The organism is Pseudomonas sp. MYb2 (assembly GCF_002979955.1).
Lineage (GTDB): Bacteria > Pseudomonadota > Gammaproteobacteria > Pseudomonadales > Pseudomonadaceae > Aquipseudomonas.
The window spans coordinates 56945-162853 of sequence record NZ_PCQC01000012.1 but is presented as its reverse complement, the minus strand read 5'-3'; the positions used below and the strand labels follow the sequence as shown (position 1 = coordinate 162853).

Genomic DNA, 105909 nt, shown 5'->3' with positions numbered 1-105909 from the left:
ATGGTGGGTCGTGTGGGATTCGAACCTACGACCAATTGGTTAAAAGCCAACTGCTCTACCAACTGAGCTAACGACCCAAAAATGGTCGGGGTAAGGGGATTCGAACTCCTGACATCCTGCTCCCAAAGCAGGCGCGCTACCGGACTGCGCTATACCCCGGCTTGAAATTGGCTCCGTGACCAGGACTCGAACCTGGGACCCAATGATTAACAGTCATTTGCTCTACCGACTGAGCTATCACGGAACTACATATTTCAATTTACAACGGTGAAACTTGTTGCTTCCAGTCACTCGTTCGCATCGCTGCGTTCGTGTGTCTGAGGCGCGCTATTCTACAACCTAGAACACCTCTGTCAACCCCCTAAATTGCTTTCAAGTTAATGATTTGCAACTTATTTCAGATTTCAACTCAGTGAGCTGAGACCGTCTTGGCGACTGACTGCGGGGCGCACTTTACAAGCCTTTTCCTTTGAGTTCAACAGCCTAACGAAAAAAAAGGCCCCACAAGGTGGGGCCTGCCAATTTTCATTGGTGTTCGGGCTTAGTTGAAAACGATTTCGTCGTTCTCGACAGTCCCGGTCGCCGTGTCGCCTGGCATGAAATGACCCGAGAGGATCAATTGCGCCAGCGGGTTTTCGATCCAGCGCTGGATCGCCCGTTTCAAAGGACGCGCGCCATACACCGGGTCGTAACCAACCGCGATCAGCTTGTCCATCGCTTCCGGGCTCAGTTCCAGCTTCAGCTCGCGCTCAGCCAGACGCGTACGCAGACGGCCCAACTGAATCTCGGTAATGCCTGCGATCTGATCCCGTGCCAGAGGCTCGAAGATCACCACTTCGTCGACCCGGTTGATGAACTCCGGACGGAAGTGCGACGTCAGTGCATCCATTACCGCTGCGCGTTGCGCCTCACGATCACCGACCAGCTCCTGAATCTGCACAGAGCCGAGGTTCGAGGTCATGACGATCACGGTATTGCGGAAGTCCACCGTGCGGCCATGGCTGTCGGTCAGACGACCATCCTCAAGCACTTGCAGCAAGATGTTGAACACATCCGGGTGCGCCTTCTCGACTTCGTCCAGCAGGATCACCGAGTAAGGCTTGCGACGCACAGCCTCGGTCAGGTAACCGCCCTCTTCGTAACCGACGTATCCCGGTGGCGCACCGATCAGCCGCGCCACGGAATGTTTCTCCATGAACTCGGACATGTCGATCCGCACCATTGCCTCTTCAGTATCAAAGAGAAATTCGGCCAGCGCCTTGCACAGCTCGGTTTTACCGACGCCGGTCGGGCCGAGGAACATGAACGAGCCGCTCGGACGATTCGGGTCGGACAACCCGGCGCGGGAACGGCGTACCGCATTGGCCACAGCGACCACGGCCTCTTCCTGACCGATGACCCGTTTGTGCAACAGGCTTTCCATCTTCATCAGTTTGTCGCGCTCGCCTTCGAGCATTTTCGACACGGGGATACCGGTCCACTTCGACACGACTTCGGCGATCTCTTCTTCAGTCACCTTGCTGCGCAGCAACTGGTTCTCGCTCTTGCCGTGCTGATCGACCATTTGCAGGCTGCGCTCCAGATCCGGGATCACCCCGTACTGCAACTCGGCCATGCGGTTCAGATCGCCTTTACGACGCGCGGCTTCCAGTTCCTGACGCGACTGTTCGATCTTCTGCTGAATCTGTGCAGAACCCTGTACCTCGGCTTTCTCCGAGTTCCAGATTTCTTCCAGATCGGAATACTCGCGCTCGAGACGGACGATTTCTTCCTGGAGTTTCTCCAGACGTTTCATCGCCGCTTCGTCACTTTCTTTCTTCAGTGCCTGAGATTCCACCTTCAACTGAATCAGGCGACGTTCCAGACGATCCAGCACTTCCGGCTTGGAATCGATTTCCATGCGGATGCGGCTCGCGGCCTCGTCGATCAGGTCGATGGCCTTGTCCGGCAACTGCCGGTCAGTGATGTAGCGATGACTGAGCTTGGCCGCGGCGATGATCGCGCCGTCGGTGATCGCCACCTTGTGGTGAACCTCGTAACGCTCTTTAAGGCCACGCAGGATGGCAATGGTGTCTTCTTCGCTCGGCTCATCCACCAGAACTTTCTGGAAGCGTCGTTCGAGTGCCGCGTCCTTCTCTATATATTGGCGATACTCGTTGAGCGTGGTCGCGCCGACGCAGTGCAACTCGCCACGCGCCAGTGCTGGCTTGAGCATGTTGCCGGCGTCCATCGAGCCTTCGCCCTTACCGGCGCCGACCATGGTGTGCAGCTCGTCGATGAACAGAATGATCTGCCCTTCCTGCTTCGACAGCTCGTTGAGCAGCGATTTCAGGCGTTCTTCGAACTCACCGCGATACTTGGCACCAGCAATCAGCGCGCCCATGTCCAGCGAGAGCAGACGCTTGCCTTTAAGGCCGTCCGGCACTTCACCGTTGATGATGCGCTGAGCCAGACCTTCGGCGATCGCGGTTTTACCCACGCCGGGTTCACCGATCAGCACCGGGTTGTTCTTGGTGCGGCGTTGCAGAACCTGAATGGTGCGACGGATTTCATCGTCACGACCGATCACCGGATCGAGCTTGCCGTCTTCGGCGCGCTTGGTCAGGTCGACGGTGTATTTATCCAGCGCCTGCCGCGACTCTTCGTGGTTGGCGTCATTCACCGCTTCGCCGCCACGCAGGTTGGTAATCGCGTTCTCCAGGGCTTTTTTGCTGACGCCCTGGCCGAGCAACAACTTGCCGAGCTTGCTGTTCTCGTCCATTGCAGCGAGCAGCACCAGTTCACTGGAAATGAACTGATCGCCCTTCTGCTGAGCCAGACGGTCAGCCTGATTGAGCAGGCGTGCCAGATCCTGCGACATGTTGACGTCGCCAGTCGGATTCTGGATTTTCGGTAATTGGTCTAGCTCTTTGGTCAGCTCTTTGCGCAAGCTGTTGACGTCGAAGCCCACCTGCATCAGCAGAGGTTTGATCGAACCACCCTGCTGTTCAAGCATGGCTTGCATCAAGTGCGCCGGCTCGATGGCCGGATGATCGTGGCCGACTGCCAACGACTGGGCGTCGGACAAGGCCAACTGTAATTTGCTGGTTAAACGGTCTATTCGCATAAGTCACCTTCCTTTTGAGCAGGCCGGACCTAAAAACCATCCTGAATAAAGAAACCTGCCAGATACCACTGTAGATGCGGTCGATTCTGGGAGATTCAAGCGTCAGAGGGTTGATGCAGATCAGAGAGTTTAGCGGGTGAGCCAGATAAGGGAGGCAAAGCGACCGGTGCGTGACGCACGGCGATAAGAGAAGAAGCGTGGATCGGTCACGGTGCAGAAACCGCCGCCATAAACAGCGGTAACACCACGTTCAGCCAGACGCAGGCGCGCCAGCTTATAAATGTCAGCCATGAACTTGCCGGCGTTGTCGCTCGGCACGAAGGCTTCTGCCGCTGCGGGCAATTGATTGATGAAGACTTCCCGCACTTCCGGGCCGACTTCAAAGGCTTGCGAGCCAATCGCCGGGCCGAGCCAGACCAGCACGTCCTTGGGCGGAATATCGAGGCTATCGAGCGTCGCTTCAAGTACACCCGCCGCCAGACCACGCCAACCGGCATGAGCCGCCGCCACGCGAGTGCCAGCACGATCGCAGAACAAGGCCGGCAAGCAGTCCGCCGTCATCGCCGCGCAGGCAATCCCCGGCGTTGCCGTCCAGCTGGCATCTGCGGTCGCAACAACGCCCGGATCAGCATGCGCCACGGCAATCCCGTGCACTTGCTGCAACCAGGCAGGCTGTATAGAGAAATGATCGGTCAGGCGCCGTCGGTTCTCGGCAACAGCCTCAGGACGATCATCGACATGATCGCCCAGATTGAGGCTGTCGAACGGCGCCTCGCTGACACCGCCCTCGCGGGTGGTGACGCAGGCTTTGACGCTGGCCGGCGCGGGCCAGTCCGGCGTCAGCCAGTTCATCCGATGAAGGCCTCGCGATCCTGCTTGAGCAAGGTCAGCAGCCAGACGAAATCTTCTGGCAGCGGCGATTCCCAGCTCATGCGTATACCGGTCGTCGGATGATCCAGTTCAAGGAAGCGCGCGTGCAGGGCCTGACGCGGGAAATGCTTGAGCGATTCCACCATCGTCGGGTTGGCGGCTGGCGGAATGCGGAAACGACCGCCGTACGCCGGATCGCCGACCAACGGAAAGTTGATGTGCGACATGTGCACGCGAATCTGGTGCGTACGGCCGGTTTCCAGTTTCACCCGCACGTGGGTGTGGGAACGGAAACGCTCCAGCACGCGATAGTGGCTGACGGCAGGCTTGCCGCCCTCCATCACCGCCATGCGCTGGCGCTGCTGGCCGTGACGACCGATCGGGGCGTTGATCTTGCCCCCGGCGGTCACGACACCAATCACGATGCACTCATAGATGCGGCTGACACTGCGACTCTGCAACTGAGTAACGAGCTTGGTCTGCGCCTGAATGGTCTTGGCCACCACCATCAGACCGGTGGTGTCCTTGTCCAGACGATGCACGATACCGGCGCGCGGGACATTGATGATGTCCGGCACGTGGTGCAGCAAAGCGTTGAGCAAGGTGCCATCGGCGTGACCGGCAGCCGGGTGCACCACCAGGCCCGCAGGCTTGTTGATCACCAGAATGTCGTCGTCTTCATAGACGATGTCGAGTTCGATGTCCTGGGCGATCCATTCGCCCTGGGCTTCCTGCTCGGCAGTCAGCTCAAGGATGGCACCGCCATGCACGATGTCGCGAGGGCGGATGACCGCCCCGTCCACAGTCAGGCGACCTTCTTTGATCCAGGCGGAAAGGCGCGAGCGAGAGTGCTCAGCGAAGAGTTGGGCAGCGACTTGATCGAGGCGTTGGCCGCCCAATTCGGACGGCACCTCTGCGCGAAGTTCAATTTTATCGGACATGCTCTGACTGTGCGTCGGCACAGCTTTTGGTTTCGGCTGCGCGCTTGTGGTTAAATACGGCGTCTTTTGCCCCGAGGCTTTTCAACGGGGCGCTCATCATAACAGGACGGCCCCGCCCAAGACAGCGGCCGTCATAGGGACGCAAGCCGCCATGCAAGTGAAACACCTGCTGCTGATCGCCATCCTCGCATTGACCGCTGCTTGCTCATCGAAGGAAGTCGTAGACGAAAACCTCAGCGAAGCCGAGCTGTATCAGCAGGCTCAGACTGACCTGGACAATAATAGCTACACCAGCGCCACAGCCAAGCTGAAGGCTCTGGAGTCGCGTTATCCGTTCGGTCGCTACGCCGATCAGGCACAGCTGGAGCTGATCTACGCCAACTATAAGAACGCCGAGCCGGAAGCTGCAAAATCCGCCGCCGAGCGTTTCATTCGTTTGCATCCGCAGCACCCGAACGTGGATTACGCGTACTACCTGAAGGGTCTGACCTCGTTCGACCAGGACGTCGGCCTGCTGGCGCGCTTCCTGCCGCTGGACATGACCAAGCGTGACCCGGGCGCCGCGCGCGACTCGTACAACGAGTTCGCCCAGTTGACCAGCCGCTACCCGAACAGCCGCTACGCGCCAGACGCCAAGCAGCGCATGATTTATCTGCGCAACCTGCTGGCCGCCTACGAAATCCACGTGGCCGACTACTACCTGACCCGTCAGGCCTATGTAGCCGCCGCCAACCGTGGCCGCTATGTAGTGGAAAACTTCCAGGAAACCCCATCGGTCGGCGACGGCCTGGCGGTGATGACCGAGGCTTACCAGCGTCTGCACCTGGACGAACTGGCCAACACCAGCCTGGAAACCCTGAAGCTCAACTACCCGAATCACCCGAGCCTGCAAGACGGCCAGTTCGTGCCACGGGTTGCCGAAGCCGACAACCGTTCGTTCCTGAGCAAGGCAACATTGGGTCTGATCGAGTCGCGTCCTCCGCTGCCGCCGGGTGAGACCCGCGCCAACCAGGACGTGCAGAAGCAGTTCCAGGACGCGAAAGACGCGATCCCGAACGAGCTCAAGCCTAAAGACGAGAACGGTGACGTGATCGAAGAGCCAGAGCCCGAGTCGAGCAACACTGACCGTTCGTGGTTCAGCTACATGACTTTCGGCGTGTTCGACTGATCACACCGGATGGACAAGAAAGGGAGATCTGCGGATCTCCCTTTTTCGTTTCTGCGCTTTAATCCGCTGTGCGCTTGTCAGGTCCTTGGCTAAACTGCCGGATCATCAGTCGAAAAGCCGCTCATCATGCTTCGTTTATTGTTCTGGATCGTCGTGATTTTCGCCGCCATCTGGCTGTGGCGGAAATTCAAGGCCCCTGCCGCGTCCTCTCAATCCAATCGCACATCACGCGAGCAGGACGCCGCGCCGATGGTGCGTTGCGCCCATTGCGGCGTGCATCTGCCGCGCGACCGTGCGCTGAGCGTGCAACAACAGTGGTATTGCAGCCAGGCTCACCTTGAGCAAGGCCCGGGTGCCAGTGATCGCTGAGGCCAACCACGCCGACAGCAAACAGGCGCAGCGCCTGCTGCGCCTTTACCATCTCTACCGTTTAAGCGTCGGCATCACCCTGGTGTTGCTGATCTCCAGCAACATGGACAACCGCCTGCTGACGTCGGCCAACGACGGGTTGCTGCGCGGCGGCAGTTGGCTGTACCTGATTCTCAATATTCTGTTGGTGGTATTCCTCGAGAACACACGACGGCCGGCGCAACTGTTCAGTCTGGCCCTCGTCGATGTCCTGCTTTTATGCGGTTTGTTCTTTGCTGCCGGCGGCGTTGGCAGCGCGCTGGGCAATTTGCTGATTGTCTCGGTGGCAATCAGCAACACCTTGCTACGACGGCGCATCGGCCTGTTGATCGCCGCGATCGGCGCGCTGGGTATCATCGGCTCGAGTGTCCTGCTGAGCTTCGATCATCCCCTGAGCGCGAATGAATACCTGCAAGCCGGCACGCTCGGCGCCCTGTGCTTTGCCGCCTCGTTGCTGGTGCAGGGACTGATTCGGCGGCTGGAGGTCAGTGAAACGCTGGCCGAACAACGCGCCAGCGAAGTCGTCGGCCTCGAAGCGCTCAATGCGCTGATCCTGCAACGCATGCGCACCGGCATTCTGGTGCTCGACGAGGAGCGCCGGGTGCAACTGGCCAATCACAGCGCCCAGACCTTGCTCGCGCAGTCACACTTGCAGGGCCATCTGATCGACGATTATTCGCCAGCCCTGGTCGACCGCCTGCAACTGTGGATGAACAACCCGACCTTACGCCCACAGAGCCTGAAAATCCCCGGTAACGGTCTGGAACTGCAACCGAGCTTCATCGCTCTGGAACAAAGCCCGAACCAGCAAACACTGGTGTTTCTCGAAGACCTCGCGCAAATCGCCCAGCAGGCTCAGCAACTGAAGCTCGCCGCGCTCGGTCGCCTGACCGCCGGCATCTCCCATGAAATCCGCAATCCACTCGGTGCCATCAGTCATGCTGCGCAGCTATTGGGTGAGTCCGAGGAACTCGACGGCGCCGATCGGCGTCTGACACAGATCATTCAAGACCACTCCCAGCGCATGAACCGAGTCATCGAAAACGTCCTGCAACTGTCCCGCCGCCAGCAGAGCGCGCCGCAACGGCTGGACCTCAAGCCGTGGCTGGAAAACTTCGTCGCCGAAAGCCGCGAACAAGCCAGCGAGCACCAGCAGATTCATCTGCGGATCAACTCCGGGGAGTTCATCACGCTGATGGACCCCGATCAGCTCACGCAGATTCTCGATAATCTGTTACGCAACGGTTGGCGCCACAGCGCCCTGCTGCACGATCAGGCGCAAGTCTGGCTGGCCCTGTTTATCGATCCCGACAGCCAATTGGCGATCCTCGAAGTACAGGACAACGGCCCCGGCGTCCCCGCCGATGAACAGACACATCTGTTCGAACCTTTTTTCACCACCAGCAGCCAGGGCACCGGCCTTGGGCTTTATCTGTCCCGTGAGCTGTGCGAAAGCAACCAAGCGCGCCTAGACTTTCAATCACGCCAAGGCGGCGGCTGCTTTCGCATCACCTTTGCTCACGGACGGAAACAAAGTTGAACACGAGCCCACGGCAAAAAATTCTTATCGTCGACGACGAACCGGATATCCGCGAACTCCTGGAAATCACCCTGGGACGGATGAAACTCGACACCTACAGCGCGCGCAATCTGGCTGAAGCCCAAGCGCTACTGAACCGCGAGAGTTTCGACTTGTGCCTGACCGACATGCGCCTGCCCGACGGCACGGGGCTGGAACTGGTGCAGCATATTCAGCAACGTTATCCGCAACTGCCAGTAGCGATGATCACCGCATATGGCAGCCTTGAAACGGCGATCAACGCCTTGAAAGCCGGCGCTTTCGACTTTCTCACCAAACCGGTGGATCTCACCCGCTTGCGCGAGCTGGTCGCCACGGCCCTGCGCATGCCGGCGGCTGGAAGCAGTTTTACCTCCATTGATCGACGCTTGCTCGGCGATTCCCCGCCGATGCGCAATCTGCGCAAGCAAATCGACAAACTCGCCCGCAGTCAGGCGCCGGTATATATCAGTGGCGAGTCGGGCAGCGGCAAGGAACTGGTGGCACGGCTGATCCACGAACAGGGGCCGCGCGCCACTCAGCCGTTTGTGCCGGTGAACTGCGGGGCGATTCCGTCGGAGCTGATGGAAAGCGAGTTTTTCGGCCATCGCAAAGGCAGTTTTACCGGCGCGGTCGAGGATAAACCCGGACTGTTTCAGGCGGCCAATGGCGGCACCTTGTTCCTCGATGAAGTGGCGGACTTGCCGCTGTCGATGCAGGTAAAACTGCTGCGCGCGATCCAGGAAAAAGCCGTGCGCAGTATCGGTGGCCAGCAGGAAAGCGTGGTCGATGTGCGGATTCTTTGCGCCACGCACAAGGATCTTGATGCCGAAGTCGCGGCCGAACGCTTTCGTCAGGACCTTTATTACCGCTTGAACGTGATCGAACTGCGCGTGCCGTCGCTGCGTGAGCGCCGTGATGACATTGAAGTGCTCGCGGCCAATATGCTCAAGCGTTTGGCCAGGGACAGTGCTCAGCCCGTTGCGCGCCTTCATCCACAGGCGCTGGAAGCGTTGAAGAATTACCGGTTTCCGGGGAATGTGCGGGAGCTGGAGAACGTGCTCGAGCGCGCACACACCTTATGTGAAAACCGCACGATCGAGGCTGAAGATTTACGTCTGAGCGAAGGCAACTGCGCGGCGGATGGCGGGATTGCCGATCTGACCCAGATCGATAATCTTGAGGATTATCTGGAGAACGTTGAGCGAAAGCTGATTTTGCAGGCGCTGGAGGAGACGCGCTGGAATCGTACGGCGGCGGCGCAGCGGTTGAGTCTTTCGTTCAGGTCGATGCGCTACAGACTGAAAAAACTCGGTCTGGATTAAATCCTAAAAGATCGCAGCCTTCGGCAGCTCCTACAGGAAACGCATTCCAATGTAGGAGCTACCGAAGGCTGCGATCTTTTGATCTTGCTTTAAATGCGACCCTCAGGCGCATACGGCGCCGGATCAATGATCGGCGTGCGGCCGAGCATCACATCGGCAAACAACTGACACGACGCCGGCGCCAGCACCAGCCCGTTGCGGTAATGCCCGCAGTTCAGCCACAACCCCGCAAACCCCGGCACCCGGCCAATGTACGGAATTCCTTCCGGCGAACCCGGACGCAACCCCGCCCAGTGCCCGACCACCTCGGCATTCGCCAGCGCCGGCAGCAGATCCACCGCTGAAGCCTTGAGACTTTCCAGCGCGACATCGGTCGGCGTCTTGTCGTAACCTTCGTGCTCCAGCGTGCTGCCGATCAGAATATGCCCGTCGCGGCGGGGAATCGCATAACGGCCCTTGGCCAATACCATGCTCGGCAAAAAATCCGCCGCACACTTGTAGAGAATCATCTGGCCTTTGACCGGTTCGACCGGCAGTGTCAGGTCCAGCGTTTTGAGCAGATCACCGCTCCACGCCCCAGCGGTCAGCACGATCTGATCGCCCTTGATCACACCCTTCGACGTCTCGACGCCAACAACCTGCTCACCCTCGCGGACAAACCCGCTGACTTCGCATTGTTCGTGAATGGTCACGTTCGGTAATGCCTGCAGTGCCGCTTTCAGTGATTTCACCAGACGCGGATTGCGTACGTTGGCGACATCCGCCATGTAGATCGCTCGGGAGAACCCGCCGCCGAGCACTGGCACCGCATCATGCGCCGCCGAGATATCCACAGCCCGTAGCGGGCGATTTTCTCGCTCGGCCCAAGCCAGTGCCTCGCCTTCGTCGTCCAGATCCAGCCAGTACAGGCCAGTGGTGTGCACTTCCGGATCGACCCCGGTGTCGGTAAACAGACGCTCGCCGAGCTGTGGATAAAAGTCCTGCGACCAATGCGCCAGCGCGGTAACCGCCGGGCTATAGCGCCACGGATACAACGGCGAAACGATACCGCCACCCGCCCAGGACGATTCCTGACCGAGGTTCGAACGATCCAGCAGCACCACGCTGCGCACTTCGGAGGCGAGGTTGTAGGCGGTCAGCAGGCCAATTACCCCGCCACCGACAATCACCACTTGCTGTTGCCTGGTCATGTTTGATCCAACCGTAAAGAAGACAGTGGGCGCAAAAGGCACCCGAAAGAAAGCGCCTCAGCGGCCCCAGCAATCCTTGGTGGTCAGCCCGGTAGTCGCATTGTTCATGTTACGGACGCCGGTGTTGGTCAGGGTGAAATCCCCACACTTGTCGGTGGCCATGGACGTGCCCGTCTTGCGGGTCGCGGTCAGCAGGAAGGTCTGGTCAGCAATGGTCGGGGTGATGGTGTAGAAATCATTGCCCGTGCTGAGTCCGGTGATGCCGGTATAGACATTGTTCTTGGTGTAGAAGCGCTCGAGGGTTTGCGCCTGTTCCGAGAGCAGCGACACCACTTCGGCGCGACGGCCTTTTTTCAGGTACTCGGTATAGCTCGGTGCGGCGATGGTGATGACGATCCCGATGATCGCAATCACGATCATGATTTCGATCAGGGTGAAACCACGGTTGGATCTACGCATGCCTCAAACTCTCGCTTACTGGATTTGTCGCCACATGATACGACGGCTACCGCCGCCGCCCTTTTCCACAATGATCGTGATGGTGCCACTGGTGTCGGTCGTACCCTTGCGCTTGCCATCGCTGGAGATGAAGTTCAGGGTCGGAATGCCACCGGTGAATATCACGCCGCTGGAGATCGTGTCATTGCTGTCGACCAAACCGTCAGAATTGGTGTCCAGCACGGCGTAATTGAGCATCTTACCGCTGAACGCATCCAGTTCGACCAGTTTGCCAGTACCAAAACTCGCACAGGGATCAGTGGTATCAACACTCGCCGTGGTAAAGACAACACGGCCCAGCACGATACTCGCCTGATTGATCACCCGCTCGCCGGTCAGCACGTTGTTGTACACCAGCGGAAGATACCAACCCTTCTGCGCCGGATACGTCGTGTCATTCTGTGTTGTGGTCAAAAACTGCCCGGAGCTGCCGGAGAATGATCCCGTGATCGCCTGCGGCTGCAAGCTGCTGACGGTCAACTGACCAGAACCACCATCGGCGTCCCACACGGAATAAAACGCCTGCAAATCCTTGTTGGTCTTGTCCGCCGTTTCGTTGAACTTGCCGGTACCGACGAAGACCTGTTTGCCGCCCAGCGCATTATCCGCCAGTAACGGCTGCGCGGTGATCGGTTGCGCCGCGCCGCCCGCCGTGGTGAACAACGGTTTGCCGGAAAACGCCACGCCCCAACTGTCGGGAGAAGTGGCACTCAGGTCGAACTTCCATAACCGCCCTTTCAAGTCGCCGCCGTAAGCGGCCTGCACCACATTCGAAGAGTTGACCTTGAGTTTCACCGACGACAAACCGTTGCTGGTTTCGGTGCTGTCGATAACGATTTTTTTGATCAGCGAACCGTCCAGCGCATCCAGTACATACAAAGCTGCAACGCCCGAATTGCTGCCGTAACCATTGGCGATGAAAGTCGCCCAGCGACCATTGGCCAAGCGTGCCACTTCCGGACGGGCATAGGCGTAACCCAGATCATTGAATGCGTTCGCCGTACTGGCGGTGGCCGGCGCACTGACCTCCCACAAGGCCTTGATCACATTGCCCGCAGACGCATCAAACAGTTGCAGCCCGTAGAAGGTTTTGCCGCCGGCACCGGTGCCGCCAATGGCCAGGGTTTTCCACGCCGCGCCGGACTGGGCGTCGAACACCCCGACCTGACCGTCGACCAAAAACTTGTGGCTCACGCCGTTGACGTAGTTGGTGTCGGCAATCAGCCGCAACGACGGCAGCACACTGGACGGCATGTAGGCGTAGCGGCGAGTGCCGTTCGCCGAATTGATCACGTTGACGAAACCGTCGTTGGCGTTGACCAGCAGACTGGCGCTCATGTTTGCAGCCTTGGTGGCCAGGTAAGTGCTGTAGCTGGTGTCCCCGGAAAGATCGGCGGCGGTTTTGTCTGCTGGCGACGCCAGCACCAGCGGCGAATTGATGATGTCGCCGAGCAGCACACTGCGCACTTTCAGCCCGGCCTTGTTGGTTCCCTTGCTCCACTCCACCAGATCAACGCCGCTGATGCCGGTGGGCAAACCCTGACTCAGCGTGGTCTGCTGGGCCGGGGAAAAGTTGCCGTAGGCCAGGGTTACCGCTGCGTTGCTCAGAGTGTTCCACGACTGAAAGGTCGCGGCGGTGGCGGCTGGCACGATGGTGGTATCGGTCGTCCACTGCGCCACCGAGGTATTGACCGTCCCGGCCGAGGTGAAGCCGAACGACTTGATCGTGCCGCGCCAATCCCTGGGGTCATAAGTGGTTTGATAAAAACTGCTGCTGGAGGTCAGTGTGGTGCCGCTGGTGACCCCCGCGCCGCCGGAGCCGGCCTTGGACGTGATGTCGCTCAGCGCCGAGGACAAGGCGGCGTTGAGCCCGGTACTGTCGGTCGCCTGGTAATACCTGCCTTGTCCGTAACTGGCCGCGTCCGACAGCATGTCATTGTCGGCGGTGAAGCCCACTGTGTAGGTGTTCATGTTCTGCTTGGGAAAATCCACCGCGTTCCAGCTCTTGCCCGCGGCGTCGGTGCCGGTCGAACGCATATCGATGTCAAAGGCAAACTTGGCGATGTCATCCAGATACAGCGTGTCCCCTTCACCGTCACCGTTGAGATTGATGCCGTCATTGTTGACGCCATCCCAGTTCGGCAAACGGCTGCCGCCCAGTGGGTCATTGGTGGGGAAAGTACGGTCGAAGGTCGGCAAGCCGTCGGTGATCACCACACCATAGTTTTTCTGGCAGCGGTACTGAATCGGGCTGGTGTAGGTGGTCGGTGTGCTGTTGTAGTACGGCGCCATGCCGCGCATGTAGCGAGTGATTTCGTAATAGGTTTCTGCCAACGGCGTGTTGGCCACGGCGCTCAAGCCGTTGATGGAAGAAATCAGTGCGTTGTAATTGGTGTCGGCCTGGGCTTGAGTCACGCTGCCGGACACCGGCGACAAATCGCTGATCGCACGGGCAATGAAACCGCCATTGCCGGAATTGTTGCTGGTGGCCGGATTGAATGTCGACAGGCCGATACGCAACGTGCGGTTGCTGCTGACCAAAGCTGTGGAGACGTTGCGCGCTACGTTGATGCGGTAGTCGCCGGGAATCGCCCCAGTGGTGAAATCGCGTGTGCCATTGTTGATGGCCAGCCCGACTACATAGGCAATGTAGTCCCCGGAATAACGCGTGTTGCCGCTGCCCACCGGATCCGGCAGTTTCAGACACAACGGCGCCAGGCTGTTGTTGTAGAACGCATAGGCCCCGCCGGAACAGCCTGATGTCGGCAGGCTCGACAGAAAGATCGTGTCACCGCTGATTGTCGTCGAACTCAGGCACAAGCCCAGCAAGGCGTTACATTGCCGGGCCGGCGTGCGATCAGCCGTCGGATCGAAGCCGGCCGCATAAATGATGCTGTTCATACTCCCCGAATCGTCGATCAGCAGCATGACGTTGGGTGGCACCGCTGCCGCACTCAACAGCGGCGAATCGGAAGGCGTGAACGCATACGCCGGCGCGGCCAGATAAAAGCTCAGCAGCATGCCGATCAACAGTGACATGCAGCGCTCAATACTTCGCATAAACACTCTCCACCACGCTACGCGAAGTGCCGGCGATGCCGACCGCTGTAACCCGATACAACGTCGCCGAGGTGTTGCTCGGTACGTTCACGGCCGTGAGAGTCGTACCGATGTTCTGTACTCCATAGAATCCATTGCCGGCCGCAATCCAGGTCACCCCGGAAGTCGAGTTGAGCCCCGCCGCGCTGACCACCGACGACTCCGCCGGCGGCGCGCATTGCGTGGTACCGCTGCACACAGCCAGCGAATAACTGTCCAGTTGCACCGCACTTTCGCCAATGCGCAACGCCGCCTCGGCAGTCTGAAACGACTGATTACGCAGACTCACGCTGCCGGCCATTTTTTCCTGCAGGTTGGCGCTCTGCATCGACGACAGACCAATCAGGGTCAGCAACAACAGGAATACCAGACTGACCAGCAAGACCATGCCGCGCTGCGCCTGACGGGTGTGGAGAGTCATCCTCATCGCCGCGCCCCTCACTGCAAGCGGTTGCGCAAAGCGGCAACCACGTTGAAGGTTTGATTGCGCACCCGATTGCTCGGATCGTTGAGGGTCAGGCTCAGCCGCACGCTGCGAATGCGTGCCGGATCGGCGGGGTTGGCGCTGTAGGTCGAGGCCGCCACATCCGTCGCCGAACTGGCCAGACCGAACGTGACGTTGAAAGCACTGACGTTGTTCACCAGCACCTGCTGGGTCGGTGTGCCGCTGCCGGTGCCCATGAGAATCTGATTGTTGCTGAAGCTGTAGATCAGACGCCGGATCGGGAACGCGATCTGCCCGCTCGCCGCCGCTCGTAAACCCGTGTACGCCGTGGCGCTGTTGCGGCAATCGGAAACCACTGTCCAGGTTGGCGTGCCGCCGCCGCTGCCAATATCGGCAGTGACCAGCGTCAGTTTGAGGTTGGCATTGTCCCAACTGATCGGTGTGACCTGCGAGGCGTTGAAATCACCTGCGCTGCTCGAATCGGTGATGGTGCCAAGACAGCCGAACATCCCGACCATGCGAATTTCCTGAATCATTTTGCTCAACACAAACCGGGCGTCTTCCTGCATCGCCGCGGCAGTGTTCTGGCTGACATAGGTGTTTTTTGCCGCGATGAATATCTGCACCACGCCCAGCACCACGATCAGCCCCAATGCCAAAGCGATGAGTAATTCGATCAGACCGAATCCACGGTTTCGCCGCTTCATGGCGTAGCCACCGGATCAACTGCTGCACGGCTAGTCAGCACAAAACTGCGTTGAGCACTGGCGGTGTTGGCTGCCCGTGCGTCACTCCAGTTGATGGTGATGGTGTAGACCCGCTGATTGAGCGCGATGCTGCCGGTCGCCGTCGGCCCGCCGAAATTGATGATATTGGTGGTGAAATCGTAGAGATCCTGATCCCGCGCAACGCTGAGATTGCCCGAGGTCGGAGGCGTAATGGTGTAGTCGGCGCCGGAGTTGGCGCGGATGCGGTCCATCATGTCGTAGGCGATGAAACTGGCCTGGCTGGTCATCCGCGAACTGTCGGTGTACTTCAGCGCATTCAGTTGCACCGCCGCCGCGCCCAGCAGCCCGACCGTCAGAATCAGCAACGCGACCAGCACCTCGATCAGCGTCATACCCTGCTGTATATGTTGACTCCCTGCCCTCATCCGCAACTTCCACCCAATTGTATTCGTCCGTTCAAACACACGTTCAGCGTCCTGCTTTGCGTTCCCAGCGTGTAACTGATGACCACCGCTGTGGACGGCACCGCCAGACCGCCGAGGTTGTTGAAATCCAGCGCGGTCACTCCAGAGGTTAGCGTCAGAGTGGCGCCGCTGCTCATCGCTGGAACAACCCGCAATACATTGGCCGAAGTGCCAGTACTGTCATAGACCGCCAATTCGCCGGTCCACACGCTGCCGCCGGCGCTTGGCCGCAGGCGCAGGGTGGTGCCGCGATCAATGGCTTCGAGCCTGGCGTAATTGATCGCACGTCGCAGGTCGCCCATTTCGGTATCGGCCCTGCTGCTTTGTATGGTTCGAGTAAACGACGGTATTGCCAAAGTAATCAGGATGACAAATATCGCCAATGCGACCAGCAACTCGATCAGCGTGAAACCTTTTGTACGAAGATCCATCGATGCCCTCCGTTGCCGTCGGCTATACCTGCTTTACACGCTAGAACATTCAACCGGCCCATGTCGGTTGATTTGCCCTGCGCGGCGCAAGGATCGCGCCGCTCATCACACTCCACGGAGGGAGTTTGCATGCCGCAACAAGGTTTCAGCCTGGTAGAACTGCTTATGGGACTGGCGATCGGCGCAATTGTTCTGCTGCTGGTCAGTCCGTCATTTGCGGCACTGCGCGAATCGAACCTGCGGGATCAGGCCGCGCAGTCGCTGCTCGACGGTATCCGCAACGCGCGAACACTGGCCATTACCCGTAATCAGAGCGTGGTGATTCATGGCATCGATGGCGACTGGAGCCAAGGCTGGCGGATCATTCTGGATATCAGCGGCAACGGGCCGAAAGACAGCAGCAATCCGCTGCTGGTAGAGCACGCGAGCGAGGCGAAGGTGCCGGTTGTCGGCAACTGGCTGGTCAGTCGTTACATCAGATTCAGCAGTCTGGGACAACCACTGATGCCCGGTCGGGCCTTTCAGGCAGGGACATTACATATCTGTTCGGCTGACGAACCGGTCAGCCGGCAGCAGATAGTGCTGGCAGCGACCGGTCGCGTGCGCCTGAGCAGCAAAAGCGCTGAACAGGCGTTGTGTCAGAAAGCCAAAAGCGTCAGATCGAACGCACGCGCAGCTCTTTAGGCATCGAGAAGGTAATGTTCTCTTCACGCCCGGCCAGTTCGTCGGCACCGGTGGCGCCCCAAGCCTGCAATTGCTGGATCACGCCACGCACCAACACTTCCGGTGCCGAAGCACCAGCGGTAATGCCGATACGCTCGACACCGTCGAACCAGCTCTTTTGCAGGTCTTCGGCGCCGTCGATCAGGTAGGCCGGCGTGGCCATGCGTTCAGCCAGCTCACGCAAGCGGTTGGAGTTGGAGCTGTTCGGGCTGCCGACTACCAGCACGACGTCACACTCGTCGGCCAATTGCTTGACCGCGTCCTGACGGTTTTGCGTGGCATAGCAAATGTCGTCCTTGCGCGGACCGCCGATGGCCGGGAAGCGCGTGCGCAAGGCATCGATGACGCGACTGGTGTCGTCCATCGACAGCGTGGTCTGAGTAACGAAAGCCAGTTTTTCCGGATTGTGCACCTGCAACTCGGCAACGTCTTTCTCGTCTTCAACGAGATAAATCGCGCCGCCATTGCTGCCGTCGTACTGGCCCATGGTGCCTTCGACTTCCGGGTGACCGGCGTGGCCGATCAGGATGCACTCACGACCGTCGCGGCTGTATTTCGCCACTTCGATGTGCACCTTGGTAACCAGTGGGCAGGTGGCGTCGAATACTTTCAGGCCTCGGCCAGCGGCTTCAGTACGCACAGCCTGGGAAACGCCGTGAGCACTGAAAATGACGATGACGTCATCCGGCACCTGATCCAACTCTTCGACGAAGATCGCGCCACGACTGCGCAGGTCTTCGACGACGAACTTGTTGTGCACCACTTCATGGCGCACGTAGATCGGCGGCCCGAAGACTTCCAGGGCACGGTTAACGATTTCGATCGCCCGGTCCACGCCGGCGCAGAAGCCACGGGGGTTGGCGAGTTTGATTTGCATGCTGTGCCTCGTGTCTTGCGCGCAAGAAATAGCGAAAACGGTGGAAAACATTGTGGGAGCGAGCCTGCTCGCGAAAGCGGTGTGTCAGACAACATCTATGTTGAATGTCAGTCAGCATTCGCGAGCAGGCTCGCTCCCACATTTGACTCTATAGAGTCAGTTAGATCGCTTTAACGTTGATGATCTCGACGTCAAAGGTCAGCGTCTTGCCCGACAGCGGGTGGTTGAAGTCGATGGTCACTTGCGTGTCGTCGAACTCTTTCACCACACCCGGCAGCTCAGTATTGGCCGCATCGTTGAAGATCACCAGCAAACCCGGCGACAACTCCATATCGACGAACTGCGAACGTGGAATGATCTGCACGTTCTGCGGGTTCGGCTGGCCGAAGGCGTTTTCCGGCTCGACGGTCAGCGTGCGCTTGTCGCCGGCCTTGAAGCCGAACAGCGCCGCTTCGAAACCTGGCAGCAGGTTGCCGTCGCCGACCTTGAAGGTCGCCGGGGCTTTGTCGAACGTACTGTCGACGGTGTCGCCGTTCTCCAGGCGCAATGCAAAGTGCAAAGTGACTTCCGTGTTCTGGCCAATGCGTTGCTCAGCCAATACCTGATCAGTCATGAACGGCCTCTTCGGTTTTCTTGGTTTTGAACATATCCAGTGCCAGCATTATCGCGCCAACGGTAATCGCGCTGTCGGCGAAGTTGAACGCCGGGAAATGATGGCGGTTCTGCCAGTGCACCAGAATGAAATCGATCACATGGCCGAGGGCAATGCGGTCGTACAGATTGCCCAGCGCGCCACCCAGCACCAACGCCAAAGCGACGGCCAGCCAGGTTTCGTTGCGGCCCAGGCGCTTGAGCCAGACCACCAGCACGGCGCTGACCACAATTGCGATCAGGGCAAACAGCCAGCGCTGCCAGCCGGAGCTGTCGGCCAGGAAGCTGAAGGCAGCGCCGGTGTTGTAGGCCAAGGTCCAGCTGAAGTAATCAGGGATCACCACAATCTGTTGATACATTTCGAGCTTGCCTTCGAAGTAGAACTTGCTGGCCTGGTCGATGACCAGAACCAGCAAACTCAACCAGAGCCAGCTCAACCGTCCGAAACGGCCAACGGCATTAGGCATAGTGACGAACCTCGCCAGCGCCGCTGATGTTGTCGACGCAACGACCGCAGATTTCCGGATGTTCCGGGTTTACGCCGACGTCTTCACGGCAGTGCCAGCAACGGGCGCATTTCGGGAAGGCCGATTTGACGATCTTCAGCTTCAGGCCGCTGACTTCAGTCACAACCGCATCGGCCGGAGCCTGAACGAACGGCGCAACGCTTGCGGTCGAAGTGATCAGGACAAAGCGCAGTTCGTTGCTCAGCTTGGCCAGATCGGCGCTCAGGGCGTCTTCGGCGTACAGCGTCACTTCGGCTTGCAGGTTGCCACCGACGGCTTTCGCCGCGCGCTGGATTTCCATTTCTTTGTTGACCGCTACTTTGACCGCCATTACGCGCTCCCAGTAGTCGCGACCCAGTTCAACGTCGGCCGGCAGTTCGGTCAGACCTTCGTACCAGGTGTTGAGCATGACCGATTCGTTACGCTCGCCCGGCAGGTATTCCCACAGTTCATCGGCAGTGAAAGCGAGGATCGGCGCGATCCAGCGCACCAGCGCTTCAGAGATGTGGAACAGCGCGGTTTGCGCCGAACGGCGGGCCTTGCTGTTGGCGCCAGTGGTGTACTGACGGTCCTTGATGATGTCGAGGTAGAAACCGCCCAGCTCCTGCACGCAGAAGTTGTGGATCTTCGAGTAGACGTTCCAGAAACGGTATTCGCCGTAGTGCTCTTGCAGTTCGCGTTGCAGCAGCAAGGTGCGGTCGACCGCCCAACGATCCAGCGCGAGCATTTCTTCAGCCGGCAGGATGTCGGTGGCCGGGTTGAAACCGGTCAGGTTCGAGAGCAGGAAGCGCGCGGTGTTACGGATACGACGATAGGCGTCCGCACTGCGCTGCAGAATCTGGTCGGAAACCGCCATCTCACCGGAGTAGTCGGTCGAAGCGACCCACAGACGCATGATGTCAGCGCCCAGGGTGTCGTTGACTTTCTGCGGCGCGATTACGTTGCCCAAAGACTTGGACATCTTGCGGCCGGCTTCGTCGACGGTGAAACCGTGGGTCAGCAGTTCGCGGTACGGCGCGTGATTGTCGATGGCGCAACCGGTCAGCAACGACGAGTGGAACCAGCCACGGTGTTGGTCGGAACCTTCCAGGTACAGGTCGGCACGCGGGCCGCTTTCGTGACCCATCGGGTGCGAACCGCGCAGGACGTGCCAGTGCGTGGTACCCGAATCGAACCAGACGTCGAGGGTGTCGCTGATCTTGTCGTACAGCGGCGCTTCGTCGCCGAGCAGTTCGGCAGCGTCCATCTTGAACCAGGCTTCGATGCCTTCGACTTCAACGCGCTTGGCGACTTCTTCCATCAGTTCAACGGTGCGTGGGTGCAGCTCGCCGCTTTCCTTGTTGAGGAAGAACGGGATCGGCACGCCCCAGTTGCGCTGACGCGAGATGCACCAGTCCGGACGGTTGGCGATCATCGAATGCAGACGCGCCTGGCCCCAGGCCGGCACGAACTGGGTGTCTTCGATGGCTTTGAGCGAGCGCACACGCAGGGTGTCGCCGCTGGTTGGCTCTTTGTCCATGCCGATGAACCACTGCGCGGTGGCGCGGTAGATCAGCGGGGTCTTGTGGCGCCAGCAGTGCATGTAGCTGTGTTCGATGACGGTGGTGTGCATCAGCGCACCGACTTCGGTCAGTTTGTCGACGATGGCCGGGTTGGCCTTCCAGATGAACTGGCCGCCGAAGAATTCCAGCGACGGCACGTATACGCCGTTGCTCTGCACCGGATTGAGGATGTCGTCGTTGACCATGCCGTATTTCTTGCAGGTCACGAAGTCGTCCACGCCGTAGGCCGGAGCGGAGTGAACCACGCCAGTGCCAGCGCCCAGTTCGACGTAGTCAGCCAGGTACACCGGCGACAGACGGTCGTAGAACGGGTGACGGAAGTTGATCAGCTCAAGTTCTTTACCGGTGGTGGTGGCAATGACCGAGCCTTCAACGCCGTAGCGCGCCAGGCAGGCTTCGACCAGCTCTTCGGCCAGTACCAGCAGCTTGTCACCGACATCGACCAGCGCGTAGTTGAATTCCGGGTGCACGTTCAGCGCCTGGTTGGCCGGGATGGTCCACGGGGTGGTGGTCCAGATCACGATCGAGGCAGGCTTGCTCAGCGACGGCAGACCGAACGCGGCAGCCAGTTTGGCTTCGTCAGCGATCGGGAATGCTACGTCGATGGTCGAGGACTTTTTGTTCTCGTACTCGACTTCCGCTTCAGCCAAGGCCGAACCGCAGTCGAAGCACCAGTTCACCGGCTTGAGGCCCTTGAACACGAAACCGCCCTTGACGATTTCAGCGAGGGCGCGAATTTCACCGGCCTCGTTCTTGAAATCCATGGTCTTGTACGGGTTGGCCCAGTCACCCAACACGCCGAGACGGATGAACTCGGACTTCTGCCCTTCGATCTGCTCGGTGGCGTAGGCACGGCACAGTTCGCGGGTTTTATCCGCGCCGAGGTTTTTGCCATGGGTCACTTCAACCTTGTGCTCGATCGGCAGGCCGTGGCAGTCCCAACCCGGAACATACGGCGCGTCGAAGCCCGACAGGGTCTTCGAGCGGATGATCATGTCCTTGAGAATCTTGTTCAGTGCGTGACCGATGTGGATCGTGCCGTTGGCATACGGAGGGCCGTCATGCAGAACGAACTTCGGACGATCCTTGCCAATCTCGCGCAACTTTCCGTACAGGCCAATACTGTCCCAGCGCTGCAGAATCTGCGGTTCGCGCTGTGGCAGGCCGGCCTTCATTGGGAAGGCGGTGTCCGGAAGGTTAAGCGTGGCTTTATAGTCGGTCATTTAAGGCTCTTCATTAGCGATGGGCGCTAGGTGCGGCTAGTGCACGGGCGGTGGCGACATCCGCATTGATCGCCGTTTTCAATGCCTCCAGGGAGGCGAAGCGCTGCTCTTCACGCAGCTTTTGGTGGAAAACCACCGTCAAACGCCGGTCATACAGATCGCCGGCAAAATCTAGAAGATGAACTTCAAGGTGGGCCTTGCCATCACCTTGCACCGTGGGCCGTACGCCGATATTGGCGACGCCGGGCCAGGTCTTGCCGTCGATATCGACATCCACCAGATAGACCCCGGTGAACGGCACGCGACGACGCTTGAGTTGAATATTGGCAGTGGGCGTACCCAGTTGCCGGGCCAGCTTCTGGCCGTGCAGCACGCGACCGGCGATCCGGTACGGGCGGCCGAGCAAACGTTCGGCCAAGGCAAAGTCGGCAGCGGCCAAGGCGTTACGCACTTGTGTGCTGCTGACGCGAATGCCGTCCAGCTCGACGGTTTGTGCCGCTTCAACGGTAAAACCGCGCATCTGCCCGGCCTGCAACAGGAAGTCGAAATCGCCGAGGCGGTCGCAGCCAAAACGGAAATCGTCACCAACCTCAAGATGCTGCACGCCAAGACCATCAACGAGAATGGTATCGACGAATTCACTGGCGCTGAGCTTGCTCAGGCGCTGGTTGAAGGCCAGGCACAACACCCGGTCAACGCCTTCGGCGGCCAGCAGTTGCAGTTTGTCGCGCAACCGTGCCAGACGCGCCGGCGCAGTCTCGGGGGCAAAGAATTCCCGTGGCTGCGGCTCGAAAATCACCACGCAGCTGGGTACGCCCAACTCGAGCGCACGCTCACGCAGTCGGGCCAGGATAGCCTGGTGACCACGGTGAACACCGTCAAAGTTGCCAATAGTGGCGACGCAGCCCCGATGCTGGGGGCGCAAGTTGTGGAGGCCTCGAACCAGCTGCATAACGCGCTTCTTGCTCATAAAGTGGTCGATTATAACCACACCCGACGGTCGACGACAGGCAACACCGTAACGCAAAGTGATCGAGCCGACAAAACTGCCGGCCCGCGCCCGTTTATAAAGGCAAAAACCTTAGCTCAAGGCCTTGCGATTGAAGTCGCGCAGGCGGAAACCAAGCAGCAGCAACATACCGAAATAAGCCACCACGCCCGCCGCGACCAGTGCGCCCAGACGCAGGAAGCGCTCAAGCATGTGCCCTTGATCCCACGCGGGCATGAAATGCATGCCGATCAGCAGCACTGCCGACATCACCGCCACTGCGACCACCAGTTTGAAGCCGAATTTGGCCCAGCCCGGCTGCGGCTGATACATCTGCTGCTTGCGCAGTTGATAGAACAGCAATCCGGCGTTCAGGCAGGCACCGGCACTGATTGCCAGGGCCAGACCGGCGTGAGCCAGCGGACCGATCAGCACCAGGTTGAACAACTGAGTAACCACCAGCGTGAAGATTGCGATTTTCACCGGGGTTCGGATGTTCTGTTGCGCATAAAAGCCCGGCGCCAACACTTTGATCACGATAATGCCGAGTAGCCCGACAGAATAGGCAATCAGCGCGCGCTGAGTCATTTCGGCATCGAAGCCACTGAACTGACCGTACTGAAACAGTGAAACGGTCAGCGGCTCGGCGAGAATCCCCAGCGCCAGCGCACACGGCAGCACCAGCACAAAGCACAGACGCAGGCCCCAATCGAGAATCCGCGAATACTCGTGACGATCCTTGCTCGCATAGGTTTTCGCCAGCGTAGGCAGCAGAATCGTGCCCAACGCCACGCCCAACACCCCGGAAGGCAATTCCATCAAACGGTCGGCGTAATACATCCACGATACCGAGCCTGCGACCAGAAACGAGGCGAAGATGGTGTTGATGATCAGGGAAATCTGGCTGACCGACACACCAAGAATCGCCGGCAGCATTTGCTTCATCACGCGCCACACGCCGGTATCACGCAGGTTAAGACGTGGCAGCACCAGCATGCCGATCTTTTTCAGGTGCGGCAGTTGATAGAGCAATTGCGCCAGGCCACCGACCAACACCGCCCAGCCGAGGGCCATGACCGGTGGATCGAAGTACGGCGTGAGGAACAGCGCAAATACGATCATGCTGACGTTGAGCAGGGTCGGCACGAAGGCCGGCACCGAGAAACGGTTCCAGGTATTGAGAATCGCGCCCGCTAGCGAGGACAGCGAGATGAGCAATATATAGGGGAAGGTCACCCGCAGCAGGTCCGAGGTGAGCTGGAATTTTTCCGGCGTATCGGTAAAGCCCGGAGCCGTTGCCCAGATCACCCAAGGTGCGGCGATCATGCCCAGCGCGGTCACCACCGCCAATACCAGCGTCAGCAAACCTGACACGTAAGCAATGAACGTACGCGTCGCTTCCTCACCCTGCTGACTTTTGTATTCCGCAAGAATCGGCACAAATGCTTGGGAGAAAGCGCCCTCGGCAAAGATTCTTCGCAGCAGATTGGGCAACTTGAAGGCGATAAAGAAGGCGTCCGTCGCCATCCCGGCACCAAATGTACGAGCAATCAGCGTGTCACGAACAAACCCCAGAACCCGGGAAAGCATCGTGATAGAGCTGACGGCGGCCAACGATTTGAGCAGATTCATTGAGGGAATTTGTGCCTGTCGATAAACAGCAGGCGAACAAAGCGCCTACTTGTGCGATACTCCGCGCCGCAGCAGCACAGAGCCAAAGCTCGCGAGTTTACAGGTCAAGCGCCGGAAATAAATATCCCGCCTCTTTATACCTACCACTTAGCGGAACGTTTCAAGTGCCCTTGACAAGACTTCTCTTCATCGGCATGATTCGCGGCCTATTTTGTTTGCTATTTCCTAAAAAGTCTTTCGAGGAGCTCGACGGTGGCCAACTCACCTTCCGCCAAAAAACGTGCAAAACAGGCTGAGAAGCGTCGCAGCCACAACGCCAGCCTGCGTTCCATGGTTCGCACCTACATCAAGAATGTAGTTAAAGCCATCGACGCAAAAGACGCTGAAAAAGCTCAAGCTGCATACGTTCTGGCTGTGCCAGTTATCGACCGTATGGCCGATAAAGGCATCATCCACAAGAACAAGGCTGCTCGTCATAAGAGCCGTCTGAATGGCCACGTTAAAGCGCTGAAAGAAGCTGCTTAATCGACGTAGTCATTAAAAAACCGACCTTAGGGTCGGTTTTTTATTGCCTGTGATTTAACAAATCCAGCGCAAAAAAATGTAGGAGTGAGCCTGCTCGCGATGGCGGCGTGTCAGTCGATGCAATATTGACTGACATACCGCCATCGCGAGCAGGCTCACTCCTACAGTTGGATTTGCAGTGTTATTGCTGGACGGGTACCCATGGCAGGATCGGGATGGCGGTCACGGCATTCTGCGGACTGCCTTCGATCAAGCGGTCGCTGTAGACCAGATACACCAGCGTGTTGCGTTTCTTGTCGAGGAAACGCACCACCTGCATGGTTTTGAATACCAGCGAAGTGCGCTCCTTGAACACCTCATCACCATCCTTCAGCTCGCCCTTGAACTTGATCGGGCCGACCTGACGGCAAGCGATCGAGGCTTCGGCACGATCCTCGGCCAGGCCCAGACCGCCCTTCACTCCGCCAGTCTTGGCGCGCGACAGGTAGCAGGTCACGCCTTCGACTTTAGGATCATCGAAAGCCTCAACGACAATACGGTCATTCGGCCCGACAAACTTGAACACCGTCGACACCTGACCGATCTCTTCGGCCGAAGCCAGCAATGGCATCGCCATCAGCAAGCCCAACAATCCTTTCGCTAAACGCATCGAGTTTTCCTTAAACGAGAATCAGGTTGTCACGGTGAACCAGTTCCGGCTCCGCCATGTAACCGAGCACACCGACAATCGCATCCGACGACTGACCGATAATTTTCTGCGCTTCCAGCGCGCTGTAATTGGCCAGGCCACGCGCGATCTCACGACCATCCGGCGCCACGCAGACCACCATTTCGCCGCGACGGAAGCTGCCCTGAACCAGTTTGACGCCTACAGGCAGCAGACTTTTGTTGCCCTTGGACAATGCCGAAACAGCACCCTCATCCAACACCAGCGTGCCACGGGTTTGCAGATGCCCGGCCAGCCATTGCTTGCGCGCCGCGAGCATGCCGCGCTCAGGCGACAACAATGTGCCAATGCGCTCACCCGCCTTCAGGCGATCAAGCACACGCTCAAGACGCCCACCGACAATAATCGTGTGCGCACCGGAACGCGCCGCCAGCCGCGCCGCGCGCAATTTGGTCTGCATGCCGCCACGCCCCAGCGCACCACCCGTACCGCCCGCCACCGCGTCGAGCGCAGGATCATCGGCGCGCGCTTCGTAAATCATCTGCGCATCGGGGTTATTACGCGGATCAGCGTCGAACATGCCGTCGCGATCAGTAAGGATCACCAGCAGATCAGCCTCGACCAGGTTGGCCACCAGCGCCGCCAGCGTATCGTTGTCGCCGAATCGGATTTCGTCGGTGACTACGGTGTCGTTTTCGTTGATCACCGGGATGACTTTCAGCTCGACCAGTGCGCGCAGAGTGCTGCGAGCATTCAGGTAGCGCTTGCGGTCGGACAAGTCGTCGTGGGTCAGGAGAATCTGTGCAGTGTGCCGGCCATGCTCGGCGAAGCTCGATTCCCACGCCTGCACCAAGCCCATCTGACCAATTGCCGCAGCCGCCTGGAGCTCATGCATCGCACTGGGTCGTGCGGTCCAACCCAAACGGCTCATGCCGGCCGCCACTGCCCCCGAGGACACCAGCACCAACTCGACGCCCGCCTCATGCAGGGCCACCATCTGCTCGACCCAGACACTCATTGCCGCACGATCCAGCCCTTTGCCGTCAGCCGTCAGCAAAGCGCTGCCGATCTTCACGACCCAACGCTGCGCACCTGTCACCTTGCTCCGCATCATCTTCAACCTTAGCTTGAGGGCTGCGCGACCCAGCGCCGCCCGTGACGTTATTCTTGACTATTGCCGACCAACGATCGATTTCCAGATACTAAAACGCCGCTCGATTGAGCGGCGTTCAAGTTTATCGCAACAGATCAGTCACGCACGTAAATGATTTCCGGACCGTCTTCGTCATCCACATCTTCTTCGTCCCAGTCATCGTCACCGATGTCATGGACCGACTTCACGCCACTGCGACGCAGGGCACGCTTGTCATCCAGCGCCTGCAGCTGCGCGCGAGCTTCGTCTTCGATGCGCTGATCGAGGTCAGCCAGCTCTTCCTTGTACGCAGGATCTGCGGCCAGGCGATCGGCACGATCCTCCATATAACGCATGATGTCGTGGCACAGACGCTCGGTACCAATCTTGGCGATGGCCGAGATCACGTAGACCGGACCCGTCCACTCCAGGCGATCAACGATTTCCTTGACGCGCTCTTCGTGGTCCTCTTCGAGGATCTGGTCGCACTTGTTCAGCACCAGCCAGCGATCACGCTCCGCCAGGGACGGGCTGAATTTGATCAGCTCGTTGACGATCACTTCGGCAGCATCAGGCGCACTGGAATCATCCAGCGGCGCCATGTCGACGAGGTGCAGCAGCAGACGCGTACGCGCCAAGTGCTTGAGGAAGCGAATGCCAAGGCCGGCACCGTCGGAAGCGCCTTCGATCAGACCCGGGATATCCGCGACGACGAAACTCTTCCAGCGATCGACGCTGACCACACCGAGGTTCGGCACCAGCGTGGTGAACGGGTAGTCAGCGACTTTCGGCTTGGCGGCCGATACCGAACGGATAAAGGTACTTTTACCAGCGTTCGGCAAGCCCAGCAGACCGACGTCAGCCAGCACTTTCATTTCCAGTTTCAGATCGCGCTGCTCACCCGGCTTACCCGGAGTGGTCTGACGCGGCGCACGGTTGGTACTGGATTTGAATCGGGTGTTACCCAGACCGTGCCAGCCACCCTGTACAACCATCAGTTTCTGACCAGCCTTGGTCAGGTCGCCGATGACTTCCTGGGTAGCGGAGTCGATCACCGTGGTGCCCACCGGCACACGCAGGATCAGGTCTTCACCTTTCTTGCCAGTGCAGTCGGTGCTGCCACCGTTGGAGCCACGCTCGGCATCGAAATGCCGGGTGTAACGGTAGTCGACCAGGGTGTTGAGGTTTTCGTCAGCCATCATGTAGATGGAACCGCCGTCACCGCCATCACCACCGTTCGGGCCACCATTTTCGATGAATTTTTCCCGACGGAAACTCATGGCGCCATTGCCGCCATCACCAGCCTTTACGCGAATCGATACTTCATCAACAAACTTCATAACCAACGCCTCTCGCCGTACGGACGAGCCGAAAAACAATCAAGACATAAGACTCTTGCAAAAATGAGCGCAGCGACCCCATCCACGACCTACATCGTACGCCGACAGCCCATACAAACAGTTTTGCAAGAGACTCACCCCACAAACGAAAAAGCCCCGTCGCGAGACAGGGCTTTTCCAGCGATTGCGCAATTAAGCTGCGACAACGCTCACGTAACGGCGGTTGAACGCGCCTTTTACTTCAAACTTGATCACGCCTTCGATTTTAGCGAAGAGGGTGTGATCTTTACCCATGCCAACACCGTAACCGGCGTGGAATTGGGTGCCGCGCTGACGCACGATGATGTTGCCCGGAATGATTTTCTGGCCGCCATACATCTTGACGCCAAGGCGTTTGGCTTCTGAGTCGCGACCGTTACGGGTACTACCACCAGCTTTTTTGTGTGCCATGAGTTCAATTCTCCTAGTGAGGAATTAGGCTGAAATTAAGCCTGAATACCGGTGATTTTGATCTCGGTGTACCACTGGCGGTGGCCCATACGCTTCATGTGGTGCTTACGACGACGGAACTTGATGATGCGGACTTTATCGTGACGACCTTGGGAGATCACTTCAGCCACAACAGTAGCGCCAGCAACAACTGGAGCGCCGATGTTCACGTCGTCGCCATTGGCAACCAACAGAACGCGATCAAAGGTAACGGATTCGCCGGTAGCGATTTCCAGTTTTTCGATCTTCAGGTATTCACCTGGGGCGACTTTGTACTGCTTGCCGCCAGTAACGATTACTGCATAAGACATGGTATTTCTCCGATAATCCTGCTCACCCAGCTCTTTATAAGAAGAGGTATTGGCTGGCATGGCTGCATGGGGCTGGAAGGCCCGCTTGCAATTGCGTAAGGCAGGTGCTGCCCAGGAAGTTCAGGGTGCGCGATTGTACGCAAGCCACGACAGTCACGCAAGTAGCCGTCCATCGCGCCTTGACAGGTCTGGATGTGGGTCCTAGCATGCCGCGCAACCCTTCTGGAGCGACTCTCGCTGATGCAACCCCAAGCTTTCTACCGCGCGGTGGCGGACGATTTTAGCGCCGTCGACGGCATCATCAAGAAGCAGCTGACTTCCCGAGTGCCGCTGGTATCGAAAATCGGCGATTACATCACGTCGGCCGGCGGCAAACGCCTGCGTCCTTTATTAGTGTTGCTGTGTGGCAAGGCTCTGGGTCGTGAAGGCGACGATCTGCGTCTGCTCGCCGCGACCATCGAATTCCTGCACACCGCAACCTTGCTGCATGACGATGTGGTCGACATGTCCGGCATGCGCCGAGGCCGCTCGACCGCCAACGCCATGTGGGGCAATGCTCCAAGCGTGCTGGTCGGCGACTTCCTGTACTCGCGCTCGTTCGAAATGATGGTCGAACTGGGCTCGATGCCGGTGATGAAGATCCTGTCCCAGGCCACGCGCATCATCGCCGAAGGCGAAGTGTTGCAGCTGTCCAAGGTACGTGACGCCAGCACCACCGAAGAAACCTATATGGAAGTCATCCGCGGCAAGACCGCGATGCTCTTCGAGGCTTCGACCCACAGCGCCGCAGCCCTGTGCCAGGCAACGCCGGAACAGGCTGAAGCCCTGCGCACCTTTGGCGATCACCTGGGCGTGGCGTTCCAACTGGTCGACGACTTGCTCGACTACAAGGGCGATGCGGAAACCCTGGGCAAGAACGTCGGCGACGATCTGGCCGAAGGCAAGCCGACCCTGCCGTTGATCTACACCATGCGCGAAGGTACGGCCGAACAGGCTGCACTGGTGCGTCAGGCGATTCAGAAAGGCGGCATCGAAGACCTGGAAAGCATCCGCATTGCTGTGGAAGCCTCCGGTTCGCTGGAGTACACCGCGCAACTGGCCCGTGATTACGTGGCCCGTGCGATCAAGTGCCTTGAGGCACTGCCGGCTAGTGAATATCGGGATGCGCTGGTTGAACTGAGTGAGTTTGCGGTCGCCCGTACGCACTGATATCGCTATAGCAAGATCAAAAGATCGCAGCCTTCGGCAGCTCCTACAGGGGCTGTCGGGGCTGCGATTTTTGCTTTTGACTGCCTGAAAAGCTAAAACCCTATACAATGTGCGACTTTTAGCGATCCACATCCCAAGGAGCCTTAGTGAGCACGTTGCCACCCTGCCCGAAATGCAATTCCGAATTCACCTATGAAGACGGTAGCCAACTGGTGTGCCCGGAGTGCGCCCACGAGTGGTCCGCCAATGGCGAAGCCGAAGTGGCGTCCGATGATGCCGTGAAGAAAGATTCGGTCGGCAACGTCCTGCAGGACGGCGACACCATCACCGTGATCAAGGACCTCAAGGTCAAGGGCACCTCGCTGGTGGTCAAGGTCGGCACCAAGGTCAAGAACATCCGCCTGTGCGATGGCGACCACGACATTGATTGCAAGATCGACGGCATCGGCCCGATGAAGCTCAAATCCGAGTTCGTCAGAAAGGTCTGAATCTGTTGTCATCCATCCCGCGCCAGCCGTGGGATGGTGCTTCACCCTCTCCGCTCTGCCTCAATAAAACCGCGCAATAGCCAAACGCCAGCCGTCTTGACCTTACGCAATCTTTACCCGGAAAAATTCAGTATCTGCCAATAGGCACTTGCTATTTAGATAATAAGAATTATTCTCATCAAACACATTCAATGGAGATGAGAACCATGACTTATCTGATCGACGCCTGGCTGGATCGCCCACACCCTTACCTCAGAATCCTCCATCGGGAGACCGGTGAAGTCTGTGCGGTGCTTGAAGAAGAAGCCTTGCATGAACTGCAGGATCAAGGGGATCTGGACGTCAGCAGCCTGAATTCCAGCGAGCCATTGGTGCTCAAGGAGCTGGTGCGCAATCTGTTCCTGTTCTGCTATGCCCGGGCCTTGCGCCCGACCAGTGAACTGCATCACAAGATAGAAATATGAAACTCGGTAAAAACTGTAGGAGTGAGCCTGCTCGCGAAGACTGATTAACATCCAACACATTTGTTGTCTGTTACACCGCCATCGTCGGATCGCCGCCCGGAGCAGGCTCACTCCTACATTAGCCCGCCATCAAGGCAGGCCCGGTCTTACAGAACGTCCAGCAGCTCGACGTCGAATACCAGAACGCTGTGCGGCGGGATGCTGCCAACGCCTTGAGCGCCGTAAGCCAGTTCGCTCGGCACGTACAGGCGCCATTTGCTGCCGGCATTCATCAGTTGCAGGGCTTCGGTCCAGCCAGCGATCACGCCGCCAACCGGGAATTCTGCAGGCTGGCCACGCTCGTAGGAGCTGTCGAACACAGTGCCGTCGATCAGGGTGCCGTGGTAGTGAGTACGTACTTGATCTTCACGGGTCGGCTTGGCGCCTTCGCCCTGAGTCAGCACTTCGAATTGCAGGCCGGAAGCCAAGGTGGTGATGCCGTCACGCTTGGCGTTTTCAGCCAGGAAGGCCAGGCCTTCGCCAGCAGCGGCTTCAGCTTTGGCAGCGGCTTCGGCTTGCATGATTTCGCGGATAACCTTGAAGCTGGCGGACATTTCTTCCTGGCCAACACGGCTTTCCTTACCGGCGAACGCGTCGGTCAGGCCAGCCAGGATCGCGTCCAGGCTAACGCCAGGTGGCGGGTTGTCGCGCAGCTGATCACCCAGCTGACGGCCGATACCGTAGCTGACGCGGGTTTCGTCGGTGGACAGATTTACTTCGGACATGACACTGCTCCGCTGTGCGGACGGCCACAAGACTTGCCGTGCGTGCACAGCGCGTCCCGGCGCGCCCGGAACCAAAAGGGCGAGCAGACTAGCACAGATGCCCAGGCGATGGAGCGCAAGGACTACAGGGCCGAGCGCCAGGCCAGCGGCACTTTCAGGCTTTCCTCGCTGCTCGGGCCCAGGCCACACATTTCATCGTGTACCGAGGTGTGTACGAGGTTGAATGGCAGCACCGGAAAGTTATGCAGCAAATCCCGCGCATGCTCCACCGAACGCAGCGTGAGCATATTGCCCTTGAGATCACTCAACGGATACGCCGCCCCGTGCATCCGCGCTTCGAGCAGATAGATCCCGCCTTCCATGGAAATCAGATTCAACTCATCGACCTTCCTGGCGATGGCAAACACATTCAGCTCTTGCAGGTTCATGAACGCACCTCGTGCAGTGACGAGTCAGGACGTCTACAGGGATATGCCCGCGCGCGTTAAAGCACAAGCCACAAACGACACCGCCCGTCTGTTTCACAACAGACGGGCGGTGTTTTTGCGACGATCAACGGTTGATCAGTGCTTGGTGACCTTGTCCAGGTAACCCATGGCGAACGCCGAAACGACGAAGGTCATGTGGATGATCACGTACCACATCAAATGCTCGGGATCGACGTTTTTGGCATCCATGAAGATGCGCAGCAAGTGGATCGAGGAGATCGCCACGATCGAGGCGGCTACTTTCATCTTCAGTGACGAAGAGTCCATGGTGCCGAGCCAGCTGAGCTTTTCCTTGCCTTCATCGATGTTCAGTTCAGAGACGAAGTTCTCGTAGCCGGAAATCATCACCATTACCAGCAGGCCGCCGACCAGCGCCATATCGATCAACGACAGCAGCACCAGAATCAGTTCCGACTCGGCCATCGCGAATACGTTGGGCAGAATATGAATGATTTCCTGGAAAAATTTCAGTGCCAGCGCCAGCAGCCCGAGGGACAGCCCGATATAGATCGGCGCCAGCAGCCAGCGCGAGGCGTACATTGCGTTTTCGATAAAGCGTTCCATTGATTCTCACACAGGGGGCTGGAAATGGCGGCGAGTATACCAGCCACCGATGACAGCCAGAAACCGCCCGCAAATCCGTCACCTGCGTGTGTGTGTCATTTTTTTTCTGCTAGTGTCCAAACCATTGACAGCCCAGCGACAGTGGACAGGACGTGTGGAAATGGATGTGCGATTGCCGTTAACGACTATCGGAATTTGCTTGGCCATGCTGCTCGGCGGTTGCTCTCCGGGTGAAGAGAAGCACGCGCTGAATCTCGAAGAAAAGACTGCAAAGTTTGAACAGTCGCTCGACACCATCAGCGATCCAAAGCTCAAGGACGCCGTCAGCGAACTCGGTGGCTCGCTGCTGTTGCTCGAACGTGCACAACAGAAACTCGACGGCATTGCGATGCGTATCGAGTACGGCGAAGACGCCCTTGGCGTACTCAAGCACTACCCTACCCCGCAGGCGCTGGTCGACACGTTTATCAACGGCCTGTTTGTCCTGCACAAGGATGCCAGCTCTGATTACCTCACCGACTTGCAACCGGTATTTCCGTTCATTCTCAATACACCCGGCGGCTTCCTGTTCCCGCATGGCGTGGAATGGCGATCAGTGACGCTGAGCAACAAACGCGTGATTGCCTGGCAGCCGGAATGGTCGGAAACCGATCCCGGCATTCAGCTCAGTCCGTCCAGCTCCAACGTCACCAACCCCGATGACCTGACCGTGACATACCCGTTCATCGAGGGCCTGGATGTCGACAAGAAGACCCAGCCGCAACCGGTCAGCCTGCAAGGTCAAGTCGAAGTCATCGCACCGCGGCGCCTGTACAGTTTCGACCTGACGAAAAAGGATCTCGGTCAGACCCGCACCAACGACAATCTCAGCGTCAAACTGCTCAAGCTTGAAAAGAATTACGCCGAAGTCGAGGTCAGCAACAGCCTGCCCCTGGCTGCGGAAGTGGCCAGCACTCCACTCAATCCGCTGATCGTGCAGGCCCGCGACAACACCGGGCAATACCTGGTGCGCGCCGGCTCGATCAACGAGAGTCCGGAGCAAGTGGCCTTCTACGAAAAACAACTGGCGCACCTGCAACAGCAGAAGAGCTGGAGCGAAGCGCTGGAAACACAGCTGACCAACGATCAGCAGACCTTCGAACAACAACATCCGCGACGCTACAACAAGGTCTACTTCAACGGCCCGATCGAGACCCTGGAAGTCAGTGTCCTCGACTTCTCGTCGGCTACGGTGACCCATAAGACACTGGATCTGCCGATCCGCGCCTTCAACCAGCACACCACCGAAAAAGCCATACAGCCGCTGGATCTGCCGGTGGTGGTCTACGACGATCAGGCCGCGAACTGGCTCAAAGGCGCGAGCCTGACGGAAGAACAGCTGAAAGCCGGTATCCGTATTCATCAGTCGGTAGAAGACCCGAGCGCTGCACGTATCGAGTTTTCCCATCGCCGCACGTTCAACGATGAGTTGCTCGGCAACGACTTCAGCCCCGGTGCAAGCCCGGTGACATTCTTTACTGAAAAACACAACGGCAAACTCGATGAGCCGATCGAATTGCCGCCCGAGGCTTATCAGGTCGATCCGCTACAAGCGACGATTACCTACGACTTGAATCTGTTCCCGGAAACTCCGGCAATCGCGGTCGGCTCGATGCCGCTGTTCCTCGCTACGGTGGCCAGACAAACGTATGACTCCAAGTCCCTGCCCAAAGGCCTGGAGATCAAGAACAACACACTGGTGGTGGATCTGAAATTGTTTCCAGCCAACGAATGGCGCTTCTTCGTCAAGGACGACAGCGGCAACTATTTGAAGCAGATTCTTTCGGTCAGCCACGACGCGAAGGCCGACGGCCCGCCATTGTTTGGCGTGCACTACTTTTACGGCCATCCGACACACGTGGAAACCTATCAACGAACCGACCTCGCCACCGTGCAATACGGCTTTGAGGTCAAACTCGACAAGACGCAGGCGGCCAACTCGGCGCCCTGAAAAGCAAGATCAAAAGATGCAGCCTACGGCAGCTCCTGCATGAGCAGGGGTCAATTGAGGCTGCGGCTGCGGCCACCGTTGATCTGCCGAAGCTGGGCTTGCAGGTGCAGGCTCCATATCTGCGGATCATCGGCCAGCTCGTAGCCGTGCAGCGTCAGACTCTCAACGATGGTATCGAGAATCGACTCGGCGGCGATCGGTCCGTGAAACGGCCCCTGGGCTTTGATGGCGGAAGGTTGTTCGCCGGCCATACCGGCGGCGAAGAGCAGCGTCCACATGCCGTTATCGCCGGCCAACGGCTTGATGGCGCATTCGATTCGGGTCACAAGACCCAGGCATTGACGGGTGAGGCAGAGGTTGCGCGACATGGCGGCGACCCTCGGTGAAGCCGGTATTCAGCCCCCACGGGAGGACTGGCTCGATCCAGTGATACTGTCGATATCCTTGAGCTGAGAATAGAAGAAAAGTCCGCTGCGCAAGCCGGATAGAACCAGCAGGCGCCGAATGGTCATTGTGTGAATATTGGCGCCAGAGTTGTGGCGAATTTCCGGAAGATCCCCGCGAAACAAATGTAGGAGTGAGCCTGCTCGCGATAGCAGTGAGCCAGGCAACTTATTCGCCGACTGACACTCCGCTATCGCGAGCAGGCTCACTCCTACAGTTTGACCGCGCCAGGCTTAAGCCGGTTTGGCTTCGGCCAGCGCCTCTTGTGCCAACTCCTTCTCGGCTTCCTTGAGGTCTTCTTCGCTGATCATTTCGGCGATGTCGCGCAAGCGCTCCACTACCCGTGCGTTGATGCTGCCTTCCGGGAATTCGCCGTCGGCGTTCGGCTCACCCGCCGGTTCGCCGACCAGCAGGCTCAACGCTTCATCCGCCTGACGCACCGCGTAAACGTGGAACTGCCCGGCACGCACCGCCGCCAGCACTTTCTCATCGAGCATCAGCGTGGCGACGTTGGCCTGCGGAATGATTGCGCCCTGCTCGCCGGTCAGCCCGCGTGCTTCGCAGAGACGGAAGAAGCCTTCGATCTTCTCGTTGACCCCGCCCACTGCCTGCACTTCACCGAACTGGTTGATCGAACCGGTAATCGCGAAGCACTGCTTGAGCGGGGTTTTCGACAGCGCCGAAATCAGCGTGCACGCCTCGCCCAGCGATGCACTGTCGCCATCAACGTAACCGTAGGATTGCTCCAGCGCGATGCTCGCGGAAATCGCCAACGGGAATTCCTGCGCGTAACGGCTGCCCAGATACCCGGTGAGGATCATCACGCCTTTGGAGTGAATCGGCTGACCGAGATTAACCTCACGCTCGATGTCGACGATGCCGCTACCGCCCGGGTACACCGTGGCGGAAATCCGCGCCGGCACACCGAACGCCGAGTCGCCGACTTCGAGCACGGTCAGCCCGTTGCACTTGCCGACCGCGGCACCATCGGTGTCGATGAGAATGATCCCGGCGAGCATGTCGTCGAGAATCCGCGCCGACACTCGACCGGTGCGGGTGGCCTTGGCTTTCAGCGCACGCTCGATGTGCCCGGCATCAGTCATTTCATCGCCGGCCAGATGACGAATAAAATCCGCCTCACTGACCAGTTGAAACAGATCACCGATACGCGCCGACAAACGCCCCTGATGCTCGGCCAGTCGTGCGCTGTAAGTCGCCAGACGCGCCACCGCATCGGCAGTCAGCGGCGCCATGCCTTCTTCCGAGGTACGGGTTTTCAACAGCTGGGCGAACTGCTCGAGGCTCTCGTCGACCATCGGGATGTCTTCGTCGAAATCCACCAGAACGCGGAACATCTCCTGGAAGTCCGGATCGAGGTCTTGCAGCGTGTAGTACAGCGACCGCGCACCGATGATGATGACTTTGACCTGCAGCGGAATGTGCTGCGGGTTAAGGGTCACGGTGGCGAAACGGCCCATCTCGCCGAGCGGCGATTCCATTTTCAGCTTGCGCGATTGCAGGGCGCGTTTCAGCGCATCCCACACGAATGGCTCGCTGAGCATTTTTTCCGCTTCAAGGATCAGGAAGCCGCCGTTGGCGCGGTGCAGAGCACCCGGGCGCAACTGACGATAGGTGGTGTAGAGCGCGCCCTGATCGGTGGTGTATTCGATACGACCGAACAGGTTTTCATACGTCGGGTGCGGCTCGAATACTACCGGCGCACCGCCGCTGGCCGGATGGCCGACCACCAGGCTAGGCGCGTATTGCTCCTCCAGCAATTTGCGCGCGACGGCGTCGGTCTTGCTGTCATCGACCAGTTGCTCGACCACGGTTTTCAGCAGATAGACCTGCATCGCTTGCAGGTAACCGCAGACCGCAGCGTTCTCGGCGTACTTTTCCGACAACGGCGAGAGCAGCGGCTGCAAGGCCAGGGTGATGGTTTCTTCGTTGAGCGAACGCAGTTGATTGTTCGATTCGCGCTTCCACTGCGGCAGGCTGGCGAGTTCTTCGTTCAGGCGTTCTTCGAGGCCGGAAATGTCTTCGTGGAAACGTTCGCGATCGGCTTCCGGCAATTGGGCGAATTCGGCTTCGTCCAGCGCTTTGCCGTCGAGCATCGGCGTGAAGGCGATATTGCTGCTGTCGCGGTACAGGGCGACGTCTTTTTCCAGGGCCAGCCGCTCGATGATGTCGAGGGCCTTGTCGTAGCGCTGGTTGAAGGCGCGGTCGATGGCGCTTTTCTTTTGCTGGTAGGACGGGTGCTCGAACACCGCCGGAAACGTCGCCAACAGGTTATCGATCAAGCCGTTGATGTCACCGATGAACGCGCCGGCAGTGCCCGAAGGCAGTTCCAGTGCACGCGGTTCACGCGGCTCATCGAAATTATTCACGTAGACCCAGTCCGCCGGGGTCTGCAGGCGTTTGCCTTCGGCCTTCAGGTAGCGTTTGACGAACGAGAAGCGGCCGGTGCCGGGCTCGCCCATGACAAAGACGTTGTAACCGGGGCGTGGCATGGCCACACCGAACTGCAAGGCTTCGACCGCGCGTTCCTGGCCGAGCACACCGCGAAAGGGCTCCAGATCATTGGTGGTAGTGAAGCTGAACTGTTCAGCGGAAAACGGACGGGTCAGCGCTTCGGGCGCAAGACGCAAGCTGGCAGCAACAGGATCAGGCATCGGGCTTCCTTAACAATCAGGCGGGGCAGATAGCGGCATTCTGGCGCTGCCCGTGCCCCACTGGCAAGGCGCGCCATGTGACAAAGCATAGACAACCGGCCAACCCTGCGGCGCGCCCCCGGAAACCGGGGTTTATTCCAAATATTTTGCAAAAAACCACGGAACCCCTGGAACGTGCCTAAACTCCAAACTGCGCGGCTGGAACTAATACCGGCCCACTGGCTTCGTTTTGATCTGTCTCGTACAGAGCTTGGGGGGCCAGAACCCTGTCCATTGGTATGCACACAAAGAGAACAAAGCTATGAAACGGATTCTTCTCGGTACTCTCTTCACCGCTGTATCCATCAACGCAATGGCGCAAGCTCCAGGCGGCCCGGATTGCGGTTGGGGCAACATGCTGTTCGAAGGTCAGCGTGGCACCCCTGCTCACTTCCTCGCTTCCACCACCAACGGTACTTCCGGTAACGCCACCTTCGGGATGACGTCCGGCACCAACGGTTGCTCGACCAATGCATCGCTGACCTACGGCGGCAAATCCTGGTTTGCCATGAATGGCATGATGAACGAGCTGTCCGAAGACATGGCCAAAGGCAACGGCGAAGCGCTGACGACTTATGCCGTGGTACTGGGCGTGGCGCCGGAAGACCGTGCGCACTTCGCTGCTGTGACTCACGAGCACTTCCAGCAGATCTTCAGCAAAGCTGACGTGACCGCTGAAGATGTGCATACCAACACCCTGGCCGTACTGAAATCGGATCCTCGTCTGGCCAAGTACGCGACTCAAGCTTAAGCTCGACCCCACCCGCTTCCTTCGGGAAGCGGGTTTTGTTTTTTCGGCCCGCCCTCCTTGGGTCTTTATTTCTTTCCTGTTCAAGTTGCCGACTATGCTCAAACGCCTTGCCTGGCTGGCGCTCTGTGTCTGCGCCCCGCTGTCCGCCGCGCCCCACATCGACCCTCAACGTTTGCAGCAACTGGCCAACGACCGTTTCTGGATTTCCCTCGGTCACTACGAAACCGCCAAGCTTGGTGGCTGGCGCAGCTATGTCAGCGACAAGAAATTCTTTCTCGCACCCGATGGCAACGAACATCCCGACCGCGAACTGGCGGCCACCGTACAGGCGTTGTACGCCCCGGCCAGTCTTGGCGAGCAACATGCGCAATGCGTTTATCCAGCACGCACTCGCTGGTTGAAAGCGCAGCTCAACCTGACCGATCTGCCGACGCCCGAGTGCGCCGAGTACAAAAAATGGTTCAAGGATGTCTCGCCGCACAGCGCGGTGATGATCTTCCCGGCGGCTTACTTGAACAGTCCGTCATCGATGTTCGGCCACACCCTGCTGCGTATCGATCAGGCCGATGTGCAGGCCGACAAGACTTCGCTGCTCAGTTACGCGATCAACTTCGGCGCCTACATCGAAGGCTCGGACAACAGCATTCTCTACGCCTGGAAAGGTTTGATGGGCGGCTATCCGGGGCTGTTCGCACTGGTGCCGTACCAGGAAAAACTCTCCGAATACCGCAGCCTGGAAAACCGCGATCTGTGGGAATACCGACTGAATCTGACGCAAGAAGAAACCGCACGCATGGTTGAACATGTGTGGGAGTTGAAGCAGATTCAGTTCGACTATTTCTTCTTCGATGAAAACTGCTCGTATCGTTTACTGGAGCTGCTGCAAGTCGCACGGCCGAGCCTGCGCCTGACCGAGCAATTCCCGCTGACCGCGATCCCCACCGACACCGTCAAAGCGGTGAAAGAAGCCGGACTAGTGGAAAGCATCGAATATCGCCCGTCCCGCGAACGTGAGTTGCTAAGCCGAGCCGAGCCGCTCAACAGTGAAGAACAGCAATGGGTGCTGAAAGTCAGCGCCGACCAGCAAGTGTTGCAGGATCCGACCTTCAAAGCCCTGTCCCGCGACCGTCAAGCGTTGATCATCGACGCGGCGTATCGCCTCGAGCGCTACCGCGCCAACGGTCAGGAGCGTGATCCGCAACGGGCGCAGCGCAGTTTCGAATTGCTGCGGGCGATCAACAAGAACCCCGCACCCGAGCTGGAAATTCCGCAACCGGGCTTGCCGGAAGACGGCCACGAATCGCGCACCTGGCAGGCCGGTCTCGGCACCCGTGGCGACCGTGCGTTCGGTGAGTACGGCTTGCGCATGGCCTATCACGATCTCAACGACAACGCCGAAAGCTTCCCGCTCGGCGCGCAGATCGAGATCCTGCAGATGAAGTTGCGTCAGTACGAAGGCAATCACTGGCAATTCCAGCAACTGGATCTGGCGACAATTCGTTCGCTGACGCCGCGCAATGAGCTGCTACAGCCACTGTCGTGGCAGGTCACTGGCGGTCTTGAGCGTGTCCCGGGCAAGCATGATGACGAGACGCTGGTCAGCCACGTCAACGGTGGTGGTGGCGGCACGTGGGCGCTGGGTGATGATGTGCTGGGTTTTGCCCTCGGCACCGTGCGCGTTGAGCACAACAATGATTTCGCCGAGTTTGTCTCCCCGGCCGGCGGTTTCAATACCGGCGTGTTGTGGAAAAACCCGTTGGGGAATATGAGCCTGGAGGCCAAGGGCGATTACTTCTTCAATGGCGAAGTGCGCCGCAGCCTGAGTTTGAATCAGCAGTGGGAGTTGTCGCGCAACCTCGGTTTGCGCCTGAGTGCGCAGCGTGAGTTCAGCCATCTCGCCACGCCGGAAACCGAGGTCATGCTTGAAGTGAAGTGGTATCACTACTGATCCCGAGCCTGGCCCCCTGTAGGAGTGAGCCTGCTCGCGATAGCAATTCCTCAGTCACTGTTGCGGTGACTGACACACCGCTATCGCGAGCAGGCTCACTCCTACAAGAGATTCGTGGTGCTCAACGAATTACTCACACGCCTTTCACCAACGCCCGACGAATCCCCTTCTAGACTTTCCCCATAAGCCGAGAACCGGCGCGGGAGAATGCAATGTGGCGGTGTGCGGGTTTGCTGGGTGTTGTGCTGTTGCTGGGCGGTTGCCAGACCACCCATGAAGATTTGATCGTCAAAGGTTATCCACCGGCCTTCGCCGACGGCTTCGATGACGGTTGTGTCAGCGGTCGGCAAGCCGCCGGCTCGATCAGCGGCGAATTCCGCAAGAACGTGCCGCGCTATCTCAAGGACAAGCAATACGCCGACGGCTGGACGGACGGTTTCCGCCAGTGTCAGGCCATGCTGGAAAACAAGGGCCGCGAAGAGTATCGCAACGAACACTGGGACGAACGCGAACGCGCCTGGCAGCAGCAGAAGGATCAAGACGCCGGGCGGGCTTATCGTTCGCCATAGGTCGCTCCCAGACATCCAGTGAAACCAAATGCCTGCGAGCATGGCCCAAACCTCATACGAGGAGGACACCATGAGTCGCGCATTCGTCAACGAAGACCACGCCGCCGCGCAAGCCGATCAGCCGGTCGAACGGCAGGTCAGCGCGCAGCCCAATTACGTCACCGCGCAGGGCCTGGCGCAGTTGCAGGCAAAAGTCGCCGAGCTGCAAACCTTGCATGCCGAACAATCAGCCAAAGGTGAGCAGGCCGACAAACAACGGTTGGCGGATCTGCAAAGGGATTTGCGTTACTTCAATCAGCGCCTGAGCAGCGCACAAGTCGCGGTTGCCGCCACATCCACCGACAAGGTGCAGATCGGCAGTTGGGTGACCTACGCCGACGAACACGACACCGAAAGCCGCGTGCAACTGGTCGGCGAAGATCAGGCCGATGCCGGCAAAGGCCTGATCAATTGGGGTTCACCGCTGGGCCGCGCCCTGCTCGGTGCCCGACTCAACGACGAGGTGCTGTGGCAGCGCCCCGCCGGCGATCAAATCATTGAAGTGATCCGCATCGAACCGGCTTAAACCACGCCTTGCGCCAACATCGCGTCGGCAACTTTGACGAAGCCAGCGATGTTCGCGCCTTTGACGTAGTTGATCCGCCCGTTCTCTTCGCCGTAATGCACACACGCGTGGTGGATCGATTGCATGATGCTGTGCAACTTGCTATCGACCTCGCCCGCCGTCCACAGCAGACGCATGGCGTTCTGCGACATCTCCAGACCACTCACCGCGACGCCGCCGGCATTGGATGCCTTGCCCGGGGCGAAGAGAATGCCAGCCTCGATAAAGATATCCACAGCCGCAAGCGTCGTCGGCATGTTCGCGCCTTCGGCCACGCACACGCAGCCATTGCGCAGCAGCGTGCGCGCGGCTTCGACGTCGAGTTCGTTCTGCGTAGCGCACGGCAGCGCAATGTCGCACGGCAGCGACCACGGCAACTGGCCGGCGCGGAATTCCAGACCGAAGGCTGCCGCCAGTTCACTGATGCGTCCACGCTTGACGTTTTTCAGCTCCAGCAGCGCCAGCCACTGCTCTTCGCTCAAGCCAGCTTCGCAATACAGCGTGCCTTCGGAGTCGGACAAGGAAATCACTTTGCCGCCCAGATCCATGACCTTGCGCGCCGCGTATTGCGCCACGTTGCCGGAACCGGAGATCGCCACGCGTTTGCCTTCCACGGTCTGTTCGCGGCGCTTGAGCATTTCTTCGGCGAAATACACGCAGCCGAAACCGGTGGCTTCCGGACGAATCAGGCTGCCGCCGTAGGTCATGCCTTTGCCGGTGAGGACGCTGGTGAACTGGTTGCTCAGGCGTTTGTACTGGCCGAAGAGGAAACCGATCTCGCGCGCACCAACGCCGATGTCACCCGCCGGTACGTCAACGTCGGCGCCAATGTGGCGATACAACTCGCTCATGAACGCCTGGCAGAAACGCATGACTTCGGCGTCGCTCTTGCCCTTCGGATCGAAGTCGGAACCGCCCTTGCCGCCGCCCATGGGCAACGAGGTCAGGGAATTCTTGAAGGTCTGTTCGAAGGCGAGGAATTTCAGCACGCCCATGTTCACCGAAGGATGAAAGCGCAAGCCGCCCTTGTACGGGCCGATGGCGCTGTTCATCTGGATGCGGAAACCGCGATTGACCTGCACTTTGCCCTGATCGTCGACCCATGACACGCGGAACACCACGGCACGCTCCGGCTCGCAGATGCGTTCCAGAATCCCCGAGCTCAGGTAATGCGGATTGGCTTCGAGAAACGGCCACAGACTGCGCAGCACTTCTTCGACAGCCTGATGAAATTCGGGTTGATCCGGGTCGCGTTTTTTCAGGCGGGCAAGGAAGGATTCGACGGATTCGATCATGGCAAAAGTCTCGGCAAATTTATTGTCGTTGGAAGAGATTGGGCCGGACTGTAACAAACGAAATGCGCACAGGAACAGAGCAAAATGTCGCAGTTATGAAATTAAATGGTGCACAGGATATAAATCCGGCCGGTTTTTGGCGCTGATTTGCACCTGAATGGGGAGATCAAATCTGATTGATGCACCAACAGTTACACCGCCATCGTCGGATCGCCGCCCGGAGCAGGCTCACTCCTACAGGGGAACGCATTTCAAATGTAGGAGTGAGCCTGCTCGCGATGGCTGCACCTCGGTGCCGCTGACAAAACCCGGGCAAAAAAAAACGGAACCCGAAGGCTCCGCTTTTTTATGCAACCAACCCGAATCAGGCCAGTTTCTTGTGACGTACCCGGTGTGGCTGGGCAGCCGCTTCGCCGAGGCGTTTCTTGCGATCCGCTTCGTACTCGGTGTAGTTGCCTTCGAAGAAGATCGCTTGCGAGTCGTCTTCGTACGCGAGGATGTGGGTCGCCACGCGGTCAAGGAACCACCGATCGTGAGAGATCACAATCGCAGCGCCCGGGAAGTCCAGCAGGGCTTCTTCCAGCGAACGCAGGGTTTCAACGTCGAGGTCGTTGGACGGTTCGTCGAGCAGCAGGACGTTACCGCCCTCCTTCAGGGTCAGCGCCAGATGCAGACGACCGCGCTCACCACCGGACAGATCCTTGACGAACTTCTGCTGATCGCCGCCCTTGAAGTTGAAGCGACCGACGTAGGTGCGCGACGGGATCTCGTAGTTGCCGATGCGGATCTGGTCGGAACCGTCGGAGATTTGCTGGAACACAGTCTTGCTGCCATCCAGGTCGTCGCGGCTCTGATCGACACACGCCAGTTGCACGGTTTCACCGACTTCGATGCTGCCCGAATCCGGTGTTTCCTTGCCCATCAGCATGCGGAACAGGGTCGATTTACCGGCACCGTTACCGCCGATCACGCCAACAATGGCGCCCTTCGGCATCGAGAACGACAGGTTGTCGATCAGCACGCGATCGCCGTAGCCCTTGGTGACGTTCTTGAATTCGATGACCTTGTCGCCCAGGCGCGGACCGGCCGGGATGTAGATCTCGTTGGTTTCGCTGCGCTTCTGGAATTCCTGCGATTGCATTTCTTCGAAGCGTTGCAGACGTGCCTTGGATTTCGACTGGCGGGCCTTGGCGCCTTTGCGCACCCACTCCAGTTCTTCCTTCATGGCTTTTTCGTGCGCCGACTGCTGCTTGGATTCAGCGGCCAGACGATCGGACTTGGCTTCGAGCCAACCCGAGTAGTTGCCTTCGTACGGAATGCCCGCGCCGCGGTCGAGTTCCAGAATCCAGCCGGCGACATTGTCAAGGAAGTACCGGTCGTGCGTGATCGCTACCACGGTGCCCGGGAAGTCGTGCAGGAAGTGCTCCAGCCACGCCACGGAATCGGCGTCCAAGTGGTTGGTCGGTTCGTCGAGCAGCAGCATGTCCGGCGCGGACAGCAGCAGACGGCACAGGGCCACACGACGCTTTTCACCACCGGAGAGGAATTCGACCTTGGCGTCCCAGGCCGGCAGACGCAGTGCGTCGGCGGCGACTTCCAGTTGGCGATCAAGGTTGTGACCGTCGCTGGCTTGCAGGATCGCTTCGAGCTTGGCCTGTTCGGCAGCCAGTTTGTCGAAGTCGGCATCTTCTTCAGCGTAAGCCGCGTAGACCTCGTCCAGGCGGGCCTGGGCGTTCTTGATCACGCTGACCGCTTCCTCGACCACTTCACGCACGGTCTTGGTTGGGTCAAGTTGCGGCTCTTGCGGCAGATAACCGATGTTCAGTTCCGGCATCGGACGGGCTTCGCCCTCGAACTCGGTGTCGACGCCGGCCATGATTTTCAGCAGCGTGGACTTACCCGAACCGTTGAGGCCGAGTACGCCGATCTTGGCGCCGGGGAAGAACGACAGCGAAATGTTTTTGAGAATTTCCCGCTTCGGCGGAACAACTTTGCCCAGCCGATGCATGGTGAAGACGTATTGAGCCATGGAGAACCTTGGGTCAGTGACAGATGAATGATTGCAGCGCAGGCGATGCCCGGCCAGACCATGCGCGTCGTTCACTTGATGGTTATCAATGCGTGCGCGCTGAAAAAGTCTGAGTCTAGGAGCTGGAACGCTCCCGCGTAACCGGCAAAGCTACCTTAATGACCGGTGGCAGTCCAGCCGAGCGGGGCTGGCACTTCGCCACAACTCAAGGCATGCTAGCCGCCCTCTGGGCGTCCGGCATATAGTGCACGTCGCGCCAGTCCAGCCAGACCGCAGGATTACAGCTTGTCCAATGTCACTCCGCCAGCTTCTGTGAGCGCGTCCAATCCGGCGACCGGCTCGCCCCTGCGCGGAACATTAAAGGGCGCGCTGGCGACACTGGTGCTGTTGCTGTTGGCATTGCTGTTCTGGCAACTGCTCGATCAATTGCGCGAAACCCAGAAGAACCAGCGCCAGTACACCATCGACTACACCGCCGACCTCGCTTCGCAGGTCAGTCTGAACATGGCGCTGAACGCGCAAATCGCCCTCAACCTGCTACCGATCGTCGAGCAACCGCAAACCGCCGACGAACAGCAGGTCCTGCTGCGCAAACTTCAGCAGTCGTTGCCCGATCTGCGCAGCATGGCGTTGCTCAGCCCGTCCGGGCGGATCATCAGCGACAGCGCGGCCGATAATTCGGACGCCGACTACCTGACCGAACTGGTCCGGCGCAGCCGTGCCCAGGCGCACTATTTCAGCAATGCCGACGACGGCTCAGTGGTGCATTTGCTACTGCATCAGGCCAGCGGCAGCACACGCGGTTACTGGGCCTTGCGCCTGACGCCAACGTTTTTCAATTCACTGACCAAGCAGGGCGAGACTGGCGCACGCCCGCTGTGGCTGGTGGAGAACCGCATCAACCATCAGATCATCAGCCGCGACGAAGCGCTGCCGTCGGCCAATCCCGGCGTGCTGACCCCTGACGATCTGGCCAACACCGTGCTGACCGTGCCGCTGAGCAGCAGCGACTGGCAATTGCGCGGCCTGTTCGACCGCCAGCGTGTGCTCGAAGAATTGCTGCCCGCGTTCATCGGCAAATGCCTGTTGGGCCTGGCGTTCTCGATGCTGCCGGTGATCGCGCTGTTGAACATGCGCCGTCGTCAGCGCCAGTTGCATGAAGGTCGTCGACGTTATCAGGATATTTTCGAAGGCACTGGCGTCGCCCTGTGCGTACTGGATCTTTCCGGTCTCAAGCAGGTTTTCGACAAGGCCCGGATCCAGACCAGCGATCAGCTCAAGGCCTGGCTCGACCAGCCGCAGCAGCGCCAGCAATTGCTCCAGGAACTGCGTGTCACCGAGGTCAATCAGGTGGCGCTGCAACTGCTCAACGTCAATTCCTGCGAGCACGCCTGGCAGCTGTTGATCGACGGCCATCCACACCGCCAGTGCGCCATTGGCAATCAGATACTCGATGCCGTATTGCAGCAACAGGATCAGCTGGAGCTGGAAATCAAGCTGCCGGACATCAATGGCCGCGACCAGCACCTGTGGATGGTGCTGCGCCTGCCGACCGAGCAGCACGACTACAAAGCGGTGATCCTGAGCATCAACGACATCACCAGCCGCAAGCTGATCGAACTGTCGTTGCTCGAACGCGAAGGTTTCTGGTCGGACGTGGTGCGCACCGTGCCGGATCATCTGTATGTGCAGGACGTCATCAGCCAGCGGATGATTTTCAGCAACCATCACCTGGGCCAGACGCTCGGTTACAACCGTACCGAACTGCACCAGATGGGCGAGTATTTCTGGGAAATCCTGCTGCACCCCGAAGACGCCGACTATTACCATCGCTCGCGGCAGATGCAGCGTCACGCCGGTTACAGCCAGTTGCTGCAGTGCCAGTTGCGCTTCCGCCATCGCGACGGCAAATGGCGGCGCTTCGATATTCGCGAGCAGGCGCTGGCACGCGACAAGCACGATCAAGTCACGCGGATCATCGGCGTGGCCAAGGACATCACCGAGCAGATCGAAGCCAGCGAATCGCTGCGCGACAGCGAACAGCGCTACCGCATGCTCGCCGAAAGCATCAGCGACGTGATCTTCTCCACCGACAGCAAGCTCTCGCTGAACTACGTCAGCCCGTCGGTACAGGCGGTGCTGGGGTATGACGCCGAGTGGATTTTCCAGAACGGCTGGCAATCGACCATTGCCAACCCGCAGCAACTGAGCGGCATCTACACGCTGATGGACCGGGTCAGCAAAGCCCTCGATAAACCCGAGCAACTGGCGCTGTTGCGCAGCCAGGTGCAGACGCAAATGTTCCTGTTCGACTGCCTGCGCGCCGATGGCCGCAAGATCCCGATCGAGCTGCGTCTGGTGCTGGTGTGGGACGAGCACGGCGCGTTCGAAGGTGTGCTCGGTGTCGGTCGCGACATCAGCCAGCAGCGCCGCGCGGAAAAAGACCTGCGCATGGCCGCGACGGTTTTCGAACACTCGACCTCGGCGATTCTGATCACCGACCCGGCCGGCTACATCGTTCAGGCCAACGAAGCGTTCAGCCGTGTCAGTGGCTACGCGGTGAGCGAAGTGCTCGACCAGTTACCGAACATGCTAACCGTCGACGAGCAGCAGGACGCACACTTGCGCTACGTGCTCAAGCAACTGCACGAACACAGCACGTGGGAAGGCGAAGTCTGGATGAAGCGCCGTAACGGCGAGCACTATCCGGCGTGGGTCGGCATCACCGCGGTGCTCGACGACGAGGGTGATCTGGCCAGTTACGTGTGTTTCTTCAGCGACATCAGCGAGCGCAAGGCCAGCGAGCAACGCATTCACCGCCTCGCCTATTACGACGCCCTGACCCATTTGCCGAACCGCACGCTGTTCCAGGATCGCCTGCACACCGCGCTGCAATCGGCCGAACGGCAGAAGTCGTGGGTGGTGCTGATGTTCCTCGACCTCGACCGTTTCAAACCGATCAACGACTCCCTCGGTCACGCTGCCGGCGACCGCATGTTGAAAGACATGGCCACGCGCCTGCTGGCCTGCGTCGACGATGACGACACCGTGGCGCGCATGGGCGGCGACGAATTCACCTTGCTGCTGCAACACCGTTCCAGCCGCGAAATGGCGCTGAACCGGGCGATTCATGTCGCCGAACAGATTCTCGGCAGCCTGGTGCGGCCATTCGTGCTCGAGGGCCGCGAGTTCTTCGTCACCGCCAGTATCGGCATCGCCCTGAGTCCGCAGGACGGCAACGAACTCAGCCAGTTGATGAAGAACGCGGACACCGCGATGTACCACGCCAAGGAACGTGGCAAGAACAACTTCCAGTTCTATCAGGCCGACATGAACGCCAGTGCGCTGGAGCGACTGGAACTGGAAAGCGACTTGCGCCACGCCCTGGAGCAGAACGAATTCGTCCTGTATTACCAACCGCAGTTCAGCGGCGATGGCAAGCGTCTGACCGGTGCCGAAGCACTGTTGCGCTGGCGCCATCCACGTCGTGGACTGGTGCCGCCGGGGGATTTCATTCCGGTGCTGGAAGAACTCGGTCTGGTGGTGGACGTTGGCGACTGGGTGATCAGCGAGGCTTGCCGCCAACTGAAGACCTGGCACCAGAATCGTGTACGCGTGCCGAAGGTTTCGGTGAACATCTCGGCGCGGCAGTTCTCCGACGGCCAGCTCGGCACGCGGATCGCCACGATCCTGCGCGAAACCGGCCTGCCGCCGGCGTGTCTGGAGCTGGAGCTGACCGAAAGTATCCTGATGCGCGAAGTCAGCGAGGCGATGCAGATTCTCGCCGGGCTGAAAAACCTCGGCCTGAGCATTGCGGTCGACGACTTCGGCACCGGGTATTCATCGCTGAACTACCTCAAGCAATTCCCGATCGACGTGCTGAAGATCGACCGTACGTTTGTTGACGGCTTACCGTCGGGCGAGCAGGACGCGCAGATTGCCCGGGCGATCATCGCGATGGCGCACAGCCTGAATCTGGCGGTGATCGCCGAGGGTGTGGAGACCCATGAACAACTGGACTTCCTGCGTGAGCATGGTTGCGATGAGGTTCAGGGGTATCTGTTCGGGCGACCGATGCCGGCGAGCCGCTTTGAAGCGCAGTTCAGCAATGACGCGTTGTTCATGTTCGACTGAAGATTTGTGGTGCAGCCATCGCGAGCAGGCTCACTCCTACAAGGGGATTGATGTCGATCACAAGTTTTAAGCTCACCTCGGATACTGTAGGAGTGAGCCTGCTCGCGATTGGGTCGGCAGAAACACCACTGATCTGCGCATGAACGCCACTTGTCTGCGACATGATGTCGTTTCATATGCCATCCAAAACCCATTGGGTTAGAATGCCCCCCTTTTCTGCCCCCGATCCTTGAGGACCGCCATGTTCAGCCGTGATTTGACTATTGCCAAGTACGACGCCGACCTTTTTGCCGCCATGGAGCAAGAAGCTCAGCGCCAGGAAGAACACATTGAGCTGATCGCTTCGGAAAACTACACCAGCCCAGCGGTGATGGAAGCTCAAGGCTCGGTCCTGACCAACAAGTACGCTGAAGGCTACCCAGGCAAGCGCTACTACGGTGGTTGCGAGTACGTCGACATCGTTGAGCAACTGGCCATCGACCGCGCCAAAGAGCTGTTCGGCGCCGATTACGCCAACGTTCAGCCACACGCCGGTTCGCAAGCCAACGCGGCTGTTTACCTGGCCCTGCTGCAAGGTGGCGACACCATTCTGGGCATGAGCCTGGCCCACGGTGGTCACCTGACCCACGGCGCCAGCGTTTCCTCCTCCGGCAAGCTGTACAACGCCGTGCAGTACGGCATCGACGCCAATGGCCTGATCGACTACGACGAAGTCGAGCGCCTGGCCGTTGAGCACAAGCCGAAAATGATCGTCGCCGGTTTCTCTGCCTACTCGCAGATCCTCGACTTCCCACGCTTCCGCGCCATCGCGGACAAGGTTGGTGCTTACCTGTTCGTCGACATGGCTCACGTGGCCGGTCTGGTTGCCGCTGGTGTTTACCCGAACCCGGTGCCATTCGCTGACGTCGTGACCACCACCACGCACAAGACCCTGCGCGGTCCACGTGGCGGCCTGATCCTGGCGCGCGCCAACGCCGACATCGAGAAGAAGCTGAACTCCGCGGTATTCCCGGGCGCCCAGGGTGGCCCGCTGGAGCACGTGATTGCTGCCAAGGCGATCTGCTTCAAGGAAGCACTGCAGCCTGAGTTCAAGGCCTACCAGGAACAAGTGGTACTGAACGCCCAGGCCATGGCCGAAGTGTTCATCGAGCGCGGTTTCGACGTGGTTTCGGGCGGTACCAAGAACCACCTGTTCCTGCTGTCGCTGATCAAGCAGGACATCTCCGGTAAAGACGCCGACGCCGCTCTGGGCAAAGCGTTCATCACCGTGAACAAGAACTCGGTGCCAAACGATCCACGCTCGCCGTTCGTCACTTCCGGCCTGCGCTTCGGTACCCCGGCTGTGACCACTCGCGGCTTCAAGCAAGCCGAGTGCAAAGAACTGGCCGGCTGGATCTGCGACATCCTGGCTGACCTGAACAACGAAGCGGTGATCGACGCCGTTCGTGAGAAAGTCAAAGCCATTTGCAAGAAACTGCCGGTATACGGCGCGTAATCGCGACGTCAAACCCGCAGCATGAAAAACCGGCCAAGTGATTGGCCGGTTTTTTTTCGTCTGCAGGAAAGCGATATCGTCTCCCTCCTTTGGGCTCATTACTTTCGGCGCTTGAACACTGAAACAACAACTTAAGTAAAAACACACCCACCAATAAAACTTAGCTGATAGTGTTTAGCCGAGGTAAACCAATAACCCAATAACAACTGAAAAAGTCGTGGAAAAGGTTTTTAACAATCGCTAAAAATCACAGTATCAATAACTCAAGGAAGAGTTCATGAGTACCAACAGGCAGAAATCCTTTATAGCAACACTGGAACTTGACCAGCATCACCTCGATATCCTCGGGGCATTATATGAAACACCGACCCTGCGCATTGATAAATCCTTTTCGGGCGGCTTTTATACCGGAGCCTCCATCAAACTCAATGATGCTCATCTACTGGGCCGCCGTCCGCACGGGGAAGTAAAAAATGCGTCGCCCATGAACATTTACTTTCGCTGCACCGATGACTATTACCACCTCTACATCCGTTCCCACGCCACTCATACCGGCCATTGCATCAGCAAGGATGTCGCCGGCGTGCTGGGTGCCTTCCTGCCGGCAGGCGGTGACACCACCTCGTTCAACCTACTGAGTCTGGATAATCGAACCATCACCCTTGACGACATGGGACGTGATACTCAGCGGGTTCGGCTCAAGGCCCGCAACTCCGGACACATCAGCGCCGTTCGCCGCCGAGGCGCCCCCTACAGCTACCTGGCCGGGACTGATAACGACGGCATCCCGTTCACACTGCGAATCATTGAGCGCAATGCCTCGTTCATCAGTGATCCAGACGAAATCTGACAACACAAACATTTGCATGCTTGCGCCCACTTGCGGCCAAGTGACTTATCTATTCGCATTAAAAAAGAAGACACTTATGAGTACCGACCAAGAAAAATCGTTTACTGCAACCATTAGCACTCGCTTTGGTCAACCTCACTTTCCGAAGTTGACTTATGGCAGGGCAATCAGCACTCCGCGTCCGGATTACGAGGCCTTTACCTTCTCCTACCAGATAGATGTTTCAAACTATCTTTTTCTCAAGCCCGATGTAGCCCCCGACGCTTTGACCTTTTATTTCCGGTGCCTCGACGACTACTACACAATCTACATTTTCACGCCGGGCGAGTATTACTACAGAACCATCAGTCGAGAAGAAAAAGACTTCTTGAATGCCTATGCAACCGAAGATGGCGATCAGACCACCTTCAACTTGCTGAACGCCAAAGGCAACATCATCACCCTCGATGAAATCGACACGGACACTCCCACCGTCAGAATACGGACCCGAGGCGGTGCTCTGCTCTGCGCAGGGCAAAGTCGCAGTAAATACGATCCGAAAGTGGGTACTTTCGTGCGCACCAACCACAATCGCAGTGCAGGTGTTATCGACTTCAAGTTGAACATCCTCCAGCGTAACGTGCCTTACTGAGCAGGATCCCAACACCGCGCCCGGCCAGTCATGACCGGGCATCGCCTCTCGAACGCCGCCCGCCACAACAGCATTGCGCGCCACTGGTCAGACCGGTCATGCCAATTTTGTGCTTCCCCCTTGTATTACTGAAAAAACCGAGCGTAGACTGCGCCTGCACTGGACATACCGGTAAGACCACAATAATTAAGTCCTGAATCTGATGTGCTCCGCACACGGCAGCCAGGACACCGACCAGGATTCCTCCCATGCTCAGATGGTGCTCGCGTTCAATCTTTCTCCAAGTGGTTCTCGGACTGATGCTCGGCATCGTCTGCGGGCTGACCCTCCCCGAATACTCGGCCCAGCTCAAACCGCTCGGCGACGGTTTCATCAAACTGATCAAGATGCTCATCGGCCTGATCGTGTTCTGCGTGGTGGTCAGCGGTATCAGTGGCGCGGGCGATCTGAAGAAGGTCGGGCGCATCGGCCTCAAGTCGGTGATCTACTTTGAAGTGCTGACCACCATCGCTTTGGTGATCGGCCTGGTCTTCGCCTTCAGCACTGGCATCGGCAGCGGCGCGAATATTCATCTGGAGCAGCTGTCCACCGCCGACATGGGCGATCTCGCCGAACGCGGCCAGCACATGCACACCACCACGCAGTTCCTGATGGACCTGATCCCGACGTCGGTGATCGGTGCCTTCGCTGACAACAACATTCTGCAGGTTCTACTGTTCTCGGTGCTGTTCGGCAGTGCGTTGAATCTGGTCGGTGAAGCCGCTTCCGGAATCTCGCGACTGATCAACGAACTGAGCCATGTGATCTTCCGGATCATGGGCATGATCGTGCGTCTGGCACCGATCGGCGTGTTCGGCGCCATCGCTTTCACCACCAGCAAATATGGCCTCGACTCCCTGCAACATCTGGGTAGCCTCGTCGGTTTGTTCTACCTGACCTGCATCGCGTTCGTCAGCGTGATTCTCGGTCTGGTGATGCGTGCCTCTGGCCTGCGCATGTGGCCGCTGTTGAAGTATCTGCGTGAAGAACTGCTGATCGTCATGGGCACCGCCTCGTCCGACGCCGTGCTGCCACAGATCATGCGCAAACTCGAACACCTCGGCATCGGCAGTTCGACCGTGGGTCTGGTGATTCCGACCGGGTACTCGTTCAATCTCGACGGCTTCTCCATCTACCTGACTTTGGCCATTGTGTTCATCGCCAATGCCACCGGTACACCACTGGCGATGACCGACTTGCTGACCATTCTGCTGGTGTCGCTGATTACCTCCAAAGGTGCCCACGGCATTCCCGGTTCGGCACTGGTGATTCTGGCGGCAACGTTGACGGCGATTCCGGCGATCCCGGTGGTCGGTCTGGTGCTCGTGCTCGCAGTGGACTGGTTCATGGGCATCGGTCGGGCGTTGACCAACCTGATCGGCAACTGCGTTGCCACGGTAGCGATCGCCCGTTGGGAAAAGGACATCGACGTACAACGCGCCAACAAAGTACTCAGCGGTCAGCAGGGCTACACCTTTCAACCGCGTAAAGCAGCAACTCCGGCGCACCAGCAGGAGTTCTGATTTAACCCTGCAGGAGTGGCCGCAGGCTGCGATCTTTTGATCTGGTTTGCGGCGCCCCTTTAGGCACATGGAGCAAGACAAGTGATCACCACATCAACCGTCGTCAACTCAGTCGTAGAAAAACTGCGGGCCGCATTGGCCCGTGGCCAGTGGCGCTCCGGCGACATGCTGCCGGGCCAGCGCGAACTCGCCGAACAGCTGGGCATCAGTCGTCCGAGCCTGCGCGAAGCAGTGATCGTCCTGGAAACCCTCGGCCTCGTCCGCTCGATGCCGGGCAAAGGCGTGATCGTACTCGACGCGCAATTCAGCGACAGTCAAAGCCACGACAGTGCAGTCGCCGGTGCCAGCCTCGAAGATGTGCTGCAACTGCGCTACACCCTTGAGCCGTTCATTGTTGGCCTGGTGGCGCAGTCGATCAGCAGCAAGGAAGTCGGCCAGTTGCGCCTGACCCTGATGGACATGCGCGAAGCCCTTGAGGCCGGTGACAGTGAGGCCGGGGTCAGCGCCTACATCGCCTTCCACGAAGAACTGTTCACCCTGACCTCGAACCCGATTTTCCAGAGCGTGGTGCAGCAAACCAGCAATGCGCTCAAGCAGAGTGCCGAAGTGCTGCGTAACTCCCCGGAACATTTGGCCGAACGCCTGGAAGAAAACGAAGCCGTGGTGCGCGCAATCCGCAGCAAGAACAGCGCCCAGGCCAGTGCCGAAATGCGCCGGCACATTCTGCGCGAAGGTCAACGCATGGGCATCGAGCTGAATATTCCGGATGACAACCTGAGTCGCTGATTCCTATTGGAGACAGGCTATGAACAGTTTCGCCTCACCGTCGCACACCCACCCGACTACTGCGCCCCTGCCCTTTTCCCGCGTAAGGGCGCCGACGGACGATCTGTATCCGCGACTGTTCGATGCGATTCTGGAACAGCGCATTGATCCGGACAGCCGATTCACCGAGGACAGTTTGAAAGAGATGTTCAGTGTCAGTCGTGCGGATGTGCGCCGGGTGCTGACGCAGTTGTCGCTTGAGCAAGTCATTGTCCTGCGCGCCAACCATCGCCCGCGTGTGGCGGCCCCTGATCGCGAGCAGACACGGCAGACTTTGCACGCACGACGGCTGACTGAAAGTACGTTGGTACGTTTGGCCTGCCAGTGCCCGCAGGCTGACGGATTGAAACGCTTGCGCGGGTTGATCGAGCGCGAGCGTCAGGCTGTCGAGCAGGATCGGCGCGGGACGGCAATTCGCTTGTCGGGGGAGTTTCATCTGCACTTGGCGCAGATGGCGGGAAATGCGCCGTTGGCGCATTTTTTGGGCAGTCTGGTGCCGTTGACATCATTGGCGATTGCGCGAAGTTCGTCTCTGACGCACAGCTGTTGCGCCTGGCGGGAACATTTGGCGCTGGTTGAGGCCGTCGAGCGAGGCGATATTTCCAAGGCCGCGATGTTGATGAATCGGCATCTGGATCATCTTGAGCAGACGCTGCTGGGTTCAGATCTTGAGCATTGTGTTGCAGGTTAGATTGCTATCGCGAGCAGGCTCACTCCTACAGGGGAACGCATTGCAACTGTAGGAGTGAGCCTGCTCGCGAAGAGGCCATCACTGACAACCAAGATCCATCAGGCAGAAACCACCCTGGCAAACCCCGCCCGAATCTTCTCTTCCGGCAAATCATCAGCAATAAACACAATCACGCTATCCCGCGCCTCTCCCTCGGCCCATTCGGTGTCCCAGTCGAAACCATAGAGTTTCAGCACACCCTGAAAAACCAGGCGGCGATCTTCGCCAGCAATGCTCAGCACGCCTTTGTAACGCAGCAATTGTTTGCCGTGCTCTTCGAGCAATTCATTCATGAACTCGCTGAGCTGATCAATATCCAGCGGTTGATCGGTGCGCAGCACCAGACTGGAAATGCGATCAATCGACGGTGCCTTGGTGACCGGACGCAGGCTCAATCCGCCGCCGAGGTCGGCGTTGAGATTAAAGCCGCGCACATCGAGCAGTTCAGCCAGATCAATATTGCCGTGCTCAACCACACGAACCGGCGCACGCCGGTTGATCCGTGTCAGGCGTTCGCTCAACGCGTTGAACGTGGCTTCGTCGACCAGATCGGTCTTGCTCACCAGCAAGCGGTCGGCGAAACCGATCTGCGCCTGGGCGATGGTCTGAGTCAGGTGCACGTCGGCATGCGCGGCATCGACCAGGGTAATGATGCCGTCGAGCAGGTATCGCTCACGCAGCTCTTCATCGATGAAAAAGGTCTGCGCGACCGGCGCTGGATCGGCCAGACCGGTGCATTCGATCACTAGGCGATCGAAGGCGATCTCGCCGCTGTCCAGCCGTTCGAGCAGCAGGTACAGGGCTTTGGTCAGGTCGGTGTGGATGGTGCAGCAGACGCAGCCGTTGGCCAAGGTCATGACCTGGACGGGTTCATCACCGAGCAATTGGCTATCGATGCCGGCGTCGCTGAATTCGTTTTCGATCACGGCGATTTTCAGGCCGTGCTCGGCTTTCAAAATATGGCGCAGCAAAGTGGTCTTGCCGGCACCGAGGAAACCGCTGAGTACCGTGACCGGGATGGGAGAGGACAAAACTCGATCTCCTGAAAAGAAACACAAAACAAATGTGGGAGCCAGCCTGCTGGCGATGAGGGTGTATCAGTCGACATGACTGTCGAATGACACTCCGCAATCGCCAGCAGGGCTAGCTCCCACAGGGGATTACCTCAACCTCTGCGCTGTCAGCTCAACAGCACTTCGGCCCACCCTTGCCACCGTAACGGGCCTCCTGACGTTCGCGGAAGAACATCTCGTAGCTCATCACCGGTTTGTCCGGGTGCTTGGTTTGCATATGCTCGACGTAGGTGTCGTAGTCGGGCATGCCGACCATCAGGCGCGCGGCCTGACCGAGGTATTTACCGAGGCGACTCAGGTCATTGAACATGGTGCAATCCTCTGGTTACGCGTCCGGCAGGGCCTGGAATGGCGATTCTTTATCCGTACGCTCTTTTTTGCCCCAGGCGGCGATACCGACCTTGAGCGCATAGAACAGGATGCTGAAGACCACGAACAGGAACAGCGCGGTGAGCGTTGCGTTGGTGTAGGCGTTGAAGATCACGTGCTGCATCTGCTCGACGCTTTTTGCCGGGGCCAGCACCTGACCGTTGGCCAGCGCATCGCTGTACTTCTTGGCCAGCGACAGGAAGCCGATCGCCGGGTTGGCGTCGAACAACTTGATGAAGCCTGCAGTCGTGGTGCAGATCAGCAGCCAGGTGGCTGGCAGCAGGGTGACCCAAATGTAACGCTGACGCTTCATTTTGATCAGAACCACAGTGCCGAGCATCAGCGCGATACCCGCCAGCATCTGGTTGGAGATACCGAACAGTGGCCACAAGGTGTTGATGCCGCCCAGTGGATCGATCACGCCTTGGTACAGCAGCCAGCCCCACATTGCCACACAACCGGCGGTGGCGATCAGGTTGGCAGTCCACGATTCGGTACGCTTCAGCGCCGGAACGAAGGAGCCCAGCAGATCCTGCAGCATGAAGCGCCCGGCACGAGTACCGGCGTCAACCGCGGTCAGGATGAACAGTGCCTCGAACAGGATCGCGAAGTGGTACCAGAATGCCATGGTGTTTTCACCCGGCAGAACACTGTGCAGGATCTGTGCGATACCGACCGCCAGGGTTGGCGCACCACCGGCACGGGCCAGGATGGTGGTTTCGCCAATGTCATGCGCCACGGCTTGCAGCGCTTCCGGCGTGATCGCAAAGCCCCAGCTGGAAACCACTTGCGCAACCGATGCGACATCACTGCCAACCACGGCGGCCGGGCTGTTCATCGCGAAGTACACGCCAGGCTCGATCACCGACGCGGCGACCATGGCCATGATGGCGACGAACGACTCCATCAGCATGCCGCCGTAACCGATGTAACGGGCGTTGGTTTCGTTATCCAGCAGCTTCGGCGTGGTGCCCGAAGAAATCAGCGCGTGGAAACCGGAAACCGCACCGCAAGCGATGGTGATGAACAGGAACGGGAACAGACCGCCCTTCCACACCGGGCCAGTGCCGTCGACGAACTGGGTCAGCGCCGGCATTTTCAGCTCGGGCATGGTGATCAGAATGCCGATCGCCAGGGCGACGATGGTGCCGATCTTGAGGAACGTGGAGAGGTAGTCGCGCGGTGCCAGAATCAGCCACACCGGCAGCGATGCCGCGACGAAACCGTAACCGACCAGCATCCAGGTGATCTGCACGCCGGTGAAGGTGAACGCCTTGGCCCACACCGGATCAGCAGCAATCTGCCCACCGAGCCAGATCGAACCGAGCAACAGCAATACGCCGACCACGGAGATTTCGCCGATGCGGCCCGGACGGATGTAGCGCATGTAAATGCCCATGAACATCGCAATCGGGATGGTCGCCATCACGGTGAAGATACCCCACGGGCTCTCCGCCAGTGCTTTCACCACGATCAACGCCAGCACCGCGAGGATGATGATCATGATCAGGAAGCAGCCGAACAGTGCAATGGTGCCGGGAATGCGGCCCATTTCTTCACGCACCATGTCGCCAAGGGAGCGGCCGTTGCGCCGGGTCGACATGAACAGAACCATGAAGTCCTGCACTGCGCCCGCCAGCACCACACCGGCAATCAGCCAGAGTGTGCCGGGCAAGTAGCCCATCTGCGCCGCCAATACCGGGCCGACCAGAGGCCCCGCGCCAGCGATGGCAGCGAAGTGGTGACCGAAAAGAATGTGTTTGTTGGTCGGCACATAGTCCAGACCATCGTTGTTGAGCACGGCGGGGGTGGCCCGACGCGGATCCAGTTGCATCACGTTGTTGGCGATGAACAGACTGTAGTAACGGTACGCAACCAGATAAATGGCCACGGCAGCGACCACGATCCACAAGGCGTTGATCGCCTCGCCGCGGCGCAATGCCACTACGCCCAGGGCGCACGCTCCTACGATTGCCAGCACTAGCCAGGGTAAGTGGCGTAGCAGGCTATTATTATTTTTCATTTTATTATTCCAGCCAGGGTGGACAAGAAAGACAGCCACCCCGAGTTTAGCGCTAACGGCGCCAAAGGCCATACCCCGACATTGGTCTATCTGGCCCGTTTGCGCTGGCACGCGCGAACAATGCGGGTCTATAGTCAGCGAACCTTCGGAGGATTGCGCCATGAGCGAGCACCCAGCCAACCGTCGTCGCTTCAAACGTATTGCGTTCGATGCCAGAACCGAGCTGAGTCAGGCCGAGTACATCTGGCCCGTCAAGTTGATCGACCTCTCGCTCAAAGGGCTGTTGATCGAGCGACCGGAGCCGTGGCTGGGGGACGCGCAGAAGGATTTCTTCGTCGATATTCATCTGAGCGAAGACGTCGATATCGAGATGGATGTGCACTTGGCCCATGAAGAGAACGGCCAGTTGGGCTTTGTCTGCCGACATATCAGCCTCGAATCGATCCAGCGCTTGCGACGGTTGATCGAGTTGAATCTGGCGGATGAGGCCGAACTGGAGCGCGAGTTGGGTGCCCTGATCGAAATCTAGAATCCACCACAGATCAAATGTAGGAGTGAGCCTGCTCGCGATAGCGTTTTTACATTCAACACTTCAGTTGGCTGATGTACCGCTATCGCGAGCAGGCTCACTCCTACAGAGGTCGGTGGTTTATTCGAAAAGTGCGTCGAGCGCCTGTTCGAGGCGGGTCACGGCGATGATCTGCAAACCTGGAGGCGACTCCTTCGGCGCATTGCCCTTCGGCACGATCGCCCGTTTGAAGCCATGCTTCGCCGCTTCCTTCAACCGCTCTTGACCACTCGGCACTGGGCGCACTTCGCCGGACAGGCCGACCTCACCGAACACCAACAGATCATGCGGCAACGGTCGGTTGCGCAAACTCGACATCACCGCAGCCATCAACGCCAGGTCAGACGCCGTTTCCAGCACCTTCACCCCACCGACGACGTTGAGAAATACATCCTGATCGTGAGTCGGAATCCCGCCATGGCGATGCAAAACCGCGAGCAACATCGCCAAACGGTTCTGATCCAGGCCCAGCGTCACCCGACGCGGATTGGCCAGATGGCTGTCATCGACCAGCGCCTGCACTTCCACCAGCATCGGCCGCGTGCCTTCCCACGTCGCCATGACCACACTGCCTGGAACTTCTTCCTGCGCGCGGGTGAGAAAAATCGCCGACGGGTTGGAGACTTCTTTCAAGCCCTTGTCGGTCATGCCGAACACGCCTAACTCGTTGACCGCGCCGAAACGGTTTTTCACCGCGCGCAGCAAACGCAGACGACCATCGGACTCACCTTCGAAGTACAGCACGGTGTCGACCATATGCTCGAGCACACGCGGACCGGCCAGCGCGCCTTCCTTGGTCACGTGGCCGACGAGGAAAATCGCCGTGCCGCTCTGCTTGGCGTAACGCACCAGCAGCGCCGCGCTCTCGCGCACCTGGGATACGCCGCCGGGCGCCGATTGCAGTTGTTCGGTGAAGATCGTCTGAATCGAGTCGATCACCATCACCTTGGGCTTTTCCTGGCGAGCTGTGGCAATTATGGTTTCGATGCAGGTTTCGGTCATGACTCGCAGTTGATCCTGCGGCAAGCCGAGACGGCGGGCGCGCATCGCCACTTGTTGCTGAGATTCTTCGCCAGTGACGTAAAGGGCCGGCATGCTCTTTGCGAGGTTGCACAGGGTCTGCAACAGAATGGTTGACTTGCCGATCCCGGGATCGCCGCCGATCAACACCACAGAACCGTCGACCAGACCGCCGCCGAGCACGCGATCCAGTTCACCGGAAGCGGTGGAGAAGCGCGGAATCTCTTCAATGCTGACTTCGGCCAGGGTCTTGATCTGTGCCTGCTGCCCGGCCCAGCCGGTGCGACCGGTGGGTGCTGTGGCGCCGCCACTTTCGATCATGGTTTCGGTCAGGGTGTTCCAGGCACCACACTCCCCACACTGCCCGGCCCACTTGGGAAAGGTTGCGCCGCACTCGGTGCAGCCGTACATGCGCTTGGCCTTGGCCATCTCGATCCCCCGGCAAAAACGGCGATGATAACGCAGCTGTCGTCGATCAGCGCGGCGCGCTGGTACGGATTTCCCCGTTGGCCAGACGTGTGGCGCTATTGCCCAACGGATCCTCGGCATTCAGATCGGCGCCCCTGGTTTTCAGTGCATCGAGCAATTCCAGGCGTTTGAACAACCCGGCGTACATGGCAGCCGTCTGCCCGGCGCCATTGCGTTGGTCAGGGCTGCAATGGGTAGCCATCAGGCGTCGGGCGATCTGCAACTCGCCTTTGAAGATCGCCCCCATCAGCGCGGTATTGCCGCGTTGATCCTGCGCACAGGCGTCGGCCCCGGCCGCGAGCAAACGCTCCACCGCCGGCGCCTGACCGTGATAGGCCGCCAGAATCAATGCGGTGTAACCCTTGCCGTCACGGGTATCGAGGGAATAGCCGGACTCGATGAAGGTCTCGAGCATCGGTACATCACCGCGCCGGGCGGCGTCGAAATAGTAGTCCTGCAGTTGGGCCTTGATCGCCTCAGGGTTCTGTTCGGCCAGCGCAGCAAAGGACTGGCAGCCGAGCAGCAAGAATAGAAGAACACGCATAAACCACCTCCTTGAACAGAACGGGGCCTGATTCAGGCCCCGCATGGCATTGCGTCGAAATCAGTCGACCAGCTTGGCCGCCAACGCCTTGACTCGACTCAGGTCACCCTTGGCCACTGCCGTCACACCGCTGCCGTATTCCGGATCAGCCTTATAAAGGAAAGACAGGATGATGTGCTTGCTCTCGTCATCGGTGGTCGCCAGCGAGCCGCCAAAGCTCTCGATCAGGTCACGACGTTCCTTCTGGCTGAATGAGCGATACAGATCACCGGCCTGTTTGAAGTTCTGCTCTCGTGTAATTTTCGCCTGCTGAGTGTTGCCGGACAGCGCCGACTGGCTGTAGCGCGCACTATTTGCTTCTTCACGCGGCTGCAAACGGCTTGGCTGATAATTCACCCCGGAGTTGCTCGCGCCGATGTTCATTGCGCCATCCTGATTGCCGTTATTCACCGCAACCTTCGGTGCGTTGATCGGCAGTTGCAAAGCGTTGGCGCCGAGACGATACATCTGCGTATCGGCATAAGAGAACACTCGACCTTGCAACAAACGATCTTCCGATGGCTCGATACCCGGAACTACATTGGCTGGCGCCATGGCCACTTGTTCGGTCTCCTGAAATACGTTTTGCGGATTTCGGTTCAAAACCATCTGTCCAACTTTTCGCTCAGGAATACCTGGCCAGATCTTGGTAGCGTCCAATGGATCGAAATCAAACTTAGACAAATCTTGTGGTTTTAGCACTTGAATGTACAAGTCCCACTTCGGGAAATCACCCTTGTTGATATGAGTGACAAGATCATTGGTCATATGACTGTAATCTTGACCTTGAACTTTGCTTACTTCTCCAGGCGTGAGGTTTTTAATCCCCTGCAAACTTTTCCAGTGAAACTTTACGTAGTGAACTTCACCTTTCGCGTTAATCAGTTTATAGGCATGTACACCATTGCCATCCATTTCCCGATAACTCGCGGGCGTTCCCGAATTGGAATACAACTCGGTCAGCGTTCGAGTGGCTTCCGGCACATGGGAAAAGAAATCGAAACGACGTGAATCGTCGTCCAGATTAGTGCGCGGATCCGGTTTGAATGCATGCACCATATCCGGGAACTTGATTGCATCACGGATGAAAAAGGTCGGGAAGTTATTGCCAACCAGGTCCCAATTGCCATCAGCGGTATAGAACTTGGTGGCGAAACCACGGGGGTCACGCAGGGTTTCCGGGGAGTGGTTGCCATGTACCACAGCGGAAAACCGCACGAAGACGGGCGTCGTCTGGCCGGCAGCAAATACCTTGGCCTTGCTCAGGTCGCTCAGGTCATTGGTCACGGTGAAGGTGCCATGCGCACCGGTACCGCGGGCGTGCACCACGCGTTCAGGGATGCGTTCACGGTCGAAACGCTGCAGTTTCTGAATCAGTTGCACATCCTGCAGCAGCACCGGGCCATTGGCGCCGGCGGTTTGCGAGTTCTGGTTGTCACCGACCGCAGCGCCGTTATCGCGCGTCAGGGGCGCGGCATTCACGGAGAACGTCAGCAGGCTGGCGGTGAGTACGCCAAGGGTACGGCGACGGGGAAAAGCCCCTGAGCCAAGCGATGAAGTCATATCAGGTTCCTCTGGTTTTTTTGGGCGCATCCGGGTGCGCCAACCAGAGGCTAGAGGGCATGGCGCGGGAACATAAATAGAATCTTCACAACTTCACGATTGAAAAAAATAGCTTCCTGATCAGCGAGTTAAGGCGTATTTCGCGCGCGATTAGTGGCATTTTGCAAACTATTTACCAATTAATGTGTCGATAAAAACGGGCATTGTAAGAAGGTGTTTCGCGCAGGACGCGTTTTGCTGATTTACACTGCGTACACCAACCTCATCTGTAACAAGGAAATAACCTATGGGCGTGCTAAGTGAGTTCAAGGCCTTCGCGGTCAAAGGCAATGTGGTCGACATGGCCGTCGGTATCATCATCGGCGCGGCCTTCGGCAAGATTGTTTCGTCGTTTGTCGGCGACGTCATCATGCCGCCAATCGGCCTGCTGATCGGAGGTGTGGACTTCAGTGATCTGGCAATTACGCTGAAAGCTGCCGAGGGCAATGCCCCTGCGGTGGTCATGGCGTACGGCAAGTTCCTCCAGACGATTCTGGACTTCGTCATCGTCGCCTTCGCGATTTTCATGGGCGTCAAAGCCATCAACCGCCTGAAGCGTGAAGAGGCCGTCGCCCCGACTCTGCCGCCGGTTCCGACCAAAGAAGAGGAATTGCTGGGCGAGATCCGCGACTTGCTCAAGGCGCAGAACACTCGCCCCTGAGCACGCTGGCATGAACGAAAACGGCACCGGTGAGGTGCCGTTTTTTTACCAGTAGTTTTCCACCGCCACCTGACCGGGCCTGCGGCTAAGGCTCAGGCTCATACCGCGCCGTTTCAGCAGGGCGCGGGTATCGCCGATCATCTGCGGATTGCCGCACAGCATGACCCGCGAATGTTCGGGCGTCAGGCTGACGCCAGCCCTGCGCTCCAGCTCACCATTCTCGATCAGCAGGGTGATGCGCCCATTCAGCGCCCCGGGATGTTCCTCACGCGTAACCGTCGGGATGAACCGAAATTTGTGGGCGTACTCTTGCAGGTATTCCCGTTGCGTCAGTTCGGCGATCAACGATTGATAAGCCAGCTCGCGCGCCTCGCGCACGCTATAGACGAGAATGATGCGCTCGAATTTTTCCCAGACCTCGAAGTCCTGCAGGATCGATAGAAACGGCGCGACCCCGGTACCCGTGGACAACAACCACAGGTCGCGACCATCGACGAAACGATCAAGGGTCAGGTATCCAAACGCCTGGCGCTCCACCAGCAAGGTATCGCCCACCTGCAATCGGCTCAGCTCGCTGGTGAACTCCCCTCCTGGCACCACGATGGAAAAGAACTCGAGAAACTCATCGAACGGCGACGACACCATCGAATAAGCCCGCCATACCGTACTGCCATCAGCCTTGGTCACTCCCAGGCGGGCGAACTGGCCGGCGCGAAACCTGAACCCGGCATCGCGCGTGGTACGCAGCGTGAACAGATTGGCCGTAACAGGCTGGACATCGAGCAAGGCCTGTCGGGTGAACTTCTCAGTGCTGGCAGTCATGGGGTACTCCATCGAACCGGTACGCGCAGTTTCGCGCAATCCTCTGCGATTAAACACCGGTGGTTTGTAATGGCATTAGCGCCAAGCCCTCACAAACAAGATCTTTAAGGAGTGGCAAACATCCAACGTTCGCATACTACCGATCGATCAGATGCCACACACCATATGAAAAAAGCCGCTTACTAATATCTTTTTTTTAAACAACGCCGAACTCCAATAACAAAATATTCCAGAAGCTTTTGTAAGAATCGTCCTACACTTCGTTTTCGTGCTGATCCTTTGGATCCAAAAAAGCACCCCCGCGAAGAACTCATGGAGAGTTAGTGATGGAAATGTGGAAGGAGTCTCAGTTGAAGCAGCTGACTCTCGCCAGGGAGATTGATGTTGCTTATCCAATCCTGCTGAAATTTGCTGAAAATATCGGGTTCAAGTTTTGCGCCATCTATTTGACATCAAACAATCGGAATGCCGATTTTAACGCCTTGCAAATCAATAATTACCCCCGACAATTCAGCCAGCAATATGAAAAGGAACGCTACAGTAAAGTCGACCCGGCAATAGCACACTGCAACCACTCAATGTTGCCTGTTGTCTGGAGCGAGCACCTGTTTTCCTCGACCCCGCACTTATGGCAAGCGCAGCAGGATAGTGGCTTGCGCCACGGCTGGTCGCAGTCATTTCTGCACGAGGAAAGCGGTTTGTGCAGCATTCTCAGCCTGGCCAGAGAGCATGGACCCTTGAGCCCCCTCGAACTGTACGAGCATTTTGGCTATATGTTCTACGCGACCAGCCACCTGAGTGAACTGTTCGCCAGGACGCTGCCCAAACAGGCGCTCAAGGCCGCGCAACCACACCTGTCGCCGCGGGAGCTGGAAGTGTTGAAACTCTCAGCTGTGGGCAAGACCGCGTATGAAATTTCGAGGATTCTGTTCCTCAGCGAGCGGACTGTGAACTATCACGTGCAAAACGTGATTCTGAAACTCAACGTCTGCAACAAGATTTCTGCCGTCATTGCAGCCACGCGGATCGGCATCATCTGACGAGACATCCCCGCCACGACGAAAACCCGCGGGTATTCCAACGGAAAAAAAAGTACCATTTGCAACCTTCCTGAGTGATGACGCCATACTTGCACGTCGCATTACACTCGGACGGTTCCGCCGCACGATCCCCTGGGCCGCGGGACACCCGTTGATTACCCAGAGTCCCGCCCCATGCCTTTGCTCGACACGCCCTTCGCCCAACTTGATCTGATTCGCCAGCCCGAGCAGCAGAATGAACCACTGCAAGCCTTCGATGCGGCCGACGAATACCTGCTCAATCATCTTGCCGCGCAACAGCCTGCAGCGACCACACGGGTACTGGTGCTCAATGACAGCTTCGGCGCGCTGGCTGCCAGCCTCCTGGGCAAAGTCGCAGTGAGCAGCAGCGGTGATTCGTTTCTCGGATTCCTTGGGCTGGAAAAGAACTTGCTGCGCAATGGTCAGGCATTCGACGCGATTCGCCCAATCCCGGCCAGCGAGCCGTTGATCGGCCCGTTCGACCGTGTGTTGATCCGCGTACCGAAGACTCTGGCCCTGCTCGAAGAACAACTGATCCGCTTGCAAGGGCAACTGGCGCCGGGTGCTGAGGTCGTCGCCGCGGCGATGGTCAAACACCTGCCACGCGCGGCCGGTGATTTGCTGGAGCGTTACATCGGCCCCGTGCAAGCCTCACTGGCCGTAAAGAAAGCCCGGCTACTGATCGCGACGCCGCAGGCAAAGGCCCCGGCGATCTCGCCCTACCCGTCGCGTTATCGCCTTGATGAGCCAGCAATCGAACTGCTCAACCACGCCAACGTGTTTTGCCGCGAAGGCCTCGATATCGGTACTCGCGCCTTTCTGCCGCATCTGCCGCAAAACCTCGGCAGTGCAAGGGTAGCCGACCTTGGCTGCGGTAATGGCGTATTGGCGATTGCCAGCGCCCTGCGCAATCCGGATGCGCATTACACACTGGTCGACGAGTCGTACATGGCGGTGCAATCGGCCGCTGAAAACTGGCGCGCGGCGCTGGGTGATCGCGAGGTCGTAGTGCGTGCAGGCGATGGTCTGGCCGGACAGGAGGCACAATCACTGGATGCGGTGCTGTGCAATCCGCCATTCCATCAGCAGCAAGTCGTCGGTGACTTCCTCGCCTGGCGCATGTTCCAGCAGGCGCGCGAAGCGCTGGTAGTGGGTGGTGCGCTGTACATCGTTGGCAACCGCCATCTGGGCTATCACAGCAAACTGGCCCGGTTGTTCCGGGGCGTCGAGCAAGTAGCAGCGACACCGAAGTTCGTGATCCTCAAAGCCCGCAAGTAAACCGCCAGGCAAAAAAAACCCTCCGCAAGGAGGGTTGCAAAGCCGTACCCGAAGGCGCCGGGACGGGGATGATTCAGTGCGTGGTCAGGCCTGCGGCATTCATGAACATGCGCATCAGGCTGGCGGCGATGAACAGCACGCCAACGCTACCGACCCAGATCAGGGCCAGCCAGCCGAGCCGCTGCCACAGCGGTTTTTTTTCGGCTTCTTCAATGTCGTGCAGGGAATGTTTGCCGGTCATTGTTGCGATCCTCAGTCAGATCGATGGCGCCGCTACCGACGCCATCGCGGGCAAGCCCGCTCCCACAGGATTAGTGATAGCCGTCTTCATGGGTGACCTTGCCGCGGAACACGTAGTAGCTCCAGAAGGTGTAACCCAGGATAAACGGGATAATGAACAACGTGCCCACCAGCATGAAGCCCTGGCTTTGCGGCGGTGCGGCGGCGTCCCAGATCGAAATCGACGGCGGTACGATGTTCGGCCACAGGCTGATGCCCAGACCGCTGTAGCCGAGGAAGATCAACACCAGGGTCAGCAGGAACGGCATGTAGTTGGCATTGCGCGCGACTGCTCGGATCAAACCGTACATCGTCACCAGCACCAGAATCGGCACCGGCATGAACCAGAACAGGTTGGGCATGCTGAACCAGCGGGTGGCAATATCCGGATGAGCCAGCGGCGTCCAGATACTGACAATACCGATCACGGCCAGCAGTACGAAAGCCAATGGCCGTGCCAGGTCATGCATCTGTTCCTGGAGCTTGCCTTCGGTTTTCATGATCAACCAGGTGCAGCCGAGCAAGGCATAGGCCACCACCAGCGCGGCGCCGCAGAACATTGTGAACGGCGTCAGCCAGTCCAGTGAACCGCCGGCGAACTGCCGATTGACCACCGGCAAACCGTCGATGAATGCACCCAGCGCCACCCCCTGAAAGAACGTCGCCGCCACCGAGCCACCGATAAACGCCTTGTCCCACAGGTGACGCTTGTCGTCCTTGGCCTTGAAGCGGAACTCGAACGCCACGCCACGGAAAATCAGGCCGATCAGCATGAAAATCAGCGGCAGGTACAGCGCCGACAGCACCACCGAATAGGCCAGCGGAAACGCGCCGAACAACGCCGCGCCGCCCAGTACCAGCCAGGTTTCGTTGCCGTCCCAGACCGGGGCGACGGTGTTCATCATTACGTCACGATCAACTTTGCCGGGGATGAACGGGAAGAGAATCCCGATCCCCAGGTCGAAGCCGTCCATGACCACGTACATCATGATGCCGAAGATGATGATCACGGCCCAGATCAGCGGAAGATCAATACCCATGAGTCAAATCTCCTTGGTCACGCGAAGGTCGTCGTCGCCGTGATCGGCATCGGCCGAATCGTCGGCAGCGGACAACGGACGGGCCGGTGTGCGTTTCTTGCCAGGACCACCGTCCGGCGTTTCCGCGCCCTCGCTGATCTTCGGCCCTTTGCGCACCAGACGCATCATGTAGCCCAGACCTGCACCGAACAGCGCGAAATACACCACCACAAACATGATCAGGGTGATGCTCATCTGCATGAAGCTGTGGTTGGAAGACGCATCCGCCGTGCGCATCAGCCCGTAGACCACCCACGGCTGACGGCCGATTTCAGTGGTGAACCAGCCCGCGAGAATCGCGATCAGGCCGGACGGTCCCATCCACAACGCCAGATACAGGAACGGCCGCGAGGTGTAGAGCGTGTCGCGCTTACGCAGCCACAGGCTCCACAGACCGGTGAAGATCATCAGGAAGCCGAGGCCGACCATGATCCGGAACGACCAGAACACGATGGTCGAATTCGGCCGGTCTTCTGGCGGGAATTCCTTGAGCGCCGGTACCTGTTTGTCCAGCGAGTGAGTGAGAATCAGGCTGCCGAGGTACGGGATCTCCACGGCGAACTTGGTCTTCTCTTCTTTCATGTCCGGCCAGCCGAACAGGATCAGCGGCGTCGCTTCATCACCGTGGTTTTCCCAGTGACCTTCGATCGCAGCGATTTTTGCCGGTTGGTGCTTGAGCGTATTCAGACCATGGAAGTCGCCGATGACTGCCTGGATCGGCGCGACAATCAGCGCCATCCACATCGCCATCGACAGCATGGTGCGGATGGCCGGGTTGTCCTTGCCGCGCAGCAAGTGCCAGGCCGCCGAGGAGCCGACGAAGAATGCCGTGGCGACGAACGCGGCCGTTGCCATGTGCATCAGGCGGTACGGGAACGAAGGGTTGAAGATGATCGCCAGCCAGTCGGTTGGAATCACTTGGCCGTTGACGATCTCGAAGCCCTGCGGAGTCTGCATCCAGCTATTGGAGGCGAGAATCCAGAACGTCGAAATCAGCGTACCGATGGCCACCATCACCGTGGAGAAGAAGTGCAGCCCGCGCCCGACCTTGTTCCAGCCGAACAGCATCACCCCGAGGAAACCGGCCTCAAGGAAGAATGCCGTGAGCACTTCATAAGTCAGCAACGGCCCGGTGACGGCTCCGGCGAAGTCCGAGAAGCGACTCCAGTTGGTGCCGAACTGGTAGGCCATGACCAACCCGGAGACCACGCCCATACCGAAGTTGACGGCGAAGATCTTCGACCAGAAATGGTAGAGGTCACGGTAGGTGTCGTTACGGGTTTTCAGCCACAGGCCTTCGAGCACCGCGAGGTAACTCGCCAGGCCGATGGTGATGGCCGGGAACAGGATGTGGAACGAGATGGTGAACGCGAACTGAATTCGGGCGAGATCTAGTGCCTCTAAACCGAACATATGGCTTCCTCTGTCAGGTAGTACCGGCTGCGGACCCGGAGGCCTGCACCCACTGCCCCCACGGATATGGAGTGCGGCGAATTCTGATTCGTTCTTTTTAAACAACCATCGCAACGCAGGGAGTCTGGCCAACTGGCCACCGGATCAATTCCTTTTGGGTCTTGATCTGGATCAAGCAACGTTGAAAGAGTAGTCCCATTTTTGCCGATGAACTGCGTGGTCGTTTGCCGCGTGACAAGTTGCCTCATAACCGTGGCAATGCCCTGCAACAAATCCCCGGAGCGCTGGCAGCGGGGAAAACAGTACAGATCGCGAAGGCGACGCAAATCCCCGAACAGCAGAATTCATCTGCACCGTAAAAAATTCGATGTCCTCCTAACTAAATTTTTTGTCATAGCAACTTCCTGTTACAGACTGGTGATAACCTCGGCATTCCCCTCGACCCAGACCTGCCCTCAGATGCCCAGCCAAGAGCCCCTGCTGTTACGTCATCACCGCCCGTTTCTCGCTTTCTGGTTCGCGCGGATTTTCACCGCCAGCGGTTTTCAGATGCTCACCGTGGCGATCGGCTGGAACCTCTATCAGTTGACCGGCAACGTCCTCGATCTGGGCCTGGTCGGGCTGGTCGAATTCGCGCCGCGCGTGCTGTTCATGTTGCACACCGGGCATGTCGCCGACCGCTATGACCGGCGCAAAGTCGCGGCGATCTGCCAGTCGTTACAGGCGTTGATCGCGCTGGCACTGGCCATCGGCAGCGCCACCGACCACGTGACCCGCGAGATGATCTTCATCCTCGCCTTCCTGCTCGGCGCGGCGCGTTCGTTCGAGATGCCGACCACTCAGGCACTGCTGCCGAGCATCGTGCCCAGCACACTGTTCCCCCGAGCCGTCGCGGCGGCGCAGTCAGCGCAACAGTCCGCGACCATCGTCGCCCCGGCGCTGGGTGGCTTGCTCTACGCATTCGGCAGCGTCTGGGTGTATGGCCCGACCGTGCTGCTCTACGTCATTGCCTGCACCTTGATGCTCAACCTGCCCGCGCGGCAAACGCCGCTGAACAAAGGCAAGGCCACGCTGGATTCGTTGCTGGCAGGGATCCGTTTCATTCGCAGCCGCCCGGACATCCTCGGGGCGATTTCTCTGGATCTGTTTGCGGTGCTGCTCGGTGGGGCAACGGCGCTGCTGCCGGTATTCGCCAAGGACATCCTGCTGACCGGACCGTGGGGCCTCGGGTTGCTGCGTTCGGCACCGGCGGTGGGCGCACTGGGGATGTCGCTGTTCCTGGCGCGGTTTGCCGTGGAGCGCAATGTTGGCCGGGTGATGTTCACAGCGGTGGGCATATTCGGCGTCGCGACCATCGCCTTTGGCCTGTCGACCTCGTTCTGGTTCTCCCTGGCGGTGCTGGTAGTGCTCGGCGCAGCGGACATGATCAGCATGGTCATCCGCGCGTCTTTCGTACAACTGGAAACCCCGGACGAAATGCGCGGCCGGGTCAGCGCAGTGAACGGCCTGTTTATCGGTGCTTCAAACCAGTTGGGCGAATTCGAATCCGGCGTCACCGCCCACTGGTTCGGCACGGTGCCGGCGGTGGTAATGGGCGGGATCGGTACGCTGGTGGTGACGGGGACATGGATCAAGTTGTTTCCGACATTGGCTAACCGGGATCGGATGCATGTGCCGGTGGAAGAGGTGAAGGTCTGAAGCGATCCAGACCTACAACTCCCCCGCCACTTTCGCCCGCAAGGCCTTGCCGCCGAGTTGCTCGACCAGCGTCAAGGCAAATTCCAGCGCAGCGCTTGAGCCTTGCGCGGTGATGCAATTGCCGTCGACCACCACCGGTTGATCAACAAACGTGCAGCCCGAGAGTTGATGGCTGGCGTTCGGTAGACAAGTCATCCGCCGCTGGCGCAGCACGCCAGCCGCTTGCAGGACGACGGCCGGGGACTCGGCGATGGCGGCGAACAGGCGTCCGGCGCTGGATTGATCCTTGAGCAATTGTTGCAATGGTTGATGCGCTGCCAAGTGTTGCGAACCAACGTCGCCGCCGGGCAAGACGATCAGGTCAAAATGCTGGGCCAGCACATCGACCAGCATGCCGTCGGCAGTCAGACGCGTGCCGCGCGCGCAGGTGAGCATGCGCCGGCCTTCGATGCTGGCAGCGACGACTTCGATGTCGGCGCGGCGCAACACGTCAATCAGGGTCACACTTTGCAGATCATCGATGCCCTCGGCGAGGGTAATCAGGGCTCTAAAGGTCATGGGCGTTATCCGCTGGGTGATCTTTAAAGCGTAGTCAGCTTCCCCCGGATCGCGCGGAAGCAGCCGTTACTTGATGTAAAGCTGGGTCGACATCGTGTTGCGTGGCGCGTTGATGGAAGTGTTGCTGAAGCTGAAGGTGCCTTCCTGCTTGCCCGCCAGATCGAAGGTATAGAGAGAACCGACGGTTTTACTGCCGGGAGTGCATTCGGTCAGGTTGCCATTATCAAAGGCACATACCGGCGCTCGGGTGCCGTTCACTTCGAAACCATCCAGCGTGGCATGCGGCTGGCTCTGGCCGTATCCGACTTCCAGTACATAGACTTTGATGCTCGGCCCGTTGTGATTGCATTGGGTCTGTGTCTGCCCATCACCAATATCTTCCAGACCACAGGCCGGCGATTGCACCTTGATCACTTTCACTTGGGTCAACGGCTCCGCCGAGGCCGCCAGCGCTCCCGGCGTCACGGCCATCAGCGCGGTAATCAAACCCGAAACCTTCATCCAGCACCTGCTCATGCGCGTCCCGCCCCGAAAAAATCAGCGCGCAGTATGGCGCAGTTGGCTTCAAGGCAAAACTTCGCCGACGATCGACACCAACAACCGCCATATTCCTCACGCTGCTGGTATGATGCGCGGCTTTTTCCGGCCCACCACAATTTTCCAGGCGCTTGCGACGGTCTGTGCTTTGCTGTTGAGGTCGATACATTCACGGCGCCACGCGCGCCACGGGGAGCAGACATGCTGGAAAGGCTGTTTCAACTCAAGGCACACAACACCAACGTGCGCACCGAGATTCTGGCGGGCATCACGACTTTCTTGGCCATGGCCTACATTCTGTTCGTCAACCCGAGCATTCTCGGCGAGACCGGCATGGACAAGGGTGCGGTATTCGTTGCCACCTGTCTGGCCGCCGCGATCGGTTCGACGATCATGGGTCTGATCGCCAACTACCCGATTGCCCTTGCTCCGGGCATGGGTCTGAACGCCTTCTTTACCTACACCGTGGTTCTGCACATGGGCCACACCTGGCAAGTGGCGCTGGGTGCGGTGTTCATTTCGGCGGTGTTGTTCTTCCTGCTGTCGATCTTCCGCATCCGTGAATGGATCATCAACAGCATTCCGCTGCCGCTGCGCTCGGCGATTGCTGCCGGTATCGGCCTGTTCCTGGCGCTGATCGCCTTGCACAACGCCGGTATCGTGGTGAGCAACCCGGCGACCATGGTCGGCCTCGGTGACCTGAAACAGCCAGCACCGATTCTCGCCACCCTCGGTTTCGCCCTGATTGTTGCCCTCGAAGCACTGAAAGTGCGTGGCGCCGTGCTGATCGGCATCCTCGCGGTGACCATCGTGTCCATCGCCATGGGCTTCACTCCGTTCAACGGCGTGACCTCGATGCCACCTTCGCTGGCTCCGACTTTCCTGCAACTGGACATCAAAGGCGCACTGGACATCGGTCTGGTCAGCGTGATCTTCGCTTTCCTGTTCGTCGACCTGTTCGACAACTCCGGCACCCTGATCGGCGTCGCCAAGCGCGCCGGCCTGATGGGCAAGGACGGCCACATGCCGAAAATGGGTCGTGCGCTGATCGCCGACAGCACCGCGGCCATGGCCGGTTCGCTGCTGGGCACCTCGACCACCACCAGTTACATCGAATCCGCTGCCGGCGTCAGTGCAGGCGGCCGTACCGGTTTGACCGCCATCGTCGTGGCAATTCTGTTCCTGCTGGCGCTGTTCTTCTCGCCCTTGGCGGCCAGCGTTCCGGCGTTCGCCACTGCACCGGCACTGCTGTTCGTCGCCGTGTTGATGACTTCGGGTCTGGCGGAAATAGACTGGGAAGACATCACCGTTGCCGCGCCGGTTGTCGTGACCGCGCTGGCCATGCCATTCACTTACTCGATTGCCAATGGCATCGCGTTCGGTTTCATCTCCTGGACCGTGATCAAGCTGCTGTCGGGGCGTGCCCGTGAGCTGAACCCGGCACTGGTGATTCTGTCGATTCTGTTCGTGATCAAGTTGGGTTGGTTCAACGCATGACATTTGATTCCCGGGCTTACGCCGAGCAACTTGAAGCCAAGGTCACGCGCCTGCGTGACCTGCTGGCGCCGTTCGATGCCCCCGAGCCGACCGTGTTCGACTCGCCGCTGCAGAACTTCCGTCTGCGCGCCGAATTCCGCCTGTGGCGCGAGGGCGGCGATCGGCACTACGCAATGTTCGCTCAGGACGACAAACGCACACCGATTCTGATCGAAGAATTCCCGATCGCCAGCCTGCGCATCAACCAGTTGATGCCGCAGCTGAAGGCGGCGTGGCAGGCCAGTTCGGCGCTGAGCCACAAGCTGTTTCAGGTCGAGTTCCTGACCACGCTGTCCGGCGATGCGATGATCACCCTGTGCTATCACCGTCCGCTGGACGAACACTGGCACACGGCGGCGACCAAACTGGCAGCGGATCTCGGCGCCAGCATCATCGGTCGCTCGAAGGGCAAACGCGAAGTGCTCGGCCTCGATTACGTGGTCGAGAAACTCGACGTCGGCGGTCGCACCTTCAGTTACCGCCAGCCGGAAGGCGCGTTCACCCAGCCTAACGGCACGGTGAACCAGAAGATGTTGAACTGGGCGTACGACGCGCTGGGCGATCGCAGCGATGATCTGCTGGAGCTGTACTGCGGCAACGGCAACTTCACCCTGCCGCTCGCCACCCGTGTGCGCAAAGTGCTGGCCACCGAGATCAGCAAGACTTCGGTCAACGCGGCACTGAGCAACCTCAGCGAAAACGCTGTGGATAACGTCACCCTGGTGCGTTTGTCCGCCGAAGAGCTGACCGAAGCGCTCAACGAGGTGCGCCCGTTCCGCCGCCTGCAAGGCATCGACCTGAAGAGCTACGAGTTCGGCAGCGTCTTCGTCGACCCGCCACGCGCCGGCATGGACCCGGACACCTGCGAACTGACCCGGCGTTTCGACAACATCCTGTACATCTCCTGCAACCCGGAAACCCTGGCGGCCAACATCGCCCAGTTGCACGACACGCACCGTATTACCAAATGCGCGTTGTTCGACCAGTTCCCGTGGACGCATCACATGGAATCGGGTGTGTTGCTGACCCGGCGTTGATTGCGGGGAGCTGATGCGAAAAAGCCGTCGTGATTGACGGCTTTTTTGTGGGTGCTCACTAAGCGGGATCGACCTTACGCGGACGCCCGCCCTTTTTGCCATTCGCCCGCGCGGCTGCAGACTTTGCCGCGCTGCTCTGACGGCCGTTGCGCGAAGCAACGGCAGAAGCGGCCATGGCTAATAGTGATGGGCTCGCCGAAATCATCCCGGAAATGGAAACGTCGAGGTCTTTACCCTCGTGACAAAGTGCAGTGCCCGCGAAGCCGACTGTCAGGTTTTCATAATCCTCTGCATTGAATCCGTCGAACTCTGGATAACGATCCACCGGTAGCAACACACCGCTGCCGTCTTCAAAACGGATGATCAGGGATGGTTTCTCAAAGGTTACGGAGACAGCCTGCAAGCTATTCGTTCGGCGTGCTTGCCCTTGCTGGATGGCGACGTCGATCATCTCCTCCGTGAGGGGACGACGTGCGGATGGCTTAGCTTTGATGACTTTCATAAATCGATTTCCACTCCTTCCAATGCGTCTATCAATGTCAGAAGAGTTTTGCCCTCGTCTGGCAGATAACGCGCCGATCCCACTCTGTATGTCGTGTCAGTGACGAGTTTCATCCCCAATACTTCGTTTGAATGGCTGTCCCACAATTGATTGTCGAGACAGACAGTTTGCAATTTCGACCACCAGATCCCGCGTGCTCGTCGCAGATGAGCAGGCTGCTCAAGGGATCGACACAAGCCTTCCAGCACGGCCAAGGGTGGTCGACGAGAAAGGGGCACGACGTCCCAAAGCTCAATATCGTTGTGCCAGAAACTGAACTGTAATCGGGCACTCCAACTGCCCGCATTCACGTGAACGTGTGGTGGGCAATGTTCATCTCGCAGCATGATGACAATCGACAATCCTTTGTAGCTGCACACCTTCATGCTAACCCATCCGTTAGGTTAAAAAGTTTCAGGATTCGAGATTCCTTTCAAATCCGACGACTGGTGATCAAGCACATGACGTTTCACCGCTTTTGAGGCTAGCGTCGGAACGGGCTTGAGTCGGTCAATCTGCGGTAAAAAACGTAAGTAAAGCTGTCGTCATATCTCGATCAAATTTGCTTCTGTGCGATCACCGAACATAAAAAGCCACGTCCATTTTTGTTCAATTGACCATGGTAACCATCTAGTACATTTTATCTCCACAGGCTGAAACCCTCGGCCAAAGCCAAAAACAATAAGTGGAGTTACCCCTCATGCCCCCTATCGTTCTGGTGCTCAACGGCCCGAACCTGAACCTGCTCGGCACCCGCGAGCCGGCGACTTACGGTCACGAAACCCTGGCGGATATTTCTGCGTTGTGCGGTCGTGCGGCTGAAGAATTCGGCCTGGCCGTAGAGTTTCGCCAGACCAATCACGAAGGCGAACTGCTCGACTGGATTCACGCGGCTCGCGGTCGTTGCGCCGGGATCGTGATCAACCCGGCAGCGTGGACGCACACTTCGGTGGCGATTCGCGATGCACTGGTGGCCAGTGAGTTGCCGGTGATCGAAGTGCACCTGTCCAATGTCCATGCCCGCGAACCGTTCCGTCATCATTCGTTTGTCTCGGCGATTGCCACAGCGGTGATGGCCGGTTTTGGCAGTCATGGCTATCGCCTGGCACTGGAACATTTCAGCCAGCGGTTGAAGGGGTAACGCGCATGTCTCGCTCTAACGTAATACTCGCCGGGCTGATCGGCGCCGGCATTCAGGCCTCGCGCACGCCAGCGCTGCATGAGCACGAAGGCGATGCGCAGGGCATGCGTTATCTGTATCGCTTGATCGATCTCGATCAGCTGAAAATGGACAGCAGCGCCCTGCCCGATCTGCTGCTGGCGGCCGAGCGGATGAACTACACCGGGCTGAACATTACCTTTCCGTGCAAGCAGGCGATCATCCCGCTGCTCGACGAATTGTCACCGGAAGCCAAAGGCATCGGCGCGGTGAACACCGTGGTGCTGAAGGATGGCAAACGCATCGGCCATAACACGGACTGTCTGGGTTTCGCCGAGGGTTTTCGTCGGGGCTTGAAGGACGCTGCCCGTGAGCGTGTGGTCCAGATGGGCGCAGGTGGTGCAGGCGCGGCAGTGGCTCACGCGTTGTTGAGCGAAGGCGTACAGCAACTGAGCATTTTTGATGTCGACAGTGAGCGCGCCGAGAGTCTGGCGAACAATCTCAATCAGCATTTCGGCTTTGGTCGTGCGGTGGCCGGACATGATCTGCCGAGTACGCTGAATCAGGCAGACGGACTGGTGAATACCACGCCGATGGGCATGGCCAAACTGCCGGGCATGCCTGTGCCGGTCGAACTCCTGCGTAAGGATTTGTGGGTCGCGGAGATCGTGTATTTCCCGCTGGAGACCGAACTGCTGCGTAACGCCCGCGCGCTGGGTTGCCGGACGCTGGACGGCGGCAACATGGCGGTGTTTCAGGCGGTGAAGGCGTTTGAACTGTTCAGCGGTGTAGCGCCGAATGCCCAGCGGATGCTGGCGCATTTTCAAAGCATGAACGGTTAACACTGTAGGAGTGAGCCTGCTCGCGATAACGGTGTGTCAGCCAACACATTCGTTGCCTGACACACCGTTATCGCGAGCAGGCTCACTCCTACAGGGGTTCTGTGTCAGGCTTGCAGGTAGCGCAGCACCGATTCGCAGATCATCTCGCGGTGACGCTGTTTAATGCTTTCATCCGGCAGATCGATCTGGAAAATCTCGCCAAACGTGTGCCGGTTCGACACGCGATAGAAACAGAATGAACTGATCAGCAAATGCACATCCAGTGCATCCAGCCCCTTACGGAAAGCCCCCACTTCAGCGCCCCGACGCAAAATCTCGCCCAGCGAATCGAGGATGGTGTTGTTCATCGCCTTGATCGCATCGGAACGCTTCACGAATTCAGCGTTGTGGATGTTTTCGATGCTGACGATGCGCACGAAATCGACGTTGCGGTCGTGGTGATCGAAGGTGAATTCGACCAATCGACGAATCGCCTCCACCGGCGGCAACTCGGCCAGGTGCAGACGATTTTCGGTGTTGCGGATATCGCCGTAAAGCTTCTCCAGCACCTCGACGTACAACTGCTCCTTACTGCCGAAGTAGTAATAGATCATGCGTTTGGAGGTGTGGATACGCTCGGCGATCGCATCGACGCGAGCACCCGACAAACCTTGCTGGACGAACTCGACGATCGCCTCCTGCAGGATGTTCTCGCGGGTTTTTTCCGGGTTGTTCTTGCGACTCTTGCGCGGCTCTACGGCGGACACTTCAGTAGCTGCGGAAAGTTCTGTATTCATCGTCATTGCGGGCTCACGGCCATCACTGCACAGGCGGCGATTATGGGCCGCGCAGCACAGTGAAGGAAGCCGCGGGACCTGTGTTTAATCCCGCGTTTACGAATTTCCTACAACTTCGCCTGGCGCACGGCGCCACTGCGTGACTTGGCCATAGCCGCCAGTCGCACCGCCACGTTCGCCGCGCCGTAACCGGCGTAGCCATTCTTGCGCTGGATGATCTCGAAGAAGAAGCGCCCTTCGAACGGTTCGGTGTAGACGTGGAACAGCTCACCGCCCTGGGCATCACGGTCGTACAAGACGTTGTAATACGCCAGTTCGCTGAGGAATTCGTCGTCGAAATCGAAACGCGCGGCGAGGTCGTCGTAATAGTTGAGCGGGATATCCAGCAGCGGTACACCGGCTTCTTTGGCGCGACTGACTTCGGCGAAGATGTCGTCACAATCGAAGGCGATGTGATGCACACCGGAACCACGATAACTCGACAGCGCGTGGGAAATCGCGGTGTTGCGGTTCTCGGAAATGTTCAGCGGCAAACGAATCGAGCTGTCGCGACTACGCAGTGCACGGCTCTTCACCAGACCGTACGGGTCGGGCAGCACCACTTCATCGTCCGCTTCGAAATCCAGCAGGCTCTTGTAGAACAGCACCCAACTGTCGAGGCTGTCGGCGGGCAGCGCCATCGCCATGTGGTCGATACGCTTGAGACCGCCACGGGTCGGCGCGTCGGCCAGCAGATTGAAATCGGTGCCGTAGACATCGGCTTGTTCATCGACCAGATAAATCAGGCTGCCGTCCGGCGCGCGCACTGCCGCCAATTCGAGTTCGTTGGGGCCGACCAGTCCACGATAGGGCTGACCTTTGTAGGCGACGGCGCGGGCCAGCGCACTGGCGCTGTCCTTGACCCGCACGGCGGTGGCGCACAGCGACGGGCCGTGGGCCTCGAAAAAGCTGTGAGCAAACGAATACGGTTCGGAGTTGAGGATCAGATTGATGTCGCCCTGACGCAGCAGGCTCACACTCTTGGAACGATGCTGCCCGGCCTTGACGAAACCGAGGCGCTCCAGCCAGTTCGACAGCTTGGCGCCGAGGCTTTCATCAACGGCAAACTCAAGGAACTCGATGCCGTTGTACTCACTGGCCTTCGGCGTTTCGAAGAGAATTTCGCGGTTGGCCACAGATTGGGTTTCCTGCTCCAGCCGTTGGCGGGTTTTCTCTTCCAGATACAGCAGCGAACGCAAACCGTCGGCGGCATTGGCCCGTGGCGGTGCGGCGCGGAAACCGTCGTTGAAGATTTCCAGCGACAGCGGCCCGGTGTAACCGCTCTGGATGATCGGCGCGAGGAAACCCGGCAGATCAAATTCACCCTGCCCCGGGAAACAGCGGAAATGCCGGCTCCACTCCAGCACATCCATTTGCAGGATCGGCGCGTCAGCCATTTGCACGAAGAAGATCTTGTCGCCAGGAATGTCGGCAATGGCGCTTGGATCGCCCTTCAGCGACAAGGTGTGAAAGCTGTCGAGCAACACGCCGAGGCTCGGGTGATCGGCTTGGCGCACGATATCCCAGACCTGTTGATAAGTATTCACATGACGACCCCACGCCAGCGCTTCGTAGCCAATGCGCAAACCACGCGCACCGGCGTGTTCAGCCAGCAGCCGGAGGTCATCGACTAGAATTTGCTGATCGCCGACGCTGTCGGCCGAGGCGTTACTGCAGACCAGCACCAGATCGGTGCCCAGTTCCTGCATCAGATCGAACTTGCGTTCGGCGCGCTCCAGATTGCGCGCCAGACGATCGCGGCGGCAGCCTTCGAAATCGCGGAACGGCTGAAACAGGGTGATGGCGATGCCGAGATCGGCGCACATCTGTTTAATTTCCCGCGGGCTGCCGTCGTAGTACAGGAGGTCGTTTTCGAAAATCTCCACCCCGTCGAACCCGGCGGCGGCGATGGCTTCGAGTTTTTCCGGCAGGGTGCCGCTCAAGGAAACGGTGGCAATGGAACGCTGCATGATTCAACTCCCGGACGGCGCCGCTTTATCTTTACTGTAAGAGCTGCCGAAGGCTGCGATCGTTTGATCTTTATTGCTGAAAAGCAAAATCAAAAGATCGCAGCCTGCGGCAGCTTCTACATGGGATGGGTTTTTATAGTAGGGAAATTATTGGCTGCATCGATCGCGGCAGCAATTTAAAGTGTACTACCCGGTTAGTTTTGCGTGCGATTATCGAACACAATGGCGGTTTGGCGAATTGACGATTTTTCGTCCACTGCCCAACATCGACCGCACATTGAGTCCGGATCTGAACCACCGGTCGCAGCGTGCAAAGTAAAAAGCACACCAAATAACAAATCCAAAAACGGGTGGAACACATGATTCCTTCACAGACTTCCCGCATGGCTCCGGCCATGAGCACTGCCACGGGTGGCATCGGCGACAAGATCCGCGGCGCCATGGCCGTCGGCAAGACCCGTTGGGGCATGCTGGCGCTGGTGTTTTTCGCCACCACCCTGAACTACATCGACCGCGCCGCCCTCGGCGTCATGCAGCCGATCCTCGCCAAGGAAATGAGCTGGACGGCGATGGATTACGCCAATATCAACTTCTGGTTTCAGGTCGGTTACGCAATCGGTTTCGTCCTGCAGGGCCGCTTGATCGACCGGGTCGGCGTCAAACGCGTGTTCTTCTGCGCCGTGCTGCTGTGGAGCCTGGCCACCGGCGCCCACGGCCTGGCGACTTCGGCCGTTGGTTTCATGGTCTGCCGATTCATCCTCGGTCTCACCGAAGCGGCGAACTACCCCGCCTGCGTGAAAACCACGCGCCTGTGGTTCCCGGCCGGCGAGCGTGCCGTCGCCACCGGCATCTTCAACGCCGGCACCAACGTCGGCGCGATGTTCACGCCGATGCTGCTGCCACTGGTTCTCCACGTGTGGGGCTGGCAAGCGGCGTTCCTGTGCATGTCGGCACTGGGCGGGATCTGGCTGCTGTTCTGGGGCTTGAAGTATTTCAACCCGGAAGATCACCCGAGCGTTAAACAGTCCGAACTGGACTACATCCAGCAAGAAGTCGAACCGGAGCAGGCCCGCGTACCGTTCTCGAGAATCCTGCGCATGCGCGGCACTTGGGCCTTCGCCATCGCTTATGCGCTGACCGCGCCGGTGTTCTGGTTCTACCTGTACTGGCTGCCGCCGTTTCTCAATCAGCAATACAACCTGGGCATCAACGTCACCCAGATGGGTATTCCGCTGATCATCATCTACGTCACGGCTGACTTCGGTAGCGTCGGCGGCGGCATTCTGTCTTCGTTCCTGATCGGCCGCGGGATGAACTCGATCAAGGCGCGGCTGCTGTCGATGTTCCTGTTCGCCTGCTGCATCATCGGCGTGGTCATGGCGGCCGGCTCAGCGAATCTGTGGGTTGCAGTGGCTGCGATCTCTCTGGCCATCGGTGCACACCAGGCCTGGACGGCGAACATCTGGAGCCTGGTGATGGACTACACGCCCAAGCACATGATGAGCACGGTGTTCGGATTCGGTGGCATGTGCGCAGCGATTGGCGGGATGTTCATGACCCAGATCGTCGGCCATATCCTGACCGTGACCAACAACAACTACACGGTGTTGTTCACCCTGATCCCGGCGATGTATTTCATTGCGCTGACGTGGATGTACTTCATGGCCCCGCGCAAGATTCCTACCATCACCGAATAACCTGCCTACAACCCTCCCCTTGTAGGAGCTGCGGCACGCTGCGATCTTTTGATCTTGATGTTGAAGATCAAAAGATCGCAGCCTCGTTTCACTCGTCAGCTCCTACACAGGGGTTTGCGTATCCTTCAGCGGCGGCTCTGCTGCCACGCTGCCGCCAGCCCGCTGCAACAGATCACCGCAATGCCGATGATCGTCAACAGACTCGGCGTGTGATTGAACAGCAACCAGCCCAACAGCCCCGCAAACACGATCTGGCAATAACCGAACGGCGCCAGCAGTGCCGGTGCGGCATGACGGAACGCCTGGGTCAGAAACAGATGCGCGGTCATCCCGCAACTGCCCAGCGCCAGCATCAGCCCGGCATGGGTCAGCGTCGGCACTTGCCAGAAGAACGGCACCAGCGCACTCATCACCAGCGTGTTGCACAGCCCGGCGAAGAAGTTGCTGGTAGTCGGGCTATCGACTTCGGCGAGCTTGCGGGTCAGCAGTTGATAGAAGCAGAAAAACAGCGCTGAGCAGAACGGCAGCAACACTGCCGGTGTGAACAACTCACCGCCCGGGTGGACGATGATCAGCACGCCGATAAAGCCGCAGATGACGGCGATCCACTGGCCTCGGGTCACTCGCTCCTTGAGCAACGGCACCGACAATGCGGTCACCAACACTGGCGCAAGAAAGTTGACTGCCGTGGCTTCCGCCAACGGGATGTACAGCAGCGCCGTGGTGAAAAACAGGCTGGTGCCGAGCAGGCAAAGTGCCCGCACCAACTGCCATAACGGCTTCTTGGTGCGTAGGACGCGCAACCCGGACTGCGGCAGAAAAATCCCCGCCATCAATAAGGTGTGCACCAGATAGCGCGCCCACACCACCATCACGATCGGATAGAAACCGGAGAGATATTTCGACAGTGCGTCATGGCTGGAGAACAGGAAGGTTGCCACGACGATCAGCAAGATGCCCTTGAAGGGTTGGTTTACACCGGAGAGCGGGGTGCTGACGGTCATTGGATATCCTTGTGTTGCCATAAAAAATCAAAAGCTTCGCGGACAGGCTTGCCTCCCCCTGTGGGAACGGGCTTGCCCGCAATAGGTGCGCAGCACCGCTTACAGCCGCGCCAATAATTCCCGGGTTCTATCAATCGCCATCTGCGCCCGCTGCAACCCGCTCACGCCTTGCTCCAGCAGTTTCACCGTGGGAATTTCCAGACTCAGTGGAATATTAGCTGGCAACGCTTTCAACAACCCGAGCAAGTCGCAATCGCCTTCGCCGGGAAACCGTCGCTCGTTGCGCGCCTGACGCAAGATCTCGGCCATGTCCGACGGTCGCGGCCCCGCCACGTCACACAATTGCGCATAGCGCAGGCGCGAGGACGCAACACCCGCCAAATTCTCCAACCGTGAACCCGAACGATCAAAGTGAAACGCGTCCACCAGCACCGCCGCATTCTCCCGATCGGCGTTTTCTACGATGCGCAACGCCTGCTCAAGGTTGCGTGCATCGGTCCAGGGCATGAATTCCAGATGCGGGTGCAAACCATAGGGCTTCGCCAGATCACACAATGCTGCAAAGTTATCGGTGAGCCGCTGCTCGTCAGGATCGTTACCGGCGACCAGCAATTCAGTCGCGGCAAATTCCGCGCCGACCGTCAGAAGTTTCTCGAAATCAGCGACGATGGTTTGTGGCTTCAGACGCAGGATTTCCACGTCGAGCACGCGGATTCCCGTATCACGCAACTGCGCCAATGTCTGACGCCGCAAATCATCATCGGCGACCAGCGGAAAGTGATATTCCTCAGGGGTTGCCGGCTCCAGACGCAGACCGACATGGCTGTAACCCGCACGGGCGGCCACTTCGACCATCTGCGGCGGCGATAACTCCAGCACAGTCAGGCTGGCCAGGGACAGGATTCGTTCGCTCATGCTCAAGCCTCGATCAGTGCAGGGGCGCAGGCTCGGCCAGTAGCGGCGGCTTCGCGGATGGCTTCAATCAGTGCAAGGGTGCGGGCAGCATCCGCCGCACTCACCAGCGGCTCGACTTCACGCCGCGCCACGCGGACGAAATGCTGTAACTGCAAGCGCAAAGCTTCGTCACTGCTGTAGGACTCTTCGACCACCAGCAACGGTTCATGCCAACCGGCGTCGACCTGATCAGCGGCGTAATGCCAACGCTTGAGCTGCGGAATGCTCAATGCACCGGCGGTTCCGGCCAGCAGATAGCACGGCTGATCGGCCTGACGTGGATACACCGGGTTTTCGCCGGAATCCAACTCCCAACTCCAGGGCGCGGCGACGGCATCGGATCCGCTCAACGTGCCCAATGTGCCGCCCTCGAATTGCAGTAACACTGCCGCGCTGTCTTCATTGGCAAAACCACGCACGGTGTTGTCGGTGATCGCTTGGACCGAGCGCACTTCACCGCACAGGTGCCGGAGCAAGTCGAGGTCGTGAATCAGGTTGGTCAGCAACATCCCGGCGCCCGGTTCACGGCGCCACGGGATCTCGAAGTAGCTGTCCGGCTTGCGCAACTGGAACAGCGCGGTGACCGTGGTCAACCGCCCGAGCGCGCCGCTCTGCACCAACTCATGGGCACGCACGATCAGCGGATTGTGTCGCCGATGATGGCCGACCAGCACCGGCACGCCGCTGCGTTTAACCGCCGCGACCAGCTCACGCGCTTCATCGAGGTGCACACCGACCGGTTTCTCCAGCAACACCGGCACACCCGCCACCAGACAATCGAGCGCCGTAGCGACGTGCTGATTATTTGGATTGGCAATAATCACCGCTTCCGGCCTGATGTGTTCGAGCATCTGACGATGATCGGCGAAATGCCTGACGCCCCATTCAGCCGCAAGCGCTGCGGCTTGCGGCCCGGGATCAGCCACTGCGCAAAGCGTCGCTTCGCTGAGGGCTTGCAGATGCCGATAATGTTGTTGGCCCATATTGCCGGCGCCGATCAGGGCGATTCGAAGGGGCGAATTCAAGGTGCGGTCCTCTTGTGATTGTTCTTGGAATGACACTCCGCAAACAATTTAGAACCGAGTTCCAGAATCAAACACCCATTAACCGCAAAACCGTGCGAACACCGCACAAATTCACGCCAAACGAATATCCATGTAGGAGCTGCCGAAGGCTGCGATCTTTTGATTTTGCTATTAAAAGACAAGGTCAAAAGATCGCAGCCTTCGGCAGCTCCTACCGGGGATTTTCGGCGGATTAGATAAACAGTTCCGAGGCCAGACTGGCTGCTGATAATTCTTCGGTGAATTTCAGCAACAGCGGCGCCAACTCATGCAAGCGCGCCCCCGGCATCCGCGCACTCGGCCCGGCGATGCTCAGCACACCAATCACCCGACCATTCGTTGGATGCTTCACCACCGCCGCAATCGCCGAAGTCCCCACCGCCGAACTTTCCTCGACACAGGCATAGCCCTGTTCACGGGCCAGACGCAGCCGTTCGAGCAACTCGATATTTGAGCGCGGTGCGTTTGGCCCCACGCCCACCGGCACTTCCGCAGCCTGCCGCTCGACCAGTGACAACGCCTCGGCATCACTCATGCACGCCAGCCACGCATGACCGGACGCGGTGTAAAACAGCGGCGCGTCGCGGCCCATGTCCGGGTCATAACGCAGACCGGTGCGCGCGCCTTGGGCCTTGGCTATCCAGGTCTGGCGCTCGCCGTCGATCACCCCCAGGCGCACCAGTTCACCGGTTTCCTGCGCCAGTCGATCAAGCACCGGCTGGACGATGTCGGCACCGCTGCTCGACAGGTATTGAAAGCCCATCGCGACCAGTTTGGTCGACAAGTGATAGCGCAAGGTTTCCGGATTCTGCCGCACGTAGCCGAGGCGAATCAGCTCGGCGAGCAAGCGGTGCGTGGCGCTTTTCGGGATATCCAGTTGCTCGGCCAGCGCCTGCATCGGCAGCCCGCGCGGATCACTGGTAAGGCTTTCCAGCACGCTGAAAACCCGTTCGATTTGACTGCCAGCCATGGGGACATCCAATTGAAATTTTGCCGATTCTAGAAGACATCCGCTGCAAAGCGAAATCTGGAACCGATTGTTCGATAACCGCCCGTTTTGTTGGATCAAGGCTTGTCGAACGACTCCAGCACTCGCTATTTTCTGGAATCAAATTCCAAAAACAATTTCCGCTGGAGCGTTGTTTGATGTCTGCCGAACTCCCTGATATCGACTGCGACGTATTGGTCGTCGGGTCTGGCGCTGCCGGTTTGTCCGCCGCCGTGACCGCCGCGTGGCATGGCTTGAAAGTCATCGTCGTCGAGAAGGATCCAGTGTTCGGCGGCGCTACGGCCTGGTCCGGTGGCTGGGCGTGGGTGCCGTGCAATCCATTGGCCCGTCGGGCCGGAATCGTCGAAGACATCGAACAACCGCGCACGTATTTGCGCCATGAACTGGGTGAGCAGTACGACCCGGCGATGATCAACGCTTTCCTTGAAGCCGGCCCGCGCATGGTCGCCTTTTTCGAGCAACACACTGCCCTGCAATTCGCCGATGGCAACGCCATTGCCGACATTCATGGCGAAACACCGGGTGCAGGTACCGGCGGACGTTCGGTGATCGCTGCGCCTTACGATGGGCGCGAAGTCGGACGCTTGCTCAAGCGCCTTCGCACAACCATGCGTGAAACGTCCTTCATGGGTATGCCGATCATGGCCGGGGCGGATCTGTCGGCGTTCCTCAATCTGACCCGTTCGCTGAAAGCCGCATGGCATGTCACTCGGCGCTTTACCCGGCACTTGCTGGACCTCGCCGTTCATGGCCGGGCCATGCAATTGGTCAATGGCGTGGCGCTGATTGCGCGATTGGCAAAATCTGCCGAAGACCTCGGCGTCTTGTTGTGGGAGTCGGCGCCGGTGGCTGAGCTGCTGCGCGACGGCTCGCGGGTTTCCGGCGCCGTGGTCGAGACCCGCAAAGGTCCGATCCGCATTCGCGCACGCAAAGCCGTGATACTTGCCGCTGGGGGGTTCGCCAATGACATCGAGCGGCGCAAAGCGTTGTTCCCGCGCACACCAACCGGTCATGAACACTGGGCATTGCCGCCGCTGGCCGTCAACGGCGATGGCTTGCGCCTGGGTGAAAGCGCAGGAGCGCGAGTCAACACCGAGGTCGCTTCAGCCGTGGCGTGGGCACCGGTGTCGCAAGTGCCGTATTCCGACGGCAGCATCGGCCATTTCCCACACATCATCGAGCGCGGCAAACCGGGGATCATCGGCGTGCAGCGTAACGGACAGCGCTTCGTCAACGAAGCCAACGGTTACTACGACTATGTCAGCGCCATGATTGCTGCTGCGCCGGAAGGCGAAGAAGTCGCCTCCTGGTTGATCTGCACGCGCGCCTTTCAACGGCGATATGGCCTCGGCATGTCGAGGCCGTTTCCGCTGCCAGTGTCGGAATTCATCCGCAGCGGTTATCTGAAAACCGGTAACACCGTTGAGGAATTGGCCATTGCCTGCGGCATCGACCCGAGCGGTTTGCGCCAGACTGTGGATAACTACAACGGCCATGCCCGCCACGGCGAAGACCCGCTGTTCGGGCGCGGCACCACACCCTACAACCGTAAACAGGGTGATCCGAAAAACCGTCCCAACCCCTGCGTTGCCCCAATAGAAACCGGGCCGTTCTACGCCGTGAAAGTCCAGCCCGGCTGCTTCGGCACGTTTGCCGGCCTCAAGGTCAATCCGCACGCGCAAGTGCTCGATGCCAACGAACAACCCATCGCCGGCCTCTACGCGGCGGGTGGCGACATGGCCAGCATCATGGGCGGTCACTACCCGGCGGGCGGCATCAATATCGGCCCGGCCCTGACTTTCGGTTACATCGCCGCCTGGCATATCGCCGGCATTACTGCTTTCGAACAGGAGATCGACCATGCAGCACATTGTTAACGCCCAGGGTTTGAACATGCCGAAACTCGGTCTCGGCACCTGGCCGATGCTCGGTGAAGAATGCACCCGTGCCGTGGAGCAAGCGCTGGAGCTGGGTTATCGACACATCGACACGGCAGCGGCCTACAACAATGAGGATGCCGTCGGACAAGCGCTGGCGAATACACCGACACCGCGCGAGCAGATTCATGTCACCACCAAAGTCTGGTGGGATCAGTTGCAACCGGACGCGATGCGCCACTCCATGGATCGCAGCCTCAAGGCGTTGCGCAGCGACTACGTCGACCTGTTCATGATCCACTGGCCCACCAAGGATTGGGATCTGCCACGCACTCTCGACACGCTGGCCTCGTTCAAGGAACAAGGCCTGGCCCGCAACATCGGCGTGGCGAATTTCCCTCTGCCGTTGTTGCGCAAAGTCGTCGAGGAATACGGCATCGGTCTGTCAGCGATTCAGGTCGAGTACCACGTCCTGCTCGGACAAACCGCCCTGCTCGATTACGTCCGGCAACACAATATGGCGCTGACGGCCTACACACCGCTGGCGCGCAACAAGGTTTCACACATCAGCGAAATTCAGCAAATTGCCGCCAGACACGGCGTACTGCCGACCCAGGTCGCACTGAAATGGCTGCTCGATCAAGACAACGTGGCAGCGATTCCCAAGGCGAGCAGCGCTACTAACCAACTCGCCAATCTGGCGGCACTTGAGGTCAATCTGGATGATCAAGACCGGGCGCTGATTGCCGGTCTGTCCAAGCGCGAGCGACAGGTCAGCCCGGACTTCGCGCCAGTGTGGGATGCATTCGACCAGTGAGTGGGAAAAGGCTGATGACTCACACCGAAACGGCAGATTCGAAAAGGGTCTTACGCGCCCTTACATTTATGCCCAGCAGATTCTGACGCGCGCGGTTATTCATAGGCGAGGTGATTTACACCCCCAACCTATGAAGGAACGCAAACATGTTATGGACCAGAGCGAGACGCAGCGACAACGTCAATGACACACGAAAGGGCAAGGACGCCCGCACTCAGACAGGGAAGAAAATCGCTGCCGGCCTGGCAGCCGTCACCCTCTCGGGCGCGGCGCTCTACGCCTCATACGACAGCACTCCCTGGCAACACCCGAGCCAGATGAATGACGTCAGCCGACCCGCTTCGTCCGCCGACGCTGCCCAACTCAGGTTTATCGAGTCGATACTGGGTGACACCGAAGACACCTGGACGTTGCTGTTTGCCCGAACCGCACGCCATTACCCCACCCCCACACTGACGCTGTTCAGTCATAGCGTGGTCTCCGCTTGCGGTGCCGCCGACAGCTCGATCGGCCCCTTTTACTGCCCGGGCAATCGGCAGATCTATCTCGACCCGCAGTTCTTCGAGCTGATGGCCGAGCGCTTTTCAGCGGTCGGCGACTTCGCCCAGGCTTACATCATCGCGCACGAGGTCGGCCATCATGTGCAGGTTGAACTGGGCATGTCCGAGCCGTTTGAAACCGCCCTCTCGGCACGACTACCGGTGATCGGCAACGCGGGCCTCGAAGTGCGCAGCGAACTGCAGGCCGATTGCCTTGCGGGGGTCTGGGCATACCATGCCCAACAGCGCCTGACCTGGCTGGAACCTGGCGATATCGAAGAAGCCTTGAACGCCGCCAGCGTATTCGGTGACGACTATCTGCAGCGTGCACAGAACCGCTCGGTTCGTCCGGAGACGTTCAGCCACGGCACCTCACAACAACGCACCCAATGGTTCACGGCCGGATTCGATAGCGGTCGTATCGATACGTGCGATACCTTCAACGCTGCACAGCTGTAAGCTGGCGAATAGACAATGTGCTCAGAACCGTCATCAATCACGATGGTCTGACGACCGGACTGGCGCCACTCCCACGCACCAGCAACACTCATCACCAGATTCATTCAGAGGATTCCCACATGCTATGGAAAAAAGGCCGACGCAGTGACAACGTCGTCGACGCCCGTGGTGATGATTCCGGCGGTGGCGGCATGCGCTTCGGTGGCGGCAAAGGCCTGAGTCTGGGCGCCATTCTGCTGATCGTCGGCATCGGCTGGATCACCGGGCAGGATCCGCTGCAAATTCTCGGGCAGCTCGCCGGGCAATCGACACAACAATCGGCGCCGACCTCGCAAACCCGTCAGGCGCCACCGGCCAACGACGAGCAAGCCGAATTCGTCCGCTCGATCCTTGGCGATACCGAAGACACCTGGGGCGCGATTTTCCAGCAGGCCGGGCGGCAATATAAAGATCCGACGCTGGTGCTGTTCAGCAATCGGGTCAACTCGGCCTGCGGTCTTGCAACCTCGGCGACCGGCCCGTTCTACTGCCCGGCCGACCAGAAGGTCTATCTGGACATGGCGTTCTTCCAGGAAATGTCGCAACGCTTCAAAGCGGCCGGCGACTTCGCCCAGGCCTACGTGATCGCGCATGAAGTCGGACACCATGTGCAGACGCTGCTTGGCGTCTCGGCGAAAATTCAGACAGCTCGACAGCAAGGTCGACAGATGGAAGGTGACGGCGGTTTGCTGGTGCGTCAGGAATTGCAGGCTGACTGTCTCGCCGGCGTCTGGGCCTATAGTGCGCAGAAGCGCCTGAACTGGCTGGAGCCGGGTGACATCGAGGAGGCCTTGAACGCGGCCAATGCCATCGGTGATGATCGCTTGCAACAACAGGGTCAGGGCCGTGTGGTGCCGGACTCGTTTACCCACGGTACGTCGGCGCAAAGGGTGCGCTGGTTCAAAACCGGATTCGCGCAAGGCCAGGTCGGCCAGTGCGACACCTTCGCGGCGAAAAACCTGTAAATGCATAAATGGCTTCTGGCTTTACTGATTATTGGCAGCACTGCACAAGCCGCCGGCGTCGACGCCATCAGCCCCGGTCGCCTGCAACTCAAGGCCGGGGAAATGGCCGTCGGCATCGGCCCGGCACCGGAGAAAATCGAACGTGTGCTGATCGTCATTCACGGCCGGTTACGCAACGCCGAGACCTATCGCAAAAGCGCCGAAAGCGCGGCTGAACTGGCGGTACAAAGCGCGCACACGCTGGTGATCGCGCCGCAGTTTCTCAATGAGAGCGATGTTGTCCTGTACTCCTTGCCCGCCACACTGCTGCGCTGGCAAGGCAACGAGTGGATGGGCGGCGGATTATCCACAGGGCCGAATCCGTTGAGTTCCTACGCGGCGCTCGACGAGATCGTCGGGCGAATCAGCGATCGCAAACAGTTTCCGGACGTGAAGCAGATCGTGATCTTCGGTCATTCCGGGGGCGGTCAAGTGGTACAGCGTTATGCCCTGCTCGCCAAGGATCAGCCCGCGCTGAAAGCCAACGGCATCCGTCTGCGCTATGTGGTAGCCAATCCGTCCTCCTATGCGTATTTCAATGAACAGCGGCCAGTGGCGTTCGATCACGCCAAATGTGCAGGTTTCAATCGCTGGAAGTACGGTCTGGCAGACATGCCGGTGTATGCCGGAGGGCAAACGCCGTTGCAACTCGAGAGCAGTTACGTCAAACGCGAAATGATTTATCTGCTCGGGCAGCAGGACATCGATCCGCAGCATCCGGCACTGGACAAGGGTTGCGAAGCCGAGGCGCAAGGGGCGTATCGCCTGGAGCGTGGGAAGTTGTACTTCGGCTATTTGCTGCGTCGGCACCCGGAGGGAGTTAATCAGCGACTGGTTGAAGTGCCGGGGGTTGGGCATAACGGCGATGGGATGCTGACCTCGCCGGAGGGGCAGAAGGCGTTGTTTGAATAAGTTTTGTGTTGTTTGAGCTGGCGCCATCGCGAGCAGGCTCACTCCTACAGGGAAACGCATTCCAATTGTAGGAGTGAGCCTGCTCGCGATGAGGGCCGCTAAAGCACCAAAGATTTCAGGCCAGCAGCATCTGCCGCAACTCGACACAATCCTTCGCATGCCAATCGGTCAACTCAGGCCACGGATTATCCGGCAAATTCACCAACACCGTCCGCGCGCCCGCCGCTCGCCCGCAGTCCAGATCAAAGCGGTAATCACCGACCATCACCATCTCGCTGGCCGGCACATCCCAAGCCTCTGCCAACTTCAACAGTCCACCCGGATGCGGTTTCGGCGGTGCTTCGTCGCGGCCCAACACATCGTCCACCGCGAAGCAGTCAGCCAGACCAATCGCCTCCAGCGTCACGTGCGCCAGCTCCCGCGCATTGCGGGTGAGGATGCCGAGGCGATAACCGCGCGCATGCAGATCACGCACCAGCTCCACCGCACCGGTGGCCGGGGTCGAACCCAGCGCCAGATCGCGCTCATGCTCAAGCAACCATGCGTGTTTCGCTGCGGCCTCATCCGCCGGCAACGCCGCGAGGTGCGTCAGGATGTCGTCCTCCGGCGGAATCGCCAGCGCCACGCGAATCGCCGCGAAATCATGCACGGCGACGGTCAGCGTGCCGTCCATGTCGAACACCCAATGGCGAACTTCGCTCAGGCTCATGCCCAATCCTTGCGATGACGAATCAAACCTTCCTGCGTCACCGAAGCCACCAGTTGCCCGGCACGGTTGTACACGCTGCCACGGGAGAAGCCACGGGAATTTCCGGCCCACGGGCTGTCCATCGCGTAAAGCAGCCAGTCATCGGCGCGCAGATCGTTGTGGAACCACAGCGCGTGATCGAGGCTGGCGACCTGCATGTCTTTCTGCCAGACCGACTTGCCGTGGGGCAGCATCGAGGTGGTCAGCAGGCCGAAGTCCGAGGCGTAGGCCAGCAGGTATTTGTGCAGCGCAGGGATGTCGGCCAGCGCACCGTCAGCACGGAACCACACGTACTTCACCGGATCGGCCGGTTGCGGGTTGTACGGATCCTTTTCAGTGACCGGGCGCACTTCGATCGGTTTCGGGCACAGCAGCTTTTCACGCATGTGTTCGGGGATCAGTTGCGCGCGTTGCTGGAACAGCTCCAGCTCCGACGGCAGATTTTCCGGGCCGACCACGACAGGCATCTGGCTCTGATGCTCGAAGCCGGCTTCGTCGTACTGGAACGAAGCACTGCAGGTAAAAATCGGATGGCCCTTCTGGATCGCCGTGACGCGGCGGGTGCTGAAGCTGCCGCCATCGCGCACGCGATCAACCGAATAAACCACTGGCAATTTGGCGTCGCCTGGACGCAGAAAATAACCGTGCATCGAGTGCACGTGGCGCGCCTCTTCAACCGTCTGACTGGCCGCCGACAGTGACTGACCAAGCACCTGACCGCCGAACAACTGGCGGAAACCCAAGTCCTGGCTACGGCCACGGAACAGGTTTTCCTCAATCGGTTCCAGGGTCAGCAAATCGACCAGATCTTCCAACACTTGGCTCATTCAGACTCTCCTCACACAAAGCAATGCCGCGCAGTCTTGGCTGCGGTGGCCGATTCAGATTCTGGCACGGGCCAATGATATGGCGGCCATTGTAAACGTCCGTGTCGGCTTAGCCATGCAAGGTTTGCAGCCATTGTTCCCGAGTGATGCGATACAGCACATGCCGGCGCAATGGATGATCGACGGCCAGTTTCGGGTGGTCGAAATCATCTTCGGGAGCGTGATGCATGCCGATCGCCTGCATGACTTTCTCCGAAGGCAGATTGGATTGCGCGGTGAAGGAGACGATTTCCTTCAGCGCCAATCGATCAAAGCCGCAACGCAGAGCGGTCCACGCCGCTTCACTGGCGTAACCCAGGCCCCAATGCTCCTTGGCCAGGCGCCAGCCGATTTCCACTGCCGGAGTGAACGGCGCATCAAAGCCGACCACGCCGAGCCCGGTGAAACCGATGAATTCACCGCTGTCCTTGCGCTCCAGCGCCCACAAGCCGAAACCATGCTCGGCAAAATGCCCGCGCACCCGGCCGATCATCGACGCGCTTTCCAGACGGCTCAACGCTGCCGGAAAATAGCGCATCACCTGAGGATCGGCGCACATCGCGGCAAATGCCGGCAAATCCTCGTCCTGCCACTGACGCATCAGCAAGCGCGCGCTTTCGAGTTCCAGTATCGGCTCCATCGGTCCCCTCCGTTTCCATGCCGCAAGTCTACATCGCTGGTAGGATCCTTCACTCTTTCCTACGTTCCTACATGAAACCGCCATGCCACTGCCGCTGATCTACCACGAAGACTACAGCCCCGAGTTTCCGGCGGATCACCGCTTCCCGATGGACAAGTTTCGTTTGCTGCGCGATCACCTGGTCGACAGCGGGCTGACCCGTGACGCCGATCTGCTGCGCCCGGAGATCTGCCCCAACGACATCCTCGCCCTCGCCCATGACCGTGCGTATATCGAACGCTACATGAGCGGCGAGTTGTCCCGCGAAGACCAACGGCGCCTTGGCCTGCCATGGAACGAAGCACTGGCACGGCGCACGGTGCGTGCGGTCGGCGGTTCGATACTGGCAGCGGAAAAAGCGCTGGAGCACGGTCTGGCCTGTCACCTGGCCGGCGGCACCCATCACGCGCATTACGATTACCCGGCGGGTTTCTGCATCTTCAATGACCTGGCGATCATCAGCCATTACCTGCTGCAAAGCGGCCGGGTCAATCGCGTGCTGATCTTTGATTGCGATGTGCATCAGGGCGACGGCACGGCGCGAATTCTTCATGACACACCGGAGGCAATCACCGTTTCCCTGCACTGCGAGAAGAATTTTCCTGCACGCAAAGCCGAAAGTGACTGGGATATTCCCCTACCCAAAGGCATGGGTGATGCCGACTATTTGAAAGTGGTCGACGACACGCTCAATTACCTGCTGCCGCTGTATCAACCGGACCTGGTGCTGTACGACGCCGGTGTCGATGTGCACAAGGATGACGCCCTCGGCTATCTGCAACTGACCGATGCAGGTGTCGCCGCCCGTGATGAAAGCGTGATGCGCCATTGCCTGGGCCGCGACATTGCGGTGATGGGCGTGATCGGCGGCGGCTACAGCAAGGATCGCCACGCCCTCGCCCGTCGCCACGGCATCCTCCATCACAGTGCGCAGCGCGTCTGGCGGTCACACGGTTGTCATTGAGCTGGGCTGCGTTACCCACAATCGCTGTGGAACGGCCTGTGGATAACCCGTAGGAGCTGCCGAAGGCTGCGATCTTTTGATCTTGCCGGTAAAAATCCACAGCAAAGATCGCAGCCTGCGGCAGCTCCTACAGGGATCTCGGCTGTTAGAATGCGCGCCTTATCCCGCCATACCGCAGCGCATGCCCATGACCCAGAACTCCGCCTCCTTCCCCGCTCACGTCGCCATCATCGGCGGTGGCCCTGCCGGCCTGATGGCCGCTGAAGTGCTGAGCGAGGCTGGAATTCGCGTCGACCTGTACGACGGCATGCCCTCAGTGGGCCGCAAGTTTCTGCTGGCCGGCGTCGGCGGGATGAACATCACCCACTCCGAAGCGTATCCGGCGTTTCTCTCGCGATACGCCGAACGCGCACCGCAGATCGCGCCGTTGCTGCGCGGCTTCGACGCCGATGCGTTGTGCCAATGGATTCACGATCTGGGCATCGAAACCTTTGTCGGCAGCTCCGGCAGGGTTTTCCCTACTGATATGAAAGCCGCCCCGCTGCTCCGCGCATGGCTCAAGCGTCTGCGCGACAGCGGCGTGGTTATCCACACCCGCCATCGCTGGCTCGGTTGGAATGAACACGGCGCGTTGCGCATCGATAGCCCGGCAGGTGAAATCACCGTCAAACCCGACGCCACTCTGCTCGCCCTCGGCGGTGGCAGTTGGTCACGCCTTGGTTCCGACGGTGCGTGGATGCTCGCGCTGGAGCAGCGCGGTGTAGGACTGGCGCCGCTACAGCCAAGTAATTGTGGTTTCGAGGTGCAGGCCTGGAGCGATTTGATGGTCAGCAAATTCGCCGGCGCGCCGCTGAAAAATATCGCCATCGGCTTGAACGACGACATTCCGCGCTTGGGCGAATGCGTGATCACCGCGACCGGGATCGAAGGCAGTCTGATTTATGCGCTGTCGGCGCCGATTCGTGAGGCGATCAATCAATATGGCGCGGCGACTATTCACATCGACCTGCTGCCCGGCCGGCCTGTGGATAAATTGCAGACGGCGCTGAGCAAACCTCGCGGTTCGCGTTCGATGGCCAAGCATCTGCACAGCCAGATCGGGATTGATGGGGTCAAAGCGGCGTTGTTGCGTGAACTCACTGATGCCGCCACGTTCGCTGATCCGGCGTTGTTGGCCCGGGCGGTCAAGGCGCTACCGCTGACGCTGGTGAAAACGCGGCCATTGGACGAGGCGATCAGCAGTGCGGGTGGCGTGATGTTCGAAGAAATGGATGAGCGCTTGATGCTCAAGACGTTGCCGGGGGTGTTCTGCGCGGGCGAGATGCTCGATTGGGAAGCGCCGACGGGCGGGTACTTGCTGACGGGGTGTTTTGCCAGCGGGCGGGCGGCGGGGTTGGGGGTCGTGCAGTGGCTCAAATCCGAGGCGTCTGCCTGAACCCTCACCCCAGCCCTCTCCCAGAGGGAGAGGGAGCCGACCGAGGTATCTGCTGTCATCCATCGACCTGATAGACCGAGTCGATTATGGATTCGGCCAGCCGACCGAGGTATCTGCTGTCATCCATCGACCTGAAAGACCGAGTCGATTATGGATTCACAGCCGTAGGATCAGGTCGGCGTACTTCGCAAGCATCCCCCAATCAGTCCCCTCTCCCCCCGGGAGAGGGATAGGCGGGCGGCGTTCCGATGAGGGGCTTTTGACTTTAAGGCTTACGCTTGCGAGGTCCAGTATTGAACACCGGCACCTTGCGCACAGGCTTGACCGAAGGCTCCGGCGCCTGCGTCTCGCCGCTGTCGACCCACTTGCCCAGATTACGCTTGCCGCCACCGCCCGAAGCTTTCGGCTTCTTCGGTTTCTTCGGCTTCTTGATCACCTGACCGCTGGCATCGGTATCCGGCACACGGTGCTCAGGCTCGAAATCCGGCTCGTTCTCACGCTTCAAGGTCTGGCGCGTCAGCATCTCGATCGCCGACAACATGTTCACTTCATCCGCACACACCAGCGAAATCGCTTCACCGGTCGCGCCCGCACGACCGGTACGACCGATGCGGTGGATGTAGTCTTCCGCCACGATCGGCAGATCGAAGTTGATCACCAGCGGCAGATCTTCGATATCCAGACCTCGCGCCGCCACGTCAGTCGCGACCAGAATCTGCACTTCACTGAGCTTGAAACGATCCAGCGCCCGTTGACGGGTCGCTTGCGGCTTGTCGCCGTGGATACCGTCGGCATTCACACCGAGGCCCTGGAGTTTTTCCACCAGCGCATCCACACCGTTACGGGTCTTGGCGAACACCAGCACCTGCTTCCATTTGTTCTTGCGCATCAGGTGCACGAACAGTTCGGCCTTGCGCTTTTTGTCTACCGTCACGATCCACTGCTTGACCGTGTTGGCGGCGACGTTGCGCGGGCTGACTTCGACGGTCAGCGGATCGTCGAGCATCTGCCCGGCGAGCAGGCGGATGTCATCGGAGAAAGTCGCGGAGAACAGCAGCGTCTGACGTTTCTTCGGCAGTGCGCGGTAGATGTTCGCCAGCTCTTCGGAGAAGCCCAGATCGAGCATGCGATCGGCTTCGTCGAGCACCAGGGTTTGCAGCTGATTGAATTTCAGCGCCTTCTGGCGGAACAGGTCGAGCAGACGCCCCGGCGTTGCCACCAGCAGATCAACACCGCCGCGCAGCTTCATCATTTGCGGGTTGATGCTGACACCGCCGTACACCGCATAAGTGCGCAGCGGCAGGTTTTCGGCATATTGGCGCACGGCTTCGTGAACCTGTTCGGCCAGTTCACGGGTCGGCACCAGAATCAATGCGCGCACCGAGTTGGCGGCGACTTTCGGCCCTTCCATGGCCAGCAACTGCAGCAGCGGCAGGGCGAAACCGGCGGTCTTGCCGGTGCCGGTCTGAGCGGCTGCCATCAGGTCACGACCGGCCAGCACGGCCGGAATGGCTTGCGCCTGAACCGGCGTCGGGGTCTGGTAGCCGAGCTTCTCGAGGGAGCGCAGCAAGGGTTCGATCAGGCCAAGGGTGGCGAAAGTCATGGAGGTACCGTAGGAAAAAATAACGCAGGCATGCAATGCCGCGCAGTTTACCCTAATTCGTACGCGTTTCTGTGGGAACGGCTGTCGGCGCCACGACTGGCGGCTGTGCTGGCCGGCGCCACTGCGGCAAGCCTATCAGCACCACGGCGCTGATGATCACCAGCATCGCCAGCGCCTCTTCGATTCCGATGGTCTCGCCAACAAACACGATCCCCAGCAATACCGCCACCGCCGGGTTGACGTAGGCATAACTGGTCGCCGCCGCTGGACGTACGTGCTTGAGCAGGTACATGTAGGAATTGAAGGCGATGATCGAGCCGAAGAAAATCAGGTACGCCAGCGCCAGCCAGCCTTCCATCGGCGGCACGGCTTGCAGGCGTTCGCCACTGACGGCGCTGCCAATCAGCAACACCACACCGCCGACCAACATCTCAACCGCACTGGCCATAGCGCCCTGCGGCAACGGCAAATGTCTGCTCCACACCGAGCCGAACGCCCAGGTCGCCGCCGCGAAAATCAGCAATGCCGCGCCCAGCGGACTCGATTGCAGGTTGGAGCCCATGTTGAGCATGGCGATGCCGATGATCCCCAGTGCCACACCGGCCCATTCCAGGCGCGTGTTACGTGCGCCCCAAAAATAACCGAACAGCAAAGTAAACAGCGGCACCGTCGCCACCGCCAATGCCGCCACGCCTGAAGCCACGCCGGTGTGTTCAGCCACACTCACTGCGCCATTACCGAAACTGAGCAGCAGAATCCCGATGATCCCCGCCGCTTTCCACTGCGCCCAGGTCGGCGCCGGTGCCCCGCGCCAGCGCAGGAAGGCGTACATCAACGTGCCGGCGATCACGAAACGCACACCGCCGAGCATCAGCGGCGGCCAGTATTCAATGCCAATGCGGATCACCAGATAGGTCGATCCCCAAATCACGTACAACGCAAAAAACGCGGCGATCAGCGGCAAGGAAAAACGGCGCAAGGCAGGCATGGGCAACTCGAACGTCTGGGTCTGGGGATTGATTATTCTAGAAAGGCGCACGGACAAAAATAAGTTACAAAACCTGTTTATAGCGCCGTTACACTTCTGAAAACACGGAGATCGACGGATTAAACCGAGATTTCGAAAGTCCGGCATTTTCAGGAGTCCGAGCATGGACAAATACGACCGCATGCTGCTCAGCGCCCTGCTCGAAAACGGCCGTGCGTCCTACGCCGACCTCGCGCGCAAAGTTAACCTCTCCGCCCCCGCCGTCGCCGAGCGGGTGGCCAAGCTTGAGGCATCCGGGGTGATCACCGGGTATGAGGCGAAAATCGACCTGTCGAAAATCGGTCTGCCGATCCAGTGCGTGATTGAGCTGAGGCTGCACCAGAACGGTAGTCAAAAGGTGTATGACGAACTGGTGAAAATCCCGCAACTGACGGAGTGCTTTCGGGTCACGGGCGATCCGTGCGTAATGATGAAAGCCGCGGTGGGATCGATGACGGAGCTGGAGGAGTTGATCAATCGCGTGGCGAAATTCGGCTTCAGCAAGACCTCGATCGTGCTGTCGAGCGCCGTCGAAAGGCGCGTGCCGCTCGGCCACATCGAAAGTAACGGCAAATAGTTCGGATCAACACAGATCCAATGTAGGAGTGAGCCTGCTCGCGATGGCGGCGCATCAGTCGAAACAAATGTTGACTGACACACCGTCATCGCGAGCAGGCTCACTCCTACAGGGTTCTGTGTTGGGCTGGGGATCAGCGATAGCGCTGCAGGTGCTCGCTGACTTTCGCGGCAGGGACTTTCTGCAATTTGCACAGCAGGTCGTGTGACAGCTCACGCACGCCATGCTTGCCGCGCAACTCTTCCGCCAGATGCGCCATCAGGTTGGCCGCCATCTCGGCATCGGCCATGGCCCGGTGAGCCTGGCCGGTGTGTGGCAGGCGCGCAAACGTGGTCAGCGTACCCAGTTTGTGATTCGGTGCCGCCGGCATCAGCCGCCGCGCCAGCAGCAACGAACAGGCAAAGTTCTGCAACCGCGTACGCTTGATCCGCCCCAGTTCAAAGTCCCAGAACTTCTGGTCGAACGAGGCGTTGTGCGCGACCAGCGGCGTGCAGCCGACAAACTCGTTGACCTCGTTCATCACCTGCTCGGCCGGCGGCGCGGTGCGCAGCATGGCGTTGCTGATGCCGGTCAGTTGTTCGATAAAAGCGGGGACGCGCACACCCGCGTTCATCAGGCTCTGGTAACGCTCGACGATACGGCCGTTTTCCAGCATGACCACGGCGATTTCCGTGGCGCGACAGCTGCTGTTCGGCGACAGGCCAGTGGTTTCAAAGTCGATGACTGCAATGCGTTCCAAACCGGTTTCAACTCCGTACAAATCAATGGTTCAGCTTAGTTTTTCAGCAGCAGCGCGCCTTCGATCGGCACGTAACGGCTGGCAGCGCGGATCAGCGAATTGGCGGTCAAGCCGGGCACGCCGTAGGCGACTGCCTGGACGCCGTGCTTGCTGATGATGCGTTCGAGCAGCATGTCGAAATCACCGTCACCCGAGGCCAGGACGATTTCGTCGACGTGGTCGGCGGCGTCCATGATGTCGAGGGTGATGCCCACGTCCCAGTCGCCCTTGGCCGAGCCGTCGCTACGCTGGATGTAAGGCTTGAGCTTCACGGTGAAGCCGAGGTTGCGCAAAATCTGCTGGAACTGCTGCTGTTTGCTGTCGCCCCGGTCGATCGCGTAGGCGTAGGCCTCGACGATCTGTCCGTCCTTGCTGATGTCGGCCCACAGCGCGGCATAGTTGAAATGACAACCATAGGCCTGACGCACGGTGTAGTAGAGGTTCTGCACGTCGGCGAACACTGCGATTTTTTTCACCGGAGTTCCTGTGGGCGCGCAAGCGCACGAAGCGGGATCGGGCGCCAGGCCCGAAAAAGGCGCTCAGTATGCCAGCCAAGAGGAAGGTTCAGCGAATAATCACCGGCAGACGCCGAGGTGCTACTGACGAGTGGTGAATGTGGTGAGGGGATTTACCCCCTCACCACAGGTTTGGTGTCAAACCTGAGAAATGCAGGGGTCAGACGAAGGAATCGTCGTCATCGAAGAACGATGAGTTGTCGTCGCTGCTGTAATCAGTGTCGGTGAATCCGCCCTGATCGTTGCCAGCCATGCGCTGATCATCGCCCCAGCCATTGTTGCTCTGGTCGGCAACCTGCGCCGGTTCTTCCTTGATCACTTCAACGATTTCTTCCGGTTGCTGATTGTGATGAAACAGGCTGCTGATGCCTTGCGCCAACATCACACCACCGGCCACACCGGCGGCGGTTTTCAGGGCACCGCCGAGGAAGCTGCTGCCGGCCGCCGGGGCCGCTGGTTGCGCGTAGCCAGATGGTGGGGCGCCGAAATTCTGTTGCGGCGCGGGAGCAGCGAAGTTCTGCTGCGGAGCCGGTTCGCGCCAGCCGCCCGTGGACGACGGCGCGGCACTCTGGGTCGGCGCCGAACGCGGGCTGCCACCAAAGATGCTCGACAGGAAACCGCCACCACCACTCGGCGCCGGTGCGGCACTCTGGGCCTTGGCCGATTGCAGTTCAGCCTGCAAACGCTGGACTTGCTGGGTCATCTGCTTGTTCTGTTCGTCGAGGCTCTTGAGCGCTGCCTCTTGCACCAGAATCGCCTGGGTCATGAAATAACCTGCCGCCGGTTGGCGTGTCAGGTGTTCCTTGATCCGCGTCTCGGCCTGGGCGTCACGCGGGGCTGCCTCCGTTTCGGCCTGTTGCAGCCGGGAAAACAGTCCATCGATCAGGGTTTGCTCTTCGCTGTTCATGGCGACCTCGTAGATTGCCGGGGGAAAACATTGCCCTCGTCCACGGTGGACAAGGTGCTCTCCTGTAATGGAGACGGTGACAGGATGTTTCAACGACCTTTACCGAATGTTTACGTTTGTGCCGGCGCCGGCGTCATCGGTTAAAGTGAGCCACTGTTTTCAACCTGCGATACCGACTGATGAATGCCTTCGAAGTGCTGCGCGACTCCCTGTATTTTTTCAAACGCCATTTGGTCAGCATCGTGCAGTTGTGCCTGCCGCTGGTGATCTTCGAAGCGTTTTTGCTGCAACTGGTCGATCACAACACCGACCCGGACAGTTTTTCCTCAGTCAGCGTGGTCGTCGGCCTGCTGGTTTATCCGTTGTACACCGCCGCACTGATCCTCTTTCTCGACGCCCGCACACGTGGCGAATCCCCCCGCACCCTTGACCTGCTGGCAATGTCTGCACGCCTGTGGCCGCGTTTCGCCCTGCTCACGGCACTTAACACTTTGCTGATTCTGCTCGGTCTGTCGCTGTATTTCCTGCCGGGCCTGATGCTGATGGTAATGCTCGCGTTCGGTGAATATCTGCTGGTGCTGCGCGGCCTCGGACCGTTGCAGGCGATGAAGGAAAGCCTGCGCCTGACCCGTGGGCACTTCTGGCGGATCCTGCTGTGCATTCTGTGTGTGATGACGCCGTTGTGGCTGCTCAAGGGCGCGACGCTGGCGGTGTACCCCGAGCCGCAGAACCCGGTGCTCGCCGTGCTGATCGACAGCGCCCACAGCTTCCTGCAACTGTTCACCAGCGTGGTGTTGTTCCGTTTGTTCATGCTCATCAGCGAATCGCCTGACAAACGTGACGGAGCGGTCTGACAGCGCTGCACTTGGGCTTGGCGACTGCCCTCAGGTATGCTCGGGGCCACTTTCTGTAACGCTATAAGCCGAGCCATGACCCGTCTACTGCGCTACACCCTGTTGTTTGTTGTGCTCGCCATCACCCTGATCGGCGGGCTGATCTTCAGCCTGACCTGGCGCCCCGAACCTCGCGAAACCCTGCCGGTCAGCTGCACCGGAACGCCCCCGACGCTGGTGCCGGGGCAGGCGCTGAAAGTCATGACCTGGAACGTGCAGTTTCTTGCTGGCAAGCGCTACGTGTTCTGGAATGACCTGGCCAAGGGCGATGATGAAGCGCCGACGCTGGAAGACATGGCCTTCAGCCTTGACGAAGTGACGCGGGTGATCCGCGATGAGCAGCCCGATGTGGTGCTGTTGCAGGAACTGGATGACGGCGCCAAGGCCAGCGATTATCAGGATCAGCTCAAACTGCTGCAGGAAAGGGTTGCCGACCTGTATCCGTGCAGCGTCAGCGCTTTTGACTGGAAGGCTGACTTCGTTCCTGATCGGCATATCTTCGGCAGCGTCGGCCGGCAACTGGCGACGCTCAGCCGCTACCGCATCGAACACGCCGAACGCCTGCAATTGCCGGTGGCCTCGGCGAACTTCATCAGCCGTCAGTTTCAGCCCAAAGATGCCTTGCTCGCGACCAAGCTGCCGCTCAGCGATGGCGGACAATTGACCGTGTTCAACACGCATCTGGAACGCGCCAGCCAAGCGGACAGCACCTTGCAGGCGCAAGTGAGCGCCGTGGCCAAGGTCCTCGACAAATATGAAAGCCAGGGCCTGCCATGGCTGATCGGCGGTGACTTCAATCTGTTGCCGCTCGGGCAATACCGCCGCTTGCCGGTCGAACGGCGTACGCCCTACTCCACCGACAGCGAACTGCATCTGCTGTGGGACAAATACCCGATGATCCCGACCAACAACGAGGCCGGCGGGATTGATCGTGCGCAGTGGCTGACACACTACCCCAACGACCCCGGCCTGAATGGCCCGGATCGCACGGTGGACTACCTGTTCTACAGCCCGAAAATCAAACGGGTCGAAGCGACGGTGCGCCAGGACGATACCTTGCGCATTTCCGACCACCTACCGGTCATCGCCCGCTTCCTCCTCCCCGCCACTCCATAACCAACACATTCCCGTGTAGGAGCTGCCGCAGGCTGCGATCTTTTGATCTTCAAGAACAACATCAAAAGATCGCAGCCTGCGGCAGCTCCTACAGCGGATCAATGGACTTCTTCGAGGTCGTCATGCAGCAGGCCGAAGATCTGCCGTTTCATGTCGATAAACGAGCGCTCCATGACCATGTCCAGTGAGCGTGGACGTTCGATCGGCACGTCGAGAATCTGCTTGATGCGCCCCGGTTTCGCGCCCATCACATAGACCCGATCCCCCAGCAGAATCGCTTCGTCGATGTCATGGGTCACGAACAACACGGTCTTCTTGCTGTTGCCCCAGACCCGCAGCAACAACTGCTGCATCTGCAATCGCGTCTGGCTGTCCAGCGCGCCGAATGGTTCGTCCATCAGCAGAATCTGCGGATCATTGGCCAGTGCACGAGCAATCGCCACACGCTGCATCATCCCGCCCGACAGCTGTTTGGCGTAGTTGTCGGCGAACCCGGCAAGGCCGACTTCGTTGACGTAGTAATCGACAATCTCCTTGCGCCGCGCCGCCGGCACGCCACGACGCTTCAATCCGAACTCAACGTTCTGCCGCACCGTCAGCCACGGGAACAGCGTGTAGCTCTGAAAGACCATGCCGCGATCCGCGCCGGGGCCTTGCACTTGCTGGCCGCCGACATGGATCTCTCCAGAGGTCGGCTCCGCCAGCCCAGCGGTCAGGTACAGCAGACTCGACTTACCACAACCCGATGGCCCGACCAGCACCGCAAACTGCTGATCCGGCACCTCGAACGAGACCTCTTCCAGCGCGGTAAACGTGCCGCCGTCAGGCTTCTTGTAACGCAGGCTGACCTTGTCCACCTGCAAGCGCGGCGCGGCTTGCGCCGGGGTCGCGACAGGTTCGATGAAACGATGATTGGCAGCAGTCACTGAGCCCATGCGGCAACCCTCAGGCGGAGAAAACGGAACAGTTGATCGGTGACCAGACCGAGCAGGCCGATGATCGCGATGGCGAGGAAAATCACATCCACCTGAAAGCCGCGCATGGCTTTCAGGCTCAGGTAACCCAATCCGCTGGAAGCGGCGACCAGTTCAGCCACCACCAGATACGTCCAGGCCCAGCCCATGGTCACCCGCAGCGTGTCGAGCACACCCGGCACCGAGGCCGGCGCAATCACATGCAGCACCGCATCGCGACGGCTGGAACCCAAGGTGTAAGAGGCGTTGATCAAATCCTTGGAAATGCCCTTCGACACGTCGGCGATCATCACCAGTTGCTGGAAGAACACGCCGAAGATAATCACTGAAACCCGCTGCTCCAGACCAATGCCGATCCACAGGATGAACAGCGGCACGAACGAGGTCACCGGCAGATAACGAATGAAATTCACCAGCGGCTCAAGGAACGCCTGGACGATGCGGAAGCTGCCCATCAGTAACCCCAACGGCACCGCCACCAGCGACGACACGATGAAGCCGACCATCACCACTTCGACACTGGCCCAGACATGTGTGCCGAGCGTGCCGTCGCGGCTCAGGCGCACGGCGGCTTCAACCACCGCGCCCGGTGTCGGCAAAAACATTCCCGGCACGATGCCGCCGTAAGACAAGCCAGCCCACAGACCGACCAACAACACCCAGGCCAGCGCGCTGGCGCTCCACACCACTGGCACCGGCAACGCGGTTTTCGGCGTGAGGCTGCGGCTCAGCCACGAATTGCGCTTGAACATTGCAACCTCCTAGAGCGGACTGACGAAACGGTTGTCGACCAGTTCGTCGTTGCTGACGTTGTAAGGTTTGCCCTGCAATTCGCTGGCAGTTTCGTTGGCCAGTTTGATCAACGCTGCGCTGTCACCCGGTTTGCCCGGTGAGCCCAACAGCTTCTCGCTCATGGCCTGATCGTAGAAACGCACGCCCTGTGCGGCGGCGGCCAGCTCCTTCGGATCGGAGAGGTAACCGCCGACGCCTTTGGCCATGATTTTGTACGCGTCTTCCGGGTGATCCTTGGTGTATTGCACGGCTTTGTACAAACCGGC

100 protein-coding genes and 3 tRNA genes (1 of these 103 running past the window's edge) are annotated in these 105909 nt (G+C 59.1%); 41 read left to right on the top strand and 62 right to left on the bottom strand.

Features of this window, described 5'->3' with window-relative positions:
* Position 1: 1 nt before the first annotated feature.
* From CQ009_RS20185 to rluD, 6 genes are all read right to left on the bottom strand, one after another.
* Positions 2–77 (bottom strand) — tRNA-Lys (locus CQ009_RS20185).
* Positions 78–82: 5 nt separating this feature from the next.
* Positions 83–159 (bottom strand) — tRNA-Pro (locus CQ009_RS20180).
* A gap of 9 nt (positions 160–168) precedes the next feature.
* A tRNA-Asn gene (locus CQ009_RS20175) sits at positions 169–244 on the bottom strand.
* A gap of 297 nt (positions 245–541) precedes the next feature.
* Entirely contained in the window at positions 542–3106 is a 2565-nt protein-coding gene (clpB, locus tag CQ009_RS20170; RefSeq protein ID WP_064392441.1) for an ATP-dependent chaperone ClpB, read from the bottom strand.
* Between the two features lie 129 nt (positions 3107–3235).
* Positions 3236–3958 (bottom strand): peptidoglycan editing factor PgeF, encoded by a 723-nt coding sequence (pgeF, locus tag CQ009_RS20165; RefSeq protein WP_105708384.1) that lies wholly within the window; start codon positions 3956–3958, stop codon positions 3236–3238.
* Positions 3955–4917, bottom strand: a complete 963-nt coding sequence (gene rluD, locus CQ009_RS20160) for a 23S rRNA pseudouridine(1911/1915/1917) synthase RluD (RefSeq protein WP_008078515.1) — start codon at positions 4915–4917, stop codon at positions 3955–3957. The genes pgeF and rluD overlap by 4 nt, the downstream gene beginning before the upstream one ends.
* A gap of 151 nt (positions 4918–5068) precedes the next feature.
* Between rluD and CQ009_RS20155 the strand changes: the two genes are divergently transcribed.
* The 4 genes from CQ009_RS20155 (at position 5069) to CQ009_RS20140 (ending at position 9376) form a co-directional block, all read left to right on the top strand.
* Positions 5069–6085, top strand: coding sequence for an outer membrane protein assembly factor BamD (locus CQ009_RS20155; protein ID WP_077574589.1), 1017 nt, complete (start codon positions 5069–5071; stop codon positions 6083–6085).
* Between the two features lie 126 nt (positions 6086–6211).
* On the top strand, positions 6212–6454 hold the full coding sequence (locus tag CQ009_RS20150; RefSeq protein ID WP_064392436.1) for a PP0621 family protein: 243 nt from the start codon (positions 6212–6214) through the stop codon (positions 6452–6454).
* A complete protein-coding gene (locus CQ009_RS20145; RefSeq protein ID WP_105708386.1) occupies positions 6444–8033 on the top strand; it encodes an ATP-binding protein in 1590 nt (529 codons plus the stop codon). The genes CQ009_RS20150 and CQ009_RS20145 overlap by 11 nt, the downstream gene beginning before the upstream one ends.
* Positions 8030–9376 carry a sigma-54 dependent transcriptional regulator gene (locus tag CQ009_RS20140; protein ID WP_064392435.1) on the top strand — a complete coding sequence of 449 codons (1347 nt, stop codon included), beginning with the start codon at positions 8030–8032 and terminating at the stop codon, positions 9374–9376. The genes CQ009_RS20145 and CQ009_RS20140 overlap by 4 nt, the downstream gene beginning before the upstream one ends.
* 89 nt (positions 9377–9465) lie before the next feature.
* Here the strand turns inward: CQ009_RS20140 and thiO are convergent, their stop codons facing one another.
* From thiO to CQ009_RS20105, 7 genes are read right to left on the bottom strand one after another with little or no spacing between them, the layout of a single operon-like run.
* Positions 9466–10566: a glycine oxidase ThiO gene (gene thiO / locus CQ009_RS20135; RefSeq protein WP_105708381.1), complete on the bottom strand. Its 1101-nt coding sequence runs from the start codon at positions 10564–10566 to the stop codon at positions 9466–9468.
* A 57-nt stretch (positions 10567–10623) separates the two neighbouring features.
* Positions 10624–11025, bottom strand: a complete 402-nt coding sequence (locus CQ009_RS20130) for a type IV pilin protein (RefSeq protein WP_064392431.1) — start codon at positions 11023–11025, stop codon at positions 10624–10626.
* Between the two features lie 15 nt (positions 11026–11040).
* The gene (locus CQ009_RS20125; RefSeq protein WP_105708379.1) at positions 11041–14124 is read right to left on the bottom strand and encodes a pilus assembly protein; all 3084 of its coding nucleotides are present in this window, start codon (positions 14122–14124) and stop codon (positions 11041–11043) included.
* Positions 14111–14590: a PilX N-terminal domain-containing pilus assembly protein gene (locus CQ009_RS20120; RefSeq protein ID WP_064392426.1), complete on the bottom strand. Its 480-nt coding sequence runs from the start codon at positions 14588–14590 to the stop codon at positions 14111–14113. The genes CQ009_RS20125 and CQ009_RS20120 overlap by 14 nt, the downstream gene beginning before the upstream one ends.
* Positions 14591–14601: 11 nt before the next feature.
* Positions 14602–15315, bottom strand: a complete 714-nt coding sequence (locus CQ009_RS20115; RefSeq protein ID WP_064392424.1) for a PilW family protein — start codon at positions 15313–15315, stop codon at positions 14602–14604.
* On the bottom strand, positions 15312–15761 hold the full coding sequence (gene pilV, locus CQ009_RS20110; RefSeq protein WP_064392422.1) for a type IV pilus modification protein PilV: 450 nt from the start codon (positions 15759–15761) through the stop codon (positions 15312–15314). The genes CQ009_RS20115 and pilV overlap by 4 nt, the downstream gene beginning before the upstream one ends.
* Positions 15758–16231 carry a GspH/FimT family pseudopilin gene (locus CQ009_RS20105; RefSeq protein ID WP_064392419.1) on the bottom strand — a complete coding sequence of 158 codons (474 nt, stop codon included), beginning with the start codon at positions 16229–16231 and terminating at the stop codon, positions 15758–15760. The genes pilV and CQ009_RS20105 overlap by 4 nt, the downstream gene beginning before the upstream one ends.
* Positions 16232–16360: 129 nt before the next feature.
* Between CQ009_RS20105 and CQ009_RS20100 the strand changes: the two genes are divergently transcribed.
* Positions 16361–16915, top strand: coding sequence for a GspH/FimT family pseudopilin (locus CQ009_RS20100; RefSeq protein ID WP_064392418.1), 555 nt, complete (start codon positions 16361–16363; stop codon positions 16913–16915).
* Here the strand turns inward: CQ009_RS20100 and ispH are convergent.
* The 6 genes from ispH to murJ all read right to left on the bottom strand — a co-directional run bounded on the left by ispH (position 16887) and on the right by murJ (position 24393).
* The gene (gene ispH / locus CQ009_RS20095; protein ID WP_034153853.1) at positions 16887–17831 is read right to left on the bottom strand and encodes a 4-hydroxy-3-methylbut-2-enyl diphosphate reductase; all 945 of its coding nucleotides are present in this window, start codon (positions 17829–17831) and stop codon (positions 16887–16889) included. The two genes, CQ009_RS20100 and ispH, sit on opposite strands and share 29 nt — an antisense overlap.
* Before the next feature lie 160 nt (positions 17832–17991).
* Entirely contained in the window at positions 17992–18429 is a 438-nt protein-coding gene (gene fkpB / locus CQ009_RS20090; RefSeq protein WP_175555644.1) for an FKBP-type peptidyl-prolyl cis-trans isomerase, read from the bottom strand.
* Positions 18430–18436: 7 nt separating this feature from the next.
* A complete protein-coding gene (gene lspA / locus CQ009_RS20085) occupies positions 18437–18949 on the bottom strand; it encodes a signal peptidase II (protein ID WP_064392414.1) in 513 nt (170 codons plus the stop codon).
* Entirely contained in the window at positions 18942–21773 is a 2832-nt protein-coding gene (gene ileS, locus CQ009_RS20080; protein ID WP_105708376.1) for an isoleucine--tRNA ligase, read from the bottom strand. Before ileS ends, lspA begins: the two co-directional genes overlap by 8 nt.
* A gap of 13 nt (positions 21774–21786) precedes the next feature.
* Complete coding sequence (gene ribF, locus CQ009_RS20075) at positions 21787–22725, bottom strand: bifunctional riboflavin kinase/FAD synthetase (RefSeq protein WP_064392410.1); 939 nt, start codon at positions 22723–22725, stop codon at positions 21787–21789.
* Positions 22726–22854: 129 nt separating this feature from the next.
* Complete coding sequence (gene murJ / locus CQ009_RS20070) at positions 22855–24393, bottom strand: murein biosynthesis integral membrane protein MurJ (RefSeq protein ID WP_064392408.1); 1539 nt, start codon at positions 24391–24393, stop codon at positions 22855–22857.
* A 252-nt stretch (positions 24394–24645) separates the two neighbouring features.
* Between murJ and rpsT the strand changes: the two genes are divergently transcribed.
* Positions 24646–24918 (top strand): 30S ribosomal protein S20, encoded by a 273-nt coding sequence (rpsT, locus tag CQ009_RS20060; protein ID WP_003228351.1) that lies wholly within the window; start codon positions 24646–24648, stop codon positions 24916–24918.
* 181 nt (positions 24919–25099) lie between these two features.
* On the opposite strand, the gene CQ009_RS20055 is transcribed toward rpsT, so the two are convergent.
* The 5 genes from CQ009_RS20055 to rplU form a co-directional block, all read right to left on the bottom strand.
* A complete protein-coding gene (locus tag CQ009_RS20055) occupies positions 25100–25567 on the bottom strand; it encodes a CreA family protein (RefSeq protein ID WP_064392406.1) in 468 nt (155 codons plus the stop codon).
* Positions 25568–25577: 10 nt separating this feature from the next.
* On the bottom strand, positions 25578–26696 hold the full coding sequence (proB, locus tag CQ009_RS20050; RefSeq protein ID WP_064392404.1) for a glutamate 5-kinase: 1119 nt from the start codon (positions 26694–26696) through the stop codon (positions 25578–25580).
* 137 nt (positions 26697–26833) lie between these two features.
* Entirely contained in the window at positions 26834–28057 is a 1224-nt protein-coding gene (cgtA, locus tag CQ009_RS20045; protein ID WP_064392401.1) for an Obg family GTPase CgtA, read from the bottom strand.
* A gap of 192 nt (positions 28058–28249) precedes the next feature.
* Positions 28250–28507 carry a 50S ribosomal protein L27 gene (rpmA, locus tag CQ009_RS20040; RefSeq protein ID WP_003176049.1) on the bottom strand — a complete coding sequence of 86 codons (258 nt, stop codon included), beginning with the start codon at positions 28505–28507 and terminating at the stop codon, positions 28250–28252.
* Positions 28508–28542: 35 nt separating this feature from the next.
* Positions 28543–28857 (bottom strand): 50S ribosomal protein L21, encoded by a 315-nt coding sequence (gene rplU / locus CQ009_RS20035; protein ID WP_003176051.1) that lies wholly within the window; start codon positions 28855–28857, stop codon positions 28543–28545.
* A 240-nt stretch (positions 28858–29097) separates the two neighbouring features.
* Between rplU and CQ009_RS20030 the strand changes: the two genes are divergently transcribed.
* The 3 genes from CQ009_RS20030 to CQ009_RS20020 all read left to right on the top strand — a co-directional run bounded on the left by CQ009_RS20030 (position 29098) and on the right by CQ009_RS20020 (position 31018).
* Positions 29098–30066 (top strand): polyprenyl synthetase family protein, encoded by a 969-nt coding sequence (locus CQ009_RS20030; RefSeq protein ID WP_064392399.1) that lies wholly within the window; start codon positions 29098–29100, stop codon positions 30064–30066.
* A gap of 146 nt (positions 30067–30212) precedes the next feature.
* A complete protein-coding gene (locus CQ009_RS20025; RefSeq protein ID WP_105708370.1) occupies positions 30213–30554 on the top strand; it encodes a zinc ribbon domain-containing protein YjdM in 342 nt (113 codons plus the stop codon).
* A 206-nt stretch (positions 30555–30760) separates the two neighbouring features.
* A complete protein-coding gene (locus tag CQ009_RS20020) occupies positions 30761–31018 on the top strand; it encodes a hypothetical protein (RefSeq protein WP_105708368.1) in 258 nt (85 codons plus the stop codon).
* A 146-nt stretch (positions 31019–31164) separates the two neighbouring features.
* Here CQ009_RS20020 and CQ009_RS20015 read toward each other — a convergent pair whose 3' ends face one another.
* The 3 genes from CQ009_RS20015 to CQ009_RS20005 form a co-directional block, all read right to left on the bottom strand.
* Positions 31165–31782 (bottom strand): FKBP-type peptidyl-prolyl cis-trans isomerase, encoded by a 618-nt coding sequence (locus tag CQ009_RS20015; RefSeq protein ID WP_008078561.1) that lies wholly within the window; start codon positions 31780–31782, stop codon positions 31165–31167.
* A gap of 122 nt (positions 31783–31904) precedes the next feature.
* Positions 31905–32210 carry a DUF6482 family protein gene (locus CQ009_RS20010; RefSeq protein WP_064392395.1) on the bottom strand — a complete coding sequence of 102 codons (306 nt, stop codon included), beginning with the start codon at positions 32208–32210 and terminating at the stop codon, positions 31905–31907.
* 135 nt (positions 32211–32345) lie between these two features.
* A complete protein-coding gene (locus CQ009_RS20005; protein ID WP_064392393.1) occupies positions 32346–32834 on the bottom strand; it encodes a TIGR00645 family protein in 489 nt (162 codons plus the stop codon).
* A 160-nt stretch (positions 32835–32994) separates the two neighbouring features.
* Here CQ009_RS20005 and CQ009_RS20000 point away from each other — a divergent pair, with 160 nt between their 5' ends.
* On the top strand, positions 32995–34824 hold the full coding sequence (locus CQ009_RS20000) for a hypothetical protein (protein ID WP_105708365.1): 1830 nt from the start codon (positions 32995–32997) through the stop codon (positions 34822–34824).
* A gap of 50 nt (positions 34825–34874) precedes the next feature.
* Here CQ009_RS20000 and CQ009_RS19995 read toward each other — a convergent pair whose 3' ends face one another.
* Positions 34875–35192, bottom strand: coding sequence for a hypothetical protein (locus tag CQ009_RS19995; protein WP_064392388.1), 318 nt, complete (start codon positions 35190–35192; stop codon positions 34875–34877).
* A gap of 309 nt (positions 35193–35501) precedes the next feature.
* Positions 35502–37940, bottom strand: coding sequence for a Lon protease family protein (locus CQ009_RS19985; protein ID WP_064392387.1), 2439 nt, complete (start codon positions 37938–37940; stop codon positions 35502–35504).
* Positions 37941–38241: 301 nt separating this feature from the next.
* Between CQ009_RS19985 and CQ009_RS19980 the strand changes: the two genes are divergently transcribed.
* The 4 genes from CQ009_RS19980 (at position 38242) to CQ009_RS19965 (ending at position 41812) form a co-directional block, all read left to right on the top strand.
* Positions 38242–38730 carry a DUF3015 domain-containing protein gene (locus CQ009_RS19980; protein WP_007909797.1) on the top strand — a complete coding sequence of 163 codons (489 nt, stop codon included), beginning with the start codon at positions 38242–38244 and terminating at the stop codon, positions 38728–38730.
* 94 nt (positions 38731–38824) lie between these two features.
* Positions 38825–40678, top strand: coding sequence for a DUF4105 domain-containing protein (locus CQ009_RS19975; protein WP_105708363.1), 1854 nt, complete (start codon positions 38825–38827; stop codon positions 40676–40678).
* Positions 40679–40890: 212 nt separating this feature from the next.
* Positions 40891–41247: a hypothetical protein gene (locus CQ009_RS19970; protein ID WP_105708360.1), complete on the top strand. Its 357-nt coding sequence runs from the start codon at positions 40891–40893 to the stop codon at positions 41245–41247.
* 70 nt (positions 41248–41317) lie between these two features.
* The gene (locus CQ009_RS19965; protein ID WP_105708358.1) at positions 41318–41812 is read left to right on the top strand and encodes a GreA/GreB family elongation factor; all 495 of its coding nucleotides are present in this window, start codon (positions 41318–41320) and stop codon (positions 41810–41812) included.
* Here CQ009_RS19965 and gdhA read toward each other — a convergent pair.
* Both gdhA and ettA read right to left on the bottom strand, forming a co-directional pair.
* The gene (gene gdhA, locus CQ009_RS19960; protein WP_105708355.1) at positions 41809–43146 is read right to left on the bottom strand and encodes an NADP-specific glutamate dehydrogenase; all 1338 of its coding nucleotides are present in this window, start codon (positions 43144–43146) and stop codon (positions 41809–41811) included. The genes CQ009_RS19965 and gdhA overlap by 4 nt on opposite strands.
* A 364-nt stretch (positions 43147–43510) precedes the next feature.
* Positions 43511–45175: an energy-dependent translational throttle protein EttA gene (gene ettA, locus CQ009_RS19955; RefSeq protein WP_064118743.1), complete on the bottom strand. Its 1665-nt coding sequence runs from the start codon at positions 45173–45175 to the stop codon at positions 43511–43513.
* A 285-nt stretch (positions 45176–45460) separates the two neighbouring features.
* Here ettA and morA point away from each other — a divergent pair, with 285 nt between their 5' ends.
* The 7 genes from morA (at position 45461) to CQ009_RS19915 (ending at position 55363) form a co-directional block, all read left to right on the top strand.
* Positions 45461–49309 carry a cyclic di-GMP receptor MorA gene (gene morA, locus CQ009_RS19950; RefSeq protein WP_064392378.1) on the top strand — a complete coding sequence of 1283 codons (3849 nt, stop codon included), beginning with the start codon at positions 45461–45463 and terminating at the stop codon, positions 49307–49309.
* A gap of 241 nt (positions 49310–49550) precedes the next feature.
* Positions 49551–50804 carry a serine hydroxymethyltransferase gene (glyA, locus tag CQ009_RS19945; RefSeq protein WP_007909785.1) on the top strand — a complete coding sequence of 418 codons (1254 nt, stop codon included), beginning with the start codon at positions 49551–49553 and terminating at the stop codon, positions 50802–50804.
* Between the two features lie 277 nt (positions 50805–51081).
* Entirely contained in the window at positions 51082–51654 is a 573-nt protein-coding gene (locus CQ009_RS19940) for a hypothetical protein (protein ID WP_105708353.1), read from the top strand.
* Between the two features lie 76 nt (positions 51655–51730).
* On the top strand, positions 51731–52285 hold the full coding sequence (locus CQ009_RS19935) for a hypothetical protein (protein WP_064392374.1): 555 nt from the start codon (positions 51731–51733) through the stop codon (positions 52283–52285).
* Between the two features lie 248 nt (positions 52286–52533).
* Entirely contained in the window at positions 52534–53847 is a 1314-nt protein-coding gene (locus CQ009_RS19925; RefSeq protein WP_105708351.1) for a C4-dicarboxylate transporter DctA, read from the top strand.
* Positions 53848–53928: 81 nt separating this feature from the next.
* Complete coding sequence (locus CQ009_RS19920) at positions 53929–54633, top strand: FadR/GntR family transcriptional regulator (protein ID WP_105708349.1); 705 nt, start codon at positions 53929–53931, stop codon at positions 54631–54633.
* 19 nt (positions 54634–54652) lie between these two features.
* On the top strand, positions 54653–55363 hold the full coding sequence (locus tag CQ009_RS19915; protein WP_105708347.1) for a GntR family transcriptional regulator: 711 nt from the start codon (positions 54653–54655) through the stop codon (positions 55361–55363).
* 98 nt (positions 55364–55461) lie between these two features.
* On the opposite strand, the gene yjiA is transcribed toward CQ009_RS19915, so the two are convergent.
* The 3 genes from yjiA to CQ009_RS19900 all read right to left on the bottom strand — a co-directional run bounded on the left by yjiA (position 55462) and on the right by CQ009_RS19900 (position 58867).
* Positions 55462–56433 (bottom strand): GTPase, encoded by a 972-nt coding sequence (yjiA, locus tag CQ009_RS19910; RefSeq protein ID WP_064392366.1) that lies wholly within the window; start codon positions 56431–56433, stop codon positions 55462–55464.
* Positions 56434–56587: 154 nt separating this feature from the next.
* On the bottom strand, positions 56588–56785 hold the full coding sequence (locus CQ009_RS19905; protein WP_003228401.1) for a YbdD/YjiX family protein: 198 nt from the start codon (positions 56783–56785) through the stop codon (positions 56588–56590).
* Between the two features lie 15 nt (positions 56786–56800).
* A complete protein-coding gene (locus CQ009_RS19900) occupies positions 56801–58867 on the bottom strand; it encodes a carbon starvation CstA family protein (protein WP_007909776.1) in 2067 nt (688 codons plus the stop codon).
* 160 nt (positions 58868–59027) lie between these two features.
* Between CQ009_RS19900 and CQ009_RS19895 the strand changes: the two genes are divergently transcribed.
* The gene (locus CQ009_RS19895) at positions 59028–59396 is read left to right on the top strand and encodes a PilZ domain-containing protein (RefSeq protein WP_105708345.1); all 369 of its coding nucleotides are present in this window, start codon (positions 59028–59030) and stop codon (positions 59394–59396) included.
* Between the two features lie 120 nt (positions 59397–59516).
* Here CQ009_RS19895 and radA read toward each other — a convergent pair whose 3' ends face one another.
* Genes radA through katB form a run of 3 tightly spaced genes read right to left on the bottom strand, consistent with a single transcriptional unit; the run spans position 59517 to position 63069 of the window.
* Positions 59517–60884 (bottom strand): DNA repair protein RadA, encoded by a 1368-nt coding sequence (gene radA / locus CQ009_RS19890; RefSeq protein ID WP_007909773.1) that lies wholly within the window; start codon positions 60882–60884, stop codon positions 59517–59519.
* 46 nt (positions 60885–60930) lie between these two features.
* Positions 60931–61467 carry an ankyrin repeat domain-containing protein gene (locus CQ009_RS19885; protein ID WP_064392361.1) on the bottom strand — a complete coding sequence of 179 codons (537 nt, stop codon included), beginning with the start codon at positions 61465–61467 and terminating at the stop codon, positions 60931–60933.
* A gap of 60 nt (positions 61468–61527) precedes the next feature.
* Positions 61528–63069 carry a catalase KatB gene (katB, locus tag CQ009_RS19880; protein ID WP_105708343.1) on the bottom strand — a complete coding sequence of 514 codons (1542 nt, stop codon included), beginning with the start codon at positions 63067–63069 and terminating at the stop codon, positions 61528–61530.
* Between the two features lie 286 nt (positions 63070–63355).
* On the opposite strand from katB, the gene mscL reads away from it, so the two are divergent.
* Positions 63356–63769: a large-conductance mechanosensitive channel protein MscL gene (gene mscL, locus CQ009_RS19875; protein ID WP_064392357.1), complete on the top strand. Its 414-nt coding sequence runs from the start codon at positions 63356–63358 to the stop codon at positions 63767–63769.
* Positions 63770–63814: 45 nt separating this feature from the next.
* Here mscL and CQ009_RS19870 read toward each other — a convergent pair whose 3' ends face one another.
* Positions 63815–64591, bottom strand: a complete 777-nt coding sequence (locus CQ009_RS19870) for a ferredoxin--NADP reductase (RefSeq protein ID WP_105708341.1) — start codon at positions 64589–64591, stop codon at positions 63815–63817.
* Positions 64592–64917: 326 nt separating this feature from the next.
* Between CQ009_RS19870 and CQ009_RS19865 the strand changes: the two genes are divergently transcribed.
* Entirely contained in the window at positions 64918–65631 is a 714-nt protein-coding gene (locus tag CQ009_RS19865; RefSeq protein WP_105708339.1) for an autoinducer binding domain-containing protein, read from the top strand.
* A gap of 174 nt (positions 65632–65805) precedes the next feature.
* Positions 65806–66930 carry a class I SAM-dependent methyltransferase gene (locus tag CQ009_RS19860; RefSeq protein WP_105708337.1) on the top strand — a complete coding sequence of 375 codons (1125 nt, stop codon included), beginning with the start codon at positions 65806–65808 and terminating at the stop codon, positions 66928–66930.
* A 73-nt stretch (positions 66931–67003) separates the two neighbouring features.
* Here CQ009_RS19860 and CQ009_RS19855 read toward each other — a convergent pair whose 3' ends face one another.
* The 3 genes from CQ009_RS19855 to CQ009_RS19845 form a co-directional block, all read right to left on the bottom strand.
* Positions 67004–67171: a DUF2474 domain-containing protein gene (locus tag CQ009_RS19855; RefSeq protein WP_016773090.1), complete on the bottom strand. Its 168-nt coding sequence runs from the start codon at positions 67169–67171 to the stop codon at positions 67004–67006.
* Between the two features lie 70 nt (positions 67172–67241).
* Positions 67242–68249 carry a cytochrome d ubiquinol oxidase subunit II gene (cydB, locus tag CQ009_RS19850; protein WP_007909749.1) on the bottom strand — a complete coding sequence of 336 codons (1008 nt, stop codon included), beginning with the start codon at positions 68247–68249 and terminating at the stop codon, positions 67242–67244.
* 3 nt (positions 68250–68252) lie between these two features.
* Complete coding sequence (locus CQ009_RS19845; protein ID WP_105708335.1) at positions 68253–69701, bottom strand: cytochrome ubiquinol oxidase subunit I; 1449 nt, start codon at positions 69699–69701, stop codon at positions 68253–68255.
* 459 nt (positions 69702–70160) lie between these two features.
* Between CQ009_RS19845 and CQ009_RS19840 the strand changes: the two genes are divergently transcribed.
* The gene (locus CQ009_RS19840) at positions 70161–71399 is read left to right on the top strand and encodes an MFS transporter (protein WP_105708333.1); all 1239 of its coding nucleotides are present in this window, start codon (positions 70161–70163) and stop codon (positions 71397–71399) included.
* A 12-nt stretch (positions 71400–71411) separates the two neighbouring features.
* Here the strand turns inward: CQ009_RS19840 and CQ009_RS19835 are convergent, their stop codons facing one another.
* Both CQ009_RS19835 and CQ009_RS19830 read right to left on the bottom strand, forming a co-directional pair.
* Entirely contained in the window at positions 71412–71957 is a 546-nt protein-coding gene (locus CQ009_RS19835) for a DJ-1 family glyoxalase III (protein ID WP_105708331.1), read from the bottom strand.
* 66 nt (positions 71958–72023) lie between these two features.
* Positions 72024–72473 (bottom strand): DUF4879 domain-containing protein, encoded by a 450-nt coding sequence (locus tag CQ009_RS19830; RefSeq protein ID WP_105708329.1) that lies wholly within the window; start codon positions 72471–72473, stop codon positions 72024–72026.
* A gap of 222 nt (positions 72474–72695) precedes the next feature.
* Here CQ009_RS19830 and CQ009_RS19825 point away from each other — a divergent pair, with 222 nt between their 5' ends.
* On the top strand, positions 72696–73991 hold the full coding sequence (locus CQ009_RS19825; protein WP_105708327.1) for an NCS2 family permease: 1296 nt from the start codon (positions 72696–72698) through the stop codon (positions 73989–73991).
* Positions 73988–75067 (top strand): tRNA (uridine(54)-C5)-methyltransferase TrmA, encoded by a 1080-nt coding sequence (gene trmA, locus CQ009_RS19820; RefSeq protein ID WP_105708325.1) that lies wholly within the window; start codon positions 73988–73990, stop codon positions 75065–75067. The genes CQ009_RS19825 and trmA overlap by 4 nt, the downstream gene beginning before the upstream one ends.
* Before the next feature lie 58 nt (positions 75068–75125).
* On the opposite strand, the gene CQ009_RS19815 is transcribed toward trmA, so the two are convergent.
* Together CQ009_RS19815 and CQ009_RS19810 are read right to left on the bottom strand one after the other, a co-directional pair.
* Complete coding sequence (locus tag CQ009_RS19815; protein ID WP_064392336.1) at positions 75126–75569, bottom strand: DUF2442 domain-containing protein; 444 nt, start codon at positions 75567–75569, stop codon at positions 75126–75128.
* Positions 75566–75994 carry a hypothetical protein gene (locus CQ009_RS19810; RefSeq protein WP_064392335.1) on the bottom strand — a complete coding sequence of 143 codons (429 nt, stop codon included), beginning with the start codon at positions 75992–75994 and terminating at the stop codon, positions 75566–75568. Before CQ009_RS19810 ends, CQ009_RS19815 begins: the two co-directional genes overlap by 4 nt.
* Before the next feature lie 314 nt (positions 75995–76308).
* On the opposite strand from CQ009_RS19810, the gene aroQ reads away from it, so the two are divergent.
* The gene (gene aroQ / locus CQ009_RS19805; protein ID WP_008084592.1) at positions 76309–76749 is read left to right on the top strand and encodes a type II 3-dehydroquinate dehydratase; all 441 of its coding nucleotides are present in this window, start codon (positions 76309–76311) and stop codon (positions 76747–76749) included.
* A gap of 5 nt (positions 76750–76754) precedes the next feature.
* Entirely contained in the window at positions 76755–77609 is an 855-nt protein-coding gene (locus CQ009_RS19800) for a shikimate dehydrogenase (protein WP_105708323.1), read from the top strand.
* A 104-nt stretch (positions 77610–77713) separates the two neighbouring features.
* On the opposite strand, the gene CQ009_RS19795 is transcribed toward CQ009_RS19800, so the two are convergent.
* Both CQ009_RS19795 and quiC read right to left on the bottom strand, forming a co-directional pair.
* Positions 77714–78391, bottom strand: coding sequence for a TetR/AcrR family transcriptional regulator (locus CQ009_RS19795; RefSeq protein WP_064392332.1), 678 nt, complete (start codon positions 78389–78391; stop codon positions 77714–77716).
* A gap of 101 nt (positions 78392–78492) precedes the next feature.
* Positions 78493–80394, bottom strand: a complete 1902-nt coding sequence (gene quiC / locus CQ009_RS19790) for a 3-dehydroshikimate dehydratase QuiC (RefSeq protein WP_105708321.1) — start codon at positions 80392–80394, stop codon at positions 78493–78495.
* Positions 80395–80753: 359 nt separating this feature from the next.
* On the opposite strand from quiC, the gene CQ009_RS19785 reads away from it, so the two are divergent.
* The gene (locus CQ009_RS19785; RefSeq protein ID WP_105708319.1) at positions 80754–82091 is read left to right on the top strand and encodes an MFS transporter; all 1338 of its coding nucleotides are present in this window, start codon (positions 80754–80756) and stop codon (positions 82089–82091) included.
* A gap of 125 nt (positions 82092–82216) precedes the next feature.
* On the opposite strand, the gene CQ009_RS19780 is transcribed toward CQ009_RS19785, so the two are convergent.
* From CQ009_RS19780 to CQ009_RS19760, 4 genes are all read right to left on the bottom strand, one after another.
* Positions 82217–83095, bottom strand: coding sequence for a DMT family transporter (locus CQ009_RS19780; protein ID WP_034153813.1), 879 nt, complete (start codon positions 83093–83095; stop codon positions 82217–82219).
* A 99-nt stretch (positions 83096–83194) separates the two neighbouring features.
* Entirely contained in the window at positions 83195–84010 is an 816-nt protein-coding gene (locus CQ009_RS19775; protein WP_105708316.1) for a sugar phosphate isomerase/epimerase, read from the bottom strand.
* A 2-nt stretch (positions 84011–84012) separates the two neighbouring features.
* Positions 84013–85074 (bottom strand): Gfo/Idh/MocA family protein, encoded by a 1062-nt coding sequence (locus CQ009_RS19770; RefSeq protein ID WP_105708314.1) that lies wholly within the window; start codon positions 85072–85074, stop codon positions 84013–84015.
* Between the two features lie 232 nt (positions 85075–85306).
* Positions 85307–86083, bottom strand: a complete 777-nt coding sequence (locus tag CQ009_RS19760; RefSeq protein ID WP_105708312.1) for an IclR family transcriptional regulator — start codon at positions 86081–86083, stop codon at positions 85307–85309.
* Between the two features lie 176 nt (positions 86084–86259).
* Here CQ009_RS19760 and CQ009_RS19755 point away from each other — a divergent pair, with 176 nt between their 5' ends.
* The 5 genes from CQ009_RS19755 (at position 86260) to CQ009_RS19735 (ending at position 91769) form a co-directional block, all read left to right on the top strand.
* Entirely contained in the window at positions 86260–87999 is a 1740-nt protein-coding gene (locus CQ009_RS19755) for an FAD-dependent oxidoreductase (protein WP_105708310.1), read from the top strand.
* Positions 87983–88816 carry an aldo/keto reductase gene (locus CQ009_RS19750; RefSeq protein WP_064392321.1) on the top strand — a complete coding sequence of 278 codons (834 nt, stop codon included), beginning with the start codon at positions 87983–87985 and terminating at the stop codon, positions 88814–88816. The genes CQ009_RS19755 and CQ009_RS19750 overlap by 17 nt, the downstream gene beginning before the upstream one ends.
* Positions 88817–88962: 146 nt before the next feature.
* Positions 88963–89814: a neutral zinc metallopeptidase gene (locus CQ009_RS19745; protein WP_064392319.1), complete on the top strand. Its 852-nt coding sequence runs from the start codon at positions 88963–88965 to the stop codon at positions 89812–89814.
* A 119-nt stretch (positions 89815–89933) separates the two neighbouring features.
* Entirely contained in the window at positions 89934–90818 is an 885-nt protein-coding gene (locus CQ009_RS19740) for a neutral zinc metallopeptidase (protein WP_105708308.1), read from the top strand.
* The gene (locus tag CQ009_RS19735) at positions 90819–91769 is read left to right on the top strand and encodes a hypothetical protein (RefSeq protein WP_105708306.1); all 951 of its coding nucleotides are present in this window, start codon (positions 90819–90821) and stop codon (positions 91767–91769) included. It abuts the gene before it with no gap.
* Positions 91770–91884: 115 nt separating this feature from the next.
* On the opposite strand, the gene CQ009_RS19730 is transcribed toward CQ009_RS19735, so the two are convergent.
* The 3 genes from CQ009_RS19730 to CQ009_RS19720 all read right to left on the bottom strand — a co-directional run bounded on the left by CQ009_RS19730 (position 91885) and on the right by CQ009_RS19720 (position 94023).
* Positions 91885–92478 (bottom strand): HAD family hydrolase, encoded by a 594-nt coding sequence (locus CQ009_RS19730; protein ID WP_105708304.1) that lies wholly within the window; start codon positions 92476–92478, stop codon positions 91885–91887.
* On the bottom strand, positions 92475–93344 hold the full coding sequence (gene tesB / locus CQ009_RS19725; protein ID WP_008082985.1) for an acyl-CoA thioesterase II: 870 nt from the start codon (positions 93342–93344) through the stop codon (positions 92475–92477). Before tesB ends, CQ009_RS19730 begins: the two co-directional genes overlap by 4 nt.
* Positions 93345–93453: 109 nt before the next feature.
* Positions 93454–94023, bottom strand: coding sequence for a GNAT family N-acetyltransferase (locus tag CQ009_RS19720; protein WP_064392312.1), 570 nt, complete (start codon positions 94021–94023; stop codon positions 93454–93456).
* Between the two features lie 82 nt (positions 94024–94105).
* Here CQ009_RS19720 and CQ009_RS19715 point away from each other — a divergent pair, with 82 nt between their 5' ends.
* On the top strand, positions 94106–95026 hold the full coding sequence (locus CQ009_RS19715) for a histone deacetylase (RefSeq protein ID WP_064392311.1): 921 nt from the start codon (positions 94106–94108) through the stop codon (positions 95024–95026).
* A 187-nt stretch (positions 95027–95213) separates the two neighbouring features.
* On the top strand, positions 95214–96461 hold the full coding sequence (locus CQ009_RS19710) for a TIGR03862 family flavoprotein (RefSeq protein ID WP_105708301.1): 1248 nt from the start codon (positions 95214–95216) through the stop codon (positions 96459–96461).
* Between the two features lie 265 nt (positions 96462–96726).
* Here the strand turns inward: CQ009_RS19710 and CQ009_RS19705 are convergent, their stop codons facing one another.
* Entirely contained in the window at positions 96727–98064 is a 1338-nt protein-coding gene (locus CQ009_RS19705) for a DEAD/DEAH box helicase (protein WP_064392309.1), read from the bottom strand.
* A 52-nt stretch (positions 98065–98116) separates the two neighbouring features.
* Entirely contained in the window at positions 98117–99052 is a 936-nt protein-coding gene (gene yedA / locus CQ009_RS19700; protein ID WP_064392307.1) for a drug/metabolite exporter YedA, read from the bottom strand.
* Positions 99053–99215: 163 nt separating this feature from the next.
* On the opposite strand from yedA, the gene CQ009_RS19695 reads away from it, so the two are divergent.
* A complete protein-coding gene (locus CQ009_RS19695; protein WP_064392305.1) occupies positions 99216–99668 on the top strand; it encodes an Lrp/AsnC family transcriptional regulator in 453 nt (150 codons plus the stop codon).
* A gap of 133 nt (positions 99669–99801) precedes the next feature.
* On the opposite strand, the gene CQ009_RS19685 is transcribed toward CQ009_RS19695, so the two are convergent.
* From CQ009_RS19685 to CQ009_RS19675, 3 genes are all read right to left on the bottom strand, one after another.
* Entirely contained in the window at positions 99802–100407 is a 606-nt protein-coding gene (locus CQ009_RS19685) for a PolC-type DNA polymerase III (RefSeq protein WP_053124223.1), read from the bottom strand.
* A 35-nt stretch (positions 100408–100442) separates the two neighbouring features.
* Positions 100443–100922, bottom strand: coding sequence for an NYN domain-containing protein (locus CQ009_RS19680; RefSeq protein WP_007949802.1), 480 nt, complete (start codon positions 100920–100922; stop codon positions 100443–100445).
* Positions 100923–101121: 199 nt separating this feature from the next.
* A complete protein-coding gene (locus CQ009_RS19675; RefSeq protein ID WP_105708299.1) occupies positions 101122–101868 on the bottom strand; it encodes a DUF2076 domain-containing protein in 747 nt (248 codons plus the stop codon).
* 179 nt (positions 101869–102047) lie between these two features.
* Between CQ009_RS19675 and CQ009_RS19670 the strand changes: the two genes are divergently transcribed.
* Positions 102048–102722: a YciC family protein gene (locus tag CQ009_RS19670; protein ID WP_064392302.1), complete on the top strand. Its 675-nt coding sequence runs from the start codon at positions 102048–102050 to the stop codon at positions 102720–102722.
* Between the two features lie 75 nt (positions 102723–102797).
* Positions 102798–103877 carry an endonuclease/exonuclease/phosphatase family protein gene (locus tag CQ009_RS19665; protein ID WP_064392300.1) on the top strand — a complete coding sequence of 360 codons (1080 nt, stop codon included), beginning with the start codon at positions 102798–102800 and terminating at the stop codon, positions 103875–103877.
* Between the two features lie 98 nt (positions 103878–103975).
* Here CQ009_RS19665 and CQ009_RS19660 read toward each other — a convergent pair whose 3' ends face one another.
* The 3 genes in view from CQ009_RS19660 to CQ009_RS19650 are tightly spaced (at most 9 nt apart) and all read right to left on the bottom strand, a layout consistent with a single transcriptional unit that may run on beyond the window.
* Positions 103976–104812, bottom strand: a complete 837-nt coding sequence (locus CQ009_RS19660; RefSeq protein WP_105708296.1) for an ABC transporter ATP-binding protein — start codon at positions 104810–104812, stop codon at positions 103976–103978.
* Complete coding sequence (locus tag CQ009_RS19655; RefSeq protein WP_105708294.1) at positions 104800–105603, bottom strand: ABC transporter permease; 804 nt, start codon at positions 105601–105603, stop codon at positions 104800–104802. Before CQ009_RS19655 ends, CQ009_RS19660 begins: the two co-directional genes overlap by 13 nt.
* A gap of 9 nt (positions 105604–105612) precedes the next feature.
* Positions 105613–105909: the final stretch of an ABC transporter substrate-binding protein gene (locus CQ009_RS19650; protein ID WP_105708292.1), read on the bottom strand. Its footprint extends 690 nt past the window's final position; only the last 297 of its 987 coding nucleotides appear in the window; the start codon falls outside the window, past its right edge; its stop codon occupies positions 105613–105615.

Coding starts and splice junctions, on each gene's coding strand:
- clpB (WP_064392441.1), bottom strand. CDS start 3,106: ATGCGAATAGACCGTTTAACCAGCAAATTACAGTTGGCCTTGTCCGAC.
- pgeF (WP_105708384.1), bottom strand. CDS start 3,958: ATGAACTGGCTGACGCCGGACTGGCCCGCGCCGGCCAGCGTCAAAGCC.
- rluD (WP_008078515.1), bottom strand. CDS start 4,917: ATGTCCGATAAAATTGAACTTCGCGCAGAGGTGCCGTCCGAATTGGGC.
- CQ009_RS20155 (WP_077574589.1), top strand. CDS start 5,069: ATGCAAGTGAAACACCTGCTGCTGATCGCCATCCTCGCATTGACCGCT.
- CQ009_RS20150 (WP_064392436.1), top strand. CDS start 6,212: ATGCTTCGTTTATTGTTCTGGATCGTCGTGATTTTCGCCGCCATCTGG.
- thiO (WP_105708381.1), bottom strand. CDS start 10,566: ATGACCAGGCAACAGCAAGTGGTGATTGTCGGTGGCGGGGTAATTGGC.
- CQ009_RS20130 (WP_064392431.1), bottom strand. CDS start 11,025: ATGCGTAGATCCAACCGTGGTTTCACCCTGATCGAAATCATGATCGTG.
- CQ009_RS20125 (WP_105708379.1), bottom strand. CDS start 14,124: ATGCGAAGTATTGAGCGCTGCATGTCACTGTTGATCGGCATGCTGCTG.
- CQ009_RS20120 (WP_064392426.1), bottom strand. CDS start 14,590: ATGAGGATGACTCTCCACACCCGTCAGGCGCAGCGCGGCATGGTCTTG.
- CQ009_RS20115 (WP_064392424.1), bottom strand. CDS start 15,315: ATGAAGCGGCGAAACCGTGGATTCGGTCTGATCGAATTACTCATCGCT.
- pilV (WP_064392422.1), bottom strand. CDS start 15,761: ATGAGGGCAGGGAGTCAACATATACAGCAGGGTATGACGCTGATCGAG.
- CQ009_RS20105 (WP_064392419.1), bottom strand. CDS start 16,231: ATGGATCTTCGTACAAAAGGTTTCACGCTGATCGAGTTGCTGGTCGCA.
- CQ009_RS20100 (WP_064392418.1), top strand. CDS start 16,361: ATGCCGCAACAAGGTTTCAGCCTGGTAGAACTGCTTATGGGACTGGCG.
- ispH (WP_034153853.1), bottom strand. CDS start 17,831: ATGCAAATCAAACTCGCCAACCCCCGTGGCTTCTGCGCCGGCGTGGAC.
- lspA (WP_064392414.1), bottom strand. CDS start 18,949: ATGCCTAATGCCGTTGGCCGTTTCGGACGGTTGAGCTGGCTCTGGTTG.
- ileS (WP_105708376.1), bottom strand. CDS start 21,773: ATGACCGACTATAAAGCCACGCTTAACCTTCCGGACACCGCCTTCCCA.
- ribF (WP_064392410.1), bottom strand. CDS start 22,725: ATGCAGCTGGTTCGAGGCCTCCACAACTTGCGCCCCCAGCATCGGGGC.
- murJ (WP_064392408.1), bottom strand. CDS start 24,393: ATGAATCTGCTCAAATCGTTGGCCGCCGTCAGCTCTATCACGATGCTT.
- CQ009_RS20055 (WP_064392406.1), bottom strand. CDS start 25,567: ATGCGTTTAGCGAAAGGATTGTTGGGCTTGCTGATGGCGATGCCATTG.
- proB (WP_064392404.1), bottom strand. CDS start 26,696: ATGCGGAGCAAGGTGACAGGTGCGCAGCGTTGGGTCGTGAAGATCGGC.
- cgtA (WP_064392401.1), bottom strand. CDS start 28,057: ATGAAGTTTGTTGATGAAGTATCGATTCGCGTAAAGGCTGGTGATGGC.
- rpmA (WP_003176049.1), bottom strand. CDS start 28,507: ATGGCACACAAAAAAGCTGGTGGTAGTACCCGTAACGGTCGCGACTCA.
- rplU (WP_003176051.1), bottom strand. CDS start 28,857: ATGTCTTATGCAGTAATCGTTACTGGCGGCAAGCAGTACAAAGTCGCC.
- CQ009_RS20030 (WP_064392399.1), top strand. CDS start 29,098: ATGCAACCCCAAGCTTTCTACCGCGCGGTGGCGGACGATTTTAGCGCC.
- CQ009_RS20020 (WP_105708368.1), top strand. CDS start 30,761: ATGACTTATCTGATCGACGCCTGGCTGGATCGCCCACACCCTTACCTC.
- CQ009_RS20015 (WP_008078561.1), bottom strand. CDS start 31,782: ATGTCCGAAGTAAATCTGTCCACCGACGAAACCCGCGTCAGCTACGGT.
- CQ009_RS20010 (WP_064392395.1), bottom strand. CDS start 32,210: ATGAACCTGCAAGAGCTGAATGTGTTTGCCATCGCCAGGAAGGTCGAT.
- CQ009_RS20005 (WP_064392393.1), bottom strand. CDS start 32,834: ATGGAACGCTTTATCGAAAACGCAATGTACGCCTCGCGCTGGCTGCTG.
- CQ009_RS20000 (WP_105708365.1), top strand. CDS start 32,995: ATGGATGTGCGATTGCCGTTAACGACTATCGGAATTTGCTTGGCCATG.
- CQ009_RS19995 (WP_064392388.1), bottom strand. CDS start 35,192: ATGTCGCGCAACCTCTGCCTCACCCGTCAATGCCTGGGTCTTGTGACC.
- CQ009_RS19985 (WP_064392387.1), bottom strand. CDS start 37,940: ATGCCTGATCCTGTTGCTGCCAGCTTGCGTCTTGCGCCCGAAGCGCTG.
- CQ009_RS19980 (WP_007909797.1), top strand. CDS start 38,242: ATGAAACGGATTCTTCTCGGTACTCTCTTCACCGCTGTATCCATCAAC.
- CQ009_RS19975 (WP_105708363.1), top strand. CDS start 38,825: ATGCTCAAACGCCTTGCCTGGCTGGCGCTCTGTGTCTGCGCCCCGCTG.
- CQ009_RS19970 (WP_105708360.1), top strand. CDS start 40,891: ATGTGGCGGTGTGCGGGTTTGCTGGGTGTTGTGCTGTTGCTGGGCGGT.
- CQ009_RS19965 (WP_105708358.1), top strand. CDS start 41,318: ATGAGTCGCGCATTCGTCAACGAAGACCACGCCGCCGCGCAAGCCGAT.
- gdhA (WP_105708355.1), bottom strand. CDS start 43,146: ATGATCGAATCCGTCGAATCCTTCCTTGCCCGCCTGAAAAAACGCGAC.
- ettA (WP_064118743.1), bottom strand. CDS start 45,175: ATGGCTCAATACGTCTTCACCATGCATCGGCTGGGCAAAGTTGTTCCG.
- glyA (WP_007909785.1), top strand. CDS start 49,551: ATGTTCAGCCGTGATTTGACTATTGCCAAGTACGACGCCGACCTTTTT.
- CQ009_RS19940 (WP_105708353.1), top strand. CDS start 51,082: ATGAGTACCAACAGGCAGAAATCCTTTATAGCAACACTGGAACTTGAC.
- CQ009_RS19935 (WP_064392374.1), top strand. CDS start 51,731: ATGAGTACCGACCAAGAAAAATCGTTTACTGCAACCATTAGCACTCGC.
- CQ009_RS19925 (WP_105708351.1), top strand. CDS start 52,534: ATGCTCAGATGGTGCTCGCGTTCAATCTTTCTCCAAGTGGTTCTCGGA.
- CQ009_RS19915 (WP_105708347.1), top strand. CDS start 54,653: ATGAACAGTTTCGCCTCACCGTCGCACACCCACCCGACTACTGCGCCC.
- CQ009_RS19905 (WP_003228401.1), bottom strand. CDS start 56,785: ATGTTCAATGACCTGAGTCGCCTCGGTAAATACCTCGGTCAGGCCGCG.
- CQ009_RS19900 (WP_007909776.1), bottom strand. CDS start 58,867: ATGAAAAATAATAATAGCCTGCTACGCCACTTACCCTGGCTAGTGCTG.
- CQ009_RS19895 (WP_105708345.1), top strand. CDS start 59,028: ATGAGCGAGCACCCAGCCAACCGTCGTCGCTTCAAACGTATTGCGTTC.
- radA (WP_007909773.1), bottom strand. CDS start 60,884: ATGGCCAAGGCCAAGCGCATGTACGGCTGCACCGAGTGCGGCGCAACC.
- CQ009_RS19885 (WP_064392361.1), bottom strand. CDS start 61,467: ATGCGTGTTCTTCTATTCTTGCTGCTCGGCTGCCAGTCCTTTGCTGCG.
- katB (WP_105708343.1), bottom strand. CDS start 63,069: ATGACTTCATCGCTTGGCTCAGGGGCTTTTCCCCGTCGCCGTACCCTT.
- mscL (WP_064392357.1), top strand. CDS start 63,356: ATGGGCGTGCTAAGTGAGTTCAAGGCCTTCGCGGTCAAAGGCAATGTG.
- CQ009_RS19870 (WP_105708341.1), bottom strand. CDS start 64,591: ATGACTGCCAGCACTGAGAAGTTCACCCGACAGGCCTTGCTCGATGTC.
- CQ009_RS19865 (WP_105708339.1), top strand. CDS start 64,918: ATGGAAATGTGGAAGGAGTCTCAGTTGAAGCAGCTGACTCTCGCCAGG.
- CQ009_RS19860 (WP_105708337.1), top strand. CDS start 65,806: ATGCCTTTGCTCGACACGCCCTTCGCCCAACTTGATCTGATTCGCCAG.
- CQ009_RS19855 (WP_016773090.1), bottom strand. CDS start 67,171: ATGACCGGCAAACATTCCCTGCACGACATTGAAGAAGCCGAAAAAAAA.
- cydB (WP_007909749.1), bottom strand. CDS start 68,249: ATGGGTATTGATCTTCCGCTGATCTGGGCCGTGATCATCATCTTCGGC.
- CQ009_RS19845 (WP_105708335.1), bottom strand. CDS start 69,701: ATGTTCGGTTTAGAGGCACTAGATCTCGCCCGAATTCAGTTCGCGTTC.
- CQ009_RS19840 (WP_105708333.1), top strand. CDS start 70,161: ATGCCCAGCCAAGAGCCCCTGCTGTTACGTCATCACCGCCCGTTTCTC.
- CQ009_RS19835 (WP_105708331.1), bottom strand. CDS start 71,957: ATGACCTTTAGAGCCCTGATTACCCTCGCCGAGGGCATCGATGATCTG.
- CQ009_RS19830 (WP_105708329.1), bottom strand. CDS start 72,473: ATGAGCAGGTGCTGGATGAAGGTTTCGGGTTTGATTACCGCGCTGATG.
- CQ009_RS19825 (WP_105708327.1), top strand. CDS start 72,696: ATGCTGGAAAGGCTGTTTCAACTCAAGGCACACAACACCAACGTGCGC.
- trmA (WP_105708325.1), top strand. CDS start 73,988: ATGACATTTGATTCCCGGGCTTACGCCGAGCAACTTGAAGCCAAGGTC.
- CQ009_RS19815 (WP_064392336.1), bottom strand. CDS start 75,569: ATGAAAGTCATCAAAGCTAAGCCATCCGCACGTCGTCCCCTCACGGAG.
- CQ009_RS19810 (WP_064392335.1), bottom strand. CDS start 75,994: ATGAAGGTGTGCAGCTACAAAGGATTGTCGATTGTCATCATGCTGCGA.
- aroQ (WP_008084592.1), top strand. CDS start 76,309: ATGCCCCCTATCGTTCTGGTGCTCAACGGCCCGAACCTGAACCTGCTC.
- CQ009_RS19800 (WP_105708323.1), top strand. CDS start 76,755: ATGTCTCGCTCTAACGTAATACTCGCCGGGCTGATCGGCGCCGGCATT.
- CQ009_RS19795 (WP_064392332.1), bottom strand. CDS start 78,391: ATGACGATGAATACAGAACTTTCCGCAGCTACTGAAGTGTCCGCCGTA.
- quiC (WP_105708321.1), bottom strand. CDS start 80,394: ATGCAGCGTTCCATTGCCACCGTTTCCTTGAGCGGCACCCTGCCGGAA.
- CQ009_RS19785 (WP_105708319.1), top strand. CDS start 80,754: ATGATTCCTTCACAGACTTCCCGCATGGCTCCGGCCATGAGCACTGCC.
- CQ009_RS19780 (WP_034153813.1), bottom strand. CDS start 83,095: ATGACCGTCAGCACCCCGCTCTCCGGTGTAAACCAACCCTTCAAGGGC.
- CQ009_RS19775 (WP_105708316.1), bottom strand. CDS start 84,010: ATGAGCGAACGAATCCTGTCCCTGGCCAGCCTGACTGTGCTGGAGTTA.
- CQ009_RS19760 (WP_105708312.1), bottom strand. CDS start 86,083: ATGGCTGGCAGTCAAATCGAACGGGTTTTCAGCGTGCTGGAAAGCCTT.
- CQ009_RS19755 (WP_105708310.1), top strand. CDS start 86,260: ATGTCTGCCGAACTCCCTGATATCGACTGCGACGTATTGGTCGTCGGG.
- CQ009_RS19750 (WP_064392321.1), top strand. CDS start 87,983: ATGCAGCACATTGTTAACGCCCAGGGTTTGAACATGCCGAAACTCGGT.
- CQ009_RS19745 (WP_064392319.1), top strand. CDS start 88,963: ATGTTATGGACCAGAGCGAGACGCAGCGACAACGTCAATGACACACGA.
- CQ009_RS19740 (WP_105708308.1), top strand. CDS start 89,934: ATGCTATGGAAAAAAGGCCGACGCAGTGACAACGTCGTCGACGCCCGT.
- CQ009_RS19735 (WP_105708306.1), top strand. CDS start 90,819: ATGCATAAATGGCTTCTGGCTTTACTGATTATTGGCAGCACTGCACAA.
- CQ009_RS19730 (WP_105708304.1), bottom strand. CDS start 92,478: ATGAGCCTGAGCGAAGTTCGCCATTGGGTGTTCGACATGGACGGCACG.
- tesB (WP_008082985.1), bottom strand. CDS start 93,344: ATGAGCCAAGTGTTGGAAGATCTGGTCGATTTGCTGACCCTGGAACCG.
- CQ009_RS19720 (WP_064392312.1), bottom strand. CDS start 94,023: ATGGAGCCGATACTGGAACTCGAAAGCGCGCGCTTGCTGATGCGTCAG.
- CQ009_RS19715 (WP_064392311.1), top strand. CDS start 94,106: ATGCCACTGCCGCTGATCTACCACGAAGACTACAGCCCCGAGTTTCCG.
- CQ009_RS19710 (WP_105708301.1), top strand. CDS start 95,214: ATGACCCAGAACTCCGCCTCCTTCCCCGCTCACGTCGCCATCATCGGC.
- CQ009_RS19705 (WP_064392309.1), bottom strand. CDS start 98,064: ATGACTTTCGCCACCCTTGGCCTGATCGAACCCTTGCTGCGCTCCCTC.
- yedA (WP_064392307.1), bottom strand. CDS start 99,052: ATGCCTGCCTTGCGCCGTTTTTCCTTGCCGCTGATCGCCGCGTTTTTT.
- CQ009_RS19695 (WP_064392305.1), top strand. CDS start 99,216: ATGGACAAATACGACCGCATGCTGCTCAGCGCCCTGCTCGAAAACGGC.
- CQ009_RS19675 (WP_105708299.1), bottom strand. CDS start 101,868: ATGAACAGCGAAGAGCAAACCCTGATCGATGGACTGTTTTCCCGGCTG.
- CQ009_RS19670 (WP_064392302.1), top strand. CDS start 102,048: ATGAATGCCTTCGAAGTGCTGCGCGACTCCCTGTATTTTTTCAAACGC.
- CQ009_RS19665 (WP_064392300.1), top strand. CDS start 102,798: ATGACCCGTCTACTGCGCTACACCCTGTTGTTTGTTGTGCTCGCCATC.
- CQ009_RS19660 (WP_105708296.1), bottom strand. CDS start 104,812: ATGGGCTCAGTGACTGCTGCCAATCATCGTTTCATCGAACCTGTCGCG.
- CQ009_RS19655 (WP_105708294.1), bottom strand. CDS start 105,603: ATGTTCAAGCGCAATTCGTGGCTGAGCCGCAGCCTCACGCCGAAAACC.